The organism is Streptomyces sp. NPDC107498, assembly GCF_055582805.1.
Map to the genome: position 1 here is coordinate 1 of NZ_JBVJPE010000011.1, position 115343 is coordinate 115343.

The 115343-nt window shown below is 72.0% G+C and carries 88 protein-coding genes, 2 tRNA genes and 17 pseudogenes (1 of these 107 running past the window's edge); 51 read left to right on the plus strand and 56 right to left on the minus strand.

Annotation, left to right across the window (positions count from 1 at the left end; all coding sequences use genetic code 11):
• Positions 1 to 24: 24 nt before the first annotated feature.
• Positions 25 to 312: a hypothetical protein gene (locus ACZ66Z_RS20125; RefSeq protein ID WP_469935751.1), complete on the minus strand. Its 288-nt coding sequence runs from the start codon at positions 310 to 312 to the stop codon at positions 25 to 27.
• Between the two features lie 449 nt (positions 313 to 761).
• On the opposite strand from ACZ66Z_RS20125, the gene ACZ66Z_RS20130 reads away from it, so the two are divergent.
• On the plus strand, positions 762 to 1487 hold the full coding sequence (locus tag ACZ66Z_RS20130; protein WP_469935753.1) for a DUF4232 domain-containing protein: 726 nt from the start codon (positions 762 to 764) through the stop codon (positions 1485 to 1487).
• 98 nt (positions 1488 to 1585) lie between these two features.
• On the opposite strand, the pseudogene ACZ66Z_RS20135 reads toward ACZ66Z_RS20130, so the two are convergent.
• Positions 1586 to 1843 (minus strand): annotated as a pseudogene (locus tag ACZ66Z_RS20135) (C40 family peptidase); the annotation flags it as partial.
• Positions 1844 to 2205: 362 nt separating this feature from the next.
• On the opposite strand from ACZ66Z_RS20135, the pseudogene ACZ66Z_RS20140 reads away from it, so the two are divergent.
• Positions 2206 to 2369: pseudogene (locus ACZ66Z_RS20140) on the plus strand (IS5/IS1182 family transposase); the annotation flags it as partial.
• Positions 2370 to 2458: 89 nt separating this feature from the next.
• Here ACZ66Z_RS20140 and ACZ66Z_RS20145 read toward each other — a convergent pair.
• Both ACZ66Z_RS20145 and ACZ66Z_RS20150 read right to left on the minus strand, forming a co-directional pair.
• A complete protein-coding gene (locus tag ACZ66Z_RS20145) occupies positions 2459 to 3064 on the minus strand; it encodes a GOLPH3/VPS74 family protein (RefSeq protein WP_469935755.1) in 606 nt (201 codons plus the stop codon).
• A 211-nt stretch (positions 3065 to 3275) separates the two neighbouring features.
• Positions 3276 to 6176, minus strand: a complete 2901-nt coding sequence (locus tag ACZ66Z_RS20150) for an ATP-binding protein (RefSeq protein WP_469935757.1) — start codon at positions 6174 to 6176, stop codon at positions 3276 to 3278.
• A gap of 647 nt (positions 6177 to 6823) precedes the next feature.
• Here ACZ66Z_RS20150 and ACZ66Z_RS20155 point away from each other — a divergent pair.
• A complete protein-coding gene (locus ACZ66Z_RS20155) occupies positions 6824 to 8431 on the plus strand; it encodes a S8 family peptidase (RefSeq protein ID WP_469935759.1) in 1608 nt (535 codons plus the stop codon).
• A 150-nt stretch (positions 8432 to 8581) separates the two neighbouring features.
• On the opposite strand, the pseudogene ACZ66Z_RS20160 reads toward ACZ66Z_RS20155, so the two are convergent.
• A pseudogene (locus tag ACZ66Z_RS20160) lies at positions 8582 to 8935 on the minus strand (DUF6193 family natural product biosynthesis protein); the annotation flags it as partial.
• A gap of 68 nt (positions 8936 to 9003) precedes the next feature.
• Here ACZ66Z_RS20160 and ACZ66Z_RS20165 point away from each other — a divergent pair.
• Positions 9004 to 9219, plus strand: a pseudogene (locus ACZ66Z_RS20165) (hypothetical protein); the annotation flags it as partial.
• On the opposite strand, the gene ACZ66Z_RS20170 reads toward ACZ66Z_RS20165, so the two are convergent.
• Positions 9171 to 9917, minus strand: a complete 747-nt coding sequence (locus ACZ66Z_RS20170) for a hypothetical protein (protein WP_469936230.1) — start codon at positions 9915 to 9917, stop codon at positions 9171 to 9173. The pseudogene ACZ66Z_RS20165 and the gene ACZ66Z_RS20170 sit on opposite strands and share 49 nt — an antisense overlap.
• 35 nt (positions 9918 to 9952) lie before the next feature.
• Between ACZ66Z_RS20170 and ACZ66Z_RS20175 the strand changes: the two are divergent.
• Positions 9953 to 10168 (plus strand): annotated as a pseudogene (locus ACZ66Z_RS20175) (IS5/IS1182 family transposase); the annotation flags it as partial.
• Between the two features lie 94 nt (positions 10169 to 10262).
• Here ACZ66Z_RS20175 and ACZ66Z_RS20180 read toward each other — a convergent pair.
• On the minus strand, positions 10263 to 10712 hold the full coding sequence (locus tag ACZ66Z_RS20180) for a hypothetical protein (RefSeq protein ID WP_469935761.1): 450 nt from the start codon (positions 10710 to 10712) through the stop codon (positions 10263 to 10265).
• Between ACZ66Z_RS20180 and ACZ66Z_RS20185 the strand changes: the two genes are divergently transcribed.
• The 4 genes from ACZ66Z_RS20185 (at position 10711) to ACZ66Z_RS20200 (ending at position 14202) form a co-directional block, all read left to right on the plus strand.
• The gene (locus tag ACZ66Z_RS20185; RefSeq protein WP_469935763.1) at positions 10711 to 10902 is read left to right on the plus strand and encodes a hypothetical protein; all 192 of its coding nucleotides are present in this window, start codon (positions 10711 to 10713) and stop codon (positions 10900 to 10902) included. The two genes, ACZ66Z_RS20180 and ACZ66Z_RS20185, sit on opposite strands and share 2 nt — an antisense overlap.
• A 605-nt stretch (positions 10903 to 11507) precedes the next feature.
• Positions 11508 to 12914, plus strand: a complete 1407-nt coding sequence (locus ACZ66Z_RS20190) for an erythromycin esterase family protein (RefSeq protein ID WP_469935765.1) — start codon at positions 11508 to 11510, stop codon at positions 12912 to 12914.
• Between the two features lie 470 nt (positions 12915 to 13384).
• A tRNA-Met gene (locus ACZ66Z_RS20195) sits at positions 13385 to 13458 on the plus strand.
• Between the two features lie 180 nt (positions 13459 to 13638).
• Positions 13639 to 14202 carry a dihydrofolate reductase family protein gene (locus ACZ66Z_RS20200; RefSeq protein WP_469935767.1) on the plus strand — a complete coding sequence of 188 codons (564 nt, stop codon included), beginning with the start codon at positions 13639 to 13641 and terminating at the stop codon, positions 14200 to 14202.
• Positions 14203 to 14349: 147 nt separating this feature from the next.
• On the opposite strand, the pseudogene ACZ66Z_RS20205 reads toward ACZ66Z_RS20200, so the two are convergent.
• Positions 14350 to 14540 (minus strand): annotated as a pseudogene (locus ACZ66Z_RS20205) (hypothetical protein); the annotation flags it as partial.
• Between the two features lie 207 nt (positions 14541 to 14747).
• On the opposite strand from ACZ66Z_RS20205, the gene ACZ66Z_RS20210 reads away from it, so the two are divergent.
• From ACZ66Z_RS20210 to ACZ66Z_RS20225, 4 genes are all read left to right on the plus strand, one after another.
• Positions 14748 to 15296: a hypothetical protein gene (locus tag ACZ66Z_RS20210; RefSeq protein WP_469936261.1), complete on the plus strand. Its 549-nt coding sequence runs from the start codon at positions 14748 to 14750 to the stop codon at positions 15294 to 15296.
• Between the two features lie 609 nt (positions 15297 to 15905).
• Positions 15906 to 16457, plus strand: a complete 552-nt coding sequence (locus ACZ66Z_RS20215) for a TMEM175 family protein (RefSeq protein ID WP_469935769.1) — start codon at positions 15906 to 15908, stop codon at positions 16455 to 16457.
• A gap of 633 nt (positions 16458 to 17090) precedes the next feature.
• The gene (locus ACZ66Z_RS20220; RefSeq protein ID WP_469935771.1) at positions 17091 to 19415 is read left to right on the plus strand and encodes an Orn/Lys/Arg family decarboxylase; all 2325 of its coding nucleotides are present in this window, start codon (positions 17091 to 17093) and stop codon (positions 19413 to 19415) included.
• A gap of 735 nt (positions 19416 to 20150) precedes the next feature.
• Positions 20151 to 21143, plus strand: coding sequence for an antibiotic biosynthesis monooxygenase family protein (locus ACZ66Z_RS20225; protein WP_469935773.1), 993 nt, complete (start codon positions 20151 to 20153; stop codon positions 21141 to 21143).
• Between the two features lie 132 nt (positions 21144 to 21275).
• Here the strand turns inward: ACZ66Z_RS20225 and ACZ66Z_RS20230 are convergent, their stop codons facing one another.
• Positions 21276 to 21869, minus strand: a complete 594-nt coding sequence (locus ACZ66Z_RS20230) for a TetR/AcrR family transcriptional regulator (protein WP_469935775.1) — start codon at positions 21867 to 21869, stop codon at positions 21276 to 21278.
• Positions 21870 to 21967: 98 nt separating this feature from the next.
• On the opposite strand from ACZ66Z_RS20230, the gene ACZ66Z_RS20235 reads away from it, so the two are divergent.
• Positions 21968 to 22294 (plus strand): putative quinol monooxygenase, encoded by a 327-nt coding sequence (locus ACZ66Z_RS20235; protein ID WP_469935777.1) that lies wholly within the window; start codon positions 21968 to 21970, stop codon positions 22292 to 22294.
• Between the two features lie 44 nt (positions 22295 to 22338).
• Positions 22339 to 23250: an NADP-dependent oxidoreductase gene (locus tag ACZ66Z_RS20240; protein ID WP_469935779.1), complete on the plus strand. Its 912-nt coding sequence runs from the start codon at positions 22339 to 22341 to the stop codon at positions 23248 to 23250.
• Between the two features lie 489 nt (positions 23251 to 23739).
• On the opposite strand, the gene ACZ66Z_RS20245 is transcribed toward ACZ66Z_RS20240, so the two are convergent.
• The 3 genes from ACZ66Z_RS20245 to ACZ66Z_RS20255 form a co-directional block, all read right to left on the minus strand.
• Positions 23740 to 24234, minus strand: coding sequence for a GerMN domain-containing protein (locus tag ACZ66Z_RS20245; RefSeq protein WP_469935781.1), 495 nt, complete (start codon positions 24232 to 24234; stop codon positions 23740 to 23742).
• Complete coding sequence (locus ACZ66Z_RS20250; protein ID WP_469936232.1) at positions 24231 to 25673, minus strand: ATP-binding protein; 1443 nt, start codon at positions 25671 to 25673, stop codon at positions 24231 to 24233. The genes ACZ66Z_RS20245 and ACZ66Z_RS20250 overlap by 4 nt, the downstream gene beginning before the upstream one ends.
• 86 nt (positions 25674 to 25759) lie before the next feature.
• Positions 25760 to 26464, minus strand: coding sequence for a response regulator transcription factor (locus tag ACZ66Z_RS20255; RefSeq protein ID WP_469935783.1), 705 nt, complete (start codon positions 26462 to 26464; stop codon positions 25760 to 25762).
• A gap of 134 nt (positions 26465 to 26598) precedes the next feature.
• Here ACZ66Z_RS20255 and ACZ66Z_RS20260 point away from each other — a divergent pair, with 134 nt between their 5' ends.
• The 4 genes from ACZ66Z_RS20260 to ACZ66Z_RS20275 are packed head-to-tail and all read left to right on the plus strand — an operon-like array spanning position 26599 to position 30258.
• Positions 26599 to 27252: a hypothetical protein gene (locus ACZ66Z_RS20260; RefSeq protein ID WP_469936234.1), complete on the plus strand. Its 654-nt coding sequence runs from the start codon at positions 26599 to 26601 to the stop codon at positions 27250 to 27252.
• A 35-nt stretch (positions 27253 to 27287) separates the two neighbouring features.
• Positions 27288 to 28346 (plus strand): peptidoglycan-binding protein, encoded by a 1059-nt coding sequence (locus tag ACZ66Z_RS20265; RefSeq protein WP_469936236.1) that lies wholly within the window; start codon positions 27288 to 27290, stop codon positions 28344 to 28346.
• Positions 28343 to 29068 carry an ABC transporter ATP-binding protein gene (locus ACZ66Z_RS20270; RefSeq protein WP_469935785.1) on the plus strand — a complete coding sequence of 242 codons (726 nt, stop codon included), beginning with the start codon at positions 28343 to 28345 and terminating at the stop codon, positions 29066 to 29068. Before ACZ66Z_RS20265 ends, ACZ66Z_RS20270 begins: the two co-directional genes overlap by 4 nt.
• Entirely contained in the window at positions 29065 to 30258 is a 1194-nt protein-coding gene (locus ACZ66Z_RS20275) for an ABC transporter permease (RefSeq protein ID WP_469936238.1), read from the plus strand. The genes ACZ66Z_RS20270 and ACZ66Z_RS20275 overlap by 4 nt, the downstream gene beginning before the upstream one ends.
• A gap of 371 nt (positions 30259 to 30629) precedes the next feature.
• Here the strand turns inward: ACZ66Z_RS20275 and ACZ66Z_RS20280 are convergent.
• Positions 30630 to 30845: pseudogene (locus tag ACZ66Z_RS20280) on the minus strand (hypothetical protein); the annotation flags it as partial.
• Positions 30846 to 31014: 169 nt separating this feature from the next.
• Complete coding sequence (locus tag ACZ66Z_RS20285) at positions 31015 to 31620, minus strand: hypothetical protein (protein ID WP_469935787.1); 606 nt, start codon at positions 31618 to 31620, stop codon at positions 31015 to 31017.
• 351 nt (positions 31621 to 31971) lie between these two features.
• Here ACZ66Z_RS20285 and ACZ66Z_RS20290 point away from each other — a divergent pair.
• Positions 31972 to 32202: pseudogene (locus ACZ66Z_RS20290) on the plus strand (DUF5959 family protein); the annotation flags it as partial.
• A 30-nt stretch (positions 32203 to 32232) separates the two neighbouring features.
• On the opposite strand, the pseudogene ACZ66Z_RS20295 reads toward ACZ66Z_RS20290, so the two are convergent.
• Positions 32233 to 32985, minus strand: a pseudogene (locus ACZ66Z_RS20295) (transposase); the annotation flags it as partial.
• A gap of 65 nt (positions 32986 to 33050) precedes the next feature.
• Positions 33051 to 34136, minus strand: a complete 1086-nt coding sequence (locus tag ACZ66Z_RS20300) for a tyrosine-protein phosphatase (RefSeq protein ID WP_469935789.1) — start codon at positions 34134 to 34136, stop codon at positions 33051 to 33053.
• Positions 34137 to 34518: 382 nt separating this feature from the next.
• On the opposite strand from ACZ66Z_RS20300, the gene ACZ66Z_RS20305 reads away from it, so the two are divergent.
• Complete coding sequence (locus ACZ66Z_RS20305) at positions 34519 to 34800, plus strand: SCO0607 family lipoprotein (RefSeq protein ID WP_469935791.1); 282 nt, start codon at positions 34519 to 34521, stop codon at positions 34798 to 34800.
• A 1020-nt stretch (positions 34801 to 35820) separates the two neighbouring features.
• Here the strand turns inward: ACZ66Z_RS20305 and ACZ66Z_RS20310 are convergent.
• The 8 genes and pseudogenes from ACZ66Z_RS20310 to ACZ66Z_RS20345 form a co-directional block, all read right to left on the minus strand.
• A pseudogene (locus ACZ66Z_RS20310) lies at positions 35821 to 36171 on the minus strand (transposase); the annotation flags it as partial.
• Between the two features lie 80 nt (positions 36172 to 36251).
• Positions 36252 to 43946 (minus strand): amino acid adenylation domain-containing protein, encoded by a 7695-nt coding sequence (locus ACZ66Z_RS20315; RefSeq protein ID WP_469935793.1) that lies wholly within the window; start codon positions 43944 to 43946, stop codon positions 36252 to 36254.
• Positions 43943 to 58621: an amino acid adenylation domain-containing protein gene (locus tag ACZ66Z_RS20320; RefSeq protein WP_469935795.1), complete on the minus strand. Its 14679-nt coding sequence runs from the start codon at positions 58619 to 58621 to the stop codon at positions 43943 to 43945. Before ACZ66Z_RS20320 ends, ACZ66Z_RS20315 begins: the two co-directional genes overlap by 4 nt.
• Before the next feature lie 373 nt (positions 58622 to 58994).
• Entirely contained in the window at positions 58995 to 59213 is a 219-nt protein-coding gene (locus ACZ66Z_RS20325; RefSeq protein WP_391909941.1) for an MbtH family protein, read from the minus strand.
• Between the two features lie 571 nt (positions 59214 to 59784).
• On the minus strand, positions 59785 to 60120 hold the full coding sequence (locus ACZ66Z_RS20330; RefSeq protein ID WP_469935797.1) for a hypothetical protein: 336 nt from the start codon (positions 60118 to 60120) through the stop codon (positions 59785 to 59787).
• 19 nt (positions 60121 to 60139) lie between these two features.
• Positions 60140 to 60427, minus strand: coding sequence for a type 1 glutamine amidotransferase family protein (locus ACZ66Z_RS20335; protein WP_469935799.1), 288 nt, complete (start codon positions 60425 to 60427; stop codon positions 60140 to 60142).
• Positions 60428 to 60753: 326 nt separating this feature from the next.
• On the minus strand, positions 60754 to 61092 hold the full coding sequence (locus tag ACZ66Z_RS20340) for a hypothetical protein (RefSeq protein WP_469935801.1): 339 nt from the start codon (positions 61090 to 61092) through the stop codon (positions 60754 to 60756).
• 431 nt (positions 61093 to 61523) lie between these two features.
• Positions 61524 to 61997, minus strand: a complete 474-nt coding sequence (locus ACZ66Z_RS20345) for a hypothetical protein (protein ID WP_469935803.1) — start codon at positions 61995 to 61997, stop codon at positions 61524 to 61526.
• A 525-nt stretch (positions 61998 to 62522) separates the two neighbouring features.
• Here ACZ66Z_RS20345 and ACZ66Z_RS20350 point away from each other — a divergent pair.
• A complete protein-coding gene (locus ACZ66Z_RS20350; protein WP_469935805.1) occupies positions 62523 to 62780 on the plus strand; it encodes a hypothetical protein in 258 nt (85 codons plus the stop codon).
• A 1253-nt stretch (positions 62781 to 64033) separates the two neighbouring features.
• Here the strand turns inward: ACZ66Z_RS20350 and ACZ66Z_RS20355 are convergent.
• The 3 genes from ACZ66Z_RS20355 to ACZ66Z_RS20365 form a co-directional block, all read right to left on the minus strand.
• The gene (locus tag ACZ66Z_RS20355; RefSeq protein ID WP_469935807.1) at positions 64034 to 64156 is read right to left on the minus strand and encodes a hypothetical protein; all 123 of its coding nucleotides are present in this window, start codon (positions 64154 to 64156) and stop codon (positions 64034 to 64036) included.
• Positions 64157 to 64298: 142 nt separating this feature from the next.
• On the minus strand, positions 64299 to 64652 hold the full coding sequence (locus ACZ66Z_RS20360) for a PRC-barrel domain containing protein (protein ID WP_469935809.1): 354 nt from the start codon (positions 64650 to 64652) through the stop codon (positions 64299 to 64301).
• An 18-nt stretch (positions 64653 to 64670) separates the two neighbouring features.
• Positions 64671 to 65273, minus strand: coding sequence for an SsgA family sporulation/cell division regulator (locus ACZ66Z_RS20365; RefSeq protein ID WP_469936240.1), 603 nt, complete (start codon positions 65271 to 65273; stop codon positions 64671 to 64673).
• 178 nt (positions 65274 to 65451) lie between these two features.
• Here ACZ66Z_RS20365 and ACZ66Z_RS20370 point away from each other — a divergent pair, with 178 nt between their 5' ends.
• On the plus strand, positions 65452 to 65862 hold the full coding sequence (locus ACZ66Z_RS20370) for a VOC family protein (protein ID WP_469935811.1): 411 nt from the start codon (positions 65452 to 65454) through the stop codon (positions 65860 to 65862).
• A gap of 256 nt (positions 65863 to 66118) precedes the next feature.
• A complete protein-coding gene (locus ACZ66Z_RS20375; RefSeq protein ID WP_469936242.1) occupies positions 66119 to 66763 on the plus strand; it encodes a hypothetical protein in 645 nt (214 codons plus the stop codon).
• 28 nt (positions 66764 to 66791) lie between these two features.
• Here ACZ66Z_RS20375 and ACZ66Z_RS20380 read toward each other — a convergent pair whose 3' ends face one another.
• A complete protein-coding gene (locus tag ACZ66Z_RS20380) occupies positions 66792 to 67913 on the minus strand; it encodes an IS630 family transposase (RefSeq protein WP_469935813.1) in 1122 nt (373 codons plus the stop codon).
• Between the two features lie 171 nt (positions 67914 to 68084).
• Between ACZ66Z_RS20380 and ACZ66Z_RS20385 the strand changes: the two are divergent.
• Positions 68085 to 68327, plus strand: a pseudogene (locus ACZ66Z_RS20385) (leucine zipper domain-containing protein); the annotation flags it as partial.
• 408 nt (positions 68328 to 68735) lie between these two features.
• On the opposite strand, the gene ACZ66Z_RS20390 reads toward ACZ66Z_RS20385, so the two are convergent.
• Entirely contained in the window at positions 68736 to 69005 is a 270-nt protein-coding gene (locus ACZ66Z_RS20390; protein ID WP_469935815.1) for a transposase, read from the minus strand.
• 145 nt (positions 69006 to 69150) lie between these two features.
• On the opposite strand from ACZ66Z_RS20390, the gene ACZ66Z_RS20395 reads away from it, so the two are divergent.
• The gene (locus tag ACZ66Z_RS20395) at positions 69151 to 69729 is read left to right on the plus strand and encodes a hypothetical protein (RefSeq protein ID WP_469935817.1); all 579 of its coding nucleotides are present in this window, start codon (positions 69151 to 69153) and stop codon (positions 69727 to 69729) included.
• Positions 69730 to 70075: 346 nt separating this feature from the next.
• Positions 70076 to 70506, plus strand: a pseudogene (locus ACZ66Z_RS20400) (transposase); the annotation flags it as partial.
• Positions 70507 to 70665: 159 nt separating this feature from the next.
• On the opposite strand, the pseudogene ACZ66Z_RS20405 reads toward ACZ66Z_RS20400, so the two are convergent.
• The 3 genes and pseudogenes from ACZ66Z_RS20405 to ACZ66Z_RS20415 form a co-directional block, all read right to left on the minus strand.
• Positions 70666 to 70829 (minus strand): annotated as a pseudogene (locus ACZ66Z_RS20405) (IS630 family transposase); the annotation flags it as partial.
• A gap of 175 nt (positions 70830 to 71004) precedes the next feature.
• A complete protein-coding gene (locus ACZ66Z_RS20410; protein WP_469935819.1) occupies positions 71005 to 71577 on the minus strand; it encodes a hypothetical protein in 573 nt (190 codons plus the stop codon).
• A gap of 132 nt (positions 71578 to 71709) precedes the next feature.
• On the minus strand, positions 71710 to 71952 hold the full coding sequence (locus tag ACZ66Z_RS20415; protein WP_469935821.1) for a hypothetical protein: 243 nt from the start codon (positions 71950 to 71952) through the stop codon (positions 71710 to 71712).
• Between the two features lie 785 nt (positions 71953 to 72737).
• On the opposite strand from ACZ66Z_RS20415, the gene ACZ66Z_RS20420 reads away from it, so the two are divergent.
• The gene (locus ACZ66Z_RS20420; RefSeq protein ID WP_469935823.1) at positions 72738 to 73592 is read left to right on the plus strand and encodes a DMT family transporter; all 855 of its coding nucleotides are present in this window, start codon (positions 72738 to 72740) and stop codon (positions 73590 to 73592) included.
• 232 nt (positions 73593 to 73824) lie between these two features.
• Here ACZ66Z_RS20420 and ACZ66Z_RS20425 read toward each other — a convergent pair whose 3' ends face one another.
• The gene (locus ACZ66Z_RS20425) at positions 73825 to 74097 is read right to left on the minus strand and encodes a DUF6199 family natural product biosynthesis protein (protein ID WP_469935825.1); all 273 of its coding nucleotides are present in this window, start codon (positions 74095 to 74097) and stop codon (positions 73825 to 73827) included.
• 533 nt (positions 74098 to 74630) lie between these two features.
• Between ACZ66Z_RS20425 and ACZ66Z_RS20430 the strand changes: the two genes are divergently transcribed.
• Positions 74631 to 75125 carry a DUF3237 domain-containing protein gene (locus tag ACZ66Z_RS20430; RefSeq protein ID WP_469935827.1) on the plus strand — a complete coding sequence of 165 codons (495 nt, stop codon included), beginning with the start codon at positions 74631 to 74633 and terminating at the stop codon, positions 75123 to 75125.
• Positions 75126 to 75433: 308 nt separating this feature from the next.
• Here ACZ66Z_RS20430 and ACZ66Z_RS20435 read toward each other — a convergent pair whose 3' ends face one another.
• From ACZ66Z_RS20435 to ACZ66Z_RS20460, 6 genes and pseudogenes are all read right to left on the minus strand, one after another.
• Positions 75434 to 75601: a hypothetical protein gene (locus ACZ66Z_RS20435; RefSeq protein WP_469935829.1), complete on the minus strand. Its 168-nt coding sequence runs from the start codon at positions 75599 to 75601 to the stop codon at positions 75434 to 75436.
• Positions 75602 to 75624: 23 nt separating this feature from the next.
• Positions 75625 to 76155 (minus strand): GNAT family N-acetyltransferase, encoded by a 531-nt coding sequence (locus tag ACZ66Z_RS20440; RefSeq protein WP_469935831.1) that lies wholly within the window; start codon positions 76153 to 76155, stop codon positions 75625 to 75627.
• A gap of 1021 nt (positions 76156 to 77176) precedes the next feature.
• Positions 77177 to 77296 (minus strand) — tRNA-OTHER (locus ACZ66Z_RS20445).
• Positions 77297 to 78080: 784 nt separating this feature from the next.
• Positions 78081 to 78384, minus strand: a pseudogene (locus tag ACZ66Z_RS20450) (hypothetical protein).
• 155 nt (positions 78385 to 78539) lie between these two features.
• A complete protein-coding gene (locus ACZ66Z_RS20455) occupies positions 78540 to 79382 on the minus strand; it encodes a hypothetical protein (protein WP_469935833.1) in 843 nt (280 codons plus the stop codon).
• 9 nt (positions 79383 to 79391) lie between these two features.
• Entirely contained in the window at positions 79392 to 79850 is a 459-nt protein-coding gene (locus tag ACZ66Z_RS20460) for an LLM class flavin-dependent oxidoreductase (RefSeq protein WP_469935835.1), read from the minus strand.
• 364 nt (positions 79851 to 80214) lie between these two features.
• On the opposite strand from ACZ66Z_RS20460, the gene ACZ66Z_RS20465 reads away from it, so the two are divergent.
• On the plus strand, positions 80215 to 80607 hold the full coding sequence (locus tag ACZ66Z_RS20465) for an STAS domain-containing protein (protein ID WP_469935837.1): 393 nt from the start codon (positions 80215 to 80217) through the stop codon (positions 80605 to 80607).
• 474 nt (positions 80608 to 81081) lie between these two features.
• Here the strand turns inward: ACZ66Z_RS20465 and ACZ66Z_RS20470 are convergent, their stop codons facing one another.
• From ACZ66Z_RS20470 to ACZ66Z_RS20495, 6 genes are all read right to left on the minus strand, one after another.
• The gene (locus ACZ66Z_RS20470) at positions 81082 to 81462 is read right to left on the minus strand and encodes a hypothetical protein (RefSeq protein WP_469935839.1); all 381 of its coding nucleotides are present in this window, start codon (positions 81460 to 81462) and stop codon (positions 81082 to 81084) included.
• On the minus strand, positions 81449 to 81877 hold the full coding sequence (locus tag ACZ66Z_RS20475; RefSeq protein WP_469935841.1) for a hypothetical protein: 429 nt from the start codon (positions 81875 to 81877) through the stop codon (positions 81449 to 81451). The genes ACZ66Z_RS20470 and ACZ66Z_RS20475 overlap by 14 nt, the downstream gene beginning before the upstream one ends.
• Complete coding sequence (locus ACZ66Z_RS20480) at positions 81877 to 83106, minus strand: NRAMP family divalent metal transporter (RefSeq protein ID WP_469935843.1); 1230 nt, start codon at positions 83104 to 83106, stop codon at positions 81877 to 81879. Before ACZ66Z_RS20480 ends, ACZ66Z_RS20475 begins: the two co-directional genes overlap by 1 nt.
• Positions 83103 to 83501 (minus strand): hypothetical protein, encoded by a 399-nt coding sequence (locus ACZ66Z_RS20485; protein ID WP_469935845.1) that lies wholly within the window; start codon positions 83499 to 83501, stop codon positions 83103 to 83105. Before ACZ66Z_RS20485 ends, ACZ66Z_RS20480 begins: the two co-directional genes overlap by 4 nt.
• Before the next feature lie 234 nt (positions 83502 to 83735).
• Positions 83736 to 84023 (minus strand): hypothetical protein, encoded by a 288-nt coding sequence (locus tag ACZ66Z_RS20490; RefSeq protein ID WP_469935847.1) that lies wholly within the window; start codon positions 84021 to 84023, stop codon positions 83736 to 83738.
• Between the two features lie 55 nt (positions 84024 to 84078).
• The gene (locus tag ACZ66Z_RS20495; protein ID WP_469936244.1) at positions 84079 to 85041 is read right to left on the minus strand and encodes an ArsR/SmtB family transcription factor; all 963 of its coding nucleotides are present in this window, start codon (positions 85039 to 85041) and stop codon (positions 84079 to 84081) included.
• Between the two features lie 85 nt (positions 85042 to 85126).
• Here ACZ66Z_RS20495 and ACZ66Z_RS20500 point away from each other — a divergent pair, with 85 nt between their 5' ends.
• From ACZ66Z_RS20500 to ACZ66Z_RS20515, 4 genes and pseudogenes are all read left to right on the plus strand, one after another.
• Positions 85127 to 86200, plus strand: coding sequence for an alpha/beta hydrolase family protein (locus ACZ66Z_RS20500; RefSeq protein WP_469935849.1), 1074 nt, complete (start codon positions 85127 to 85129; stop codon positions 86198 to 86200).
• 350 nt (positions 86201 to 86550) lie between these two features.
• Positions 86551 to 86784: a hypothetical protein gene (locus ACZ66Z_RS20505; RefSeq protein ID WP_469935851.1), complete on the plus strand. Its 234-nt coding sequence runs from the start codon at positions 86551 to 86553 to the stop codon at positions 86782 to 86784.
• Positions 86785 to 86929: 145 nt separating this feature from the next.
• The gene (locus ACZ66Z_RS20510) at positions 86930 to 88369 is read left to right on the plus strand and encodes a carotenoid oxygenase family protein (RefSeq protein ID WP_469935853.1); all 1440 of its coding nucleotides are present in this window, start codon (positions 86930 to 86932) and stop codon (positions 88367 to 88369) included.
• A 46-nt stretch (positions 88370 to 88415) separates the two neighbouring features.
• Positions 88416 to 88834, plus strand: a pseudogene (locus ACZ66Z_RS20515) (transposase); the annotation flags it as partial.
• A 305-nt stretch (positions 88835 to 89139) separates the two neighbouring features.
• Here ACZ66Z_RS20515 and ACZ66Z_RS20520 read toward each other — a convergent pair.
• Positions 89140 to 89730, minus strand: coding sequence for a TetR/AcrR family transcriptional regulator (locus ACZ66Z_RS20520; RefSeq protein ID WP_469935855.1), 591 nt, complete (start codon positions 89728 to 89730; stop codon positions 89140 to 89142).
• Positions 89731 to 89829: 99 nt separating this feature from the next.
• Here ACZ66Z_RS20520 and ACZ66Z_RS20525 point away from each other — a divergent pair, with 99 nt between their 5' ends.
• Complete coding sequence (locus ACZ66Z_RS20525) at positions 89830 to 90813, plus strand: aldo/keto reductase (RefSeq protein WP_469935857.1); 984 nt, start codon at positions 89830 to 89832, stop codon at positions 90811 to 90813.
• 1136 nt (positions 90814 to 91949) lie between these two features.
• Here the strand turns inward: ACZ66Z_RS20525 and ACZ66Z_RS20530 are convergent.
• Positions 91950 to 93554 (minus strand): FAD-binding oxidoreductase, encoded by a 1605-nt coding sequence (locus tag ACZ66Z_RS20530; protein ID WP_469935859.1) that lies wholly within the window; start codon positions 93552 to 93554, stop codon positions 91950 to 91952.
• A gap of 492 nt (positions 93555 to 94046) precedes the next feature.
• Here ACZ66Z_RS20530 and ACZ66Z_RS20535 point away from each other — a divergent pair, with 492 nt between their 5' ends.
• The 3 genes from ACZ66Z_RS20535 (at position 94047) to ACZ66Z_RS20545 (ending at position 96436) form a co-directional block, all read left to right on the plus strand.
• The gene (locus ACZ66Z_RS20535; RefSeq protein WP_469935861.1) at positions 94047 to 94220 is read left to right on the plus strand and encodes a CsbD family protein; all 174 of its coding nucleotides are present in this window, start codon (positions 94047 to 94049) and stop codon (positions 94218 to 94220) included.
• A gap of 306 nt (positions 94221 to 94526) precedes the next feature.
• A complete protein-coding gene (locus ACZ66Z_RS20540; protein ID WP_469935863.1) occupies positions 94527 to 94757 on the plus strand; it encodes a hypothetical protein in 231 nt (76 codons plus the stop codon).
• Entirely contained in the window at positions 94754 to 96436 is a 1683-nt protein-coding gene (locus ACZ66Z_RS20545) for a serine/threonine-protein kinase (protein ID WP_469935865.1), read from the plus strand. Before ACZ66Z_RS20540 ends, ACZ66Z_RS20545 begins: the two co-directional genes overlap by 4 nt.
• Before the next feature lie 739 nt (positions 96437 to 97175).
• Here the strand turns inward: ACZ66Z_RS20545 and ACZ66Z_RS20550 are convergent.
• Entirely contained in the window at positions 97176 to 97412 is a 237-nt protein-coding gene (locus ACZ66Z_RS20550; protein ID WP_469935867.1) for a DUF6479 family protein, read from the minus strand.
• A 667-nt stretch (positions 97413 to 98079) separates the two neighbouring features.
• On the opposite strand from ACZ66Z_RS20550, the gene ACZ66Z_RS20555 reads away from it, so the two are divergent.
• The 4 genes from ACZ66Z_RS20555 to ACZ66Z_RS20570 all read left to right on the plus strand — a co-directional run bounded on the left by ACZ66Z_RS20555 (position 98080) and on the right by ACZ66Z_RS20570 (position 100952).
• Complete coding sequence (locus tag ACZ66Z_RS20555) at positions 98080 to 98979, plus strand: DUF4436 family protein (protein WP_469935869.1); 900 nt, start codon at positions 98080 to 98082, stop codon at positions 98977 to 98979.
• A gap of 286 nt (positions 98980 to 99265) precedes the next feature.
• The gene (locus ACZ66Z_RS20560) at positions 99266 to 99586 is read left to right on the plus strand and encodes a YxiG-like protein (protein ID WP_469935871.1); all 321 of its coding nucleotides are present in this window, start codon (positions 99266 to 99268) and stop codon (positions 99584 to 99586) included.
• A gap of 90 nt (positions 99587 to 99676) precedes the next feature.
• Entirely contained in the window at positions 99677 to 100012 is a 336-nt protein-coding gene (locus ACZ66Z_RS20565) for an SCO4225 family membrane protein (RefSeq protein ID WP_469935873.1), read from the plus strand.
• A gap of 325 nt (positions 100013 to 100337) precedes the next feature.
• Positions 100338 to 100952 (plus strand): hypothetical protein, encoded by a 615-nt coding sequence (locus ACZ66Z_RS20570; protein WP_469935875.1) that lies wholly within the window; start codon positions 100338 to 100340, stop codon positions 100950 to 100952.
• Positions 100953 to 100972: 20 nt separating this feature from the next.
• Here ACZ66Z_RS20570 and ACZ66Z_RS20575 read toward each other — a convergent pair whose 3' ends face one another.
• A complete protein-coding gene (locus ACZ66Z_RS20575) occupies positions 100973 to 101314 on the minus strand; it encodes a hypothetical protein (protein WP_469935877.1) in 342 nt (113 codons plus the stop codon).
• A gap of 130 nt (positions 101315 to 101444) precedes the next feature.
• On the opposite strand from ACZ66Z_RS20575, the gene ACZ66Z_RS20580 reads away from it, so the two are divergent.
• From ACZ66Z_RS20580 to ACZ66Z_RS20590, 3 genes and pseudogenes are all read left to right on the plus strand, one after another.
• The gene (locus tag ACZ66Z_RS20580; RefSeq protein ID WP_469935879.1) at positions 101445 to 102047 is read left to right on the plus strand and encodes a TetR/AcrR family transcriptional regulator; all 603 of its coding nucleotides are present in this window, start codon (positions 101445 to 101447) and stop codon (positions 102045 to 102047) included.
• Between the two features lie 195 nt (positions 102048 to 102242).
• The gene (locus ACZ66Z_RS20585) at positions 102243 to 103382 is read left to right on the plus strand and encodes an FAD-dependent oxidoreductase (protein ID WP_469935881.1); all 1140 of its coding nucleotides are present in this window, start codon (positions 102243 to 102245) and stop codon (positions 103380 to 103382) included.
• Positions 103383 to 103494: 112 nt separating this feature from the next.
• A pseudogene (locus ACZ66Z_RS20590) lies at positions 103495 to 104061 on the plus strand (NADPH-dependent FMN reductase).
• 285 nt (positions 104062 to 104346) lie between these two features.
• Here the strand turns inward: ACZ66Z_RS20590 and ACZ66Z_RS20595 are convergent.
• Complete coding sequence (locus ACZ66Z_RS20595; protein WP_469935883.1) at positions 104347 to 104763, minus strand: CBS domain-containing protein; 417 nt, start codon at positions 104761 to 104763, stop codon at positions 104347 to 104349.
• A gap of 51 nt (positions 104764 to 104814) precedes the next feature.
• Positions 104815 to 105582, minus strand: a complete 768-nt coding sequence (locus ACZ66Z_RS20600) for a lipase family protein (RefSeq protein WP_469935885.1) — start codon at positions 105580 to 105582, stop codon at positions 104815 to 104817.
• A 180-nt stretch (positions 105583 to 105762) separates the two neighbouring features.
• On the opposite strand from ACZ66Z_RS20600, the gene ACZ66Z_RS20605 reads away from it, so the two are divergent.
• Positions 105763 to 106137, plus strand: coding sequence for an SRPBCC family protein (locus tag ACZ66Z_RS20605; RefSeq protein ID WP_469935887.1), 375 nt, complete (start codon positions 105763 to 105765; stop codon positions 106135 to 106137).
• Positions 106138 to 106236: 99 nt separating this feature from the next.
• On the opposite strand, the gene ACZ66Z_RS20610 is transcribed toward ACZ66Z_RS20605, so the two are convergent.
• Complete coding sequence (locus ACZ66Z_RS20610; protein WP_011113206.1) at positions 106237 to 106407, minus strand: DUF5670 family protein; 171 nt, start codon at positions 106405 to 106407, stop codon at positions 106237 to 106239.
• Positions 106408 to 106665: 258 nt separating this feature from the next.
• Here ACZ66Z_RS20610 and ACZ66Z_RS20615 point away from each other — a divergent pair.
• A pseudogene (locus ACZ66Z_RS20615) lies at positions 106666 to 106746 on the plus strand (IS5/IS1182 family transposase); the annotation flags it as partial.
• 185 nt (positions 106747 to 106931) lie between these two features.
• Here ACZ66Z_RS20615 and ACZ66Z_RS20620 read toward each other — a convergent pair.
• Positions 106932 to 107504: a hypothetical protein gene (locus tag ACZ66Z_RS20620; protein WP_469935889.1), complete on the minus strand. Its 573-nt coding sequence runs from the start codon at positions 107502 to 107504 to the stop codon at positions 106932 to 106934.
• Positions 107505 to 107728: 224 nt separating this feature from the next.
• On the minus strand, positions 107729 to 108289 hold the full coding sequence (locus ACZ66Z_RS20625) for a TetR/AcrR family transcriptional regulator (RefSeq protein ID WP_469935891.1): 561 nt from the start codon (positions 108287 to 108289) through the stop codon (positions 107729 to 107731).
• Between the two features lie 72 nt (positions 108290 to 108361).
• Between ACZ66Z_RS20625 and ACZ66Z_RS20630 the strand changes: the two genes are divergently transcribed.
• Positions 108362 to 108835: a cupin domain-containing protein gene (locus ACZ66Z_RS20630; protein ID WP_469935893.1), complete on the plus strand. Its 474-nt coding sequence runs from the start codon at positions 108362 to 108364 to the stop codon at positions 108833 to 108835.
• A gap of 186 nt (positions 108836 to 109021) precedes the next feature.
• Here ACZ66Z_RS20630 and ACZ66Z_RS20635 read toward each other — a convergent pair whose 3' ends face one another.
• Positions 109022 to 109525, minus strand: coding sequence for a hemerythrin domain-containing protein (locus tag ACZ66Z_RS20635; protein ID WP_469935895.1), 504 nt, complete (start codon positions 109523 to 109525; stop codon positions 109022 to 109024).
• Between the two features lie 232 nt (positions 109526 to 109757).
• On the opposite strand from ACZ66Z_RS20635, the gene ACZ66Z_RS20640 reads away from it, so the two are divergent.
• Together ACZ66Z_RS20640 and gdhA are read left to right on the plus strand one after the other, a co-directional pair.
• Positions 109758 to 110282, plus strand: a complete 525-nt coding sequence (locus ACZ66Z_RS20640) for an ATP-grasp domain-containing protein (RefSeq protein WP_469935897.1) — start codon at positions 109758 to 109760, stop codon at positions 110280 to 110282.
• A 291-nt stretch (positions 110283 to 110573) separates the two neighbouring features.
• Positions 110574 to 111932, plus strand: a complete 1359-nt coding sequence (gene gdhA, locus ACZ66Z_RS20645) for an NADP-specific glutamate dehydrogenase (RefSeq protein ID WP_469935899.1) — start codon at positions 110574 to 110576, stop codon at positions 111930 to 111932.
• Positions 111933 to 112032: 100 nt separating this feature from the next.
• On the opposite strand, the gene ACZ66Z_RS20650 is transcribed toward gdhA, so the two are convergent.
• Positions 112033 to 113034 carry a hypothetical protein gene (locus ACZ66Z_RS20650; RefSeq protein WP_469935901.1) on the minus strand — a complete coding sequence of 334 codons (1002 nt, stop codon included), beginning with the start codon at positions 113032 to 113034 and terminating at the stop codon, positions 112033 to 112035.
• 284 nt (positions 113035 to 113318) lie between these two features.
• On the opposite strand from ACZ66Z_RS20650, the gene ACZ66Z_RS20655 reads away from it, so the two are divergent.
• A protein-coding gene (locus ACZ66Z_RS20655) for a M4 family metallopeptidase (RefSeq protein ID WP_469935903.1) crosses the window boundary here: on the plus strand, positions 113319 to 115343 show its 5' portion. Its footprint extends 51 nt past the window's final position; only the first 2025 of its 2076 coding nucleotides appear in the window; its start codon is at positions 113319 to 113321; its stop codon lies off the right edge, out of view.

Consider the following 115343-nt stretch of genomic DNA (forward strand, 5'->3'; position numbering starts at 1 on the left):
CCGCTACGACAAGACCGCCACCATCTACCTCGCCGGACTCCACATCGCCGCCATCTTCATCTGGTCGGCGAGATGATCCGAAGGAAACGGCCTAGACGGCGGGTCATCCGTGGCAACAACCCTGTCGATGTCGAGGATCGTATGGGTGCCCTCGGTCTCCATGAACTCCTCGTCCTCGTAGAGGTCCTCCAGACTTCGGTATCGGGCATCACTGCCGTATTCCTCCTGGAACACCCTGGCCTGCAGTGTCGCCAAGGCCACCTCTACATCGCCGTCGTACCTGGTGACGTAGTCCCATCCGCTGGCACCCATCGAGCCATCCCTCCCTGATGATCGTGAACGCGCGAACGATAGCGACGGGGGCGGACAACGCCACTGCCTGGCGTCGGGCTCTGCTCGACCTCCCGGATTGAGGTGGCCAGGCCCGTCGACCGCGTTACGGAGATCTCCCGGACAGGCCCTGGTCGGCGGGTGCGGGCCGGAAGCCGCCGGACCAGGGCGGGAAGGAGCTGGGGAGTCGGGAAGAAATGCTGGACGCCACTGGGCAGCCGGGCAGGCGCGTCTGCCTGTCCAGGACCCGGTCGGCCTTGTCGAAGCGGGTGAGGCCGACGGCAGCACGGATGAAATGCCCTCGTCGCCGGGGCGCGGTCCCATCTGTGACTGAACGCGGACATGATCGCTGACGGTTCGTAACTAACTGCGCGGTACAAATAGTTACGCACCACGGCATCACCCAGACCGCACCGCATCCCGGGGGAATCATGCTGCACACCCGCAAGACCGTCGCCGCCGCCATCGGCCTCGTGGCCGCACTCTCGCTCACCGCCTGCAACGGCGACGACAACGCGTCGGACAGCACGCAGGCCAGCCCCACCGCGTCGGCGGACAAGGCGGGCGGAACTGGCACCGGCGGGAGCGACCAGGGAGCGAACGCCAGCACCGGCGGGGCGGACCAGAGCGCCAACACCAGCACCGGCGGGAGTGACCAGGGCGCCAACGCCAGCACCGGCGGGAGCGACCAGGGCGCCGACACCAGCACCGGTGACAACAGGGACGGCAAGGTCGACATCTGCCGCACCGACGCGCTCGAGGTCGCCGCCACCGACAACACCACGGACAAGACGGAAGGCGTCGTCACCGTCTCCTTCAAGAACAGCGGCGGCAGCAACTGCCGCATCAACGGCTTCGCGGGTGTCGACCTGAAGACGTCCCAGGGCGACACCTTCTCCGTGGACCGCAACGGCGAGCAGGCCCTGCCGCAGACCCTCAAGGAGGGCGAGACCGCCGCCTTCAACATCACGTTCCCGGTCAACAACAGCGGCGGCTCTGGCGTGCAGCTGACCGACATCGTGGTGACGCCCCCGAACGAGACCAAGCACGTCACCCTGAAGTGGCCGGCGGGCACGCTCCCCGTCACCGACGGCAAGAACAACGGGAAGCTGGAGATCAGCCCGGTGGGCAAGGTCAGCGACTCACCGGCCGGCTGACCCCGCCTCCGCCTCCCCCCTGACCCCTCGACGACCCGGCCCGGCCGCGGCGCGTGGACTCCATAGCCGTACCCGATCGCCATGGACACATGCTCGGGAGCGGCCGCGGTACCACGGGAGAACAACAGCTCTCCCGGCTGCACCTGACTGGTGGTGACACCTCTGCCGTCGTGGATCTGCGTGTAGGTGGTGCGGGTGGTCTTCTTGCCGACTGCTCCGTACGCGCGCTGGGTCAGGGAGGAGCAGCCGCAGCGCCCGGAAGGGTTGGGGGCGTGGGGGTTGGTGCAGCTGCCGCCCCACTGGTACGGGGTGCCGAGCTGTCCGAGGGCCCGGCGGACCGCGGTCTTCACCTGCATCCGCGCGGTGACCGGGGTCTGGTAGCCCTCTGGCAGCGTGCCGGGGGGATCTCCCCGAAGTCCATGTTGCCGCCGCCCTGTCCGGCGCACCCTCCCGGGCCGAAGCCGCCGAGGCCGGGCCGTTGCGGCATCGGGTCGGCGGGAGCGGCGCCGAGTGTGGGGGCGATGGCCTGCTGGAGGGCGGTCGCGAGGGGCTCGTGCTTGGCGTACGCGTCGGGGAAGGCGGACCGCTGGACCTTCTGCGCGGGCGCACCGCGTCGGCCGCCGTCGCTGCTCCTCCAGATGAGTAGCCGCAGCGTTCACGCGACGTTGGCCTGTCTTAGGCGTCGTTTCCTTTGGCGTGATCGTTCGTTGAGCCGTGCTTGACGAGTCTGGTTGAGCATTTGGTGCCGGAGGAGTTGTGGGTGCTTTTTCGGCGGGTGGTGCCGCCGACTGAGGTGAAGCGCCCGCAGGGCGGGGCCGACGCCGGGCCGGTGACCGTGAGGCTTTGGCCGCGATCATCTTCGTGGCGACGTCAGGCTGCACCAAGTTGTGCCAGAACCCGTTCTCATCGACAAAGCCAACCGCCCGTACGGCGTCCGCCGCCTCGTGCGCTTCGGCCATGGCCCACCCGCGTCACGGCCCGCGCCAGAGGTTCGCGAAGGCCGCGTTCTCGATGGTGCGCCGCTGGCGAACGGCCTCCAGTTCCATCACCGCGTCGTGCACGGCGGCGACCACAGCCGTGACCGCGTCGTCGTCGAACCCCGGCTCCTCGTCGGACGGTTCGGCGCCGATGCCCACGACCGAGGCGAGGGCCGTCAGGACGGGTTCCCGCCGCTCCCAGCGCTCGACGGCCCCGTGACGGGCCGGCGTGTCGACCGCCTCCACGCGTCGCGCGCCGAACGACAGGCGGCCCGCGGCCTTCGGGGTCAGCTCACCGTCCGCCTCCAGCGCGGTCTGGTACGTGGCCGCGAGGTCCGTGCCCCGACGCCACAGCCAGTCCTCGACGCTCTCGTACGGCGTCTGCCGGACGATCCGCGCCCCCGCCTCGCCGAGGAGCCGGTCGTCGGAGGCGGGCGCCACACCCGGCACGAGGACGTCGGCCTCCAGGGTGAGGCCTCCGGCGCCGAGCAGGTCGATCAGCTCGGCGCCCGCGAGCGCGAGCGACAGGTCCCCCTGTCCGACGGCGTGCTCCTGCCCGGAGTCCATCGCGATGATGAACAGGTCTCTCGCCGTGGTCATGAACGGCTCCCCTCGCAGACATCGACGAAGACGCGCCCCGCCCGCCTCCCGGCCGTGGAGGCCGTCGCGGACCGGACACGCTGCCCTTGCCAGTATCGTCCCGTCCGGTCGCTCCCGTCACAGACTCCGCCGAATCGCGATCAACGACCGGGCAGGAGGACAGGAAACGGCACGGTCGCGAAGGTGCCCCGGTCCGAGGCGGCCTCCTCCCTCACGGCAGGGCGATGTCGCCCCTCGACGCGGCGTGCTGCTTCCGCATGATGCGGGCCACGTGGTGCTCCACGGTGCGGGTGGACAGCACGAGGCTCTCGGCGATGTCCCGGTTGGCGCGGCCCTGGACGACGAGTCGGGCCACCTCCTCCTCGCGCGGGGACAGCCGGTCGCCGTAGCCGAGGCGGCCCCGGCGGTGGGTGGTGACGATGGCGTGGCGGCGCAGCAGCCGTTGGCAGCGGGCGACGTCCCAGCGGGCGCCCAGGTGCCGGTAGACCTCGACGACGTCCTGGACCCCCTGGGCCGCGGCCTCTCCGTGCAGGTCGAGCAGACACCGCCCGCGGGCCTCCGCGGCGCGGGCGGCATCGAGCGGGCGGTCGAGCAGGTGCCACCGCTCCTCCGCGTCCGTCAGCAGGGCGACGGCGTCGTCGGGGCGGCCCGCGGCCTCCGCGAGCAGCGCGCGGCACACGGTGAGCGCCGCGCGGGCGGCAGGCGCGTCGGCGTCCGCGGACCCCTCGGCGAAGTCGGCGACGAGCCGCCGGGCCCGCGTCGTGCGGCCGCTGCCGTGGAGGGCCTCCACCGCGACGGGCAGGACTTCGCTCCCCCACATCCAGCCCCGGGTCCGTTCGATCCGGCGCAGCACGTCCTCCACGGCCTCGCACGCCTGCCCGGGGCGGCCCGCCTCCAGGTGGACGCGGGCGGTGGCGGCGGCCGAGGACGTGAGGATGAAGCCGGTGTCGTAGCAGGCGGTGCGGGCGGCCTCGGCGAGGTCGTGGCGGGCCCGGGGGACGTCGCCGAGCACGTGGAGCGAGGTCAGTCCGCGCACCAGCATCGCCTCGGCGGTCAGGTCGGGTATCTCCTGGTAGAGCCGGGTGGTGCGGTCGGCGGCGACGTGCAGACCGTCCCAGCGGCCGCCGTGCCAGGCGAGGACCAGTCGGGCGGTGCCGACGAGTCCTTCCAGGTACGGGCTGCTGCTGTCGGCGAGACCGGCGACGGCCCGGTCGAGGAAGTCCCGCGCCCGCGTGCCGTGCCCGAGCGCGCTGGCCGCGTGCGCCAGGTTGGTCCAGCCCCGGGCGTGGTGCGCGGCCTCCATGGCGGATCCGGCCGGCCCGCGCAGCGCCTCCGCCGCGTGCCAGGCGCGCGGATCGCCGACGAGCATCAGGGCGGTGGCCCGGTTGGCGGCGATGGCGGCCCGGGCGACCGGGTCGGTGACCAGCTCCGTGAGCGTCTCGCCTCGGTCCAGCCAGTGCCGGTGCCGGTCGACGGGCCAGCCCTGGATGGAGGGGATGGCGGCGACCGCCATGGCCCGTGCGGCGGTCTGCGGATCGGACGCCTCCAGGTCGGGGATGGCGCGGGCGACCTCTTCGAGGCTGTCCAGCGCTCCGCCGGTCTGGTTGCGCAGGACCACGCTGAGGTGCAGCCGGATCTCGCCGCGCAGCCGGGGCGGCGGGTCGTCCTCGTCGAGGACGGTGCGCACGGCGGCGACCACCTGCTCGCCGGCCCGCGCCAGTTGGGCGGTGCGGGCCAGTTTCGCGGCGGTGCGCACCCGGCCCTCGGCCTGGGGGTCCTCGACGACGGCCCGGGTGTACAGGCGGGTGGCGGTGGCGTAGTCGCCGGTGGCCGCCGCCCGGTCGGCGGCCACCACCAGGCAGCGCAGGCCCTCGCGGACGTGTCCGGCGGCCGTGTACAGCCGGGCGAGGTCGACGAGCGGCACCGGTCCGTCACCCGCGCGGTGGAGGACGCGGGCCGCGCGCAGACCGAGCCGCGCCGCCCGGGGCCCCGGGATCCGCGCCAGCGCAGCCCGGCGGTCCAGCGGGTGCCGGAAGGACAGCGATGCCCCCTCGGCGCGCAGCACGGACCGTCGGACGCACGCGTCGACCGCCGCTTCGGCCGCCCCGGGCGGACACTCCGCCACCTCGGCGAGGACACCGACGGGGGCCGGTCGGCCGAGGACCGCGGTCGCCTCGACGATCCGCCGGGCCTCCTCCCCCAGCGGCGCGCACCGCCGGGCGAACTCCCGGGCCACCCGCCTCGGCACCTCCGCCTCCCGTACGGCGGCGAGCACCGCGGGCCCAGCCGTGCCGTCCTCCGCGCCGGCCGAGAGCAGCTCCCCGGCGTCATCGAGGAGGGCGCCGGCGGCTCCGGGCAGTCCGCCGGACAGTTCGTGCACGAGTGCCGCGAGCTCCGGCAGCTCCTCCGGCCGCACCCGCGGGTGCCCCGCCGCCCACCGGCGGACGCACTGCTCCGTCTCCTCCGGTGTCCAGGGCCGTACGCGGATCTCCTCGCATCGCCCCGCTGCCGAGGTACGGACGCCGAGGACCGGCAGCCCGGGGGCGGCGTCCTCGGTCACGACCAGCCGCAGCCCGGCGGGCGGGTCGTCCGTCAGCCGGTCGAGCAGCCGGAGCGTCGCGGGGTCGGCGAGGTGGACCTCCTCCAGGACCAGCACGGTGTCGCCGAGCGAGGCGAGCAGGGTCGCCACCGCGCGGGGCAGCAGTCCTCGGCATGCCTCCGGGTCCGAGGCCGACGCGGGCGGATCCGGCAGGCGGTCGGCCAGTTCGGGCACGACGAGTCCCACGACTCCGGTGACCGGCGGCAGCAGGTCGGCCAGGCCGGGACGGTACGGGAGTTGGGCCAAGGCCGAGGCGACGGCCTCGAGGGGCGGCGGTTCCGCGTCGTCCGGGCACGTCCCGCGCAGCTGCGTCCACTCCGCGAACTCCGCCCCGCCGAGCACCTCGTCCACGAGCCGTGCCGTCCCGACCCCGGCCTCCCCGCGCACGACGACGACACCGCGCCCCGCGCGCAGGGCCGCCCGGAGCCGCCGTGCTTCCTCGTACCGGCCGACGAACCCGGCCCCGTCGGAGGGCACTTCGCCGTGTGGCGCATCGAAGGGACGTCTCTCCACGGCTCCGCCTTTCATCGGCCACCCACCCGGTGGCTCCGTCGAACGTCGTGGAGGTCCTTCGGGGACCGGACGCCACGCGTCGCGGGCGTGGCCGCGGTGTCCGCCGGGCAGGTGGGTCCACCCGCAGGTGGTCTACCGGCAGCGGGGCCGCCGTCGCAATAGGGGGCGACTACCCACGGAATTCCGTCGGCCCGGCACGGTCTCCGCCGGGCGCCGGGCAGCGACGTCCCGTCCCCACTCTTTGGGTAGCGCTACGCATTGCTGGCCTCCTCCCGGGTGACCGAAGCTCTGGGCGGTCCGGTCGCGCCGTCCCCGTCCACCACGGTCCCCAACCGCTGGAGGCACGGGGAGGCAGCACCCCACGCAGCCGTACGGCGTGGCCGGATCCGTGCGTCGCGGAGCCCGCTCCGTACGCCACGTCACCCCGTCCCGCCGTTCCGGCGCCGTCACCAGTGGCGCCCGTACGACCGCCTTCGGCCGACGGATCGTCACGGTCCTCACCCGGACCACCGTCTCGGCCGGCCGGCGGCCATCCTCCGGGCGCGCTCTCCCACCCCTGACGGAGTGCGCCCGGAGCCACCGGCGGGACGGATGCCGCCCTCCGGACCTCGACCCCGGTCCGGACACCTCCCACGAAGGAAGCAGTCATGGAGTTCGACGCTCGCGCCCTCCGGCGCCTGCTCGCCATCAGTACCAGTGCCGCCTTGCTCGCCGTGGTCTCCGCGACCGCCGCGGCCACGGCCGCGCCGACACCGCCGAGCGGCGGGGAGAACCGCATCGTCGGCGCGGATCGGCCGGGAGCGGTCGACGGCTCCTACATCGTCACCTTCAAGGGCTCGGTCTCCTCGGCCGACGTGCCCGCCTCCGCCCGGGCCCTGGCCAAGCGTCACGCGGGCAGCCTGCGCTACACCTACACCACCGCCCTGCGCGGCTTCGCCGTCCGCATGACGGAGAGCGAGGCCCAGGAGCTGGCCGCCGAGCCCACCGTGGCCCGCGTGGAGGCCGACGGCGTGGCGTACGCGGTCGACACCCAGCCCTCGCCGCCCTCCTGGGGCCTGGACCGCGTGGACCAGCGCAGCCTTCCCGTGGACTCGAGCTACACCTACGCGACCACCGCCTCCAACGTGAACGCGTACATCGTGGACACCGGCATCCGGATGACCCACCGCGACTTCGGCAGCCGCGCGGTCAGCGGCTACGACTTCGTCGACAACGACTCCAACGCCTCCGACTGCCAGGGGCACGGCACCCACGTCGCGGGCACCGTCGGAGGCAGCTCCTACGGCGTTGCCAAGGGCGTCAAGCTCATCGGCGTCCGCGTGCTGAACTGCCAGGGCACCTCGGGCGACACCTGGGCCCCGGTCCTCGCGGGCATCGACTGGGTCACCAAGAACGCGGTCAAGCCCGCCGTGGCCAACATGAGCATCGGCGGCGGAAAGACCCAGTCGGTGAACGACGCCGTCGCGGCCTCCATAGCCTCCGGTGTCACCTGGGTCGTCGCGGCCGGCAACAACAACGCCGACTCGTGCTCCTACTCCCCGTCCTCCACGCCGTCGGCCATCACGGTCGGCGCCACCAACAGCCGCGACGCCCGGGCCTCCGGCTGGTCCAACGGGCAGGGCTCCAACTACGGCGCCTGCCTGGATATCTTCGCCCCCGGGGACAGCATCGTCTCCACGTCCAACTCCGGTGACACCGTCTCCCAGACGATGAGCGGCACCTCCATGGCCTCCCCCCACGTCGCGGGCGCGGCCGCCCTGCTGCTCGCCGCGAACCCGACCTGGACCCCGGCCCAGGTCCGCGACAGGCTGGTCGCGGACGCCACGCCCGACAAGGTGACCGACGCCCGCACCGGCTCGCCCAACAAGCTCCTCTACACCGGCGCCGGCGGCACCACCCCGCCGCCCACCGGCAAGAAGTTCGAGAACACCGACGACTACCAGATCCGCGACAACGCCACCGTCGACTCCCCCCTCGCGGTCACCGGAGTCACCGGCAACGCCCCCTCGAACCTCGCCGTCACCGTCGACGTCCGCCACACCTACCGCGGCGACGTGAGGCTGGAGCTGCTCGCCCCCGACGGCACCGCCTTCCTCCTCAAGGACTACAACTCCAACGACAGCGCCGACGACATCCAGGGCACCTTCACCGTCAACGCCTCCGGTGAGTCCGCCAACGGCACCTGGAAGCTCCGCGCCACCGACAACTGGACCAACGACACCGGCTACATCAACGCCTGGTCGCTCCAGTTCTGATCCGGCGGCCTCCCGCGTGACACGGGTCCCCGACCCAGGGGACGGCCCCGTTCCCGGCGGACTCCGCCGGGAACGGGGCCGTCGTGCCGCGTCCCTGGATCGTCGCCGGGCGATGCGGCCCACTGCCGTCAGGTGGGAATCGGAGAGCGGATGCCTCTTCACACGGAATGGGCTGCCCCTGTGTGACGGGACGATGGCCACCTCATCGCGGAACGGGTATCCAGTGCAGGAGCTGAAGTCGAGCGTCCAGTGGCTGGAGAACACGGAGAGCTGTCGCAGCCGTGGTTCAGCATGAGCCGCTTGCACGAGTTCGCCGAACCCTGTGAAATCCGGTTCCTCGGCCGCCTGCTCCTGCATCATGCGCCACTGCAGCTCCACCACCGCGGCCGGCCCGCGTTCGCGAGCTTCGGCGCGCTCGCTGGAGCGCAGAAACGACAGCTCCACCCGCAGCTCCCGCAGGCTCCTGCCCTGCCCCCATGCCGCTCCGGCCCTGACGACATCCACCAGGTCGGCGTGGCTCCGGTGATGAGTTCGACTCCGAAACTCCAGCCGGAGACACCGAACCAGCGGCTCTCCGCCCCGATGCGAACGCGTACAAGCAGCGCAACACCGTCGAGCGCTGCATCAACCGCCTGAAGCAGTGGCGGGGCATCGCCACCCGTTACGAGAAAACCGCGACCATCTACCTGGCCGGACTCCACGTCGCCGGCATCTTTCTTCGGTCTGCCAGGCCAACGACTCAGGAGCAGGAGCGAACCGCATCGTCCCAAGCACCCGGACTGCGGTAGTGATTCGTGTGCCCCGCGACGAGCACGTGGCGCAGTGCGGCAAGGTGCCGGGTGTTCGCGGGGAGATCCAGCTGGGCGAGGAGGGCCAGTGCGGCGGCCGGTTCCAGGTCGCCGTAGACGTCGTGGAAGCTCGTCAGAAGACCGCGGAAGAGAGCCGGGCGCAGAGCGGGAAGCCGCACGGCGACGCGGTACGCCGGCTCCTTCACCGGCCAGCGGACCGGGCCCGAGCACTCCAGAACCCGACGGGCGCGGCGGAGCAGGGCCTCCGTCTGCTCGGCCACCACCCGGTCGATGTCGTTACCGAGAACCTCGGCGAAGGCCGTCGCGGAAGTGACGTGGTCCTCGAACCAGTCCGCCCACAGCGAGTAGGTGACGGCCTCGGCGTCCCGGTCCGCCTCCAGCCGCCGACGGTAGCCGTCCCACAGCACGCCGGCCGGCAAAGGGCCTTCCGCGCCCTCGTTCGCGAACCGGATCTCGCACGTGACCCAGTAGTCGTCGAGGAGGTCCAGCAGCCCGAAAGCCAAGCGCACCTGATCTGCCGCATCCAGGTCCTCGGCGAACACATCGCCAGCCCAGGAGTGCGCCACCTGGTTGGCGGTGAGCAACGTGTCCGGCTTCTCGTCACTCACCCACCCGTCACGCATCTGACGGACGCCCTGATCAGCCAGCCAACGCCGCGCTGCCTCCTCGGCTTGCATCTCCACTCGGGAAGTATGACAAGCCTCGCAGGATCCGAACCGAACCGCCCGACCACCGGCGCCGCGGCGGCCAAGGGGGCCGGCCCACGGGCTTCGGCAAGACGATCCACCGCCGCCGCAACGAAGTCGAGCGGACCATCATCCGGCTCAAGAACTTCCGCACCGTCGCCACGCGCTTCGACGAACGGGCGTACGTCTTCCACGGGACGGTCACCGTGGCCGCGATCCGCCTATGGGTCCGCCCGCAGTGAAACGCCCCGTTGAGAATTCCTTGACAGTGGCGCAGTTCGCTGAGTACGCGCTCGTCGACAGCCCTGACGTCCCAGATGAGCTGTCGAGCTCGGTCTACCAGGGTGAACGGGTGTCGCGGCGCGCTTCTGGGGTCTGCTCGGGCAGAGCCGTGTTCTGGTCGGTGCGCAGCAGCATGCCCGGGTCGGGTTCGAAGTCCTCATTGGGCGGTGCCGGCCGGTGGAAACGCTCGGTGCCCGGAATGGTGACTTCCACCAGCCGGCCCTCCTGGAACATCCATAGCCCGAAGCAGTCGTCGTCCTGGTCGCGAAGCAGAACCTGCACCGTGTGCGGATGCGGCCACGGCAGCGATTCCAGGTGCCTGAGCAGGCCCTTGCGGTGGTGCACTTTGTCGAGCTCCAGGGCCCATCCGAACTCGTAGCCCCACTGCCCCGCTATCGGGACGAAGCGACCTCGCCACGTGCGTTCCGGGTCGTCCTGGGTCAGCGGTTCCATCACCTCGTCCGACCAGCGGGCGAGCACGATGACCTCGGCGTCTCTACTCATGCCGGAGTATGACCGCATCCGCCTGATCCACCGCAACCAAATTCCTCAACCGGCCGACGCAGGCGAGGACGTGCGGATTGACGACGAGCTCCCCGTGTCGGCGAGCCAGACGACGGCGCCTCCGGAGAAGCTCATCCGCGCCTATGCCACGGCCCTGATCAGCTCACACGACCCATCGGACAGCCCCTGAGCCTACGCTTTTCCCGTCCTGTCCCTTCGCCGAGAAGTGGACCTCCTGTGCGGTCCAGGGGTCCCCCATGGGCGCCGCGAACTCGACCCGGGCGTGGTAGGGCGTGCACTCCGTGCCGTCCTGAACGCAGCCAACGGCTTCTCGCGGAAGGACGCAACGGATCCCGGACGGGTGCCCCAAGGCCGATCCGGCGGCATCGAACCCGCCCCACAGAACGTGCCGCTGCCGGCCTCGATCGGTTCAGTTCTCGTCGTTTCGGATGATGCCTCCTGGCACGTCCGCCGCCCAGGCCGCCGCCACGCTATGGCTGCTGACCAGCTTCGACCTGCTCTATACCGGCGGCTCGATGCAACCCGAACCCGTCGCCGTGGTTTTGGTCAGCACTGTCGAGCACGGCTTGTGCTCCTGAGGAGGGTCGGACCGGACGTCGCCCCCTCGGAGGGATTCCGGAACCGACCATTTAGGTAAGACGACCTGCTCGCCCCCGTTCAGGACCGGGATCAGGGCGCCCAGTCCCCGGCCCACCGATGGTGTAGCCGACTCCCGGGCCGGTCGGGGGTTCACGGGATGGTCCGGGGTGCCCTCGCGCGGCGAGAGTGGGGGCCATGAACACGCACAAGGTCCTGATCACCGCCCTGCTCGTCCCGCTCGGTGCCACCCTGGCCCTCGCCCCGGCCGCCTCCGCCGTCACCCCGCCCGCCCCGATTGCCGCATCGGCCCCCGCCTTCGCTGCCCCGCCCGTCGGCCCGGAGGAGGCCGTGGCCGCCGCGTTCCGTTCGCCCGAGGCGGCCCTGGGTCGGGTGGCCCATCCGCTGCGCACCACCGAGCCCCGCGGCGGTCTGGCCGACCTGCGCCCGTTCGGCCGGATGGTCGGCGACGCCCGGGTGGTGGGCCTGGGCGAGGCCTCCCACAGCTCGCACGAGTTCTTCACCGTCAAGCACCGCATCTTGCGGTACCTGGTCGAGGAGAAGGGCTTCCGGGCCTTCGCCCTCGAAGCGCCATGGAGCACCGGACTGCGGCTGGACGCCTACCTCGTGCGCGGTGAGGGCGACTTGAAGCAGATCATGGACGAGGAGTTCCAGGGCACCTACCGGTGGTGGAACAACGCCGAGTACCGCGATCTGTTCCAGTGGATCCGCGCGTACAATGTCAAGCACCCCAAGGATCCGGTCCGCTTCGTCGGCGACGACAGCGGGTTCGCCGGCGCGGAGCTGTACGACAAGGTGAACGCCTACGCGGCCGCGGCCCGCCCCGACCTCGCTCCGCGGCTGACCGAGCTGTACCGGGGCCTGCGGCCGGCCACCGACGCCGAGACGTACGTCAACGACTACCTGTCGAAGCCGATGGCCGAACGCAAGGAGCTCGCCGAGCGGACCGGCCGGGCAGTGGACCTGCTCAAGCAGCGGCCCGGCACGGACGCCGACGCGCACGCCTGGGCCGTCCAGCACGCCACCGCGATCCACCAGATGACCACGCTGTTCGCCTTCGACTGGGACGACCCCCGGAGCATTCCCGACCTCATGCTCTACCGTGACCGGATCATGGCGGAGAACGTCGCCTGGTGGCAGCAGCAGACCGGCGACAAGATCGTGCTCGCCGCCCACAACGGCCACATCGCCCTCAAGACCTACATCCCCGGCGCCTACCCGAGGGTCCAGGGCGACTTCCTGCGCGAGCGCCTGGGCGGCGGCTACCTCAGTGTCGGCCTCACCTTCGACCACGGCTCGTTCAACGCATTCGGCTCAGACGGCGGCGTCCACCGCTTCACCGTCGGCCCGGCCACGCCCGGCACCGCCGAGCACACCCTGGACCGGGTACGGTACCGCGACTTCGTGGTGGACCTGCGCAACGCCCCGGCGGCGGCCCGCGCCTGGCTCGCCGCACCGCACACCGTCAAGAACATCGGCGCCACCTACCCCGGGATCGCCGATGCCCCGCAGATCCGGCTCTCGGAGTCGTACGACGTCGTGATCCACCTCCAGCGGGTGGAGGCCGCCCGCATGCTCAAGTAGCACCGGGCCCGCGCGGCGCGGCGACGGTGCGGCAGGCCGGCTGGTCCGATGCCCCGCGCCGCCGGAGCGTTCCCCGCCCCTCCCCCGACCTCGCCGTCTCGTCCTTCCGGCGAACCAGCTCGCGGCTTCGGAGGGTGAGGGCACACCCGCACCGCGACGGCCGGCGTCCCACCCGCAGCGGCGACATCGCGATCACGGGTCACCGGTCATCCGCAGGCTCAGGACCCGGGCGCCGAACCGGGCGGCCTCGGCGGTCTGCCGCTCGTCCCGGGCAGTGCCGGCAGCGCGGTGGGTGAGTCACACGAGGCCGGCACTGTGGCGGTCTTCGACGATGCTGATGATCAGCTTGAGCCGTTCCTCGTGAGGGAGCGGCCGCCGCGGCGCGGGCCCGAAGGATCACGGCGACGCAAATGGCTTCGTTGGCCTGGTCTCGAGGGGTGCTGTGGCCGGCGTACAGTTGTGCCTTCCGACGCGGGGTGGAGCAGCTCGGTAGCTCGCTGGGCTCATAACCCAGAGGTCGCAGGTTCAAATCCTGTCCCCGCTACTGAAGTGACGTGAGGCCCGGATCCTGTGGATCCGGGCCTCATCCGTGCGCCTGCGTCTCAAGCTGTCCGTCCGGTTCTCGTCCCCGGGCCGACGAGCCCGGATCGCGCACCGATGAGTTTCCCGCGCCGCGCCGGTCCGTACGCGTGAGACCGGGACCGACTCACGGAAGGCTGGCACCATGCGGAAACTGATCTACGGCATGAACCTGTCCCTGGACGGCTACATCGCCGCGCCCGGCGACGACATCGGCTGGAGCGTGCCGAGCGACGAGCTGTTCCAGTTCTGGTCCGACCAGCTGCAGGCGACCGACCTGACGCTGTACGGGCGCAAGCTGTGGCAGACGATGAGCTCCTACTGGCCGACCGGCGACCAGCAGCCCCACGCCACCCCGGCGGAGATCGAGTTCGCGCGCCGCTGGCGGGACATGTCGAAGGTGGTGTTCTCCTCGACGGTCGACGAGGTCGACTGGAACACCCGCCTGGTCACCGGCGACGCGGTCGCCGAGATCACCCGGCTCAAGGCCGAGGACGGCGGCCCGATGGACATCGGCGGCGCGACGCTCGCCGGGGCGGCCATGCGGGCCGGGCTGATCGACGAGTACGTGCTGGCCACCGCGCCGGTCCTGGTGGGCGGCGGCACGCCGTTCTTCACCGCGCTGGACAACTGGGTGAACCTCGACCTGGTGGAGACGCGGACGCTTCCCTGCGGCGTGATCCTGACCAGGTACGAGACGAGGCGCTGAGCGCCCGTCACGCTTGTCGCCCTTCCGCAGGGCGCGCCCGGTCTGCCGGCCCCATACCGTAAGAACACTCAACTGAATTCACCACTGGTCTTCCCGATCACACCGGCCGGCAGCGCTCGTGGTGCGCCGTCGGGCATCGTCAGGCGCTCACTTCTGCCCGCTCCCGTCGTCGTCCTCGCCGGCTTCGGCGTGTCCGGATCGCGTAGTGGGCGCAGGTTCCCAGCGGCGGGGGTGGAGGCGGTGAAGCCGTAACGGCCGAGCAGGTTCAGGTTGCGGTGCTTGAGCGGGGACAGGCGGGCGATGTCCTCGTCCCGCAGTTCGTGGCCCTCGGCGCGGAGCTGGGCGCCCCTCGCGGCCGAACACGCGCAGCAGGTCGTAGGCGCGGGCCGACCTGGAACGCGAACCGGCGGAGCTGGCGGCGGCCCCGGAGGCGGAGCCGTCGCCGACGGCCCAGCGCGGCACTGTACTCTTCCCGTTGATCTTGATCGACGTGAGCCGTGATGGGCATGAACGGGGAAAACATGAGTATGCGTGACGTCCGAGCGGTGACTCGCGTCGTGGGCCGCCGGACCGCCTTGCGTTACCTGGCCCTCGGGGTCGGAGCATCCTTGGTCGCCGCCTGCAAGGGCGGGAGTGGCACCGACGGCGCGAACGGGATCACCGGCGGCGACGGGCAGCCGACGGTGACCGGCCGGGCCTTCGCCGCCTTCATGCGCGGCAGGTGGTCGGTCACGTCGGAGATAGGCAACGAGGACCCGGCCACCTTCACCGCGGTCATCGACGACGGCGTCTGGAGCCTGGAATCGGACGGGCAGAGCACGAAGGGCACCTGGTCCCTGTCCGGCAGCCGGCTGTCCTTGCAAGTGCCGGAGCATCTGGGCAGCGTCGAGAATCCGGGCGACCTGGAGGAGGCGTCGGCCACGAACGTGCCCGCCGCCATCGGCGACTCCCTCTCCGTGTCCCTCCCCTGGCAACCGCCCGGTTCCTCCAGCAGCAGCGGCGAAACGCTCAGCGTGGACTACGCGGGCAACACCCTGCGCATCCGGCACATCGAGGGCGACAACATGAACACGTTCACCTGCATCCGCGCCTGACCGCGGGCCGGTGCGGGACGGGCGCGCGACGCGAAAACCCGCCGCCGCGTGTCCGTCTCCATCACCGCCGGCTCTGTTCATGAGAACGGGCTCCGGCACCACTTCCATCAAGGCGGACCGACCCTCGGTGTCGCAGGCCAGGGGCCCTGGTGAGCCGACAGGTCGGGGGCTCGCCCCCAGGGGCAGACAAGAGGGGGAAAAGGCGGTCCGGCGGGGAGCAGTTCCGGCCCGGTCTGGCTGACCGGCGACGCGAGCGTGGGCGAGTCTGGGAGATGGCCGGTCACGGATGCGGCTGTTCCACGGGGTGGAGCAGCTTGTGCCGACCGCTCTGAGCCTGGAGGCGGAGCCGGCCGGATACCTGGCCGGCTCGTGGCGGCGTTGCCCGTCAAGAGGGGGACCGCACCTTCCGGCGGCCACCGGAGGGCGCTCGCCCACCACGTCCACGGCCGCCCCCGGTGCGGAGTCGGTCCACGACACGCGCACGGCCCCGACCGGACGGGCGCCGGGGTGTCGCGCTGGGGGTGCTAACACAGGACGATGGACACGGGTCACGGGCGCGCAGCCGCCCCTTCGGAGCGGACGCATCTGCCGAAGCACAGGATTCTCGCGTTGACCGACGGCGTGGTGGCCATCGCCATGACGCTGCTGGTGCTCGACATCGACGTGCCCGACGGGCTCCAGGGGCAGGCCCTGAAGGACGCGCTCGACGACGTACAGGGTCAGGTGGGGACGTTCCTGCTGAGCGCTGTCGTGATCGCTCTGTTCTGGCGGGCGCACCACTCGGTGCTGCGGGACGCGGAGTGGATCGACACCTCCCTCTTCTGGTGCAACGTCGCCTTTCTGGCACTGCTCTCCTTGATCCCCTTTCCCACGAGGGTGTTGGCCGAATACGGCCAGCGGCCGCTCGGACCCGGTCTGTACGGTGCGGTGATCGGCACGGCCGCCCTGGTGCTGTACCTGATGGCCGTGCGCATCGCCCGGGGACCGGGGCGCCGGAAGCCCTTGCCGCCCTTTCCCGCGCAGGCGGGCGTCTTCCTCCTCTCCGTCGTGATCGCCCAGTTCTCCCCCTTGGCGGCCGTCTACAGCTGGATCGCCTCCGTGCCCCTCTCCGTGCTGGCCCACCGGCACGCCACCCGCACGTCGCGGGCCTCCCGGCCCTGACCGGAGGCCGGCGGCAAGACGGACCGCGCCGTCTCGTCCTTCCGATCGCTCGTGCCGCGCCACGGGAGGGTGCCGTCAGGGCGGCGAGTGCGGCGGCCTGAGCGGGAGCAGCCCTGCTCCCCTCTGTCTCGCGGGTTCACCTGGCCGGCCCGGGTGCCGGCGCTCAGCGGGTCGCCGGTTCGGCTCTTCCCGGTGGTCGCGGACCTTGTCGATCCCCGCGCCCGGGGCGGCCGGTCCGTCGGCGCCGACGGCGTAGACGATGGGGTTGCGTACGGTCCGCACGTGGGCGGGTGCGGCTTGTTCGACGGCCCTGCGGCCTCCGGCGGTGGGGACGGCACTGGACCGACTCATCTTCCGGCTCCTCGACCAGGAGCCTGACATCTGATCGCCGCAGGGTTCGGCTTCGGGAATTCGACGCGCCCGGTAGGGACGCGGACGAGCAGTGGGCCGGCAACGCCGTGGCTCGCCGGCTGCTTCGTTCTCCTGGAGCGGCGCACACTGCCCGCGGTACGGCCGGATCGTGTTCCTGCGTACGTGTGACGCGGGTCGAAAGCCGCAGGCTGCGGCTGGTCTTCTTGCCAGACTGCGCGCGGCGCCGACCGCGCCCGAGAAGCCCCACAGGACAGGGACGTCATGGTGAACGGCATCGTTCTGCTTGCTCTGCGCGAGAATCCGCTGGAAGGAGGAGTCAGTGGCGAGCAGCTGCGCCGTATCGGCAAAGAGCTGAACGACCAGGGCCTGGAGGGGCGATGGGCAGGTAGCGCCCGGGACGCCCGGGCCGCCCTGCGCACCGAGTCGGGTCTTGCCGCCGCGGTCGTCGCGTGGGATCTGCCAGGAGGTGCGGTCGCCGGTTCCGAGCACGGCGGTGCGGAGGTCCTTCGGCTGATCCAGCGCCGGTTCAAGGACCTTCCGGTCTTCCTGCTGATGTCCGATGACGGCGATCACGATCTGGAGCACCTGCCCCTGTGGGTGTCGGAGGCGGTCGTCGGCTACATCTGGCCATTGGAGGACACCGCCGCCTTCATCGCCGGCCGTGTCGCCTCGGCCGCCCGTGCGTACCACCAGGACGTGCTGCCTCCGTTCTTCAAGGCGCTCCAGCAATTCGACGACGCTCACGAGTACTCCTGGCACACCCCCGCCCATTCCGGCGGCGTCGCCTTCCTCAAGTCTTCGGCGGGCCGCGCGTTCTTCGACTACTTCGGCGAGCGCCTGCTGCGCAGCGACCTGTCCATCTCGGTGGGCGAGCTGGGATCGCTCTTCGAGCACTCGGGGCCGATCGGTGAGGCCGAGCGCAACGCCGCACGGGTCTTCGGCGCCGATCGCACCTACTTCGTGCTGCACGGCGACTCCACCGCGGACCGCATGGTGGGGCACTACAGCGCCACCACCGACGAGATCGCCCTCGTGGACCGCAACTGCCACAAATCGGTGCTGCACGGCCTGGTGATCTCCGGTGCCCGCCCCGTCTACCTCGTGCCGACCCGTAACGGCTACGGGCTCGCCGGCCCGCTGCCGCCCGCGGAGGTCGCCCCCGACGCGGTCGCCGCCCTCGTTGCCGCGAACCCGCTCGCCGCCGGCGCCGTCTCCGATCAGGCCCAGTACGCGGTGGTGACCAACTCCACCTATGACGGACTGTGTTACGACACCGTCGCCGCCGCGCACGCCCTCGCGCCGAGCACCCCGCGGCTGCACTTCGACGAGGCGTGGTTCGCCTACGCCCGCTTCCACCCCCTCTACGCAGGCCGCTTCGGCATGGCGGTGGGCCCCGACACCTTCGAGGGCCCCGAACGACCCACCGTCTTCGCCACGCAGTCCACGCACAAGCTGCTGGCGGCGCTCTCGCAGACCGCCATGGTCCACGTCAAGGCCTCCCCGCGGGCGCCCGTCGAGCACGAGCGGTTCAACGAGGCGTTCATGATGCACGGCACCACCTCGCCGTTCTATCCGGCCATCGCCTCCCTCGACGTCGCGACCGCCATGATGGACGGCCCGCAAGGGGAGTGGCTGATCGACGAGGCGGTCACCGAGGCCATCCGCTTCCGCCAGGCCGTCGTGCGCACCGGCCGCCGCATCGCCGAGGCCGGTGACCGGCCCGCCTGGTTCTTCGGGGTGTGGCAGCCCGACGAGGTCACCGATCCCGCGACCGGCCGGCGCACGGCCTTCGCCGACGCCGCCGCAGACGTGCTGCGCAGCGATCCTTCCTGCTGGCTCCTCGAACCGGGAGCCGCCTGGCACGGTTTCGAGGGCCTGAGCGAGGGCTACTGCATGCTCGACCCGATCAAGGTCACCCTCACCTGCCCCGGCGTCACGGCAACCGGCCACGCCTCGGCCTGGGGCATCCCGGCACGTGTCCTCACGGCCTACCTGGCCCGGCGCGGGATCGTCGTGGAGAAGACCGACAGCTACACCGCGCTCGTCCTGTTCTCCATGGGCATCACCAAGGGCAAGTGGGGCACCCTGATGGATGCCCTGATGGACTTCAAGGCCCTCTACGACACCGGCGCGCCCCTCGACCAGGTCCTGCCCGACCTCGTCCGGCAGCACCCCGCCCGATACGCCGGACTCACCCTGCGCGAGCTGTGCCAGGACATGCACGAACACCTCACCCGCGCCGAACTCATCACCGCCCTCGACACCGCGTTCCAAGACCTCCCCGAACCCGTGGAACCGCCCCAGCGCTGCTACCAGAAACTGATCCGCGGGGGCACCGAACGCATCCCCCTCGGCCAGGCCGCCCGTCGGGTCGCCGCCGCCATGGTCACCGTCACGCCGCCCGGCATCCCCGTGCTGATGCCCGGTGAGTCCACCGGCGCCCCCGACGGGCCCCTCCTGCGCTACCTGCGGGCCCTGGAAGCGTTCGACCGCGCCTTCCCCGGCTTCCACAGCGAAGCACACGGCGTCACCATCGCCCCCGACACCGGTGACTACCTGATCGAATGCGTCCGTCAGGTTCCCTGACCGGGGCGGTGCCGTGTGCGAGGACCTGGGTCACCTCGGCCGGACGCTGTTCATCGGCGCCGTGGCCGAGCGGACCGCGCCCAGCTCGTCGGGCTTCCCGCTCCCGGGCCCCGGCCTGACGGGCCACGAGGTCGGCAGCCCCGGCGTGACGGCGCATCCGGATCTCGATCTCCCGGTACCGTGCGTCCGTCTCCGGGCCGGGCAGCTTCTCGTCGACCTCGGCCTCGATGCGCAAGACGCTTCCTGGTGGCTGGGCCAGGAAGCGCCTCGCCGGCTGCGCGGGCACCGGTCGCGGCGCCGGTGCCGGCGGTGGTGAGTTGGGCAAGGGTGTCGGCGTCTGTGCCGGTCGTCCAGCCGGACAGGCGGTCCTCGTCCTGCGGGTCGTCGGTGAGCTCCGGGAGCGGATCGTCCGTCCGGAAGCGCTGCACTGTGCCTGCGCCGGGGGGCGGCCCGACGGTGAGCGTGGCGGCCGCCGGTACGACGGCGGGAACGGCGATCCCGTCGTGTGCGAGGAGCCACGCGGCGACGGCGCGGCGATCGAACACTCGGGATGCACGGTGGTGCCGGCCGCGGGGGCGGGAGGTCGGGGTGGCGGCGGCGCCGGTTCACCACGGCGGCCCGGCCGACCCCGGCGATCCTTCCGACCTCTGCCAGGAGGACCCGGTCCTCGTCCTGCGGTACGGGGGCGAGGGTGCGCAGCGGGGAGCGGTGGCCCGGGGCGAAGGTGCGCAGGGCGTGCCAGTCGACCGCCGGCCGGGTGACGGGCAGGAGGGCGGCGCCCCCGGCGGAGTGCAGGGAGACGGTGGTGAGGCCGCCGTGGTGCTCGTGGCCGATGTCCACGGTGTCGGTGGGGATGATCCAGCCGAGGCGGACGACTTGGTCGAAGCCGGTACGGCGTACCCCGAGTCGGCGGGCGGCCTGGTCGGGGCCGAGGGGGACATGGCGGTCGAGGAGCGCGGGCAGGTCGCGGCGGCGGGCGAGGGCGGCGACCTGGTCGGGGTGGACGTCCGGATAGGCGGTCTCGCCGCCGAGGTAGGTCAGCAGGCCGGCGCGGACGCGCTCCAGGCGGTTGCGGGCGGCGGTCACCGGCGGGCGCGGGGGTGTGTGGCGAGCCAGGTGGTCAGCGCGGCGGCGTCGATGCCGATGGTCCGGTGGAGGGCCTGGTGTGTCGACTGCACCTTGATGGGATGGTGCGCGCCTCCCAGGCGCAGGGGCCACTGGTCCCATGCGTGGCCTGAGTGGCGGGCCGGGCCTGCCGGAGTGAATCTGGGCGTATCGGCATCCGTCGCCGAGCCGCGCGGTTCGGCATTGGCGCGGTTTACCGGGCTCCAGCGGCTTGTCGCCGCCGCCAGGGCGGGTGCGGTGCCACCGCGGCGTGGAGGAGGAACCGTGTTGTACACGGAGATCGTGCGGTTCCGGTTGAAGGACGGGATCGACGCCCAGGACTTCCTGAAAGCGGCCTTCCGAATGGACCGGGAGTTCCAGCCGACACAACCCGGTTACGTCGCCGGCAGCCGCCGCACCGTGGTCTCCGACGAGGGCGAGTGGGCCGTCTCGGTGGACTGGCTCACCAGGGAAGACTCGGAGCGGTCCCAGGCGGCGTTCCGCGAGGCGGGTGAGGTGACCCGCGACTACCTGGCTGCCATGGACGAGAGTTCGATCCGCATCGAGGTCTGTACGCTGTACCAGCTCGGTGACGAGGAACAGGCGCTGTTCCTGCCTTCATGAGCCGACGACCGCTTGCGGGCCGCTGCCTGTTCCCCGCGCACCTCTTGATCTCCGGGGCGGCGAAGACGGTTGCGTGCTTCCGTGGGGAGGGGCTTGTCAGCGCTAGCCACACGGCATCGGTGCGGACGCCACCTACCGGCCCGGCGGGGTTTCCCCGGCTGTGGTCGTGGTCAGCCAGTGGGTGACGACGGTGTCGATGTAGGCGTCGGTGAGGGGCTGGCGGTCGAGGAAGCGGCGGAACATCACGGGTCCGATGAGCAGCGTGAACTCGTCGGCCGTCATCTGGACGCCGGAGGGGGTCAGGAGCTCGTTGAGCGCCTGGTGGCGGTCCTGGCTGATCCGGGTCAGTGCCTGGGCGGCGTCGGGGTCGCGGTCCGCCTGGGCGGCCAGCGCCATCAGGGCGCTGCCGGTGGCCGTGTCGCTCAGGCCCTCTCGCAGGCTGTGCAGATAGGCGGTGAGCACCTTCCGCGGGTCCGTTCCGGGTGTCGGATAGCTGTCCGCGTCGCCTGATTCCAGCATCACGTCCGTGAGCACGGCCTCCCTGGTGGGCCAGTGGCGGTAGAGGGTCTGGCGGGTCACCTGGGCCCGTTCGGCCAGCAGCGAGTAGGTCAGCGCGGTGGGCCCGACCTCGGCGAGGAGCTGGCGGGCGACCGCCAGGATCCGGGTGCGGGTGCGCTGGACCCGGGGATTGGACAGGTTGGGGCGGTCGAAGGCGGCAGGCGTCACACGACAATCATACGGGTCGTATGCTTCACTGGAATCATCCAATGTGTTCGTTTGTTAGTGGGTCAGGCAGACCCCGGCAACCACCGAAGAGGCACGACATGGCCGTCACCATCGACGCTCGCTCCGACGCCTTCACCGTCATCGTCACCTTCACCCCCGACCCCTCCCGCCGGGAGCAGCTGATCGAGGCCATCCGCACCTTCGTCGAGAACGTGGTGCGCCACCAGCCCGGCTTCCTCTCCTCCACCCTCCACGTCAGCGCGGACGGCACCCGCGTCATCAACTACGCCCAGTGGGCCGGCCGCCAGGCATTCGAAGCCTTCGGAGCCAACGGCGCGGTAATGGACCAGCGCGGCGCGATCACCGACTTCCCCCATGAGGGTCAGCCCTACGAGATCGCCTTCCAGGTCACCGCGTCCGCCTGACCGGGCCAGATCCCCTTCCCCTCCGCACGAAAGCAGACCCGCCCATGCCGTTCTCCATCAGCTACGACCGCTTCGGCGGCCCGGACGTCCTCGCCCTCACCGAGACCGACCTGCCCCAGCCCGCGCCCCACGAGGTGCGGGTCAAGGTCAAGGCCGCGGGCGTCAACCCGCTCGACAACAAGATCCGCCGCGGCGACCTCGCCGGCGTCTTCCCCGCCCGGTTCCCCATCGTCCCGGGCCTGGACGCCGCAGGAATCATCGACGCCACGGGCGAAGCCGTCACCGGCTTCACCGTCGGCGACGAGGTGTTCGGCGTGACGCCGGCCGGCTCGTACGCCCAGTACGTGTTGATGCCCGCCCCGGTGGCCAAGCCCGCCGCCCTGTCCTGGGAGATCGCGGCCGCGCTGCCCACCGTCGGTGAGACGGCCTTCCGCGCCCTGAAGCACCTCGACCTCGCGCCCGGGGAGACCGTGCTCATCCACGGCGCCGCCGGCAGCGTCGGCGCGATCGCCGTCCAGCTGGCCACGGCGCGCGGCGTCACCGTCGTCGCCACCGCCGGCCACGACGACCTCGAGCGCGTGACCGCCCTGGGCGCAACCGCCGTCGCCTACGGCCCGGGCTGGCCCGCACGGGCCCGCGCCGCCGCCCCGCGGGGCGTGGACGCGGTGTTCGACACCTCCGGCGCCGGCGTCCTGCCCGAATCTGTCGACCTGGCCGGTGGTCCCGACCGCGTGATCACGATCGCCGACATGAACGCCGCCCGGCACGGAGTGCGCCTGACCGGCCTGGATCCCGCGGACCGCGCCCCCGAGGCCCTCCCCGAGCTGGCCGCCCTCGCCGCTGTCGGCAGACTGACCGTGGAAATCTGGCGCACCTACCCCCTCAAGGAAGCCGCACAGGCCCAGGACGACCTCGACAACCGCCGCAACCGCGGCAAGGTCATCCTCCTGCCCTGACCGCACGCCCAGGAAGCAACAGGCCCGCCAGACCACCCGTGGCAGGCCACAGGGCCGTCAAGCGTCGAGGCCCGGTCCGGCGGCCCACAGCCGCCACACGGGCGGAACCACTTACGAGGCCCGACCGGACTCGGACGCCATCCGAGGCACGAGCAGAGAAGGTCCAGCCCCATCAGGGCGGACCCGGGCCGGGAGAGTTCGGCGGTGACCTCGTCCTTGTCGTCGACGCGGGCGGCGGTGCAGCGGTCGATGCAGCCGCGCTTGCCGAAGGCGTCGGCGAGCTTCAGCAACGGCTCGCGCCGGTCGATCACCAGGCGCGTAGCCGCGTTGACGGCGGCTTCACCACATCCTGCTCTTCCTCGCCGACCACGACTGCACCGTTCGCCCCTCGGCAGCCGGGTTCCACACGTCCGCCGACGTCACCGCGTTCCTCCCCGACAACGGCAACCCCCCAGAGATCAAGCCAGTACGTCGGTTCTCCGCGAGCCCTCAGCCGTCGAGGAACTCGGCGCACCGGTACGGTCCGAGGGAGGGGCCCTCCGGCTGGTGCAGGGTGACCTCCACGTCGTCGGTTTTGACCCTCGGATCGAGTACGGACTGGGCGCGGGCCAGCGTGCACACCAGCTGTCCCGTTCCCTGGTCACGGCCCGTCTCCGCGTAGGGGTCCTCCAGGTGCACCGTGACCCTGGTGCCCTGGCCGGTCACCAGGTAGCCGCCCAGATGGACGAGGTTGGTGAGGCCGCCGCGCTGTTCGGCGGGCGGCGGGCCGGCCGCGAGCAGCTTCACCACCGAGTCGAGGTTCTCGATCTCCCTGTCGAGTACCGGCACACCCCGCAGTCCGCTGCCCGACGCGAAGTACAAGCGGATCCCTCGCGTCAGCCCGGTCGCCGGCTCGCCCGCACCGATCACCCCGGTCGGCTGCACGCCGCACCCCACCAGGGCGATCCCGAGGGCGGAGACCAGTATTCCCGCTCGTCCTCTCACTCCGTGTCCTCTCCGGTGCGCCGCAGGGGCAGCCGCAGCGTGAAAACGGCGCCGCCTTCCGCCCCTTCGGCGACGTCGATCGTGCCGCCGTGCAACCGCGCGTTCTCCAGCGCGATCGCCGTGCCGAGGCCGCTTCCCCGTCCGCCGGTGTCGGCCGTGCTCCGGGTGCGTGCCGCGTCCGCCTTGTAGAACCGGTCGAAGACCCGCTCGCGGGCCTCCGGCGGCAGCCCCGGGCCGTGGTCGGCGACCTCCACCGTCACCCATTCTCCGTCCGTCGTGCTGCCCGTGCCGAGGGTCACGGTGACCGGTGGGGCTCCGTGCCGTAGCGCGTTGCCCACCAGGTTGGCCACGATCACATCGATGCGACGCCGGTCGACCACGGCCCTTACGCCCTCGTCGAGGTGGACCTCCACCCGCTCGGTCCAGCCGCGCAGCGCCAGGGAGGCCCGTACCGTGTCGGCGAGGTCGGTCTCGGCCGCGTTCAGCCGGATCGCGTGCGCGTCGAAGCGGGAGATCTCCATCAAGTCCTCGACGAGCCGTGAGAGCCGCGCCGTCTCCGTGCCCACCGTGTGGGCCGCCCTCGCGGCGTCCGGCGGCAGCTGGTCGGCGTCCTCCTCCAGGACGGTCGCCACCATCGCCATCGCCGCGAGAGGGGTGCGCAGTTCGTGCGACACGTCCGCGACGAATCGCCGCGCCTTCGCCTCCTGCTCGCGCAGGCGTGCGTCAGAGGCCTGAAGGGCGTCCGCCGTCTCGTTGAACGTCCGTGCCAGATCGGCGAGTTCGTCGTGCCCCTTGACCGAGACCCGGCTGCCGAAGTCGCCCTCCGCGAGTTCACGCGTGGCCCGCCCCAGTTTCCGTACGGGACGGAGGACCGTACCGGCGGCGAGCAGCGCCAGGACGGCGGCCAGGGCCACCACCGGCAGGGTGCCGGCCCGTACGGAGTCCAGCAGGGCGGCGGTGTCGTCGCGTTCGGCTCGGAGGTCGGTGATCGCGAAGACCTCCAGACCGGAGAATCGTCGGTCGCCGTCCGCGTACGTCACAGGCATGCCGACCACCAGATACGGCTCGTCCCGCCACGTCACCCGCTGGAAGCGGGTCCCGTCCCCGGCCCGGACAGCGGTGCGCAGCTCGGCGGTGATCCGGTCCTGCGTGTCGGCGAGCGGGTCGGATACCGCGACGAGGTCCTGGTAGCGCGCGACCACGATCCGGGCGCCGAGGCCGTCCGAGACCTTCGCCGCGAACCGGGAGAGCGATCTCTGGTCGGGCGGCAGGTCGAAGTCGGCGGCGACCGCGGTGACCCGCGTCCGTACGTCGTTCACGGCGGCGTCCTGGGTGCGCCGGAGTACGGCGGTCCGCGCGTCCCGGTAGGCGAGCGCGGTCGCGGTCACCGCGCTGATGAGCGCGACCAGGACGAACGTCACCACGAGCCGCGTCCGCAGCCCCCCGACGAGCCGACGGGGGCGTCGCTTCGGGGCGTTCGCCGCAGAGGCGGCGCCGCCCGCGGCGACGGCGCCATGCGTGCGCCTCACAGCGGGCCGAAGCGGTAGCCGAAGCCCCGCACGGTCTGGACGTACCGCGGCCTCGCCGGTACGTCCTCCAGCTTCGCCCGCAGTCGGCCGACCGCTGCGTCCACCAAACGGGAATCGCCGAGGAAGGTGTGGTCCCAGACCGACGACAGGAGCTGCTCGCGGCTGAAGACCCGGCCGGGGGAGGCCGACAGTTCGAGGAGCAGCCGCAGCTCGGTGGGCGGCAGTGGAATCGCGACACCGTACTTGGTGACGGTGAGGCCGGCGCGGTCGATCACCAGGCCCGCGAAATCAGGGTCGGCCGTCCGCGACGGTCCCGAAGGCGCCGACGGCTCCGCGCGTCGCAGCGCGGCCCGGATGCGGGCCTCCAGGACGGGTGCGGTGACCGGCTTGACCACGTAGTCGTCGGCGCCCGCCTCCAGGCCTGTCACGATGTCGTGATCATCCCCGCGTGCGGTCAGCATGATGACGGGGAGCGTGGTCGTACGGGCGCGGATACGGCGGCACACCTCGAACCCGTCCACCCCCGGCAGCATCAGGTCGAGGACGGCCAGCTCGATCTTCGCGCCGCCGGGAGCGTCGAGCAGCGCGAGTGCCTCCTCGCCGGTGGCGGCCGTGTCGACGTCGTACCCGTGCCGGCGCAGCACGAGCTCCATTCCGTCCCTTACGGACGCGTCGTCCTCGATGAGCAGTACATGTGGCATGCGGTCGATTATGGGTGCCGCGAATGCCGGCCCATCGCCCCGGCGGGGGGCCGGTGCCCAGGTCGGGGGCATTGTTACGTTCTCATCATGTCGCCATGGAATCGCCATCACACGGCCTGACCAGGGTGGTGGTCATGACCTCGAAGACGACCTCCCGTACCACCGCCCGGCTGCGTCTGACGGCCCTCGCCGCACTCCCCGTCCTCTCCTTCTCCGCGGCATGCGGCAGCGGCGGTGACGGCACCGCCGGCGACCGGAAGAACGACGGGATCGCCTCGGTCCCGGATGCCGCCACGGCCTCACCGTCCACGAAGAACGACAGCACCCCCAGCACCCGACCGGCCGGGAAGAGCGCCTTCTACGACGCACAGCTGCTCTACGTCCGGTGCATGCGCGTCAAGGGCGGTTACGAGGACTACCCGGACCCCAAGCTCAGCGGCCACCTCGACTGGGGGAAGATCGAGGAGATCTCCTCGCGGCCCGGCCAGATGGAGGCTTCCAAGGGCGGCAAGAACGGCGTTTGCGCTCCCGAACTCCAGAAGGCCATGATGGCCGAGCCCAAGCGCGACCAGCAGAAGGACTACGAGTCGATGCTGGCGCACGCCAAGTGCATGCGCGACAACGGCGTCTCCCAGTTCACCAATCCGACGATGAGCGGCGGCAACGCCCAGCCCGGCGGCGACCCCAACCCGGCCTCCCCGACCATCGACCACGACTCACCCGCGTACAAGCAGGCCCGCGAGGCGTGCAAGACGAAGCTCCTCGACGGTCTGGACGGCATGCAGTGAAGCGCCGCACTGCCTTCCACACGCTCGGCGCGGTGATGGTCGCCACCGCCGTCACCGGGGGGATCGTCTCTTTCGGTGACCTCGGAGGGATCGGCGGCGGGAACGACTCGAGGGCCTCCGGGAAGGGCGGGGAACTGCCGCCCGCCACCACGACCGTCGTCCGTACCGACCTCGTCCGGTCCAAGACCGTCGACGGCAGGCTCGACTTCGCGCAGCGCCGCCCCGTCAAGTCCGCCGTCGACGGCACCGTCACCGTGGCCGCCGCCGAGGGGCGAACGCTGACCATGGGGCAGGCCCTGTACGAGCTGAACGACAAGCCCGTCACCCTCCTGTACGGGCCCGTTCCGATGTTCCGCGAGATGAAGACGGGCGACCGGGGCAGCGACGTGCTGCAACTGGAGCGCAATCTGCGGGACTTGGGGTACGGGGCGGGCCTCTACGTCGACACGCGGTACGACGGGGACACCGAGACGGCGGTCAAGCGGTGGCAGAAGTCCCTGAACCGCGAGCCCACTGGAAAGGTCGGCAAGGGAGACGTCGTCTTCCAGCCCGGGCAGGTCAAGGTGGTCTCCGTCGACGCCGCCCTCGCCGACCAGGTCGGGCCCGGCGAACCCGTCCTGACGATCGCCTCCACCCGACCCGTCGTCCGGGCGCACCTGGACCAGACCGACGGCGCGCTCACCGCCGCCGGCACCAAGGTCGAGGTCACCCTGCCCAGCGGGAAGACCGCGGCCGGGCGGGTCGCCGGGACCGTACGCCCGGAAGGGAACGGCTCCGGGGGCGGCGCGGCCGCGCAGGAAGGCATCGTCGTCGAGGTCGTCCTCGACGGTGGGGCGCGCACCGCGTCCGGGGAGGACCCCAAGGCACCGGCCAGCGTGAAGTTCGTCAGCGAGGCCCGCGAGGGAGTCCTCGCGGTCCCCGTCGAGGCGGTCCTCGCCCTGCGCGGCGAGAACGGCGGCTACGGACTCCAGGTCGTCCAGGGAACCGGCACGAGGATGATACGGGTGGATACGGGCATGACCGCCGATGGGCAGATCGAGGTCAGCGGACCGGACGTGAGGGAAGGCCTGAAGGTCGGGATGGCCGCCTCATGACCCCGGCCCCCACCGCGTCCCCGCACCCCGTCGTGGAACTGCGGGACGCCACCAAGTCGTACCCCGGCGGCGTCCACGCCCTGCGCGGAGTGAACCTGACCATCGGCGAGGGCGAGCTCCTCGCCGTCGTCGGACCCTCCGGATCCGGCAAATCCACGATGCTCCACGTCATGGGCACCCTCGACAAGCCCACCAGCGGCACCGTCCGGATCGCCGGGTACGACGTGTCCGCACTCTCCGACAACCGTCTCTCCGCACTCCGCGCCCGCCACATCGGCTTCGTGTTCCAGCACTTCCACCTGGCGGCGGGACGCGACGCCGTCGACAACGTCGCCGACGGGCTGCTTTACGCGGGCGTGCCGCTGCGGGAACGCCGGGCGCGGGCGCGGGACGCACTCGACCGGGTTCGTCTCGACCACCGCCACTCCCACACGCCGAACGAGCTGTCCGGCGGCGAGAAGCAGCGCGTGGCCATCGCCCGCGCACTCGTAGGGGAGCCCCGGCTGCTGCTCGCGGACGAGCCGACCGGTGCGCTCGACACCGCCTCGGGGGAGATCATCATGGATCTGCTGCACGAGCTGAACGCCTCCGGCACCACGATCTGTGTCATCACCCACGACAACGGGATCGCCGGCTCTCTGCCGCGCCGGGTGCGCTTCAAGGACGGCGAGGTCGTCGCGGACGAGCGCGGCGCCCTCCCCGGGGAAGGAGTCCCGTGGTGAAAGGCACCCTCGGACCTTCCCGTCTCTCCGCCCGCGACGTCCTTCGGATCGGCGCGGTCGGGCTCCGTGCGCGCCGCGCGCGCGTGGTGCTCTCCGCGCTCGGCATAGCCATCGGCATCGCGACCATGGTCGCGGTCGTCGGCCTCTCCGAGTCCAGCCGCGCGGACCTGATGACCCAGCTCGACCGACTCGGCACCAACCTCCTCACCGCCGAGGCGGGCAAGGACGCCCTGGGCAAGGAAGTCAAACTCCCCAAGAACGCGGTTGCGATGGTCGAGCGCATCGGTCCCGTCCGGCATGCCACCGGAACCGGAGACGTCGACGCCCGGATCCGCCGAAGCGACCTGGTTCCCGAAGAGCGCACCGCCGGCGTCACCACGCAGGCGGTCCGTACCGACCTCCTGGCCGCGCTCGGCGGCGAGATCGACAAGGGAGCCTGGCTGGACCCGGCCGGTGAACGGCTTCCGGTCACGGTTCTCGGAGCGGTGGCCGCCGACCGGCTCGGCATCGCCCGCGCCGGTGAGACGATCATGATGAACGACACCCGCGTGGTCGTCGTCGGCATCCTGAAACCGCTGGAACTGGTCCCGAACCTCGACCGGGTGGCGATGGTCGGATTCCCGGCCGCCGAGCGCCACTTCGGTTTCGACGGTCACCCGACCACAATTTTCGAGCGCTCCACGGACGCCTCGGTGCAGGACGTGCAGGCGATCCTGGCCCGCACGATCAGCCCCGGCGGCGAGGCGGGCGTCAAGGTCTCCCGGCCCTCGGACGCACTCGCCGCCAAAGCCGCCGCCGACAAGGGCCTGACCACTCTCATGCTGGGCCTGGGTGCGGTAGCACTCCTGGTCGGCGGTGTCGGCGTCGCCAACACCATGGTCATCTCCGTCCTCGAACGCCGGCAGGAGATCGGCCTGCGCCGCTCCCTCGGCGCGACCCGCAACGCGATCCGGCTCCAGTTCCTCACCGAGTCGCTGCTGTTGTCGGTGCTCGGCGGGGCGACAGGAGCGCTGCTCGGCGCGGCAGCGACGTACGGCTTCGCGCGGTTCCAGGGCTGGACGGCGGTCGTCCCGCCCTGGTCCCTCGCGGGCGGTCTGGCCGCCACCCTCCTGATCGGGATGATCGCCGGCCTCTACCCGGCGATCCGCGCCTCCCGCCTCCACCCGACGGCGGCACTCAACGCAACGTGAGTCCCGTTCACGCCGATGGGACGGCGGTCCCCACCGGGTCACCGCCCTGGGGGGAGGAAGGCGGCCACCTTCCGTGTGAAGGAGCCGGCATCCTCAACGCCACCGGCCCCGGTGACACCGGACCAACCGGCCGCCGGCCCAGCCCGGAGGTCATCCTGTGCACGTACAGCGGGGCCGGGCCGGGTACCGGCCAGACCCGCACTCTCAAAGGGCATCCGATCAGCGTTCACGCTGGTGCGGGCGGGATGACTTTTTCGATTCGCCAGACTGGTGCGGATCATCCGGTGAGTTCACGACTCATTTTGTTACTGAGCCATACGAGCTGGTATGTGATTGCGTTGGAGATGCACGGTCCTGAGCTGGTGGTTTCGTCAGGCGGTGGTGGTGCGGTCGGAGACGAGGCCGACGACGGCCCGGTAGGTGTCGGGCAGGCGGTCGCGGCGGTGGGTCCGGCGGGTCAGTTGCTTCCGGCGTTTGCGGTCGGTAAGGGCGTGCTCGACGGTGATGCGTTTCGACGAGTGCCGGTGCCGGGCCTCTCCCCTGGTGGCCTGCACGTGCGGGAAGGCGGTCTTGTTCGGCTTTCCGGGCCGCAGGTACGGGCGCTCACCTCAGAAGGGGGCCGGGCGTACCGGTCCGCGCCCGAGCCACCGCTGGCCCGATCCGGCGCCGTTGACCGCGCCCCGGACTCGGGCGGGCAGGCGGGCAGGCGTGCAGGCGTGCAGGCGTGAGGAGGGGCACTCCCCACTATTGCGCTCGTCAGGGCCGCAAGCCCGCCCGCCTGAGTGCGATCTCGGACAAGGCGGCGACAACCTGCTGGTCACCGCGGCGCCAGGCATCCGCCAGGCCGCCCGGCGGCGCGGGGATCGCGCGGAGGTCACCGGGCGGTCCGGTGAGAGCGCGCAGCGCAAGGAGGTCGGCGCCGTGGGGTCCGCTGTAAAGGCTTCGGACGGTGGCACAGCGACGGATCCAGCGCACGCGCAGGGGAACCCACACCAGGAGTACGAAAGCCGCGGGGACGACGATCAGCACAACTGTCATCAGGAAGGCCAACTGGCTGACGGCATCTTGCAGGGACTGCCCGGCGTCGGCGAGTCCGGTGCCGGCATCGGCCGCGGACTGGAAGGGCTTCTTCAGCAGGCCGCCGACCAGCGGCACGTCCGAGGCTGTTCGGCCGGCGTCGTGGAGAGCGCCGGCCAAGCCTTCGCCGGCGCTCTCCACCTTTCGTCCCGGCTCGGCCAGAAGCATGATCGCGTCGTGAACAGCCAACGCGAACCACACCGCGCCGGCGATGATGACCACGGCCATCAGGTCCGCGAGGATCTGGCGGTTCCGCCGTGCTGGGGTCTGGGCGTAGAGAAGCATGGGCTGCTCCGGTCATGGCGTCGAGGCGCCGGCCGAGGTCGGCGCCAGGGTGTACGGTGCCGGCCACACGGCTCGGCCCGATACTCGACCGTACGTCGGCCCCGGCCGTTCGACCGCTGTTCACAAGCGCAAGTCCGCACGCACATGGTCAGGGCGGCGCTCGGCGACCGCGTACGGCGACGCGCAATCCTTCGACCAAGAACTCCTGACGGAATGAGGCCGCGACAATCCGGTTGTGACTGAAGCTCCGGTTCAGCACCATGGGCCCTGGTGATCGAAGGTAGGCAGAACAAAGGGCGCACGGTGGAACTGATCAACCTCTCGGATGGTGACAACGGTTTCCGGGTGCGCGTGCTGGGGCGTCGGGCGCCGGGCGTGCTGCATCTTCACGACCAGCTCGACGCAGAGGTCTTGATCACGAGCAGCTTCGTCAGCGGTCGACTGCCCATGTCCCTGTTCCCTTCCGACCTGGAGGCCTGGTCCCGCGCTCTGGATCTCCTTGCTGCAGGTCAGGACATCTGCTGGAGGGACGACCACCACAGCCCTGAGATCAGGATCCAGCCGCACGACGCAGAGCATGAGACTCCAGCAGTTCGTGGGGGTGAGGAACGCTTCGTGAATGTCGTCGCGGATCTCCCAGCGGATGCGCAGGCGGCGGAACCAGTGCAGGTGGGCGAGTGCACGATCGACAACCCAGCGCTGGGTGCCCAGGCCGGACCCGTGCTCAGTACCGCGACGGGCGATCAGCGGTTTCACTCCGAGGTCCCAGGCCAGACGGCGGTACTTGTCGTGGTCGTAGCCGCGGTCGCCCAGCACCACGTCCGGCCGGCGCCGGGGTCGGCCGCGCTTGCCCCGCGCGGGCGGCAACGCCTCCAGGAGCGGGATGAGCCGGGTGACGTGGTTGCGGTTGCCGCCGGTCGGGGCGGCGGCGAGCGGGATGCCGGTGGCGTCGGTGATCAGGTGGTGTTTACTGCCGGTTCTGCCCCGGTCGACGGGGCTTCGTCCCGTCTCGAGGCCCCTTTCCGCGCCCGGATGTGGGAGCCGTCGACCGCCGCCCGGGAGAAGTCCAGGGCGTTCGCGCTGCGGAGCCCGGCCAGGAGGACCTCGTGGAGTCGGGGCCAGACGCCGGCCCTCGGTCCATTCGGCCAGGCGCCAGCAGGTCATGCCCGACCCGAAGCCGAGTTCCTGCGGGAGGTGTTCCCAGCCGATCCCGGTGTGCAGAACGAGCAGGATGCCCTGGAACGCCAACCGGTCCGGATGTCTTCTCCGTCCTGGATGCCGCACCCGACGCTCGACCTTGGGCAGCAGCGGCTCCCTCACCGCCCTCAACTTTTCGTCGGCTTCCCCCGGCTTCGGCCGAGCCACCCCACATTCCGATCAACGGTCCCGGCACGGTCCAATCACCACGAAGATCATTTCGTTAGGAGTCCTCAGCCCATGAGGAGGTTCTTCTTGAGACGCTTCAGTTCGTGGCGGTCGATGCCGAGGCCGTCGTTCAGATAGTGGTCGAAGGTGCCGTACTTCGCCTCGACCTCGTCGTAGCCGGAGTTGAGGTATTCGGGGCGGACGTCCAGCAGCGGCTTGTAGACGGCGGCCTGCTGGGGCGTGAGGTGGCCGAGAAGGGCGTCGTTGGCGGCCTTGCGGTAGGTGTTGCTGGCGAGGTAGTCGGCCATGACGGTGTCCCGCGGCACACCGAGCGCGGTCAGCAGGGCGGCGTTGGACCATCCCGTGCGGTCCTTGCCGGCGGTGCAGTGGAAGAGCACGGCGCGCGCGTCGTCCTCGCGCATGCCGTCGAGCACCTGGGTGTACGCCTTCTTGCCGCCGTCGCCGCTGACCATGGCCTTCTCGGCGTCGATCATCATCCGCTCGGCCTCGGCGGGGGTCCTCGGCATGCCCTGGAAGGCCCCCGAGCCCGCGAAGACGTCGGCGACGACGTAGTCGGCACCGGCCGGGACCTTGTCGGGGTCCTTGGCGCGCTCGCTCTCCATGCGAAGGTCGAAGACGGTCCTGACGCGCAGGCGCCGGAGCGTGGCCTGGTCCTCGGCCGTCAGGTTGTTCAGGGCGTCCGAGCGGTAGACCTCGCCCATCCTGACCCACTGGCCGTTCTCGGTGCGGTAGCCGCCCGCGTCACGGAGGTTGACCGTTCCGGAGAGCTCGACGAGCCGGTCGGCGAGCCGCAGGCCCTGGCCGTGATCGGCCTGGAACCAGAACCACTGGCGGTCCGCGGCGGGCAGACCGGTGACCACGGCCCGGCCGGTGGCGCCGCCTCGCGCGACGACCCTGCCGTGCGCGTGGATCTCCACGCGCGTGACGCCCTCCGCCTTCCAGTGGAGGGAGAACGAACCGTCGCCGCCGGCGGTGACCGTGGCCTCGGTGAAGGGAATGGCCCGGCCGGAACGGTGCTGGACGGGGCTTCCGGGCAGGCCGCGCTCGGCGGCGCCGGCTGCCGGTGCGAGGGGCAGGCCGAGGGCGAGAGCGGAGACGACGGCGGTCGCGGAGAGGGTTGCCTTGTTCATGGTCGTGAGAGTGGGCGGCCGGGCCGAACGCCGTATGAACGCGACGTGGCTGGATGTCGCCCCCTCGAAGGCGGATGGCAAAACATGCCACCTATGCAAACCATGCAGACCTGGGGACAGCACACACCTGGCCGAGAGGTCGTCTCATTCGATCGGGCAGTGAGGCCCGCATCCGATCGACGCGCCAAGAACTGTGACATACCCCCCAGGGCTGCGGCGTGTTGAGCATCCGCCCGGACGTCTTTGAGTATGCGTACGCATGTCACGTCAGTTCTCCGGTGGCGAGAGTGGTGCCGGACCAAGCGAAAGGGAGACCACCGTGCACACGCCCCGAAAGACGAACCCGTCCGCCCCTGCCCCGCGTCCCGGAAAGGGCCGTCTCATGGCTGCCGCTCTCGCGAGCGCGGCCGCAGTCGTGGCCCTCACCGGATGCGCCGGTGTCGAGTACCGGGAGGACATCTGCAGCAGCAACGAGTACCCCGCCCTGTCCGTGGGCGGTACCGGCTCCGTCTGCGTCTCGGACAAGCAGGAGCCTCCGGCGGGATTCGTGCGATACCCGGAGGGCAAAGTGCCCCGGCAGGTCGACGACGAGTGGGACCTGTACTGGGACACCCACACGCTCGACAAGGACGGCAATGTCGTCGACGCCCCGGACGCGGGCTGACCTGGAAAAGCCGATCCGACCAGCCCGCCTGACACCGGACACGGCTGCAGTCGCAGAGTCAGGCGGTCGGGCCCTCGTCAGGTTCTCACCGGTCTCGCGCAGCGACGGACCGTGATCCCCGGAGCGGCGACATCATGAGTGGCACCGTGACGGAGAGGGACGAGGGTGGCCAGGAGTCGGTCGACGAACACCAGCTGGTGCTTCGCGCCGGTCTCCACCACACGCTTCCCGCTTCCGCGGCCGCGAGACAAGCACTGCACGAGACGTGTTCCCCGCCATCTGACCATCAACCATCCAGGGTTCGAGGTCTCACCGCTTACCGCGCACGAGCTCGTTGACCGCGAGGTCGTCGTTGTTGTTCGGGGCCCCTCCCCCGTCGGCTTGACGGCACAGCAACGTGAGGTGTTCTTTCAACGGTCGAAGAGCGCCGAGGCGTCATGCGCTCGCCTGCGTTCCCGCGTGCGGTCTTTCCGGGCGGGGCTTCGTGTCGAGTTCCTACGCTGCCCCACGCGGACCGCCCCGGCGCGTCGGGCCGACAGCGCAGGCAGGGGCCCTGCCTCCTGCGACGCGGGTGCCCGGGAGCGGTGTGAGCGCTGCTGACTCGGGTAGTCGGGCCGGCATGTTCAGACACCGACGTGTAAGGGTTGCGTGCGTCCTGCTGGTCAGCTGGGGGGCGCTGACCGCCATGGGGCGCTGGGCGGAGCACGCCCCATGGCCGAGGGCCATGGGGAACGGACTGCTGCTGGGGTGCGTGGTGGCGGGTACGTGGTGGTTCGCCGAGATGACACAGGGGCGATCATCACGAAGGAGGGCTCCATACCCAGCTCTCCCGGAGCGAGCCGACATCCACCCGGAGCAGGAGTCAGCACCTGAGGATCGTGCGGAGAAGGGTCTCAGGAGTGGTCGGTGATCCCGTGTCGGCGAGGCACTGAGCGCGAGAGAGGGGCGCCTTGCCGGGTTGGAGCGGGAGTTGGAGCATGGGCCGCTGGTCCACGGCCGGGCGGACCAGCGGTGGAGGCCGGCGCGGGTGAGGAAGACGCCGACCTGGCAGTTCTCCATCCGTCCCGCGGTCCCGGAACACTGCCGCCGGACCCCGGCCCAACGGTCTCCCTTCTTCAGGAAACCGGCGTCGTCGACGATCAGCACTGCCTCCGGGTCGCCGAGACGCTCGACGACGTACTCGCGCACATCGTCCAGGACCTCGTCCGCATCCCGGTCGATCCGGTTCAGCAGCCGGTGGATCCGGTCCGGACCCGCGTGCCCGGCCTCCTCCGCCGGCGTCCAGCCGTTCTTCCGCTCCAGCGGAGCGCTCAGCCCCCGCATATGTGCCAGCGCCGATTCACGCGGATCCGACCTGGCGAAACGGTGCACGAATACATCGCACTGATGCTCCGCGCGGTGCGTGCAGGGGGGGGATGCGGACGCCCTGCCGCATCCCCTCTCCCGCCCCGCTACGCGCCGCTCCGCGTGTCGTCGGGAGCGGGCAGGAAGCCCGTCTTCCCGAAGTACGTCAGATAGCGGAGCAGCACCTCGTCCGTCAGGGGCGGCAGGGCGACCCCGAGGTCCGCGAGGGCCGTGGCCGAGGCGCGGGAGTCGAAGCGCCGGGGAGCGCCGTGCGCGGTGGGGTGGCCGGCGCCGAGGAACAGCTGGGCGGCGTTGTCGTGACGGGCCGCCACGAGGGACGTCCACTCCTGCGCCGACACCGTCCTGAGCGCGTACCCCATGCTCTGCGCCACGGCGAACACCCGGTCCAGGCCCGGCGCGTCCGGATGGGTCAGGTGGTACGCGTCCGGCCCCCGGCCCGTCCCGGCCGGGACGGTCGTCGCCAGGGCCACCACCGCGGCGCTGACGTAGTCCACCGGCACCCAGTCCGTCGAGCCGGGCGGCAGGTCCGGCACCGCCTCCGCCTGGAGGCAGCCCTTGATCAGACGCCACAGCAGGTCACGGTCCTGGCAGGCCCCGGTGGCCGTGTCGCCGCTGATCCGGGCGGGGCGGTGGACGGTCACCGGCAGGCCCCGTTCCCGCGCCAGCCCCACCAGGCCCTCGGCCACCCATTTGCTCCGCGCGTACCCGTCCGGGAGGCGGTCCGCCGGCCCGGTGGGCGTCGACTCGGTGACGGTGGCCGGGACGTCGGCCGGCGCGTACACGCTCGTCGTCGACACGTAGTGCAGGCCCGGGGCGTCGGAGTCGGCGAGCAGGCGCAGCAGTTCCTCGGTGCCGGAGACGTTGGCCGCCCGCAGGTCGCCGTACCCGGCGGCGAAGTTGACCGAGGCGCCGTTGTGCAGCACCGGGCCGAGGCGGCGCACCAGGGCGGACCGGACCTCCGGTGCGAGCCCGAGGCCGGGGGCCGCCAGATCGCCGGGCACGGGCCGGACCAGGTGCTCGTAGCGCTCCCGCCACAGTCCGTACCGTTCCAGGTTGGCTCGCAGCCGCTCTCCCGCCTCCCGCTCGCCGGTGGCGCGGACCAGGCAGTCGACCGGGCCGTCCGTCGCCTCGATGAGGTCGCGCAGGAGGAAGGCCCCGAGGAAGCCGGACGCTCCGGTCAGCAGCGGCCGGGGGGACGGCCGGGACGGCCGTCGGGTGGCGCCCGCCCCGCCTGTGGCACGGCCGGCGCCGGTGATGTCGGCGGCGAGCCGCACCTCGGCCGCCAGATCCACCGGTTCCGGCGCGGCCGCCGCGGCGTCCGCCGGAGCGGCCAGCAGCGCGGCCACGCCCTCGGGCGTCGGGGCGGCGAACAGGGCCCGCAGCGACAGGCGCCTACCGCACCGCTCCTCGATCCGCTGCGCGAGCGTCACGGCGAGCAGCGAGTGTCCGCCGAGTGCGAAGAAGTCGTCGGTGACGCCCACGCGCGCCGCCCCCAGCGTTTCCGCGAACACGGCGCACACCTGCCGTTCGCGCGCCGTGCGCGGCTCGCGGCCGCCGGCGTCCGGGCCGGTGCCGGGGACGGTGCCCGGTGCGGGCAGGGCCCGGCGGTCGGTCTTGCCGTTGGGGGTCAACGGCAGGGCGGCGAGCGGCACGTGGGCGGAGGGCACCATGTGCGCGGGCAGTACGGCGGCGAGCCGGGAGCGCACCTCGGCGCCGTCCGGGCCCGCCGTGCCGGGTGCCGCCACCGTGTACGCGACCAGCCTCCGGTCGCCCGGCCGGTCCTCCCGGACCGTCGCGCAGGCCGCCGCCACCCCGGGCAGCGCGGTCAGCGCCGCCTCGACCTCCCCCAGCTCGATCCGGAAGCCGCGCAGCTTGACCTGGTCGTCCGCCCGGCCGACGTACTCGAGCTGTCCGCCACGGGTCCACCGGACCAGGTCGCCGGTGCGGTACATGCGGCTGCCGGCCGGGTCGGCGGGGTCGGCCACGAACCGGGACGCCGTCAGCCCCGGTCGGCCGTGATAGCCGCGGGCCACTCCCTCGCCCGAGACGTACAACTCGCCGGTCACGCCGGGCGGGACGGGCCGCAGCCGGTCGTCGAGGACGCGGACCCGGGTGCCGTCGACGGGCGCCCCGATGGGGACGGTACGGTCCGGCGCGTGGGGTCCCCGCGCGGACAGGAAGCCGCTCATCGTGGCGCACACGGTGGTCTCCGTCGGCCCGTAGGCGTTGACCAGGAAGCGGTCCTCCGCCCACGTGCGCACCAGTGCCGGCGGGCACGCCTCGCCCGCCAGCACGATCGTGGTCCCGGCGGGCAGCGAGTCCGGCGGCATCACGGCCAGGGCGGCGGGCGGCAGGGTCAGGTGCGTGATGGCGTGCTCGCGGACCCGTGCGGCGAGTGCCGGGCCGGGCAGCAGCGCGTCGCGCTCGTCGATCTCCAGGCAGGCCCCTGACAGGAGGGCCATGCACAGCTCCCAGAAGGCCGCGTCGAAGCTGATCGACGCCAGGTGCAGCACCCGGCTCTCCGGCGTGACGCGCAGCCGCCGTGCCTGCGTTCCGGCCATCGCCTCCACACCGCGGTGGGTGACGACGACGCCCTTGGGCCGGCCGGTGGAGCCCGAGGTGTAGATGACGTATGCGGGGTGGGCCGGGTCCGGGGTCGCGCCGCGACGCTCGCCGTCCGGTCCGCTCGGCCGGCCGTCGGCCGTGGTCGGCGTCGGGGATCCGTCGCCCTCCTCGTCCGCTCCGGGGTACAGATGCGGCACGGGTGTCCCCGGCAGCGCGGCGTGCAGGCGGGGGGTGGTCAGGAGCAGGCGGGGCGCGGCGTCGGTGAGCATGTGGGCCAGGCGCTCCGCCGGGTAGTCCGGGTCCAGCGGCAGGTAGGCCGCTCCCGCCTTCATCACCGCGAGCAGGGCGACGACCAGCTCGCGGTCGCGCGGCAGCGCCACGGCGACCCGGTCCTCGGGTCCGATGCCGCGCGCGGCCAGCCGGCGGGCTAGGGCGTCGGCGCGGGCGTCCAGCTCGCGGTAGGTCAGTGTCGTCGTGGCGTCGCGGACGGCGGGGGCGTCGGGGGCGCGCCGCGCCTGGCGCGCGAAGAGCTCCGGCAGGCTGCGCCCCGGCGTTTCCCGCACCGGGCCGGTCTCCCACCGGGCGAGCCGCGTGCGCTCTTCGGCGCCGACGACGTCGTAGGCGTGGAGCGGCAGTCCGGGATCGGCGACGACGGCGCCGAGCAGCCGTCGCAGCCGCTCCGCCAGGGCCCGTACGGTCTCCGCGTCGAACAGCTCCGTCGCGTAGTCGACCGAGGCGTGCAGGACGTCGGGCGTTCCGTCGGGGGTGTACGACTCGGCGAAGGTGAACGACAGGTCGAACTTGCTGACCCCGAGGTCGGCGGGAAGCGCGTGCGCGGTGAGTCCCGGGAGGTCGACGGGCGCGGCCGGGGTGTGGTTCTGGAGCACCAGCATGGTCTGGAAGAGCGGGTGGTGGTGCTGTGACCGTGCCGGGTTGAGGAGTTCCACCAGGCGCTCGAAGGGCACGTCCTGGTGAGCGTACGCGCCCAGGTCGAAGTCGCGGACGCGCTCGAGGAGTTCGGTGAAGGTCGGGTCGCCGCTGAGGTCGGTCCGCAGCACCAGGGTGTTCACGAAGAAGCCGACCAGGTCGGTCGTGGCCTCGTCGGTGCGGCCCGCGACGGCGGTGCCCAGCGGGATGTCGTCGCCGGCGCCGTGCCGGGAGAGCAGCAGCGACAGCGCGGCCTGCAGCACCATGAAGACGCTGCACCCCTGGGCCCGGGCGAGGCCGATGATCCCGCGGGCGGTCGCCGCGTCCAGCGTGAAGGAGTGGGTGGCGCCGTGGTGCCGGGGCACCGCGGGCCGGGGTCGGTCCCGGGGCAGCTCGATCTGCTCCGGTATCCCGAGCAACGCCTTTTGCCAGAAGGAGAGTTGCTGCGCCATCAGGCTGTCGGGGTCGTGCTCGTCGCCGAGCAGCTCGTGCTGCCACAGGGTGTAGTCGCCGTAGTCGGCCGGCAGGGGCGCCCAGGTGGGCGCCGTGCCGGTGACGCGGGCCCGGTAGGCGGCCCCGAGGTCGCGGGCGAGCGGTGCCAGCGAGGAGCCGTCGGCGGCGATGTGGTGCACGACGAGGACGAGGACGTGGGACGCGTCGTCGATTCGCAGCAGCGTCGCCCGCAGCGGCAGCGTCCGCTCGATGTCGAGGGGGTCGGCGGCTGCGGCGGCGATGCGGTCCGCCAGCTTGTCCTCGTCGACGGTGTCGAGGAGGAACGGCGGGCGCGCCTCCCCGGCCGCGAGGACCTGCTGCACCGGGCCTTCGGCGTCGGCCGGGAAGACGGTGCGCAGCGCCGCGTGGCGGTCGACGACGTCGGTGAGGGCCCGCCGCAGGGCCTCCGGGTCGAGGGGTCCGTCAAGCCGCACCGCGAAGGGGATGTTGTAGGTCGCGGACGGGCCGTCGAGCCGGTGCAGGAACCACAGGCGGCGCTGGGCGTACGACAGCGGCAGCGCGTCCGGGCGGCGCCGGGGTGCCAGGGGCGGCCGGGCCGGCCGCTCCGCTCCTTCGAGCGCGGCGGCGAGCGCGGCGACCGTCGGGTTCTCGAACAGGGTGCGGATCTCCACCTCCGTGTCCAGGAGCGCCCGGATCCGTCCCACCAGCAGGGTCGCCAGCAGGGAGTGCCCGCCCAGGGCGAAGAAACTGTCGTCGGCGGTGACCTGCGGCACGCCGAGGACATCGGCGAACAGGCCCGCGAGGATCTCCTCGCGGGCCCCGCGCGGCGCCCGGCCCCGTGCGCCGGAGGGCGCTTCGGGCACCGGCAGCGCCGTCCGGTCCAGCTTGCCGTTCGGCGTCAACGGCAGCGCCGCCAGCGGCTGTACGACCTGGGGAACCATGTACGCGGGGAGCCGGCGGCCCACGTGCGCGGTGAGGACGCCCGGGTCGGCCGTGCGGCCGGCGGCCGGTACGACGTAGGCCGTGAGCGTCCGGTCGCCGGGCAGGTCCTCGCGGACCAGGACGCAGGCGGCCCGCACCGACGGGTGGTCGCGCAGCACCGCCTCGATCTCGCCGGGCTCGATGCGGTGGCCCCGCAGCTTGATCTGCTGGTCGGCGCGCGCCACGTACACCAGGCGCCCGTCGCCGTTCCAGCGCACCAGGTCGCCGGTCCGGTACATCCGCCCGCCGGAGGGGTCGGTGGGGTCGGCGACGAACCTGGTCGCCGTCAGCCCCGGCCGGCCCAGGTATCCGCGCGCCACTCCCGGTCCGGCCAGGTACAACTCCCCTTCGGCTCCCACCGGTACGGGGCGCAGCGCGGCGTCCAGGACGAGGGCGCGCGTACCGTCGAGCGGGCGGCCAATCGGCGGCACCCCGCCCGGGACGTCGTCCGGCCGCACCCGGTGGAGGGTGGCGAAGGTGGTGGTCTCGGTGGGTCCGTACGCGTTGAGCACCCGGGTGTCCGGGCAGGTGGCCGCAAGGCGTTGCAGCACGCCGGGAGCGGCGGCCTCGCCGCCCGCGGCGGCCAGCCGCAGTGCGCCCAGGGCGCCGGGATCGGTCTCGGCGAACACGTTGAACAGGGCCGTGGTGAGGAACGCCGCCGTCACGCCCTCGCGGTCCACCAGGTCCCGGAGCACCGCCGGCTGCAACGTCCCCTCCGGCGCCACCACGATCCGCCCACCGCGCAGCAGCGGCACCCACATCTCGAAAGTGGCGGCGTCGAAGACGTACGCCGAGTGCAGCAGCACCACGTCCGCGACACCGCCGTCCCACGTCCGGTCCGCCGCGAGTGCCGCCACGTCGCGGTGGCAGACGCCGACGGCCTTGGGCAGCCCGGTCGATCCGGAGGTGAACATCACGTACGCGAGACGGGCGCCGCCGGCGGGCGCGGGCAGCGCACCCGGAGCGGCCGCACCGTCCCGGACCCGCCCCGCGCCGTCCACGGTCACCACCCGCACCTCGGTCCCCAGCTCCCGCAGCCACGGATGCGTCCGGGTGGCCTCATCGACGATCAGCAGCCGTGGCGCGGCGACGGCGGCCACCCGGGCCAGCCGCTCGGCGGGCCAGCGGGGGTCGAGCGGCACGTAGGCGGCGCCGGCCCGCAGCACCCCCAGTGCGGCGGTGACCTGGGCGGCCGAGCGGCCCAGGAGGATGCCCACGCCTTCCTCGGCGGCCACGCCGAGGCCGGTCAGGGTGCCGGCCACCGCGTCGGCGAGGCGGCAGAGCTCCGCGTACGTCAGCCGCTCGGCGCCGCCGGACACCGCCACCGCGTCCGGGTGCCCGGCGGCCTGCCGGGCGACGGCCGCCGCCAGGTCGGTGGTGGACCAGGCGGGCGGGAGTTCGGCGCCACGCCCGTGTGTCAGGAGCTCCTGCCGTTCCCCGTCCAGCAGTACCGACAGGCCGTCCGCCGGCCGGTCCAGGCCGCCCTCGGACAGGGTGACCAGCAGCCGGCGCAGCCGTTCGACGGTACGGGCCACCTCGGTCCGGTCCAGTACGGCGGTCCGGAAGCCGAACGTGACCCGTAGCCGGTCGCCGGGGGCGACGGTCAGGGTGAGCGGGTAGTGCGCCGCGTCCGTCCCCTCGACTCCGGTGACGGTGAGACCGGGCAGTCCTTGCCGGGCGGTGTTCAGGGCCTCCGCGTCCAGCGGGTAGTTCTCGAACACGAGCAGGCTGTCGAAGAGTTCGTCCAGGTCGGTGACCTTGCGCAGCTCGGTCAGCCCCACGAACTGGCTGCCGAGCAGCCGCCCCTGTTCGTCCTGGAGCCGGGCCAGCAGCTCCCCCGTGGCCTCGCCGGGCAGCGTCCTGACCCGGACCGGGACGGTGTTGATGAACAGGCCCACCATCGACTCGGCTCCGGGCAGCTCCGGCGGGCGGCCGGACACGGTCGTGCCGAACACCACGTCGGCGCGTCCGGTGAGCCGGGCGAGGAGCAGCCCCCAGGCTCCCTGCAGCAGGGTGTTCAGGGTGAGCCGGTGGTCGCGGGCGGTGGCCCGTAACCGCCGGGTGACGGCCTCGTCCAGCTCCAGGACCAGCGTCTCCGGCAGCGCGGCGCCCCCGGGCCGCGAGTCCTCCGCGTCCCCTCGCCCGGCGGGGTCCTGCGGGTCCGGCCGGGCGGCCACCGGCCCGCCGCGCCCGGCGAGCAGCGTCGGCGCCTCCACCCCGGCGAGGGCGGTGCGCCAGACGTCCAGCGCGGCCGGCCGGTCCTGTCCGGCCAGCCAGGCCAGATAGTCGCGGTACGGGGTGACCCTGGGCAGGGCGGCGTCGTCGCCGCGGTGGGCGTACAGCGTGAACAGCTCACGTACCAGCAGCGGCATCGACCAGCCGTCGAGCAGGATGTGATGGCACGTCATCACCAGCCGGTACCGGGCCGGGCCGGTGCGCAGCAGGGCGAAGCGCATCAGCGGCGGCGTGGTCAGGTCGAAGCGCCGCAGGCGGTCCTCGGCGAGGAAGTCCTGGAGCCGGTCCTCGGCCGTGCGGGCGCCGGGGGTGAGGTCGGTGCCGGTGCCGGACGGCAGGGTCAGGTCGTGCTCCGCCAGCGGCACGGACACCTCGGCGGCCACCACCTGCACCGGTTGGTCCAGCTCCTCGTGGAGGAAACCGGCCCGCAGGTTGGCGTGCCGGTGCAGCAGGGCCGCCACGGCCGCGCGCAGGGCCGGCAGGTCCACGGTGCCTTCGAGCGCGAAGACGAACTGCGTGGTGTAGACGTCCACAACCGCGGAGTCGTACAGGGCGTGGAAGAGCATGCCCTCCTGCAGCGGCGTCAGCGGCAGTACGTCCTCCAGCTGGAACCCGGTCACTTGCGTCCACCCCACTTGTTCTTCAGTCGGTCGATCTGGGTCTGGTCGAGGGAGACCAGGGGAAGGTCGGACGGCGTCCAGCCGCCCGCGTCGGGCTGTTCGGCGTGTTCGGCGATCGCCCGCAGGGCCCGGCCGAACGCCTCGGCGAGCGCCGTGACCTCCGTCTCGGGGAGCAGTTCCGCGGGCCAGGTCCAGCGCGTCACGAGGCACGGTCCGCCGGGCCGGTCCTCCGTGTGGGCGTTGACGTCGAGGACGTGGTGGACGGGCGCGCCGGGGTCCTGGACGGCGGGCGCCCCGCCGTCCAGCAGCACCTCCCAGTCGCCCGCGTCGCCACCGGGGCCGCCGTCCGGGCCGGCGTGCCGTGCGGGGGCGGCGTACCGCCCCAGGTAGTTGAAGCCGATCTCGGGGGGTGCGGCCTCCTGGAGACGGACGCGGGCCACGGGGTCGAGCCACCGCAGCACCCCGTAGCCGATGCCGTGGTCCGGCACCGCCCGCAGCTGCTCCTTGACCCGCTTGACGGCCCGGTCCACCAGCCCTCCGTCGAAGCGGCCGGGGTCCCGCGGGTCGAGCGGCCCGGGGTCCAGCAGCACCGGATACAGGCTGGTGAACCAGCCGACCGTCCGGGACAGGTCGACGTTCCCGGCGATCTGCTCGCGGCCGTGGCTCTCCAGGTCGATCCGCACTCCGGCGTCCTCGGGGCCGGGCGTGCCGAGTGCCCCGGCGGGTCGGTCGCGCCGGCTGCGGACGGCCAGGGCCAGCGCGGTGAGCAGGACGTCGTCCACTCCGGCGTGGAAGGCCTGGGGGGCGGTGGTGAGCAGTGGCTGGGTCCAGGTGGCGTCCAGGCGGGTGGTGAGGGTGCGACAGCGGCCGGCGGTGTCCCGTTCCGGGTCGAGCGGCCGGCGACCGAGCGGTGGCACCGTGCCCGCCGACATGTCCTCCCACAGCGGCAGTTCGGCCGCGCGGGCGCCGTCCCGGCCCTGCGTGGCGAGGAGCCTCGCCCAGCCCCGGTAGGAGGTGTGGACCGGCGGCAGGGCGGGGGCGGCACGGTCCGTGCCGGCGGATCGTGAGCCGGTCGTGGCGCTCCAGGCCGTCGCCAGGTCCTCGGCGAGGATCCGCCAGGACACGGCGTCGACCGCGAGGTGGTGGACGAGCAGCAGCAGCCGTCCGCGGGCCCGCGGGCCGGCGTCCGCCCACACGGCCTCGAGCACCCGGCCGTGCGCGGGCCGCAGCCGGCCCCGTGCCCGCTCCCCCGCCTCGGCGAGGGCGGCCCGGACGCGTTCCTCGTCCAGTCCGGCGACGTCGATCCGCGTGAAGCGCGCACGGACGTCCACCGCGCCCCGCGGCAGCGTTTCCGGCAGCGCCTCGCCGCCCACCGCGCGGCCGACGCGCAGCCGCAGCGTGTCGTGGTGGTCGACGAGCAACTGGAGCGCGGCAACGAGGTCGTCCTGCGCGGCGCCGAGGGGCGTGCGCAGCACTCCGGACTGGTGGTAGCCGTCGGTGGGACCGGGCCGGTCGAGGAACCAGGCCGCGATGGGGGTGAGCGGCAGGGTGCCCACGCCGTCGTCGGCCGGTGCGGCGGCCTGGCCGTCGAGCTCGGTGGCCGCCGCGGCCACCGCCTCGGGCGTACGGTGCAGGAAGACGTCCTTGGGGGTGATGCCGAGGCCCCTCTCGCGCGCCCGGCTGACCAGTTGGATGGACAGGATGCTGTCGCCGCCGAGCGCGAAGAAGTCGTCGTCGCGCCGGGCCGCCGGGCCGCGCAGCACGGCCCCGTACAGGTCGCACAGGATCCGCTCCCGTGCCGTGCGCGGCGTCCCGTCCCCCGCACGGCCGCCCTCCGGACCGGCCGGGGCGGGCAGGGCCCGCCGGTCCGTCTTGCCGTTGGGCAGCAGCGGCAGCGCGTCCAGGCGGACGAAGACGGCGGGCACCATGAAGACGGGCAGCAGCGCCGTCAGCCGTTCGCGCAGCGTGGCGTCGTCCGCCGTGGCGGCGCCGTCGGGGCCGGCCGCGAGGTAGGCGACGAGCCGCTGCTCGCCCGGGCGGTCCTCGCGGACGAGGACACAGGCGGCGCCGACGCCGTCGAGGCCGGCGAGCGCGGCCTCGATCTCGCCCGGCTCGATGCGCAGACCGTGCAGCTTGACCTGGTCGTCGGCGCGGGCCACGTACCGCAGCAGCCCGTCGGCCCGCTGCCGGACGAGGTCGCCCGTACGGTACATGCGCGCGCCGGCGGGTCCGAAGGGGTCGGCGACGAACCGGCCGGCCGTGAGCCCGGGGAGGTTCAGATAGCCGCGGGCCAGGCCCTCCCCCGCCAGGTACAGCTCACCCGTCACGCCCGGCGGCACGGGCCGGAGCGCCGTGTCGAGGACGTAGGCGCGGAGGTTGTCGACGGTCCGGCCGATCGGCACGGATGCGTCGCCGGCGGACGCGCCCGCGCCGTCGGGGCCGCACACGCGGTGGCCGGTGGCGTCGATGGTCGCCTCGGTCGGCCCGTACAGGTTGTGCACCTCCACGCCCCATGCGCGGGCGGCCCGTTCGGCCAGCGCGGCGGTGAGCGGCTCGCCGCCGCACAGGACGGCGCGCAGCTCGGCCGGCGGCTCCTGGCCCTCGGTCTCGGTGAGGACGAGGGAGAGCAGCGACGGTACGAACTGGGCGACGGTCACTCCCGCCTGCCGCATCCGGGCCAGCAGCTCCGCCGGGTTCTGGTGGAGGGCCGGCGGTACGGGGCAGGTGGTGCCGCCGTGCAGCAGTGGCAGCCAGGTCTCCCACACGGAGGCGTCGAAGCTCGGCGAGGTGCGGGCCAGGATCCGGTCCGCACCGGTGAGCGCGAGGTGGTCCGCCAGCCAGGCCATGTGGTTGGTGAGGGCGGCATGGGTGACGACGACGCCCTTCGGGCGGCCGGTGGAGCCGGAGGTGTGGAGCACGTACGCGGCGTCGAGGGGGCGCGGGCCGTCCGCGGCGGTCACGGCGCCGGCCGCCTCGACCACCACGCCGGCGGGCGCCGTCCCCTTCACCGGCTCCCCGGCCGCTCCGACGAGGAGCACCGGGACCGCCGGCTCCGGCAAGGTGAGCGGGCGCGCCTCGGGCGCGACCAGCAGGACGGGGCGGGCGTCGGCCAGGACGAGGGCGAGGCGGGCCGCCGGATATTCCGGGTCGACCGGGAGCCAGGCCGCCCCCGCCTTGGCCACGGCCAGCATCGCCACGACCTGGGCGGCGGTGCCCGGCAGCGCGAGGGCCACCACGTCCCCGCGTCCCACGGCGCGGGCCCGCAGCTCACGGGCCAGCCCGTCGGACAGCCGGTCGAGTTCCGCGAAGGTCAGGTCCCGCTCGGCCGTCCGGACGGCGACGACGTCGGGGGTGCGGTCGCGCTGCGCGCGGAACGCCTCGGGCAGGGTCCGGGCGGGCAGCGGCCGTTCGGGGCCGTGGCCGGCCCGGAGCAGCGCCGTCCGCTCGTCGGCCGTCAGGACCGGCACGTCCCGGACGCGCCGGCCGGGGTCGGCGGCGAGCGTGCCGAGCAGCCGGCCCAGCCGCGCCGCCAGTGCCTGCGCGGTGGCGGGGTGGAACAGGTCGGTGGAGAACTCGAGGACGCCGTCGAGGCCGTCGGGCCGTCCCGTCCCGTCCCGGCGCTCCGTGAACGTGAACGTGAGGTCGAACTTGCTGATGCCGGTGCGCACCGGCACGTCGCGGACGGTGAGGCCGGGCAGCTCGACGGACGCCTCGGCCTGGTTCTGGAGCACCAGCATGGTCTGGAACAGCGGGTGGCGGTTCTGCACCCGGGCCGGGTCCAGCGCGTCGACCAGCCGCTCGAACGGCACGTCCTGGTGCGCGTACGCCGCCAGGTCGAAGTCCCGCACGCGGTCGAGGACCTCGGTGAAGGCGGGGTTTCCGCTCAGATCGGTGCGCAGGACCAGGGTGTTGACGAAGAAGCCGACCAGGTCGTCCAGGGCCTCGTCGGTGCGGCCCGCGACGGGCGTGCCGAGCGGGATGTCCTCGCCCGCGCCGTGCGCGGCCAGCAGCACCGCCAGCCCGGCCTGCAGCACCATGAAGAGGCTGCACCCGCGGGCCCGGGCCAGATCGGCCAGCGCCCGGTGCGTGTCGGCGTCCACCGGGAAGGCGAAGGCGTCGCCCCGGTGGGTGGCGACCGCGGGCCGCGGCCGGTCCCACGGCAGGTCCAGCAGATCGGGCAGTCCGTCGAGGGCGGTCTTCCAGAAGTCCAGCTGCCGGGCCGCCGTACCGGCCGGATCGTCCTCGTCGCCGAGGAGCGCGCGCTGCCACAGGGTGTAGTCCGCGTACTGGACGGGAAGGGCGGTCCACCCGGGCTCCTCGCCGGCCGTCCGCGCCCGGTAGGCCTGGCCGAGGTCGCGGGCGAGCGGCGCCAGCGACCAGCCGTCGCCCGCGATGTGGTGCACGAGCAGCATCAGGACGTGGGACTCGGGTGCGAGGCGCAGCAGCCGGGCCCGTACGGGCCGTTCGGTGCTCACGTCGAAGGCGTACGCGGTCTCGGCGGTCAGCACGGCGTCGAGGCGGTCCGGTGTGACGTCCCGCGGCGTGAGGTCGAGGTCGGCGCCCGCCGTGTCCAGCACCAGCTGCCGGGGCACGCCCCCGCTGTCGGGGAACACGGTGCGCAGGCTTTCGTGGCGCTCCACCACGTCCGCGAGGGCGCGGGCGAGGGCCTCGGTGTCGAGCGGGCCGTCCAGCCGCAGCACCAGCGGGACGTTGTACGTGGCCGAGGGCCCTTCGAAGCGGTTGAGGAACCACAGGCGCTGCTGCGCCGGGGACGGCGGCAGCGGATCGGGCCGCCGTTCCACCCGCGTCGGCCGGGGCCGGGCGGTCCCGGCTCCCTCCAGCGCGGCCGCGAGCGCGGCCGGGGTCGGGTGCTCGAAGACGAGCCGGACCTCCGCCTCCACGCCGAGGGCGGTGCGCAGCCGGGCCGCGAGCCGGGTGGCGAGCAGGGAGTGTCCGCCCAGCGCGAAGAAGTCGTCGTCCGGGTCCACGCTCGCCCGGCCGAGGAGACCGGCGAACAGGCCGCAGACGATCTCCTCGCGGGCGGTGCGCGGGGCCCGGCCGGACCCCGGGGCGTCGTACGCGGGCAGCGGCAGCGCCGCGCGGTCCACCTTTCCGTTCGGGTTCAGCGGCAGCGCCTCCAGCGGCACCACCGCGGTGGGCACCATGTAGGCGGGGAGCACCCGTCCGACGGTGCGGGCCAGTTCGGCGGGATCGGGGCGGGCGCCGGCGTTCGGCACCACGTACGCGACGAGCCTCCGGTCGCCGGGCACGTCCTCGCGCACCAGGGCGAAGGCGTCCGCCACTCCGGCGCAGCCCGCGAGGACGCTCTCGATCTCGCCGAGTTCGATGCGGTAGCCGCGCAGTTTGACCTGTCCGTCGGCGCGTCCGACGTAGGCGAGGTGTCCGTGGGGCGTCCACCGCACGAGGTCGCCGGTGCGGTACATCCGCCCACCGGCCGGATCGGACGGATCGGCGACGAACCGCGCGGCGGTCGCTCCGGGGTGCCCCGTGTAGCCGCGGGCGACGCCGCGCCCCGCCAGGTAGAGCTCTCCGACCACTCCGGGCGGCACCGGGTTCAGCGCCCCGTCGAGGACCTGGACCCGCATGCCGTCGAGGGGGCGGCCGATCGGCGGCGGGCCGGCCGGGAGCTCGGCGGTGACGAGGTGGCGGGTGGCGAAGGTGGTGGTCTCGGTGGGGCCGTAGACGTGCAGGACCTGCGTGCCGGGTGCGTGGGCGGCGACCCGCTGCATGGCGTCGGGCGAGGCGAGTTCGCCGCCCGCGCACACCAGGCGCAGCCCGGCGTAGGCGTCCGCTCCGGTCTCGGCGATCACGTTGAACAGGGCGGTCGTCAGGAACACGGCGGTCACCCCGTGCCGGCGGACGGCCTCTTCGAGGGTGTGGGCCTCCAGCACCCCGTCGGGGGCGACGACGACACGTCCGCCGCCCAGCAGCGGTGCCCACACCTCGAAGGTGGAGGCGTCGAAGACGTACGCGGAGTGCAGGAGCACCGCGTCGACCGCGCCGTCCGCCCAGGCGGAGTCCGCCGCGAGGGCGGCCACGTCGGCGTGGCTGACGCCCACGCCCTTGGGCAGGCCGGTGGAGCCCGAGGTGAACATGATGTACGCGAGGGAGTCCGGACCGGGCACGCGGTCGACGGCGGACGGGCCGGACCGCACCGGGCGGCCGGGGCCGACGGCCCCGCCGGAGGAGGTCTCCGCGCGGCCGGGTCCGCCGGCCGTGCCCGCGTCCTCGCCGTCGTCCGCTCCCGCCGGCATCTGCCGCAGCAGCCGCCCGAGACGGTCCACGACCAGGACGGGGATCCGTCCGGCCCGTTCGGTGACCCAGGGGGTGGTGAGGGCGGCCTCGTCGACGACCAGCATGCGGGGGTCCGCCACGGCGGCGACCCGGTCCAGCCGTTCCGCGGGCCAGCGCGGGTCGAGCGGCACATAGGCGGCTGCCGCGCGCACGGTGCCGAGGGAGGCGGTGACCACCGCGGGGGCCCGGCTCAGCAGGACCCCGACGGCGCGTTCGGGTCCGGCGCCGAGACCGGCGAGGGCCTCGGCGAGGCCGGCGGAGAGACGGTCGAGCTCCGCGTACGACAGGTCCGTGCCACCGTCGGTGACGGCCACCGCGTCCGGGGCGCGTCCGACCTGCCGGGCGAAGAGCGCGGGCAGCGTGCGGTCCTCGGCGTCCCCGTCCGCCGGCAGGGGCCGGCCCGCGCCCCAGCGCCGTACGAGGGCGTGTTCGCCGGCTGTCAGCAGATCGTGGCCGCCCACGGGCCGGTCGGGCTCGGCGGCCACCCGGTCGAGCAGCCGGAGGAGCCGGGCCGCGAGGGCCTCGACGGTGCCGCGGTCGAACAGCGCGGTGGCGTACTCGATGCCGGCGGACAGGCCACCGCCGGCCCGGTCCTCGGTGAAGGCGAAGGTCAGGTCGAACTTGCTCAGTCCGTTGTGCACGAGCCGGTCCTCGACGTCGAGGCCCGGCAGGTCGGGGCGGGCGGGCTCCTGGTTCTGCAGCACCACCATGGTCTGGAACAGCGGGTGGTGGTCCCGGGCCCGGGACGGGTTCAGGACCTCCACCAGCCGTTCGAAGGGCACGTCCTGGTGGGCGTAGGCAGCGAGGTCGAAGTCCCTCACCCGGTCCAGCAGTTCGCGGAAGGTCGGGTTGCCGGAGAGGTCGGTGCGCAGCACGAGCGTGTTGACGAAGAAGCCGACCAGGTCCTCCAGCGCCTCATCCGTGCGGCCGGCGACGGGCGTGCCCAGCGGGATGTCGTCGCCGGCGCCGTGCCGGTGCAGCAGGGCGGCCACGGCCGCCTGGAGGACCATGAACAGACTGCTGCCGGACGCGCGGGCCAGCTCCACGAGCCGGGTGTGCAGGGCCGGCGGCAGGTCGAAGGGGACCACCGCGCCGCGCGGGTCGGTGACGGCCGGGCGCGGCCGGTCCAGCGGCAGGTCGATCAGACCGGGCAGTCCGGCGAGCGCGGTGCGCCAGTGGTCCAGCTGCTCGCGCACCAGGCCGCCCTTTTCACCGTCCTCGCCGAGGAGCGCGTGCTGCCACAGGGCGTAGTCGGCGTACTGGAGACCACCGCCCGCCGCGGGAGCCCGCCCGGCCAGCCGGGCCCGGTAGGCGTCGCCGAGGTGCCGGGCCAGCGGCCCGAGGGACCAGCCGTCCCCGGCGACGTGGTGGAGCACCAGGACCAGGACGTGGTGTTCGGGGGCGCACCGCAGCAGCCGGGTCCGCAGCGGCGGATCGGTGAGCACGTCGAACGGCTTGCGGACCTCGGCCAGGACGGCGGCCTCCAGATCCGCCGGCGCGGTGCTCTCGACGGCCGGGCGGGGCGCGGCGGCCGCCGTGGGCAGCACGACCTGGTGCGGGACGCCGTCGCGCTCGGGGAACACGGTGCGCAGGGCCTCGTGCCGCTCCACGACGTCCGCCAGTGCGGCGACCAGGACGTCCGGCTTCAGCGGTCCGCGCAGTTCGAGGACGAGCGGGATGTTGTACGAGGAGCTCGGCCCTTCCAGCCGGTTGAGGAACCACAGGCGCTGCTGCGCGAAGGACAGCGGCAGCGGATCGGGCCGCCGGGCGGCACGGGTCACCGGGGGCCGCGTCCGGGCCGCGGGATCCAGCGCCCGCGCGAGTCCGGCGGGGGTCGGGTGCTCGAAGAGGGTCCGTACGGAGAGGTCGGTGCCCAGCACGGCGCGGACGCGGCTGATCACGCGCATGGCGAGCAGCGAGTGGCCGCCCAGGTCGAAGAAACTGTCGTGCGGGCCGACCTCGCCGAGGTCCAGGACGTCGGCGAGGATCCCGGCGACGACCTCCTCCCGGGCGCCGAGCGGCGCGGCCGCGCCGCGCACCGGACCGGCGCCGGTCGCCGGCGCGGGCAGGGCGCGCCGGTCCACCTTGCCGTTGGGCAGCAGCGGGAGGGCGTCGAGGACGACGACCGCGTCGGGCACGAGGTGGTGCGGGAGCGTGCGCGCGAGCGCGTCCCGCAGCGCGGCGCTGACGGGCGCGGGCTCCTCGGAAGCGCCGGCCCCGGGCGCACGTGACGCGGCCGCGCCGGACACGGGTCCGCCCGTGACCGCGTACGCGACGAGCCGGCGCCGTTCGGGCGCGTCCTCGCGGACCACGGCGCACGCCGCCGTGACGCCCGGCAGGGCCCGGAGCGCCGCCGCCACCTCACCGGGTTCGACGCGGAAGCCACGGAGCTTGACCTGGTCGTCGGCCCGGGCGACGTGGGTGAGCAGTCCGTCGCGGTCCTGGCGGACCAGGTCGCCGGTGCGGTACATGCGGGTGCCGGGCGCCTCGAACGGGTCGGCGACGAAGCGCTCGGCGGTGAGGCCGGGGCGGTCGAGGTAGCCGTGGGCCAGGTTGGCTCCCGACAGGTACAGCTCGCCCGTCACGCCCGGCGGCACGGGCCTCAGCCGGTCGTCGAGGACGTAGACGCGCATGCCGTCGACGGGCCGGCCGATCGGCGCGGAACCGCCGCTGCCGGCCGCGGCCTCGTCTTCGGGCCCGCGCACCCGGTGGGCCGTCGCGTCGATGGTGGCCTCGGTGGGCCCGTACAGGTTGTGGACCTCGGCGTGCCACCGTACGGCCGCCTCGTCGGCGAGATCGCGCGGCAGCGCCTCGCCTCCGCACAGGACGGCGCGGAGGGCGGCCGGCGGGGCGGCGTCCGCCTCCTCGGCGAGGACGAGCGCCAGGTGCGAGGGGACGAACTGGGCGACCGTGACGTCGAAGCGGCGCATCCAGGACACCAGGGCGCGTGGATCGCGGTTGGCGTCGGGCGGCAGCACACAGACCTGGGCGCCGCGGGTCAGGGGCAGCCACCACTCCCACACCGAGGCGTCGAAGCTGGTCGACGTCCGCGCCAGCACCCGGTCCTCGGAGGTGAGGTCCAGGTGGCGGGCCAGCCAGTCCGTGTGCCCGGCCAGGGCGCCGTGCGGGACCACCACGCCCTTGGGGCGGCCGGTGGACCCGGAGGTGTAGACGACGTACGCGGCCTCCGCGGGAAGCGGCGTCCGGTGGCTGGTGTCCGCGGCCCCGGTCCGGGTGCCGGCCGGCGTCTGCGGGAGGGCGGCGTCGACGGCGAGCCGGGGGACGCCCGCGTCGGGCAGGGTGTCGGGGGCGCCTGCGCCGGTCAGCAGCAGGACCGGCCGCGCGTCTTCGAGCATCTGCCGGACGCGGGCGGGCGGGTAGCCGGGGTCGACCGGGACGTAGGCGGCGCCGGCCCGCAGCACCGCGAGGAAGGCGACCGCGGTGTCGACCGATGCGGGCACCGCCAGTGCCACCCGGGTGTCCGGGCCGGCACCGCGCGCCCGCAGGACGGCCGCCAGGGCGTCGGCGCGGGCGTCGAGACCGGCGTACGTGAGGGCGGTCCGTCCGTCGCGTACGGCCACCGCGTCGGGCGTGCGGGCGGCCCACTCCCGTACCGCTTCGGAGACGGGAGGGACCGGCCGCGTGAGCGGGGCACCGCGGCCGCCGTCCAGCGCCTCCGTCCGCTCGGCGGGCGTGAGGGCGTCGAGGTCGCCGATGTGCCGGTCGGGTGCGTCGACGGCCCGCGCGAGGATCCGGGCGAACCGCTCGGCCAGGGCGCGGGCGGTCGCCTCGTCGAACAGGTCGGTGGCGTACTCCAGATGACCGCCCAGCCGGACGTCACCGCTCCGCTCGCCGTCCCCGGAGCCGGATCCGGTCCCGGCTCCGGAGCCGGTCCCCGACCTGTCCGGGACCTCGATCAGCGAGAACGTGAGGTCGAACTTGCTGATCCCGGTGTGCCGGGACCGGTCCCGGACGGTGATGCCGGGCAGGGCGAGCTCCGCCCGCGCCTGGTTCTGCACCACCAGCATGGTCTGGAACAGCGGATGGTGGCCGCCGGACCGCTCGGGGTTCAGCTCCTCCACCAGCCGTTCGAACGGCAGGTCGGCGTGGTCGAAGGCCGCCAGGTCGAAGGCGGCGACCCGGGCGAGCAGGTCGCGGAAGGTGGGGTCGCCCGACAGGTCCGTGCGGAGCACCACCGTGTTGACGAAGAAGCCGACGAGATCGTCCAGGGCCTCGTCGGTCCGGCCTGCCACAGCGGTGCCCAACGGGATGTCGTCGCCGGCCCCGTGCGTCCGGAGGGTCACCGCCAGGGCGGCCTGGAGCACCATGAACGGGGTGCACCCCGCGTCCCGGGCCAGCCGTCGCAGACGCCCGTAGGTGTCGCCGTCCAGTGCGAAGGGAACGGCGGCGCCGCGGTGGCTGGGCGCCGCCGGACGCGGCCGGTCGTACGGCAGGTCGAGCCGGTCCGGAACGCCGTGCAGCGCCTTCCTCCAGTGGTCGAGTCGGCGCGCCTCGAGACCGTCCGGCGCGTCGCCGTCGCCGTCGCCGTCGCCGAGCAGTTCCCGCTGCCACAGCGTGTAGTCGGCGTACTGGACGCGCAGTTCGGGCCAGTCGGGCGCGTCGCCGGTCGTCCGGGCGCGGTAGGCGGCGCCGAGGTCGCGGCAGAGCGGGGCGAGCGACCAGCCGTCGGCGGCCACGTGGTGCAGCACGAGGACCAGGACGTGCCGGTCCGGGCCGGTCACGAGCAGGCGCGCGCGGACGGCGACGTCGGTGGCGAGGTCGAAGGGCGCGGCGGCCAGCTCTCGCACCGTGCGCTCCGCCCACGCCGCGGCCGGCTCTCCGGCCGGCGGCCGTTCGACCGGCAGGGGGACGAGGGAGCCGGCCGCCGTGGCGGGATGGATCACCTGGTGGGGCACGCCGTCGTGGTCGGCGAGCACCGTGCGCAGGCTCTCGTGGCGGGCCACCACGTCCGCCAGGGCGCCGCGCAACGCTTCGGTGTCCAGGGGTCCTTCGAGATCGAGGACGAGCGGCACGTTGTAGGCGTCGCTCGCTTCCTCGGTCCGGTTGAGGAACCACAGCCGGCGCTGGGCGAAGGACGTCGGAACGGGGTCGGGCCGGTGGCGTGGCAGGACGGGCGGCCGGGCGGTCCCGGCGGCGGCGAGGGCGCCGGCGAGGGAGGCGACGGTGGGGTGCTCGAACAGCTCCCGCAGTCCGAGCTCCCCGCCGGTGGCGGTCCGGACGCGGGCGAGGAGGCGGGCGGCGAGCAGCGAGTGCCCGCCGAGGGCGAAGAAGTCGTCGTCGACGCCCACCTCCGGCACTGCGAGGACGTCGGCGAAGAGGCCCGCGAGGAGTTCCTCGTGCGGGGTGCGCGGCGGCCGGGTGTCGGTGACGCGGATCCGGGGCGCGGGCAGCGCCGCCCGGTCCACTTTGCCGTTGGCGTTCAACGGCAGGGAGTCGAGGACGACGAACGCGGACGGCAGCATGTACGCGGGCAGGGTGCGGCCCAAGCGCCGGGCGAGGGCGGCCTCGTCCGGGCGGGCGCCGGCCGCCGGCACGACGTAGGCGACCAGTCGGCGGTCGCCCGGGACGTCCTCGCGCACCAGCACCCGGGCGTCGCGGACGGCGGGGTCGCCGAGGAGCACGTTCTCGGTCTCGGCCGGTTCGATGCGGAAGCCGCGGAGCTTGATCTGCCCGTCGGCGCGTCCGACGTACTCGATGTCGCCGTCCGCCGTCCAGCGCACCAGGTCGCCGGTGCGGTACATCCGGCCGCCGGCCGGATCGTAGGGGTCCGCGACGAAGCGGGACGCGGTCGCCGCCGGGCGGCCCTGGTAGCCGCGGGCCACACCGGCACCGCTCACGTACAGCTCGCCCACCGCGCCGGGCGGCACGAGGGCGAGGGAGGCGTCGAGCACGTACAGTCGGGTGCCGTCGAGCGGCCGGCCGACGGGCGGGACGCCGCCGGCTCCGGCGGGAACGGGGTACCGGGCGGCGAACGTGGTGGTCTCGGTGGGGCCGTAGACGTGCAGGACGCGGGTGCCGGGCGCGCCGGCCGCGACGCGGCCCATGAGGCCCGGGGCCGCCGCCTCGCCGCCCGCCGCGACCAGGCGCAGTCCGGCGCAGGCCGCCGGGTCGGTCTCGGCCAGGAGGTTGAACAGGGCGGTGGTCAGGAACAGCGCCGTGACGCCTTCGCGGGCCGTGACCTCCCGAAGCGTGTGCGCCTCCAGGACTCCCGGGGGTGCCACGACCACCCGGCCGCCGCGCAGGAGCGGTACCCAGATCTCAAAGGTGGAGGCGTCGAACACGTACGCCGAGTGCATCAGGACCGCGTCGCAGGCCCCGTCGGACCAGGAGCTGTCGGCCGCGAGTGCCAGCACGTCGGCGTGCCGGACGCCGACGCCCTTCGGCAGACCCATAGAACCTGAGGTGAACATGACATATGCAAGCCGGTCGGAGTGGACGGCCGCGGGCAGGACGCCCGGCCGGCCGGGACCGCCGCGCACGATCGTGCCCCGCGCGTCGACCACCAGCACCGGCAGTGTGGCGGCCGCCCGCTCGACCCAGGCCGTCGCGGCGGTCTCCTCGTCGACGACCAGGGCGCGCACCCGGGCGATGCCGGCCACGCGGTCGAGCCGTTCCGCCGGCCAAGAGACGTCCATCGGCACGTACGCGGCGCCCGCGCCCACGATGCCGAGCGAGGCCACCACCACGGCTGCCGAACGCCCGATGAGCACCCCCACCCCGCCCTCCGGGGCGAGGCCCCAGCCGGCCAGGGCGCGGCTCAGGTCCTCGGCGGCGCCCGCGAGCCGGTGGTACGAGAGGGTGGCGCCCGCGGCGACGACAGCGGGCGCGTCGGGCGTGCGGCACGCCTGGGCGGCGAACGCCTCCGGCAGGCTCGTCGCGGTCGCGCCCCTGGGCAGAACGGTTCCGCGGCCCTGGTCGAGCAGCGCCTCGGCGGCGTCCGGCCCGAGGGAGCGCACGGCGCTCAGCGGGGTGTCGGGGGCGGCGGCCGAAAGGGCCGCCAGGAAGGACACCGCCGCCTGCTGGTACAGCCGCACGTCGTCCGGGTGGTAGAGCTCGGGATTGGTGTCGAAGCCGACCAACGGCCCCGTCCCCTCGGCCCGTTCGGAGACGAAGAGGGACACGTCGTCGGCGGGGCCGATGGACAGCAGCCGCGAGGTCGCGGGGCTGCCGGCGAAGTCCAGGCCGTAGTCGTAGCCCATGACGTTGACGACGACGTCGGTCAGCCGCGGCGCGTCGCCGGCCCGCTTCAGCTCGCGGGCCAGCTGCTCCCGGGAGAACCTGCGGTGCCGCAGGGCTCCGCGCATCTCGGTGGCGACCGCCCTGACGAGTTCGGCGACGGACGTGGCGGGGTCGACGGTCAGCCGCAGCGGCAGGATCGCGGACGTCATGCCGACGATGTGCTGGAGCGCCCCGGGGCGGCCGTGCGAGGCCAGCCCTATGCAGACCTCGCGACGGCCGGTGACGCGGGCCGTGTGGGCGGCGACCGCCGCGACGAGGACGGCGCTCCAGGTGGTACGGGCGGCCGCGCCGAGCCGCCGCAGACCGTCGAGGACGCCGAGGGGAAGGGTCTCGCCGGTGTGCAGGGCGAGATCGCCTGCGGTCGGGCGCGCGCCGGGCGCAGGGGCGTCGGTCCGCCGCCGCACGAGCGCTCCGGCTCCGCTCGCGGCGGGGCCGTCGCCGTGGTCGGAGGTCAGGTCGGCGAACCGTCCGGTCCAGTGGGCGCGGTCGGCTTCGAGCCGGTCGGATGCGCGGTAGGCCGCCTCGTCGGCGACGAGGTCGCGCAGCGGGCCGGTGGGCGGGGCCACGGCCGCCAGGTCCTCGCCGCGCGTCGCCCGCGCGTAGAGGTCCGTGACGGTCCGGGCGAAGAGGGCTCCGCCGAGACCGTCGACGGCTATGTGGTGGTAGCGGACGTACCAGTAGTGCAGGCGGGGACCGAGTCGCAGCAGGGCGAAGTGGTGCCGGGGGGCGTTGAGCCGGTCCACGGTGGCCATGTCGTCCGCCATGTACCGCTCCGCCGCGGCGACGGGGTCGTCGGTGCCCGTGAGATCGACCCGGTGCAGCCGGTCCCGCACGGTGGCCGGACGGTCGACGCGCTGGCGGACCGTCCCGTCCACGGTCACGAAGACGGTGTGGAGGCTGTCGCAGAGATGAACCGCCCGATTGAGGGCGACGGCGAATAAGCTCTCGTCGAGCCCGCCACGTATCTCCAAGCATTCCCCGATGTTGTATTTCGGACTTTCCGGATCCATCAGCTGCCCGTACCACACACCCTGTTGCGCGGTGGTCAGTTCGAGAAGTTCCGTGGAATTCGAGTCCGGGCGGGGGAGGTTTTCCTGCATGCAGGTCCACACCTTTGGGGAGAGATTTAGGGGACGGTGAGGGAAAGAAGGCGCGAAGGGAGCGCGAACAGCCGCGCGCGGGAGGCGCGGGCAGTCCGGAACGGCGGCGCGGAGCGGGAAACGGGCGCGCGAGCGGGAGCGGGCACGTCCGTGCAAGCGCGGGGCGAAACGCGCCGGGCGCGTCGTCGACGCGTGGGGAGGGCACGGGTGGAGGCGCCCGTCGGCGGCGGCACAGCCGCCGCGCGAGCCGTTGCGAGCGCTCACCGGCCGACGCGGACCGATCCGCCCTCGTACGGAGTCGGCGCCGGGAGTCGCCGTGGGCCACCGGAAGAGCCGCCTGACCTGGGCGGCACCCCCCTCTCCCGGCCTGGCGTCAGCCGGTGCCGGCGTCCATCGCCCGCACCAGTCCGGCGGGCCGCATGTCGGTCCAGACGCTCTCGATCCGGTCCAGACACTCCTGGCGTGATCCCTCGGGCCCCGCCGGTTCCCAGCCGCCGGGGACGTCGAGGTGCGCGGGCCACAGCGAGTACTGACGCTCGTGGTTCACAAGGACAAGGAAGCGCCCTGACTCGTCGTCGAAAGGATTACTCACGTTCCCCTACCTGTTCTCGGATGTCTTCCTGGTCGTTTCCGTACGCGTGCGCCGTGATTGTCCGCGCCCTTCCTGCTTTCCAGGAGTGCGTGTGCCACGTCCGCCGGACGCACCGGCATTCGTCCCGACCATTCGGCCCGGCCGCCCCGGCCCTGCGCACCCCTCACAGTCCACGCCGCGGCCTCCGACCGACTTCCCCCGGAAACAGCGCTCACACCCCTCACACTAAAGGATTCATGTCGGCCAAGGGTTTGAATCCGCCCGCTACTTGCGGGCGATCCGGAAGATCAATCCGTCAGGAATGGGCGTCAGGCATATGCAAAACAAGGCGTCCCCTCACATATTCGGCCACTGTTTGCTCCTTTTGCAGGGAAGCCGCCCGTTATCGGCCGAGCGTTTCCGCCACACCGCGCCTCGGCCTGCCGACCCCCCGCTCCGCGCCCCGTGAGCATGCCGCGCGCTCCCGTGCGCCGGGTGTGCGCCCCGTCGCCGAAGCAACCTCGGCGGGCGCGCCGCCGTCCCGGAACGCCGGAGGGACGGGGCGGGCTCCGTGGGCGGACCGTCTGCCCGGTCAGCGCCGAGACGGGCGCCGACAGGTGGAGGGACTGACGCCCATCGCCTCGCGCAAGCGGTGCCATGAGCCCGCCATGGTCAGCCCCACGCGGCCGCCCACCGCGTCGCTCGTCCGGTCCGCGGACTCCGGCAGTGCGGCGCGGGCGCGGACCCGCTGGTGGGTGAGCCGGCGGCCCGGCGGCAGCCCCGTAGCGTCGGCGAATCGGCGTCCGAACGGCCGCACCGACAGGTGCGCGATGTCGGCCAGGTCGTCGGCGGTGACCCGGCGGAGGAGGTGCAGACAGACGTCGATGCCGGCGCCGGTGACGACGGAACCGTGATCGACGTGGAGCACCGAAGCGTTGACCTTCACCTCAGGACGGCGTTCCCGCAGCAGTCGGGCGAAGCTCCAGGGCCTGGTCCCCCCCCCCCTTGCCGTCGAGCAGACCGGCGGCAGCGCGTGCGAACGCGCCGTTGCAGAGGGAGACCACCCGTGCCCCGCGTGCGGTCGCGCCGAGCAGCGCGTCCAGGACGGTCGGCAAGACGTCGCGGCGGACGTCCGGGACCCCGGGGACGACGACGGTGTCGGCGTACCGGAGCCGGTCCAGTCCGTGGTGCACCAGGACGTCGAAGCCGCCCACGGTCCGGGTGTCTCGGCGCACGCCTCGAACCGGTGCCGCCAGGCCACGTCGAGCTCCGGCCGGGGAACCGCGAACACCTCGGCGACAGTGGCCAGTTCGAAGGGAGCCGTGCCGTCGCACGCGAGGCAGGCGATCCGGTGGGGGCGTAAACGGAATCCCGGCGGTGCACGCCGTTTCCGCCCCTGCCGGACGGCAGTGTCGAGGCGTCGGCCTTGCCGCATGACCGCTGAACCGCACGACGTCCTCGACGGCGAGGGTGACGACCAGGACGACGAGGCCGCATCTGGAGGTCCGCGGAGATCTTGAGCAACACCAGGGGCCCCGGACACCACCTCCTGCAGCCCGCTTCAGTCCAAGACCACCATGGTCAGGAGCAGCAGGGCGAAGAGGGCGGCGCTCGCCAGCAGGAGCGGGAGAAGGGTGCGCCACCGGCGGATCCGGAGATCTCTGCGCTCGGCGCGGGTCAGCGGTGGAATGGTCGCGGTGCCCTCCCGGACCTTCGAGGCCAGCTCGTGGACCGCCTCGGCCGGGTACTTGTCCACGTTCTGGGTGCCCTGCCAGCCGCCCTTGCCCGTGACCCGGTGGGGGCGCAGCGCCTTCTCCAGGGCGTCGTACGAGATCCCCCTGGGGAAGAGCTTGCGCGCTGTGTAGAAATCGAGAAGACGACGCTCCGGCGTCTCGGTCACGGTGTCCCCCTCCGCGCACGGGCCGCCATCGTGGGCCGGGCCCGGGCCGCTCGTCAAGGCCACAGGACGTGGCCTCTGCGCGGGCGTCGACCCGCCCGGGCACGAAGACACCTGCGGCATGGGTGAACAGGACCGGACCTTCCCGATTGCCGCCCTCACGATGGCCGACGGCACAGCCGACGCCCCCGGGAGGGCCGAGTCGGCGTGGCAGCAGCTCGGCAGTGGCGGCACGGAGGCAAAGAAGCCGGACGGGCCCGGCGGTGACACAACAGACCGAGCGGCGGGGGCCGGCGACATGTCAGCGACAGCGCGCTGCGGCCATCCCGGATCCGACTGCTACCCGCCCCTCCCGTCCCGGCGACTGCACTGCTGGTACACCGGGGCCGTCCGGGGAGGTCGCGCAATGAAACTTCTCCTCGAAAACCGCTTCGTCACCACCCGCGGCACCCAGTCGCTGAGGGGAATGGTTTCTCTGCTCCCTGTGCGCGGGGGGGCTTGCTACTGGCTCGGGCCCGGACAACGACAAGCCCCGGTACCACGTCCAGGTCATCGCCGAGCGGCCCGTCGACCAGACCGTGTCCGTGATCGCCGGGGCGCTGTGGGAGTTCCCGCCCGCGGCGTGCGGCCGGCACGGCAACCAGCTGTCGATCATGCGGTCCAAGCGCTGGTCGGTCGAGTCCTACAAGGAGTTCGCCAAGGTCGCCGAGAAATACCCGAAGGCCGGCGTCCTCATGGCGACGTCCAACTTCTCCTTCGGCATCAAGATCGAGGACGACTGGCTCGAACGCACCAAGATGCTGGAGCTCGAGAAGCTTTCCAAAGACGGGGAGATCCAGGGCTTCCGGCGCATGACCGAAGAGGACCTCAAGAAGGTCCCCGCCTCCTTCAAGGTCAAGGACGGCCACCAGCTCACCGTCCCGGCGGTTGCCCCCCATCTACATCCGCTGGCTGCGCGCCCAGCTCAAGGAGCTTCCCAACGTCACCCTCACCTACGGCAAGCGCATTACCGACCGCTTGGTGTCGCAGAGCGCGAAGCTCCGCCAGGAGTACAAGGTCGACGCCATCGTCAACGCCACCGGCATGGGCGCCGCCGAACTCGGCGACGCCTGCATGGTCCCCCTGCGCGACGCCCTGGTCCGCGTCCCCGTCGAACGCTTCCCCGAGCCCCCGAAGACCGCCTACGCCCTCTCCAAGACCGCCCACCAGCAGGACATGGTCTTCATCGTTCCCCGCAAGACCCACCTCATCCTCGACGGCCTGGTCGAACCCGGCGAATACGACACCCACATCGGCAAGGACTGCCAGCCCGTCAAGGACATGTTCGCCCGCAACAAGCGCTTCGCCCCGACCTCCTCAAGGACATCGAACTGTCCGACACGGACGTCGACGTCATCGCCGGACTGCGCCCCTACCGCGTGGAGAACGTCTGCGTGGAGAGGGAGTACGGCTTCGACATCGTCCACAACTTCGGCCACGGCGGCAGCGGCTTCAGCCTCTCCTACGGCTGCGCCCGCGAGACCATGGGGTTCCCGGAGAACATGGAGGGCGCCTCCTTCCGGTCCGTCGACCTACGGCCGGCCGCCCTGCACCAGCACCCCGACGTCGACGCCGACCTGCCCGCCCCCACGTTCAGCACCGTCCAGCTCGATGGACAGCACGTCTCAGTCGAACACCCCGTTTACAGCTGACTGCCCCTCCACTGCAGCACCCCGGCCGGTGCGCCGGGGCTGGGCACCGGCCCCACCAGCCCCTCCCCCAGCGACGCACATCGATCGCTCTGGTCCACCACGGCGAGGCCGATGAGCAGCAAAAGGATCAGGTTGGCCTCGTACGTTAGCCGCGTGGCGGCCGGCTGCTACCGGTGGCGCGGGATGGTGACCCGGACCTCCGCCAGGACGACGCCGGTCACCGGGTCGCGGTGCACCGGGGCGTAGACAACACGGTGGATGCTGACCGGGCTTCCGGCGACCGACTTTGTTCACGAGTTCTGGTTCTGGTTCTGGCACGCCTTCTGTGGTGTCGAGCCGAATCCCGATGCCCAAGGTCGGAGCGCACGGGGAGCCAGCAGGCCAGCGACTTGGGCCGAGTCGGACGGGAGCCCGATCGGCGCAGCTCCACAGAAGGTGTGCCAGAACCAGAACTCGTGAACAAAGCCAGAGCGGCTCTCGTCGCCCCGTGTGTGGGGGTGAGGCGGGCCTATGCTGAAGCCGGACCTTTTCGGGGGTTTCGGTGGCCGGCACTGTACCACCCTCTTCGGCGGCACGGTGCCGGCCTTTTGCGTGCCCGCGCGGGTCTGGGCTACGCCCCCGAGGCGGCCCGGGGATCTGTGAGCTGTCGGGACATGCCGAACGGCCCGCACCATCGCCCAGTGGTGCGGGCCGTTCGGCGGCCCAGGAGCCTGCCGGACGGGGGGGTACCGGCAGGTCCTGCCTATCCAGAGCGGTTCCATGCGCTCGATCCCCTCATGCCCCCGCGCCCGGATCCCACACCCCCGGCTTTCCGGGGGAAGAACCCCGGGGCCGGTCTCGGGGAGCGGCAGGGGGGTCAGGTACGTACACCTGATGCCGTCGGCGGGGTGTCATTCCACGACGGCCTGGCCATGCACACGAGAACGGGTTCTGCCCAACTTCTGCGGAGCCCTCGCACTCTGTAACCTGCCGGGACTGGATGGCCCTTCCTCGCTCGCTGACAGACCTGTTGGGGATCATGCCCGGCACCCACGGTGCAAGCGGGAAGACCTCCCTCTCGGTGGCGGCTGTCGTCCAGATGCCTGGCCAGGTCACCTGCACGGCCCGACCGGTGCCTTCGCCACAGGCACCTTGGCCCACTGCGGCGTGCGGTCGGAGCACGGCATCCGACAGGACGGGAGCCCGAAGGCCGGCCGCCCACGGTCCTGCCCCCGAGCGCGGGCGGCCGGCCCTGTCCCTCTCGTCCCTCTGCTTCAGACCGCTTCGGTGAGGCCGTCGACCGCGGCCACGACGTCAGGGTAGTGCTTCAGCGCCACGCAGGCCTCGCCCAGCTCGGGGTCGCGCTCCGAGCCCTCCAGACCTCCGGCCCTGCTCATCGCCTGCGTAGCGTCTTCCACCTGCACCGCATGGGGTAGCAGAACCAAACAACAGCGCGTCTTCGACAGTGCATTCTCCTGCGGAGTTCTCAGGCGGCGCTGCGGATCCGGGCGCCCCTGCCGGTCCTGGCCTGGAAACAGATCACTGGCAGGGCCCGGCCTTCCAGTAGTACTCCGCAATCTCCTCGCGGTACTCCTGGTCGGCGCGGTGCCGGTCGGGCAGGAACTGCGGGGCGTCTTCGACCTGCCCCCGGCTCAGGTTCAGATGGAGCGTGCGTCTGACAGGGTCGAGCCGCGTCACCGCACCGGCCGGAATCAGCAGCTTTCCGAAGATCCATCCATCCGCCTCCACGACCAGGAACGCATCACCCGTCTCGTCGGCATACTCGTCCACTTCGCCGACAGGCCCGTCAGCGGCCTCGACCCGCCATCCGGCCAGGTCGAGGTCGGCCAGTTGGCCGCACGACGGGGCGAAGCTCCACGGGTCGTTCGTCATGACCGATGCTCCTACGGTTCAGCGGGCCAGGAGCTCATCGAGCAGGTCGTCGAGGTCGACGGACTCCTCTCCTTCGCCCACGACGTCGTACGTGCGGGTCAGGAATCCCTTCAGCGCTCCGGCCTCCGCGAAGAGCACCGCACGTCCCTGGCTCTCCGCGGGGTTGCGCAGTCCGATGCGGATTTCGTGGCCGCCGACCCGCGGGTGGGGGCGGAACGTGACGTCGCCCTCGCCTACCGGCCGGCGCAGTCCGTCGGCCAGCATCTGCCGGTCGAACTGCCAGGAAGCCAGGACGGTCAGACCGTCGAAGAAGTCCACCTGGACCGCATACGGGTGGTCAGCGGAGTAACCGAAGCGGGCAAAAAGCGGCACCGTACTCTCGCCCGCATCGAGACGGACAGCGATCAGGCTGGATACGCAGGACATGAGGGGAGCCTCTCCAGGTGGGTGGCACAGCGCGCGGTCCGCATGCCCCGTCCCTCTGTACTCATTCCTGAAGAACGTCTCAGGTTGACGAACTTCACGCTTCGGCGTGAACCTGGCACCGTTCCGTACGGGCTTCCCGAGGTCGGTGCCCCTGCAGGGCTGGATTCTGCGTACTGCTACGACCCTGGACTCCATAAGGACCAACGGTCCTCCTTGACCGAATTCCGGCTGCTCACAGCCTCGCCTGCACGACAGGAGGCTGCGCCGGCATGACCGAATCCCTGGATCGTTTCCTCCGGACCGCCTCGCCCACGGATGAAGACGATGCGGCAACGCGAGGTCCGGACGGGTGAATTTGTGTCAAGATCATGGGATGTTGCGACTCACCGACTTCATTATCGACTGTCCCGACACGATGGAGCTGGCGGCCTTCTACTCCGCGGTGACGGGCCGTCCGATCAAGGAAGACAGCTCGGCGGACTGGGCAGGCATCCGGTTCGGCGAGATCGAGCTGGCATTCATCCGGGTGGATGACTACCGCGCTCCGCAGTGGCCCGACACCGGCCACCCCAAGCAATTCCACCTCGACTTCGAAGTGGACGACATCGAGTCCGAGCAGAGCCGCGTCGTCGCCCTCGGCGCGACGCTCAAGCAGGACTTCATCGGCCCCAACGGCTACGGCTGGCAGGTCTTCACGGACCCGGTCGGGCACCCTTTCTGTCTGTGCCGCAACAAGGGTGTCATCTGGGGTGATCAGGGGCCGGTCTGGCCCGAGCGCGGCTAGGGCGTTTCCTTCGGATTTTCCGGTTGAGCCCGTGGCGCCCGGCACTGCACCTCGCCGCGTTGTCGAGACACCCGAGTACGTCCAGTACGCGGGTGTCCCTCCGCCTTGCGATGCACGGCACCGGACGACATGGACTTGACCGGCAAGGTCCCAAAGAGACGGCCTAGTGCTGTGACCGCATACGTTGACCGGGTTGGGCGACCGTGAGGTGGTGGGGGCCAACCTCGCGGCGGGAGCGTCCGCTTATGCTCAGCTCGTGCAGCCGCCTTTCGATAGAAGCGATCCGTTGATCACGGCGTTCCCAGTGGAGCTCGCGGGAGACGCTGAGGCAGTTCTGGCGGTCATGCCTGCTTCTCGCCTCCGGCCGGCAGCGTCGTTTTCGGTCGTTGTAGAGGGCCAGCAGGTGACCATCCCGGGGCGTCTCTACAACGACGAGCCGCCGCCCGACGCGATGGCGTCGCTCTCGCCGCGTCAACGGCAACTTCTGCACTGCCTGTACTCAAGGCACTGCGACGGGATGGTCAGGCAGCGCCACCTGGCGAAGGTCGTTGACTCCACGGACCCGTGGGTCGTCCCGTTCGTCGTGCAGCTGGTCGGCGAGTACGTCTTGGAGATCCTCGTCGACATCTGCGACGGGCTTCGTGATCTTGCCGCTCCGGGCGCCCGGGGCCACGTCGCCTATGGGCAGTTCATCGTGGACAACCCGGCCTTCTTCGACCGTACTCAGCGGCGGGTCGTAAGCTACTGGAGCTGCTACTACCGTTCCGCCTATTCGAGTTTCCGGGGCTACCCAGGGTCTACTTTGCTTGACCTCCTTCGGTCCGCTGCCTCCGACAGGGCAGGGCATCCCTGGCCCGATCTCGCTCCTTCAGCAGGCGCCAGGGTGGACGGCTACCGCTAAGGCCGGCCGGCAAGGTTCACCGGGTTGATCAGGCTGCGGCAGCGGCAGGTCGTCCGCCCCAGCGGACGCCCTTCTCGCTGCGGACCCGGGCGCGCTCACGCCGTTGAGCTGCAAGGACATCGGGATGTCGTGCGTTCTTGTTGCGCCAGCGCAGGTAGGCGTGCAGGGCTCGGGTCTGGACTGTGTGGTTGCCGTGGTGGGAGTTGGCGATGGTGAACTGCCGCAGCGGCCCGAAGTGGGCCTCGATCGGGTTGGCCCAGGACGCGTAAGTCGGGGTGAAACACAGCTCGACGCGGTTCTTCCTCGCCCAGCAACGGATCTTCTCGCCCTTGTGCGCGGAAAGGTTGTCCAGGATTACGTAGATAGGAGCGCCGTCCGGACGTGCGGCCCGGATTGACCTCAGTGCGGCCAGGGTGTTCGCGGCTCCCTTCTTGCGGCGGTTGACGCCCCACAGGGCGTCGTCGCCGACCGAGTAGCAGCCATGGAAATACCGGATGCCGTGAGTGCGGTGGTAGGTCGCCGGGTGCCGCTCGGGGTGACCGGCGGGGGCCCAGCCCGCACCGCCAGTGGGCCGGATGCCGAGCGGTCCGAACTCGTCAAAGGCGAAGACCCGGTCCGGGAACCGGTCCAGGACCTCCTCGATCCGGTCCAGCTTCGTCTCGCGGTCGGGGTCCGGGGATTCCTTCCACGTCTTGGTGCGCTGGAAGGTGACGCCGCGGCGGGCGAGCAAACGGCGTAACGCCTCGCGGCCGATGCGGATGACGCGGCCGTGGACTTTCCGCAGGTAGGCGGCCAGTTTGCGGATGGACCAGCGGGTGAAGGGCTGGCCGAGCTTGGTCGGTCGGTTGGTGGCCGTCTGGACGACGAAGTCCTCGTCGTCAGGACTGAGCAGGCGGGGACGGCCTCCCGCCCATCGAGGGTCCAGGCAGACCAGGCCGATCTCGTTGAACCGATGGATCACATCCCGGACGGTGTCCTCGTCGGCCTGCACCAGCTGGGCGATCACCGGGACGCGGTTTCCGCCAGCCGAGGCCAGCAGCATCATCGCGCGCCGGTAGCGAACCGAACTGGTGCTTCCCCGGCGCACGATCTGCTGCAGCTTCTGCCCCTCCTGGTCGGTCAATCTGCGCACACGGACAGGCTCGGCCACCGCGCCTCCAGCGGGTCGGATCGGACGTCACCGACATCCAACCGCCCCGACCACCAACCCGGCGAACCTATGCGGTCAGAGCACTAGCTGTGCTGTTCGGGAACGTTGGTGACACGCGTGCTGGGTTCTTGAACGGGTGAGGGCCTCCGGGTTCGGTGTGGATTGCGACATCTGCACCGATCCGAGGAGGCCCTCGTACCCCGCCGTAATGCCCCGCTGACCGAGACCCGGCGTCTTCGCCTGGTCCACCGTGTCGTCGAGGGCGGCTGGCCGCTGCGACGGGCAGCCGAGCGTTTCCAGGTCAGCCACACCACCGCCGCCCGCTGGGCCACCCGTTACCGACAACTCGGCATCGCCGGAATGAGTGACCGCTCCAGCCGGCCCCACCACCAACCCCTGAACGTATCAGTGAGGGCCGCGTCGTTCGCGAGCTGCGAAGCGCGGCGAGCAACTCGTCTCGCATCGCGCCCTGAGCCGATTCCAGGACCCGACCGTGAAGGCGTTCCTGGACGCACGGCTGCGTCGGGGCTGACTCGGCCTCCTGGCGGCACCGCCGGCACGACTGCAGGGCGTCGGGAACGGACAGATGCAGCCAGCGTCTGGCATGCCGCGCCGAGATGCCACACAGCGTGCTGCGCGCGCCCGCCGCATGCTCGACACCCGGGGCGCCGTTCACTTCGCAGGCACCGAATCGGGTCGGCTCCCGCGCTGTGGAGAACGACCAGTCATCCTTCGGGGCGTCGATCACGCGGGCAAGCATGTCACAGCCTCCCCTTGCCTGGCCTTGACCACCGACATCGCGGGTTCAACCTGAGTAACTGCTCATTGCAGAATGAGGTTCGGATGCAGGCGGGGACAGAGACCGGCCTCTGTCCAGTCCCGCTGGCGCCGCCAGCACCTCACCCCGCTGCCGCCGATCGTCTCGGTCGGTGCATCCGCCCAGGTCACACCCGTGCGCAGGACGTAGACGATTCCGCGCAGAGCCGCACGGTCATCCGCCGGCACCCGGCCCGGACACCGCCGACGCCGCGGCGGGCGAGGTGGGATCAGTGGGAGGGACACAGTTCCACAGGCCATCAGACACAAGATCATCCGACACCCGCAGAGCTCTGCCGCCCACCCGCCCCACTGCCAAGGCCTCGAACCAAACTCATTCTGAAATGATCAGTAAGTGCTTGTTCACTCTGGTTGTCACAAGGGCCGGGATGTTGTCGGTGGCGGCCGGTACGTTGCGGTCATGGGTGTCTATCTGGTGAGTGTCGCCGCGCAGGACTGGTCGCGGCCGGGGGAGGACGGATACGGGGACATCGCCGCCGCGCTGAACATCGAGCTGAAGCGGCGCGGACTGCCCCCTTACGAGCTGCGGCAGGCCGCACGGGAGGCGCCGGGCTGGTTCGAGGAGAAGGTCAGCCCGTCCATGGAAGGCTTCGTGGCGCTGTGCAGGACGCAACTGACCGACGCGGAGCTGTCGGCCCTCCTCGACTGGAGCGTGCTGGTGCCGTTCGCGCTGGAGGAGGAGATCGTCCTCCCCGTCGGCACCGCGTACTCCGGCGAGGAGACAGCGGTCGCCGGGGCCCCGCGGGTGCTCGCCCTGGCCCAGGGGTTGGCCGATGCTGTCCGCCTGCCCCTGGATGCGATACCGGCGGGCGAGAACCTCGCGTTGAGCCTGTGGTTCCTGGAGGGCGGGGCGGAGCGGACCGCCCGGGTGCGGCCGGGACCGTGGGCCGAGGACCGGGACGCAGCCTTCTACGTGGCGCTCTACCTACGCGCCGCGCAGTACTCCCTGCAGTATGGATGCCCCATGACCTACTCCTGAGCCACGGCGGCGGCTGACCGGCCGTAGAGGCCGTACACGGGTCCGGGCCGGGGCCGGTGGGCGGCGTCGGGCCTGCCTCCGACGAGCGCCGGCGGGCGCGGGACGGGTCCGGGCGGGCACAGCGGGTGGTGGAGAGGCGATAGTCCATCAGCAGATCACGTATGGTCTTCGGCTCGCTGATATTCAGGCGGTGCGCAGCGGTGGAAGTGGCCGTTGTCTCTCATCACGAGCACCATCGCCGCGACATCGAGGACCGCCAGGGGGACGTCCAGGGCGTGGGCGACACGGGTCCGTATCGCGGCTGCCGCGGCCCGGGCCCGCTCCAAAGGGTGTCGACGAGGTGGGCGGTGCTCCGTGGCGTGACCTGCCGGAACGGTATGGGTCGTGGCAGACGCTCTGTGAGCGGTTCGCCCGTTGGGAGCCGCGGAGTGGACCGTGGCGGTCGACTCCATGATCAACCGAGCCCACCAGCACGTTGCCGGAGCCCGCAAACCGGACGGCCCCGCCGCAGGCCTGACGCGGTCCTCGCGGACAAGGCGTACTCGTCCCGGGCCATCCGACGGTCTCTGCGGCATGGAGGCATCCGGGCGGTGATCCCGGAGCGGGCGGGTCAGAAGGCCGATCGTCTGCGGCGCGGGTGGGCCGGTGGCGGACCGTCGGCCTTCGACCGAGAACTTCTGCAAGGACCGCATCGTGGTCGAACGCTGCTTCAAACGCCTCCAGCAGTTCCGCGCGATCGCCACCCTCTTCGGCAAACTCGTCGCCCGTTACTGCGCTTGAACGCGTGATGTCGGCCAGTCGTCCATGATCAGGCCGGCTGCGATCATCCCGCCCGGGAACGAGCCGGTGCGGTCCGTAGACGGGTGATCTGGGCGCGGTTGCGGGCCCGGGTGGCCCGGCGCTCCCCGGCCTCGGCGAGTATCGCGGCTCTGGCTCCCTGACCACTGGCGTTGACCCCTTGCATCCCCGGCTTCTCGTGCGCGGCGCCATCGACTGACCGGCTTCGTCCTCGAAGACGATCCAGCCGTCGCACGCCGTCGCGGTGTTCTTGCCAGCGGCCGGGTCTCCTTCTTCCCTGCCTCGACCGCCTGGTCGTCGCGTCAGATCGACGGTCGGTACCTGTGGTGACGCCTCCGAGAGCGGTGGGACGTGAAATCTTCGGTCCGTCGACGATCACGGCAAATGATCTTTGTGAATGCGCACCCTGCCCGCAGGACATGGCTGGACGGGCGACGGCACGACCACGACGAGGGTGACGTATCCGCCGCCGGCCGGTCAGCCGTCGCTCCGGCTCCTCCAGTCCATCAGCCGGGGTCGCGTGCCGGGGGTCAGCGCGATCCAGATGGACTCGCTCTCCCGAATGACGTAGATCTCGTCCTTCCGCGCGTCCCAGTTGCGCGGCACCACGAAGTAGCGGCCGTCGTGTTCCGTGAGCAGCCGCAGATCTGAGTACCGGTCAGGGTGCAGGAGGTTGTTCGGGAGCTTCTGTTCTCGCACCGAGTCCGTCGGCAGGCTCAGTGGTTTGGTGCTGAGAACGAGGACTCCCGCCCATCTGGTGACGTCCGCAGCGTGCGCCTGGGCGTCCTGCCTGCCCTGCTGCCAGGCCACATTGGTCACCGTCCAGAAGAGGAAGACGCCGGCGGCGAAGACGGGCACAGCCTGGCGGCGGAACCCTTGCGGACGCCGCCCCTCGGCATCCCGGCACTGGCTCAGGAGAAGTCCGACGGCGATGGTCAGGGGTCCGGCCCAACCGTACGGCTGGATCTCCTGCCACAACGCGAGCAGCACGATCCCCACGACCACGAAGAGCGGGTACCAGCGCGCCGCGGCAGCCTCGATCCGCGTCACCCGACGGAGTCGGCGGCTCCACGGGACACAGACCAGCAGGGCCACGCACCCCGCCACCATGATGTCCAGGTTCAGCAGGTTCAGGCTCTCCAGGGCGACCTGGCTGAACCCCAGGTTCAGCGAACCCCAGGTTCAGCGAACCCCAGGTTCAGCGAACCCCAGGTTCAGCGAACCCCAGCGGAGATGGAAGTAGTCGTAGTACGTGCTGGTGTAGATCGCGCCGATGTAGAACATCAGCGCGGCGATGAACGTTCCCTGAGCGACGACGATCTTGATGAGGGCGGACGGCCCGTAGAGATCGCCCCCGGCCTGACGCGGCGGTTTCCCGGCGCCGGGCGGGGGCTGCTCCGTCCCGTGCGCGAAAGGCTCGCTCACGTGTCCTCAGGGGCTGGCCCCGGGGACGGCTCGGTGTTCCCCGACGAAGTCTCCTCGGGCGGCGGCGAGGTGCCCGGCTCGAAGGGCGGCTCGGTCGTTTCGGCGGCGGTCTCCTTCGGCGGGGGAGGCGGAGGAGGCACATAGCCCCCGGGCGACGTGTCGGTCGGATCCCGCGTCTCCTCCGTCGAAGGACCGTTCGTGTCCTGCGCCGGAGGAGCATCCCGCTCCTCGGACGGCCGGCAGGACGGGTGAAGGCGTCCCACGCCCCCTGGTCCGCCTCTCCGCCCGATCGGACGCCCGTCAGTCACCCGTCAGTCACCCGTCAAGCCCCGCTTTCGCTCCCTTCTCGCTCCGTACGCAGTCGCACTCGACGGCCGAGACGGGAACGCCGACCGCCCCCGGCGGGTGGTGCCGGGGACGGGGAGTCATCCCTGCGCGAGCGGGGAGCAGCGTTGGGCGCTGCCGACCGTTCGCGCAGTGCCCGGACCATCCCCGCGGGTGTGGGGAGCAGACCGAGGTCCCCTTGACGCCCGCTCTCGGCTGCGACCATCTCCTCGGGTGCAGGGAGCAGGGCCGGCCGTCATCGGCGTACCCGCCGGGCCGAGGGTGCAGAGCAGGGTGCCGGACATGATTTCTCGAGCACCGAGTTCAAGGCCCTTCAGACGGTCGCCCTGATCGCCGGCCACAGACGCCGACAGATGCCTGACCCCGGGTTCGGGGCCCGAATCGCCCCCACCCGGTGGCGTCGCACCACTCGATCGTCCGTTCCCGGAGACCATGGGGACATGGGCGTCATCCTGCCGGTCCTCTTCGCGCTGTGCGCGGCGTTCAGCAATGCTCTGGCCACCGTGCTCCAACGGCGCGCCACGCTGACCGCCCCCCGATCGGACTCCTTCCGCCCCGGGCTGATCCTCGACCTGGTCCGCCGGCCCGTGTGGCTGGCCGGGATCCTCGCCGTGATCGTCGCGGGGGCGGGGCAGGCGGCGGCCCTGGCGACGGGTGCGCTGTCCCTGGTCCAGCCGCTGTTCGTGCTCGAACTGCCCCTTGCCCTGCTGATCGCCTCGGCAGCGGCCCGCGAACGCCTGCCCGGGCGCCTGTGGGCGGCCGTCGCGGCCGTGGTGTGCGGACTCGGCGTAGCGTTGTCGGCCGCCGCGCCCGACGGAAACCGCACTCGTGTCGAGATGGACCGCTGGCTGCCGGCGCTCGTTGTCTGTGCCGTCACCGTGGTGGTACTCGCTGCGGCGGGACTGCGCCGCCCGCCGGGCCGGGCGCGCGCGGGCTGCCTCGGCGCGGCAACCGCGATCTGCTACGCGCTGACCGCCGCCCTGATGAAGACCTCCATGCACATCCTCGGCAGGGACGGTCTCGTCGGCTTCCTGACGTCCTGGCAGACCTACGCGTTCTGCGGAGCCGGGATCGCGGCGGTACTGCTCCTCGAACACGCCCTCCAAGGAGGCCCACTCGTCGCTTCCCAGCCCGCCCTCACCCTCGGCGACGCCACGGTCAGCCTGGCCCTCGGTGTGCTGCTCTACGGGGAACACATCCGGACCGGATGGTGGCTGCTCCCCCAACTGGCCGGCATCGCGCTGATCGTCACCGGGGTCTTCGCCCTCGCGCGCAGCGGGGTCAGCTCGGACTGAACCGGCCGCACCGGAGTGGGAGATGTCGAACTCCTCCAGCCACCAGGTGAAATCGTTCTCGCTGGTGACCAACAGCTCGGTCCGACCCGATCCGATCCGGTCCGCTTCGCGGGCCGGGCTCTTGCGCTTCGCCCCAGGGTTGGCGGTCTCCGCTGTGCTCCAGCCGCCTGAGGTACTGCGCGCCCTGACGGAACGACAGCAACAAGGGCAGGGGGTGGGGCGTGGGGGTGTGTCAGAGGAGTTGGATCAGCATCCAGGTGGCCACGGCCAGGAAGATCACACCAGTGATCCGCTGCATGGCGTAGCCCTTGCCGGTGGGCTCGGTGGCGTCCGGGTCCTTCACCCATCCCTTCTGCAGTCTGGCGTTCAGTCTCCACAGGAGTTGCGGGCGTATGACCTGGATGAGGCCCATGACCAGGAACAGGCAGAGAACCGGAATCAGGGCGGCACTGCTGGTGCCTGAGGCGGTCTGGGTCAACGCGTCGGGATTCATGCAGCTCCGCATGCCCTGACGTCACATCAAAAAACGGGCAGGCCCGTTTGTGGGCCCGGCTGGCTGCGGGAACCGGGGGCGCTGTGGGCTCGGGGAGTTCAGACGTCGGCGCGGCGTGAGGTGATGGCCTGTCGGGGCGCGGCATGACGGGCCGGCTCGTGTCTCTGGGTGGCCTGGAGAGGGGCCAGCCAGGCGGAGGCGGGGTGAGCAGGCCGGTGAAGACGCCAGGAGAAGGAGACGGGCCCATATCTGCCGGCTCCCGGGGTGGGCCCATCCTGATCAGGCCGCGGTGGACGTCCACAGCAGGACGCCTGCCGTGCAGAAAGCGCGGATCCGACGCAGCTGCCCACAGGTGGGCCCCCCTCCCCCGCGAGCGCGGGAACAGACTTCGTCCCACTGGTAGGCGACCTCGGACGCGGGGCCATCCCCGCGCGAGCGGGGAGCAGTGCGGAGCTGCACTACGTCAACACCGTTGACCGGGATGGGCACGGCTTGTCTAGGATCTGCCGTACCGCCATGCCAGCCCCGCAGCCTTACGGAGTGCCGTGATTTCCCCAAAGTCGCAGACCGTGGTGGGGCCGGGTTTCACCCCTGCCCTCGACTTCGCCTTCGAGGTCCGTGTCTTCCTCGCTCCCTCCTTGCACATCGGCCACGGCGCCGGCGAAATCACCGAGTACGTCCCCATCACCGGCGGCACTGTCGACGGCCCTCGCCTGCGCGGCACTGTTCTGGCCGGCGGCGGTGACTGGTGCGACAGGCGCCGCGGGGTCTACCAGCTCGATGCCCGATACCTCCTTCGAACCGACGACGGCGCGGTCATCGACATCACCAACCGCGGCTACTACCACGAAGACGACCCCGACGTTCCCGCCCAGTACGACGGCGACCTGCAGGTGTCCGAGGCAGGCGTGTACTACCGCACCTCCCCCGTCTTCCGCACCGACGCCCCCGCCCATCTCTGGCTCGCCCGCACCGTCTTCATCGGTATCGCCCGCGGCGACGACTCCGAGGTCGCCATCCGCTTCTACTCCGTGACCTGACCAGCGTCGCGACAAACCGCAAAAGCGTCCCTGGCACACCGAGCTGGAACAGTCGAAGGTGTGGTGGGCTTCGGCAGTCCGGTCCATCTGCCGCGGCGGGCGCGGCTGATGGGGCTCTTCGGTCACCGGACGGACTCCACTGCGGCCGCGATCGCCCGCAGGCGGCTGCACTCGGCAAGGAGGCGCCCGGACTCCTTCGGGTCGGCCTTCTTTCGGCGCTGGTCCGTTGATCAGCGTCAGGACGCCGGGATCTTCAGAGCGTAGACGTCGTCGAGTGGACACAAGCCGAGCGGTTTGTGCGCGGGCGGCTACCGGTGGCGCGGAGCGTTGGTCCAGGCCTCCGCCAAGACGACGCCGGCCGCCGGGTCGCGGTGCATGACGGCGTAGAGGGTCCAGTCGGCGTCACCGGTCGTGAACCAGTTTCCGTCCCACGCGGTGTCGGCGGGCACCAGCTCGAAGCGGAAGGGCTGACACAACCGGCGAAGCACCGGCCCGGGCATCAGAGCCTCAGCAGTCCGCCCACCCACCAGTCGTGTGGCTTGCCGTCGTTGGCGATGCCGCGATTGCGCAGTGTCCCTTCGACCGTGAAGCCGAGTTTCTCGGCGACCGCGCGCGAGCCGGTGTTCCCGGCCATGGCCCACCACTCGATGCGGTGCAAGTCGAGCGTGGCCCAGCCCCAGTCGCACAGGGCCCGGGCGGCCTCCACCGAAAAGCCCTGGCCGCGCTGCTCCTTGACCGCCCAGTAACCGAGCTCCCAGACGCCGCGACTGAGGAGGGTCAGGCAGTACGAGCCGACCAGGGCGCCGGTGTCCTTGCGAAACGCTCCGAGGGTGTAGTCCCTGTCCTCGGCCCACTGGGCGGGCAGCTTCTCGCCGACGAGCTCCTCGGCATCCGCACGCCGGTACGGCACCGGGACCGGGGTGTAGAACTGGATGTCCTCGTCCTGGCAGGCTTCGTACACCGCATCCACGTCGGCAGAGGTGAAGGCCCGCAGCACCAAACGGTCGCTCTCAAGAGTCACCGGATCCATTGCGGCAGTATGAACACCACCGGCAACCGGCGACCAGCGAATTTCCGCGTAACGCCGACACGCTCCTCGGCTGACCCGGGGGCGTCGCGACACCCTGTCCCCGAGAAGGAGCTACGCCTCCACCCGTCGCCCATCGCGGACCGAGCCGTAAGCGGCTGAAGGTGCCCGTGGCGGTGTTCCGGTGGGCGCGGCACGCCGGGACCTCCCGGCCCCCGACGTCCCGGCGGGGCGGTGGTCTCGGGCGGCCCGCTCGGTCCCGACCAGGCCGCCGCCCGCCTTCGGGTGAGGAGGGTGGATTCCGACCGGATGGTGAAGCTCAAGTGGATCCGGGCCGCGGAGTGAGCCGAGGCGGAGTTCGGCACCCCACGGGCCGGAGCGGTCGACGTCCCGCTCTGCCGCACCGCCGACAGCGACACACTCGTCGCCGCACACCCCGAAGTTGAAGTCGACCGGGAGCAGCTTCGCCAGGTCGGCAAGGGCCGACGCTCACCACTCGCCGCCCTGGCGAAGGCGGTGCCGATGTCGGCACCGGCGTAGGGGCCGGCCGTGAAGGGGTGGTTGCCCGGGGCCTCCGGGGTGGCCGTCCCTTGTTGTCCCGAGCGGATCAGACCGCTCCGGAAGGTTGGCGGGGTGGCCCGTTCGGGTGGCGGGCGGGCGTCGGCCTGCGTCGTGCGCCCTGGTGCCAGCATGCAGGTGATCATCAGCTTATGGGTATCGAGGAAGAGGAGTCGGGTCCGTGGAGGTCTCTGCGAGGGCAAGGAAGCCTACGAGACGATTCGGCGCCCCGACAGCTACGACCGCATCCAGGACAAGCTGAGCGCCTCGGACCCCTGACCACGCTGCCGGCTCCCACTGAGCCCGTGAGAGCGGCACCTGCCCCGGTGTAGCGGCCGGGCACAGCAAGAGAGGGCGTCCGGAGAGATGTGTGTGGCTTTGTTCGCGAGAACGGGCCCTGGCACGACTTCTGTGGACCTGGCGCCAGGCGGCAGGTCCGTGCGCCGTACTACGTCCTGGTCGGCTGCGGTGCCGACGGGATTCGAACCCGCGAGACAGATGGGAGCAGGCCCGCCCCGTCCCCGTCACTCGCCGTGGGAGGGACCTCGCCCACGGCGATCGCAATGGACCGCTCTGCCACGGCACCGCAGCCTGCGGAAACGCGCGCACTCCCGCTCTGGCCAAGCGTAGAGACATCGTTCCCTGCGGACCAATCTTTATCCGGCCGCCGACCACCACTGCCGCAGGTCCACAGAAGTCACGCCACTCCACACGCAACGAAGACATCGGAACCTGTTTCCGGCACTTCCCCCGAGGTGAAGGTTCTCCTGGACGATGGTTGCCTCGGCCTCCGGCGCGACCACCCCGGCCAGGCGATCACACTGCCCGGAAAACCCGACACGCTCGCTTTGCCGCACGTACACGCGCCAGAGAAGAGGCCGGCACCGGCCCTCGTCGGAGCGCATCGCTGTCGAACACTCGCCTGCCCTCGGCCTGGGAGAAGACGGTGTGCAGCCGGTCGCGGAAGAAGGCTGCGCGAGGAGCTGTGACACGAAACGGGGTGGATACCGGCCCGCACTCCACCAATGGTGCGGGCCGGTATCCACCCTGTCGGGCCGGGCGAACGGGAAAGCCCGCCTGCCCGTGGTGAGCGGTCCCACGCGCTCGACACTCATGTGCCCCCGAACCCGGCCCCCATGCCCATCCGATTTCACCCGGGCGGCCGAGGTGTGGAGTGCGATCCTGCGGGCAGGCGCGCGTCAGCGCCGCCGTTCACGGACGACCCCCCGCGTCGTGGACGGCGGCGATGGTCGACGGATGGTGTGCCGCCTGCGGCCCCCATTCCGCAGGCGGCGCCATCGATCTCGATGCCGGGGGTCGGCGGCAGGACCGCGACGGAACGTTCTGCGAATCGCGGCCGGCGGCCGCAGTCACCTGAGCTGCGGGGCTGTGAGAAGGACGACTCGATCGGCCTCGACGTCGAAGCCGAATACCGGATGACCGTAGTCGCCCTCCGGGTCCATCAGCACCGGCTTGCGCAGCCGCCGCCCGATCTCCCGCCGGAAGCACCGCATCGCCTTCGGAGTAGTCGTGCTTCCAGCCCTTCTCCGCGACAAGATCGAGGACCGCCTGCCACTCCTCCACCGAAGTGTTCGGGACACGCACGTCCGGCAGCGACCCCATCGGGTCCGGGTCGAAGAAACAGCTCACGTCATCCCACAGTAGATCGGCCACGGCGCCGTGCTGCCCGGCTCCCTGGCCCAACGCACCCCGTTTCCCTTGACCGAAGGCATAGGCCTCCGAAAGACAGGGACCCCGGCCGGCCGCCGGCGCTGAAGCCTTTTTCGTGAGCCGTTGGTATCTGGTTCGCTGACGGCCAGGGGGTCGGGTCAGGGACGTTCGTAGTGCTGGAGGATGCCGCCCACGGAGAAACAGAGGGCACCGGTGAGGGTGCCCCAGTTGGCGATGTCGGCGTTGATCAGGCTGCCGGTGGCGGGGCGCGTGTAGGCGGCGAGTGCCGAGACCATGAAGAGGACGGAGCCCAGCTGGTTCACAGCGACGATCCACCAGCCGAGGTTGCGCTGTCTGATGCACGGCCGGCCGTGGCAGATCTCGACGAACGCGAGGTGGCCGGAGATCAGGAAGAGCACACAGCCGATCACGTCGGGTGCCCAGATCAGCCGATTGATCTGCTGGACGGTCAGACCTTGGAGGAAGGAATCGAGCAGGTCGACGGCGAACACCAGGGTGCCGACGAACAGGACGAAGGCGCTCAGCCAGTCGACCCGCATCGGTTCATAGCTCCACCACCGCCACCGTCGGGTGACCAGGGCGCCTTCCCCTCCGGGCACATGGCGCGGGGCATTGATGACCTGGAGCAGGGACACGTAGCCGCCGATGTTGAAGAACAGGCCGCCCGCGAAGTAGATCGAGGCGCAGGTGGTGGCGTCGCCGGAGCCGAATTGGGCCACGGCGGCGCCGACCGCGAAGAGCGCTCCACCGATGACGAAGGCGGTGGCGGCCACTGCGTTGAGCCTGCGCAGCCGGGCGAGGGCGGCGTCGTCGGCGTTGGCACGACGGGCTCCGACCGCGCCGGGCGGACGGACGGCGACAAGGCCTCGGCGCCGGGCGGGCCGGGATTCCCAGACAGCCGTGCCGCCGCCGGGCGGCTGCCAGGTGAGGCGGGTCGTAAACGGTCCCGCGCCTTCGGCGCGCTGATCGGGCTGTCCCACAGACCGAGGCTAGACGTCCCGCCAGTCATCGGCCGGGCGCAACGCCGTCGATGGGGTGGGCTGCCCTTCGGTCCGACGTTCCGGTCGGCCCCGGGCGGTCACGCGGTAGAGCATGTCGCAGTCCTGCTCGGCGTGGTCGAGCAGCGGGAAGGTGATGGCGGAGGAGCCGCGGCCGGCGACCGCCTCGACGCGGTCGGGGGCGAGGGCGGCGGCGGTGGCGAGCTGCTGGAAGACGCGGATCGGGTCGTCGGTCGACAGGACGCTGACGGCGGTTCTGGGCTTGATCCGGCTCGTGGAGGCCGCGGCGGCGCTGACGACGGCGGTGGGCGAGGGCAGCGGCATCGCGCGCATGTGGTGCTCGCCCACCCCGAAGCAGTCCAGGCCGACCTCGTCGGCGAGCTTGATCGCTTCGAGCACGTCACGGACGGCTTGTGCGGTGGGGCCGGGGCGGCCGTCGGGCTCGCCCATGCGCGTGCTCCCGTCGAACGAGGCGTCGGATCCGGGCCGCGGAGTGGGACGAGGTCGAGTTGGGCACCCCGCGGGCCGGGGCGATCGAGGTCCCGTTCTACCGCACCGCCGGCGTCGACGCCCTCCTCAGCGGTCGGATCAATCCGGACAAAGCGCCACCTCTCCCCTATCTGACCTGCAGGTGTGCACATCCGCTCCCAGGAGAGGAGAGTGGAGGAGCACCGGTCACGTCCGGGTTGCCCTCGACGCTCCTCCTTCCCGCCGACGGCGACGCCACCTCAATGCCAGATACCGGCGCCCGCGGAGGACAGCGGGAGTACCACGAAGGGCCCGCCCCACCAGCACGGGATCGAGGCGTACCAGCGTGATACCCGACCAACCCCGCCCTACCGGCGGCCACCTCTTCCTCGTCAACGGCTCCCCCGCTTGGCGGGCCGACAACGTCGACACCCTGGTCCTCAACGAACCCACCGGCAGCGCGTCCACGGTCGTGCTGTGCGTAAGTGGTGAGTTCGACATGGACAGCGTCGGCTGCCTGTACCAGGCCCTCGACCACACGTGTACGCCCCGCCCGCAGCGGGTCGTACTGGACCTGGCCCGCGTCACCTTCGCCGACTACTCCCTCGTCGACGCGCTGCTCGACGCCCGCCGCTACTGCACCCGGCTCATCCTCCTCGGCCCCCTGACCGAACCCGTCCGCAGAGTGCTGGACCTGACCCGCACCAGGAGACTGTTCCAGATCGAACTCGACGAATAGCCCCGACCGGCGAACAGCCCGCCCGCCGGGCCATCGGGAGAGTTCGCTGCGCAGGCGGTGGGCATCGCCGGGGCGGTGAGGGGCGATGCGGGTGCCGTGAGTGGTGTCGAGGTCGTGCAGTGAGCCCGCCCGGGGCAGAAAGTGGACGATCCCGCCATCGGGGGGATCGTCGGGGGCTTCATGGAAGTGAACCGGGGCACAGGGGTGGTCACCGGTGCGGCGCCGTGGGTGTCGCCTGACTGCTGCAGGACCCACACGGGCGCTCGCGCCGCCTTCGAACTCCCGACCGAACTCGACCACGGCGGGCTCCTGAAGGAGGGGGAGTCCCTCCCGGCCGACGCCGCCCAGACTGTCGGACGTCGGCCGACGGCAAGACCGTGACCGCCGGACGGAGGCTCTTCGAAGCCGTCGACCCCAGCCGCTGTCGGCGCTCGGTCCGGGGTCTCCGGGTGGGCGGGCCGCGAGGGGCGCGGCTCAGGTGCCGTTGTTCCAGTGGGTGTGCATGTCGTGGAGGGGGGTGAGTGCGGCGGCCGGCTGGTCAAGGGTGACGTAACCCGGTTCCCCGACTCGGTACGAGCGCCGGTGGGCGGCGACGGCGGTCCAGGGCGTCCACAGGGCGTGGCGGGTGGAGCGGCGCGCGAGGGCGGTCAGGGGCCAGGGGGCGGCGACGGGCCGGTGGTCGTAGGCGAGCAGGCGACCGCGGCGGCGGGTTGCGATGACGAGTCCTGCCACGTGCAGGCGGGGCGGGTCGCCGTCCGGGGTGGTGGTTTCGGTGAGGCGGACGTCGCTGACGTGGCCGATGTCACGGCCGGTGGCGTCGATGACGCGGGCGCCCATGAGGTCAGCCAGGCGCATGGCCGGATCCCGGAAGCGGGGTGATGACGTTGTCACGGATCCAGTCCTCCAGCGGGTGCACGGCGTCGTCGGCGGGCGTCGTCGTGGCGGTCAGGGCGGCGCCGATGCTGACGATGCGGTCCATGGCGATCCGTGCGTGGCGGTCGGTGGGGCCTGTGGTCAGGCGGCGGGCGAGGGCGTCGAGGAGGCGTGCGGGCCGGCCGGCGAGGCGGGGGGCGAGGGCGGTGGGGCCGATGAGGACGGCGCTCACCCACGGGTCTCCGTCGGGTCCTTCGATGAGTTCGAGGTCGTCGACCTTGGCGAGGGGGGTGCCGTCCTCGGCGATGATCTGCCGGTCCAGGAGGTGAAAGCGTGCGCTGTAGGCGCGGCCGGGGGTGCGTTCGTCCTCGGGCCTGGACGGGGGGTGCTGGGGCATCACAAGCCTGCTTTCGTGGCGAACATGAGGGGCAGGGCGGCGAGGGAGGCGACGAGGATGATCAGGAGGTAGAGCACGCCCAGGCTGTTGGCGAGACGGCCGTTGACGGCCTCGCCCATGTACTCGCGGTCGTTGGCCACGACCAGGATCGGCAGGTAAGTCAGCGGCAGGGCGACGGCTGCGAACACCAGCGAGTATTCGGTGACCTTGATCGGGTCGATGCCCGTCAGGACGAGCATCGCGCCGCTCACGATCGCGACGACGACCACGAGGTGGAAGCGGGCTGCGGTCCGCGGGGCGTGGGTCTTGCCCCAGGTCCAGCCGAAGTACTGGGCGACGGTGTAGCCGCAGGACAGGGCGGTCTCCAGTGCGGCCCCGAAGGTGGCGGCGAAGACTCCCAGGAGTGCGAAGGCGAGTCCTGCTTTGCCGAGGGAGACGACGACGGGCAGGGCCACCTGGGAGAGGTGGTCGACGGCGATGCCCTCGGGGTGGAGGACGAGCGCGGCTCCGGTCATGATCGACAGGGCGAGGAGGCCTCCGAGGGGGAAGCCGACGAAGACGTTGACGCGTTCGGTGATCAGGTCCTTGCGGGTCCAGCGTTCCTCGATGCCGCCGGAGGAGAAGAAGAAGACCTCGTAGGGGGTCATGGCGCTCGCGAACAGTGCGATCCCGTAGTAGAGGTAGGTCGGCAAGCCCTCGCCGGAGGGGACTTGCGGGTGGGTGACCTGCTGCCACATGTCGCCCCATCGCGGGTCGAGGTGGAGCACGGCGACGATGAAGACGATCAGGGCGAGACCGGCCAGGCCGAAGATCCGTTCCATCGTCTCGAACTTCGTCCGCCAGATCACCGCCCACACCACGAACGCCACTGCGGGGATCCACAGCAGGTAGGACACCGACGACAGCAGTTCCAGGGCGAGGCCGACACCGGCCAGCTCGGCGGCCAGCGTCAGCAGGGTGACCAGGAACGATCCGGTGAGGTTCGCGAACGCCACCCGTGGGCCGAGCCGCTCGCGGACGACGTCGAAGGTGGGCCGGCCCGACACGGCGGCGACCCGCCCGGCCATCTCCGCGTACACGCAGATGCCCACCACGCCCAGGAGCAGGACCCAGACGAGGGCGAACCCGAAGCGGGCGCCGACCAGGGAGGAGGCGACCAGGTCGCCGATGTCGACGAACCCTCCGATGGCGGTGAGGATGCCCAGGGTGACGGCCAGAACTCGTTTCACGACAGCCGTTCCTCCAGCCGCTCCAGCTGTTCCTGCACCTTCACCAGCACCGGAGTGTGAGCGGCCAGAGCGGTGCTCGCGCCACGGCGGGCGGCGACCCGCGCGGCGGCCAGTGCCTCATCGGCCGCGGACAGCGCCTCGGTGACCTCACCGCGCAGCCGGTCGGCGTCCGCGCCGGGAGGCTGGCGGGAGGTGAACGCCTCCTCGGCGCCGGCCAGATCCTTCTCCGCCTCCCCCAGCAGGACCGACGCGTACGCGCTGGTGGCGTTCCCCCGGCCGGCGGCCGCGGTGGCCAGGCGTGCGGTGCCCACCGCCGAAGCGGCGGCCTCCACGGTGTTCGCGGCCTTGAGGCGGTAGTCCTCCTCCGTACGGGAAGAGCCCGCACATCCCGCCAACGCCACAGCGCACACAGCCGACAACACCGGCCGGCCCGCCGCACGCCACGCAGAACCGGCGCCGCGCCTCACCGACCGCGGGCGATGAAATACACGGCCAGCACCAGGAGCAGCGCCAACTGCCCCCAGCCCGCCAGCAGTACCAGTCCCTGATCCATCCACAGCCTCCGACCGCCTCTCCGCGTCCCCGGGGAAACCCGCCTGCCCCAGGAAGCGGCCCATAGTCGACACATGTCACCCGGGTTCGGCCACGCACCGCGCCGACGATCCCCGCTCCTGCCAACCGGGGTCATACGGGCAGACGCCCGGCATCCGGCAGGCGGAGAGCGGGCGGGACTGGTCGTGGTCGACGAGGGCGGTGACGACCTTGCGGGCCCTCGCCTCGGTCAGCCGCTGCGCAGCCGTCGCACAACGCTGCAGGGGAGCACAACGCTGCCGCCGGGGAGCACGCGGGGCGATGTCGCTGCCCTTGACCACCTTGGCGAACTCGGCGTCGAACCGCTCCTTGCCGACCTTCTCCACGAGCGTGGTCGGGTACTTCGCCTGTGTGGCGTGGCCGACTGCGTCTGGCGGCGGACTACGGCCGTGCGCCCGCCACCAGCGTGCCGAGGGCCGTGCGCTGGTGGGTGACCGAGCGGCCCGTGCGGGTCGTCGTCGCCATGCCTGCCGATCTGAGCGCCGCCGCGTGGGACGAGGCCGTCGCGTTGCTGACGCGGAGGGCGCGGGCCAGGGATGTCGTGGTGTGGGGCTCGGCGAGGAGGCGCAGGACGGCCAGTCGGGTGCGGCCCAGGACGGCGGCCAGGGTCTCGGCGGAAACGGTGGGGTTCCCCGCGGTGGGCGGGAGCCCGGGGCCGGCCGGGTACGTCAGGACCGCGGGACGGCCCGGGGCGTCCTGAAGAAGGGGGCCCGCCGGGTGGTGGAAGGTGGGCAGCAGGACCAGGCCGCGCCCGTCGAGGCGGACGTCGCGGTCCGGCGCTGCGCCCGGCCATTCCCACACGCCCTCGTGGAGGCGGCTGCCCGGGGCCAGGTCGGTCAGGGCAACGGCCACGCCGTGCTCGGCGACCGCCAGGGCGTAGCGGGTGAACTCCTCACGGTGCAGATCCTGTACGACGGACCAGACCGGGGCGAGGACCGTTTCGTACGCGGCCTGCTGGGCGCGGTGCAGGGTGCGCCAGGCCGTCTCGTCACCCGCGTGCAGGCCGCGGATCCAGCGAGGGGCGGGCGCCGGCCCGTAGACGCGCTCCAGCTCGGAGCGGACGAGCCCGGGGCTGGTGGCGCGGATCTGTTCGAAGCCGTCGGCCATGGTGACGCCGAGGACGTCGAGGAAGGCAGGCGGACGGCCCGCCGGAACCAGGTCGGCAAGCGGGCTGCTTGCGGCCGGGAGGGAGCGCAGGATGCGACCGCGCCACGGCACGAACAGCGGGCCGCCGCTCTGGGCCACGGCCGTGGTCAGGGCGGCGTGCAACTCCTGGAGCGCCGCCGGGCGGGGTGCGAACCGGGTACGGGCGAAGTCCTCCGCGGTGAAGTGGACTCGTAACACCTTCACAGCTCCTCGTCGTGGGCCGGCCTTTCGGGCGGAGCCTGAACCTTCGCGCCGTCACGGCCCCCGCGCCAAGGATGTTCGTATGACTTCTCGACGCACTCTTTTGAAAGGCACCCTATTCGGGGGTGCCGCCGCTCTGCTGACCACGGTCGCGTCCGCCTCGGATGGCAGCCCCGCCCTCCGGCTGCCCGCGCCCGCCGGCCCGCACCCCGTGGGCATGCAGACGGTCCATCTGACCGATCCGTCCCGGACCGACCCGTGGGTGGGCGGCGTACGGGAGTTGATGCTGACCGTCCTGTACCCGGCCCGATCGGTGCGCGGCTTCTCCCGGGCCCCGCAGCTCACTCCGGCCGAGGCCCGGGAGTTCGCCGGCCTCGCGCCCCACGTTCGTCCTGGACTGCCTGAGCCGGGGGCCGTGGACTGGGGCGCGGTCCTCACCCACGGGTACGTGGACGCGCCGCCGCTGCCCGGGCGACGGCCGGTGCTGGTGTACTCGCCCGGCGGCGGTGACTCCCGCACGCTCGGCACGACCCTCGCCGAGGACCTGGCGAGCCACGGCCGAGTGGTCGTGCTCGTCGACCACCCCGGTGACGCTTCCCAGGTGGAGCTGCCGACCGGGCTGCGAACGACCGTCCTGTTCGGGCCACCGGACCCGGCGACCTTCCGCACGATGGTGGACACCCGGATCGCGGACCTCCGCTCGGTCTTGGACCGGCTCACCGATCTGCCGCTCGCCCGGGTCATGGACGCTTGCCGGATCGGGTTGTACGGGCACTCCGCAGGCGGCACGGCGGTGGTGTACGCGGCCCGTGACGACCGCCGGGTCGGCGCGGTGGCGAACCTGGAGGGCTATCTCGACTTGTACCCGACGCCAGTCGGCTTCGCCCGGCCGCTGCTGATGTTCCGCACCGACGGATTCGACGGCGCCGCCCGCATCGAATCGTCCTGGGCGGGCCTTCCCGGCCGCCGCGTGCTGCTCCCCGACGCGAACCACTGGGCGTTCACCGACTACGGCTCTCTCGTCGCACGGCTCCGGACCGCCGGTCTCGTCACAGCGGCAGCGCGGGCGGGGCTCATCGGCACCGGCGACCCGGCTGTGACGCTCGCCGAGGTACGGCACCGGGTGGGGGCCTTCTTCGCCCGCCATCTGGTGTAAACGGACTCCGGGCGGCAGCCTGCGGCCCCACAGGACGTCGGTCGCCCTGTCGGCAGACGACGGCGAGCTCAAGCGGTCAGCACATCAACGCCGTTCAGAAGGCCGGCGCAGACCTCCGCCGGAGTGCGGTGTCCGCGGGTCGTGCACGGGCGGTGGTTGGGCTCGTGGGCGACGGACGGGGCGTTCGACCGGATGCTGCGGGCCGCGCAGGCGAAGGCGGATGCGGTGGGCGGCATCGAGTGGCTGGTGCCTGGTGCGGTCGATCCCACTGTTGTGCGTGCCCACCAGCACGCGACCGGGGCCTGAAAGGGGGCTCTGCGACCCGGCCCTCGGCCGGTCCAGGGGCGGTCTTGACCAACAAGACCCACCTGGCAGGTGACGGCCGGGGCCGTCCCCTCGCCTTCGTCGTCACCGGCGGCAACGCCAACGGCTGCATGCGGTTCACCGCGGCGATGGAGGCGATCCGGGTGCCCTGGACCGGACCGGGGCGGCCCCGCGTCCGGCCCGGCCACGTCCCGGGCGACAAGACCGCCGAGTCCTACGAAGCAGCCGTCGCTCTCGCCTCACTTCTAATGGGGACGTGACATTTGGCGACAGAACCGGACATGCGTCCGGTCCTCGCCGGACACGCCGCCGCCTGGCGATCCGGTCCGCCCCGCGTTTCACTGGACGGGAGCGGCGCCGTGCGCCGACGTGCGGGCGACGCCGGTGACCATGGCTGGAGGTCCCGTGAACACCCACGCACCGACCCGCTTCGACCCCACGCGCGTCCCGCACCTGCTGGGCCCCTTCGCGCCCGTCACCGAGGAGGTGGACGTGGCCGAGTTGCGGGTGATCGGCGAACTGCCCGCCTCCCTGGACGGGACGTACGTGCGCAACGGCCCGAATCCCCGCTTCACCCCGATCGGCTCCTACCTGTACCCCCTCGACGGGGACGGGATGCTGCACGCCGTGCGGATGTCCGGCGGCCGGGCCCAGTACCACAACCGCTTCGTCCGCACCCCGGCGCTCGTCGCCGAGGAGAAGGCCGGGCGCGCGCTGTGGGGCGGTCTGGAGTCGCTGGTCCTGCCGGGCGCCGACGAGGTGGGCCCGGAGCTCGCCGACACCTTCAAGGACCTGCCCGACATCAACGTCGTCCGCCACGCGGGCCGCATGCTGGCACTGGCCGAGTCGGCCTGTCCGTACCGCTTCGACACGGATCTGGCGACCCTGGGACGGGAGGACTTCGACGGCAGGCTGTCCGCGGGCATCACCGCCCACCCCAAGATCGACCCGGTCACCGGCGAGATGGTCGTGTTCTGCTACGCCCTGGAGCCGCCGTATCTGACGTGGTCCGTCATCGGTCCCGACGGCGTGGTGACGCGGGGACCGACGCCCGTGGCCGGCGTGGACGAGCCCGTGATGATCCACGACATGGCCCTGACCGCCCGCTACGTGGTCCTCGTCCTGGCCCCGGCCTTCATCGACCTCGAGGCGGCCATGTCCGGCGGTTCCTTCCTCGCCTGGCGGCCCGAGCGCGGCACCCGGGTGGCGCTCGTTCCGCGTGACGGCGGAGCCCCGGTCCGGGCCTCCGACGAGGCCTTCTGGATGTGGCACTCGGTCAACGCCTACGACGACGGCCCCGAGCCGCAGGCGCCCGTCGTCCTCGACTACGTCGAGTGGAACCGGCTCACCGTCGGCCCGGCCCCCGACGGAGCCGGCCCGGCCACCGCTCGTCTGGTCCGCGCCCGGATCGACCCCGCGGCCGGCCGCATGACACGCACCGCCCTGGACGACGCCCGGGTCGAGTTCCCCCGCATCGACGACCGTCGCATCAGCACGCGCCACCGCCGTGCCGCCCTGGCCACCGGCACCGGCCGCACCGACCTGCTGCCCGGAGAGTACGACGCCATCCGCTGGTTCGACGTCGAGACCGGCACCGCCCAGGTCTGGGAAGCGGGTGATCTCTCCGTCGGCGAGCCCGTCTTCGCCCCCGAACCGGGCTCGGACGCGTCCTCGGACGAGCACGGCTACTGGATGACCTTCGCCACCGACCGCACCGACGGCACGAGCTGGTTCCTCGTCCTCCCCGCCGAAGACCCCGCCTCGGGACCCGTCGCCCGCGTCTCCATCCCCGTCCGGGTTCCCCTCGGCCTCCACGGCGCCTGGCTTCCCACCGAAGAACCGTGACGCCGGTCCATCGCGGCCCGTCGGCGTCGAGCCAGTGTGATGGCCGGGGCGTCACGGCAACGCGTCGGCCTTCGAGGCGGTCATGGCCGGAATCCGGACCTCGCGGAGCGGAGTCGGCAGGCCGAGGACCCGCCCCGCGGTCGTCCTCGCGGATCGCGCCCACTCCTCCCGCGCCATTCACGGGCGCCTCCGCCGACGCGGCATCCGTGCGGTCGTTCCGCAGGCCGCCGACCGGATCGGCCACCGCCTGCGGCGAGGCCGCGCCGGAGGCCGGCTGCCCGGCTTCGACGCCGAGACGTACAGGGAGCGCAACGCCGTCGAGCGGTGCATCGCCCGACTCAAGCAGTGGCACGGCCTCGCCATGCGACGGACAAGCTCGTCATCGCCCACCAGGCCGCACCCCATCTTGCTGCCATCCTCATCCGGACCCGACGCCGAGCAAGGCGTCCGCAGGATTCGTCAGGCCGTCCCGTGCACGACGAGCCGGTTCCCTCCCCGTCAAAGACGCCCGCCAGGACATGGCCCTCCCGCCGATCCCCGCCGGTCGACGTGCACGAGGAGAATGTCGTGGCTGTCGATCACCTCGGAGACGCCCCGGGGCTCGATCGTGTCCGACCACGCGTCCAGGTTCCGACCGCACCGCTCCGGCAACCCGCACGGTTCACTCACCGCGTCCCAGGCGGGCGGGAGCAGGTCACCGAGGAGCCATCCCCGCGGGTGCGGGCGGCAGCGGGCGGAGGCCGTCCAAGCCGAGTTCCGGGGGAAGCGTCCTAGACGGTTCGGGGGCCCGGTGGTGCGGTGATCCGGCGTACCGATTCCACTACCGCCGTCCGGTGGCGGGCGAGCCGCTCCGGTGTCCAGGGGGTTCCTGTCTCGTCCGCTGCCGGGCCGCCCACCGCGCCGAACCACGCCTGTGACAGGGCCATCACCAGCGTCAGTACATCGGTGGCGTCCATCCCGGGGTCGATCCGCCCCGCCTCCTGCGCCCGTCTCACCGCCGCGGTCTTGTGCCGGTAGGACAGGGTCGTGGCCTCCGTGTTCCCCGGACGCTCCAGCTGCTTCCACAGCACCAGTCGCATCAGCTCCGGCCGCTCGACGAGGTGGTCGAAGACGGTGCCCGCGTAGGCGGGCAGATCGTCGGGGTCGAAGGGCACGGACTCCGAGCCCGTCTCCAGGGCCTGCTGGAGCACGGCGTCGAAGAGCTGCTCCTTGTTGCCGTAGTAGACGTAGATGAGGCGCTTGTTCGCCTGTGCCGTCTCGGCGATGCGGTCGATCCGTGCCCCTGCGATGCCGTGCGTGGCGAACTCGGTGAAGGCCGCGTCGAGCAGCCGGGCCTTGGTCGCGCTGGAATCCCGTGCCATGCCTGGCAGCCTAGCAAGTAACTATCTGGTTATTGACATCCGCTCCAGGGCTGGTGCAGTATCTATCTATCCAGTTAGTTACTTATCAGGGAGAGCACCATGGAGATCCGCGCACTGGGCACCCAGGGACTGAAGGTCGGCGCCGAAGGCCTCGGGCTGATGGGCATGAGCGCCCACTACGGAGCCACGGACGAGGCCGAGTCCCTGGCGACCATCGACCGCGCCCTGGAACTCGGCGTCACCCTTCTCGACACCGCCGAGGGCTACGGCCCCTTCCTCAACGAGCAGCTCCTCGGCAAGGCGCTGGCCGGCCGCCGCGAGGCCGCCGTGATCGCCACGAAGACCGGCATCGAGTTCACCGACGACGGCGCCTTCCTCGGCCACAACGCGACCCCCGAGTACATCCGCCGCTCCGCCGACCGCTCCCTTCGCCACCTGGGCACCGACCACATCGACCTCTACTACCTGCACCGCATCGACCCGAACGTGCCCGTCGAGGAGAGCGTGGGCGCCCTGGCCGAACTCGTCACCGCCGGCAAGGTCCGCCACATCGGCCTGTGCGAGGCCGCACCCTCCACCATCGCCCGCGCCCACGCCGTCCACCCCCTGACCGCCGTACAGACCGAGTACAGCCTCTTCGAGCGCGGCATCGAGCACGACGGCGTCCTGGACACCCTGCGCGAACTGGGCATCGGGCTCGTCGCCTACTCCCCGCTCGGCCGGGGATTCCTCTCCGGCGCCATCACCAGCCCGGACGACTTCGCCGCCGACGACTTCCGCCGCACCGACCCCCGCTTCCAGGGCGAGAACTTCCACCGCAACCTGGCCGTCGTCGACCAGGTGCGCCGCCTCGCCGCCCAGAAGGGCGTCACGCCCTCGCAGCTGGCCCTGGCCTGGACCCTGCGCCAGGGCGCGGTGCCCATCCCGGGCACCAAGCGCCGCCGCTACCTGGAGGAGAACATCGCCGCTGCCACCGTGACCATCAGCGACGCGGACCTGGCGGCCATCGACGCCGTGGCCCCGCACGGCGTGGCATCCGGCGACCGCTACGCCCCCGAACTGATGCAGTCCCTGAACGGCTGACCCACCCCCGAACCCGGCCCGCACGGACAGGCCGAGTCTCTTACGACGACAAGGGCGCAGAAATCCGGCAACCGCAGCGGTCACACCGTCCGGGATGAGGAGGAAGCCCACGCCTGACAGCCGCGGTACTCACGAGGAACACGCCGACGTCCCCTCCGCATACCCGACCGCACAGGAGGGGGCGTCCCCGCAGGTGCTCCCGTGGTAGTGGCCACCGGACCCCGCGTCTTCCCCGCCGCCATTGACCAGGCTGGCGAAACGGCCTGATTCTGGGCTTTCTGAAGGCGGGTGACCTGCTCTGCGATGAGTGCAGGCGGGAAGGCGCGTACATCGCGACCGGCGATCGACAGCTTGCTGAACCTCGCCACCGTGCTCCCGACCCTCACCACGGTGCACTCGGTCACGGACGGGCCCGGCTTCACCGAAGCGGCGATCTCGAACCGCACGGCCTCATCCCCGAATTCCCGAGTCGCGGGGCAGAAAGAACGCTGACCGTTCCCTCGTACCGGCCGACCGGGCTCTGCCGCTCGAAGTGCTGGCAGGTCTTCAAACCCTCACGCACCTTCGCGAACGCCTCCTCGGCACCGGAGCCCTCGTAGGACGCCGGCAGAGAGCTACCGCCGCAGATTTCGCTCTTCCAACGGAACGGCTGAAAGGCCGTCGTCGGGGCCGGTGTCAGCTCGCCCTCCGCGGCATCGAGCATCTCCCGACGGGCAGACCCGGACGAAAACGTGGCTTCCGCGCTGCCCGCTCCGGTGTGGAAGACAGAGGCCGGTTCACCGATCAGACCGGAGGGACGACGAAACGCGCTTATGCGCATGACCTGGCCTCTGAACCGTACGAATGATCAGACGGACACTGGACCACGAGCAACTTCGGCAACTGCGCGGCCAGGGCTCCCGCCCGACATTCTGCCTGATCGATGGTTCAGCCCGGTGGCGCTGGCGTCCGGGGGCTCGCGAGTGTGCCCGGGCAAGGCCGTTTCTCCTCGGAGGAGTTGCTCACCGCCTCGGCGGAACCGTCCCGACGCCCAGGCTTTCTCCGGGAACACCGCGGGCCCCGCGGAGGCGGGCAGCGCACACCGCGCATTCGGCGGCGGTTCGGGGTGCCGCTGGGTGACGGCGCCTCGCGTCGGTTCACAGAGCCTGCGGGAAGTCGAACATCCTGCCCGGGTCGTAGCGCCTTTTCAGCTCAACCAGTCGGTGAGCGGCCGAGCCGTAGTAGGCGGAACGCCAGTTGCTCAGATTCGCGTCCGTGTAGTTCTGGTATGCCGCGCCCGAGGCGTGCCGGCGCATCGCGGTGTGCGTGCTGTCCAGCCAGGCCGTCGCCGGCCCGGCGGTGTGGCCGGCGGGCCAGGACGCGGTGTACTGGGCCAGGAAGCGTGAGTTGCGGTGTACGAAGGCGGTCGCTTGCGGGGGAACGCGGTTGACGGCGCCGCCCAGGGCGGTGAGCGCGATGGAGACGGCGCCGGTGTTGCTGCTGCGTCCGTGGCGTTCGACCTGGTCGAGCAGTGACCGGATGCCGGCGGCACTCAGGGAGCGGTTGAAGAAGTCCGAGCGTGCCGCGTACGTCTCCCGCTGGAGCACGCCGGTGGGCTGCCGCCCCGGGGTTCCGCCGGGCAGGTGGCACTGGGCGGTGGACTTTGTCGCGCAGCCCGCGTACATCCGCATGGTGTCGAGGTAGCCGCGGCGGCGCATGGTGATGCGGGAGGCGGCGCCGGGGCCGCCGGCGCGGTCCGCCAGTCGGTCGACGGCGTTCTGCAGGGCGCCGTACGTGCCCAGGGAGAAGCAGCTGACGGAAACGGTGGGGGTCCGGCCGGCGACGGCGGACAGGTGCAGTGCCGACCAGATCTCGTCGGGCTGGGTGGGCCCCCACTCCTGCCAGGAGCGGAGGGCGGCGGCGGCCTTGGACCAGGGCCAGGTCATGTGCGCGGTGACGCCGTCGGCGGCCTTGTGGGTGCGGAACCGGAGTTCCGTGACGACGCCGAAGTTTCCGTTTCCTGCACCGCGCAGTGCCCAGAACAGGTCGCTCTCCCGGTCCTTGGACACGTCGAGGGTCCTGCCGTCGGCGGTGACGATGCGGGCGCCGGTGAGGTTGTCGGAGGTGAGCCCGTAGGAGCGCGAGACCACGCCGTGGCCGCCCCCGAGCGTCAGGCCGGAGATGCCGACCGTGGGACAGGATCCGCCGGGGATGGTGACGCCTCGTGCGCCGAGCTGCGTGTAGACGTCGATGAGCTTGGCACCGGCCCCGATGACGGCGCTGCCGGAGTCAGTGCGAATGGACTTCAGCGCGGAGACGTCGATGACCAGGCGTCCGTTGCCGCTGGACCAACCGGCGTAGGAGTGGCCGCCGTTGCGGATGGCGACGGGGGTGCCGTGGCGGCGCGCGAAGGCCAGGCACTCGGCGATGTCCGCGGTGTTGGACACGTAGGCGACGGCGGCGGGGCGCAGACTGTCGAAGCGCGTGTTGTACAACTGGCGGGCGGTGGCGTAGTCGGCATCGCCCGGACGTATCAGGCCGCCCTGCAAGCCCCTGTCGAGCGCGGACCAGTCAGCGGCGCGCGGCGCGGCCGCGCGTATGCCGGCTGCGGCGGATGCGGGGCCCAGGGGGCGTTGCCCGCTGGTGGCAGGGGCGGAACCGCTGCTGGGCGCGGCCCTCACCCGGCCGCTGCCCCAGCCCGTCGTCCAGGCGACGGCTGTCGTGCAGCCGGTACCCGCTGCGAGCAGTGTGCGCCGGTTCATGGCGGCCTCCGTTCACGTTCCTCTGCTGTCGCTCAAGCAGAGTGCGAATGGGGGGTAGTGGTTCCGTGTGGCGGGCATTTGCGATCCGGGGGTTCGCCCGCAGCCCGACCGTGCCGTGTCGTGTCGTGGACCGGTCCGGTGCTCGCGGCGGCGAGGAAGCCGGTCGAGGCGGACGAGCCGGGGCGCGGGAGGCAGATCTGTTTGTCGTGACGGACAGGCGACGGCCGGGGCCGTCCCCGCGCGGACGGGGAACAGCCGGCCGGGGTCATCTCCGGATCGTCGATGACGGGTCCAACCGGTCGATGACGGGTCCAGGCTCGCGGGCGGCTGGCGCCGGGGCCGCAACGACAGGGGCGTGCTCCGCTGTCCGCGGCGTGTCTGGAGGCAGGTGGAGAAGGAGAAGTAAGTGATGCCGGTGGTGAGTGTTTAGGGCGGGCTGGGGCGAGTAGGCGGGGGTCACGACCAATCCGGTTACTTCACGAGGAGGTCCCAATGTCGGGCACGGAGAAGAGCAAGGCCCATGCCGAGCAGGCCAAGGGCAAGGTCAAGGAGACCGTGGGCCGCGCCGTCGGCAACGAGCGCATGACCGCCGAAGGCCGCGCCGACCAGAGCGAGGGCCACGCACGCCAGGCCAAGGAAGACATCAAGGACACCTTCCGGCACTGAGCCACCCCACACCCCGTAGGGCCCCGACCACTCCCCCGGTCGGGGCCCTACGGGTTTTGGAGCGCGTCGGCGCGTCGTGGCGCGAAGAGCCGCGGGAGGCGGCGCCGGTCAAGCTCGTAACCGTCCCGCCGCCCCATGGGTTCTTCCAGGCTGCCGGGTACGCCTCCGGCGTGCCCTTGCTTCGCCGCCGGACACGGCTCCGCCCGAGACGAGAAAGGGTGGAGTCCGGTCATCGGCGGCGGGCGCGAGGTCCCGTGTCACGGCGAACCGGAGCAGGAGCACGCAGGCGTCAAGCTCACCACCGAGGTGACCGACGTCGAGGAGCAGGGAAAGGACTCCGGGACCGAGGCGCAGCAGCAACGGGCGCTCGGCGCGGTCCGCTGCCCGGTCGTCGACACGGAGTGCCCGCCGCGCGTCGAGGTGCTGTCCGGAGCGTACGAGACGGCCCGATGGCCGCCTCGCCGCACCCCGCACCGGGTGACGGGCCGGGCCCGTTCCAGCCTGTCACCCGAAACCGCCTACGATGACCGCCCATGAGCACGAATGACGACCGAAGACCCCTGGTCGACGGACGCTTCCGACTGATCTCCCGACTCGGCAGCGGCGGCATGGGCACCGTCTGGCGCGCCCGCGACATCGCCCTCGACCGCGACGTCGCCCTCAAGGAGGTCCGCCCGCCCGACCCCGCCGTCGAGGACGCGAACCCCGGATTCGCCGCGCAGCTGCGCGAACGCGCCGTCCGCGAAGCCCGCGCCCTGGCCCGGTTGTCGAACCCTCACGTCGTGACGATCCACCACATCGTCGAGCCGCAGGACGGCTCGCACCCGTGGATCGTGATGGAGCTCGTCGAGGGCAGTTCCGTGTACGACCGGCTCGCCGCGGGCCCGATGCCCGTCCCCGAGGTGCTCGCCCTCGGCCGCCAGGTCCTCTCCGCACTGCGCGCCGCACACACCGCCGGCATCCAGCACCGCGACGTCAAACCCGCCAACGTCCTGCTCCGCCACGAAGGCGAGGCCGTGCTCACCGACTTCGGCATCGCCGCGTTCGACGGCGCCACCTCCCGGCTCACCTCCACCGGCGACCTGATCGGCTCGCCGGAGTTCATCGCCCCCGAGCGGGTCCGCGGCGAGGAGGGCAACCCGGCCTCCGACCTGTGGTCGCTCGGCATGCTCCTGTACGTGGCGGCCGAGGGTCACCACCCGCTGCGCCGCGCCACCGGCCTCGCGACCGTGGTCGCGGTGCTCGACGACCCGATCCCCGCGCCGGTGCGGTCCGGCGCGCTGGGTCCCGTACTGACCCGGCTCCTCGTCCGCGATCCGGCGCAGCGACCGGACGGGGCGCTCCTGGACCGGCTGCTGGCGGAGGCGGAGGGCGGCGCGGCCGCGGCTCCTGCTCCCGCCGCTGCTCCTTCTGCGCCCGTCGCCGTCCCTGCCGTCCCCGGCCCGTACGCGCCGGCGTCCGCGCCGTACCCGCACCCGGCCTACGGCCCGCCCGCCGCGCCGGGCGCGGGCTTCGGCCCGCCGACGCTGCCCACCCCCACGCCCTCCAGCCCGCGCAAGCGCGCCGCAGGCGTCGCCGTCGGCCTCGTGCTGGCCGCCGCCGCGGTGATCGGCGTCGTGAACCTGTTCCCCGACGGCGGCGACGGCAGCGACAGGACCTCCGGAGCGAAAGGCGGCGCCTCGCCGACCGGCGCCGTCCGCACCCCCGGCCAGGGCTCGGGCACGGTCCCGTCCACCTCCGCGCCCGCGCCCGCGGTCCGCGGCAGCCTCCTCACCACCGCCAACGTCCGTGCCGTCATCGCGGAGTTCCGCCGGGCGAGCGGCACCACGACGATCAAGGACCTGACGGTCTACGAGGGGTATGCCCTGGCGAACATCCCGACCCGGCCCGGCGCGAAGACCTACGACGCGTACGAGTACCGGGCCGGCGTGGCCAGGAAGACCGGCCCCGGCGGCACCATCAGCGCCGACGACGCCGACGAACAGCCCTTCGACGTGGCCACGATGCCCTGGGACAGCCTCCCCGCGCTGATGAAGCGCGGCGAACGCGACCTCAAGGTGGACGACCCCACGATGCGCTACGTCATCGTCGACCGCTGGACCTTCAACGACGACCGTCCGACACTGCGCTTCTACCTCAGCAACGACTACCAGGCCAGCGGCTATCTCGCCGCCGACACCTCCGGCAAGGTCGTGTCGACCCTGCCCGCGTCCTGAGGTCACCGCCTTTGCGGATCGTGGCCGTCCGCAAGGGCTCCTACGGTCGGAGCGTGCCGCAGACACAGGCAGACAGGCGTACCGGTGTGCGGACGACCCCGGTCACCGGCGCTCCGGGGCCGTCGGCCGCCAGGTCGTCGCCCACGGGGTGTTCCTGAACGACGGCTTCACCGGCCGGACCGGCGACCGACCGGTGGCGCGACCGCTGGTTCTGCCTGTCCCGCCCGAAGGGGACCCGCTGCCCCGGCACCGGGCGGTGGACGTCACGACGGGCCGTCCGCGCGGGTTGCGGGCCGGTCGACTCCGGGCAGACGTGGAAGAACGGTCGCACCGCCAAGGAGTACGGCCGCAGTACGTGTACTGCGGTCCGCGCTGCGACGTCGAGGTGAAGCCCCGGTCGGCGCCGCCGCAAGCACCATCGCCGCGGCGCCGAGGCCGCCGGGGTCTCGGCGCCGCGGGTCAGGCCTTGGGATTCGGCGGGCGGGTCTTGTGGGCAGCGATCCGGTCCGGTTCCATACGGGCCTGGTCGGGGAGGACGGCACAAACTTGAAGCTGCCGTCCTGGTCGGCGGCGGTGACGTACTCGTGCTCCAGTTCGCGACGGCACAGGCCGACGTTCCGGCCGCGCCGGGACATCCAGCCGATCGGCTCGTACGGCGTCCCGACAGTCTCCCTCGCCGGTCGGCGCCCCGCGCTGACGGTGCGCGGCTCGGACACCGGCCGTGAGGTGAGTCCGGCTCTCAGCGGTCGGAGCCACCGTGGTCCGGATGCTCGGGTGTGGTCCATGATTCGCGCTTCGCCCCGGCGTCCGTGTGCAGGGGATCGACGTCGGAACGGCGCCTGCGCGCGGCGCGGCGGCTGCCCCACCAGAACGCCCCGATGAGGAGAACGACGACCACGATCCCCAGGCCGACGGCGAAGAGCACGGCGTTGGATCCGGCCGATGCGAGAACGGAGGGTGCTGCGATGCCAGTCATGATCACCTTTCCAGTGGCAACACGCCGCGGCAGTAGGGCGCTGCGGGCGTGCAGGGCGGCTGTCCTCTCCCGGCCTGCGTAAACGCCTCCATGGGGAGGCTTCGGGGCCGCTTGTCGCCGCCGCGAGCGATCTGTCGCGGGCGTTGCCCGCTCCAACGGCGGCCACGCCCCTTTGACCGCGACCTGATCGCCGGCCGGAACAGCCCGCTGACTACGGCCCCGCCCCGCACCCCCTACCAGGGCGTCAACACCGCGATCCTGTCGACGCCCACCCGCTGCCACCCCACCACCCGCTCACAGCGACCGCCTTCCGCGCGGGCTCTGCCCGCCCCTCGGCCACCGGCTCCAGAGGGGCATCCACCAACACCGCGTGGGTGCGCTCAGGGTCACGCCTCCACCGACGCTCCCGTCCCACCGGGGTTTCCTTGCCGTCCCGCTCGCGCTGTGCGTTCCCGGCAACCGTCGTGGCAGCGCCCCGCCCGTCGGCACGACCGTCGAGCCTCCGCCTCCGTGGCACCAAACCATTGACCACCTACAGTGGCTGTCTGTGATCGAAGAGTGACTCCAGTACCGGCATGCCCTTCACGCACCGCGCGGGCGAAAGACCGTTTCGGACGCCGGCCGGGCGGGACGAGCTCTTTGCCCTTCTCACCTCGTCGGAGTCACCATGGCCCCGCCCGCGCCCACGCCCACGCACTCGCCCCATCCGCGCCGCTTCAGGGCGTCGATCCTGCCGGTCCTCCTTCCCCTCGCGGTCCTGATCCTGGTAGCGGTGTCCGTGGGGTCGCGACTGCAGTTCGCCGAGCGGCAGGCGAAGGACACGATCCGCACGGTCGGATCCCGAGCCGCCGACCGGGTGGACGTGGAGGCCACCGTCCAGAGCGTCGACGCCGCAGCCCGAGAACTCGTCCTGCGGGTCCGCGTCACCCCCCGTGGGACCCTCGGCGAGGAGGAGGGGACCGCTCCCGTGGCCGATCTCAGCCTCCAGACCTCCGTGGCGACCCTCGGCGACCTGGAGTTCCCGGCCCACGAGCGGCTCGCGCCCAAGGACGTGCAGGTCGCGATCGCGGGTGGATCGATCACCGACTATCCGTTCGACACGTACGAGACCGACATCGAGTTCTGGGCGCTGCTGGGCGGCAAGGACGTGCCGGTGCAGATGCGCTTCTCCAACAATGACGCGCTCTTCTCCGTCTCCGCGGCGTCCCGGGACTCCGGGCAGGATGCCGTCGTGAGGCTGAGGCTGTACCGATCGGGCAGCATGCTCGCCTTCGCGGTCTTCATGATGGTCGTCATGTGGGCGCTGGCGGCGTCCGTGCTCCTCGGGGCCTGGTACCTGACGACCCGTGACGGGGGCCTGGTCTGGCCGGCCCTCGCCTGGATGGCCGCCACGCTGTTCGCTCTCGCGGCGTTCCGCAACACCGCCCCCGGCACGCCCCCGATCGGCTGCGCGATGGACTGGTTCGCCTTCCTGTGGGCCGAGACCCTCATCGCCCTGTGTCTGATCGTCGTGGTCGTCACCGGCATCCGCAGCGCCCTCCGCGCAGACGACGCCCACCTCACCTGACCGACGCACCGCCACAGGAAGGAACGGCTGGAGACCGCCTTCACTCGAAGCGGGTGCAGTCGTCGGTGTCGCCGCCCGGGAGCACGAAACCGAGAGGGCGGCCGAGCCCGTCGCGGGCACGGCGAGCAGGCTCCGTGACCTGCAGTTCCACCGCGTGCACGGTTACAGCTGAATCACTGACACCAAAAGTGACAAATCACTTAAAGCTGTCTTCCTCGGCCCTGCCTGCCCCACCAGGGCTGTCCGGGCGATCTTTGAGGGCAGCGGCGCCTGACAGACCTGCATCGTGCAGCGCCACGGGCATGCCAACCACATGCGTGACTGCGAGGTCATCGTCCATGCGACAGCCGATCCCCGTACCGCCATCGCACCGCCTCACCCGCGGCACCTCTTCCGGCGCCGGCCCGGTCCGCGCCTCCTCGATCCGGCCGCGTCCCGACGGCGGGACGGCCGGCAAGAAGCTCTTCCACGCGAGCCCGCCGAGCCCGCCGGGGCCGTGCGTGGCCGACGCCGACCGGCGCGCACCCCGACCACCGCCGCCCTTACCGCGGCCGCCGTCGTGAGCAGCCCCGCGGGCCGCAACGCGCAGGCCCTCACAGCGGTTTGAGTAGCGCTACTCAGGCGCCGGGAGCCGCCCCGCCGCACGATGGAGCCCTCGTCGACACGGCGGAACCCACCCGCCCAGGAGGAACCGATCATGCGAGACAGTCGCCCCCGCACACTCGTCCGGCTCACGTTCGCCAACCCCGCCTCGCTGGTCTACCTCGGCCTGGTGGCCGTAGCGGTGTTCCCCATGCTGCCCCTCCCCGTGAACGCAGACAGCACCTTCGCAGCCATCTGGATCCTCCTGCTCACCGCGCCCACCAGCATGCTCCTGCTGCTCCCCGACTTCACGAACGGCGACTCGGCCCTGGCGACCGGATACTTCCTCGCGGCGCTGGCCTTTTCCGCACTGCTCCACTCCTTCCTCCTCGGCCTCATGTACCGGGCACTGCGAGGAAACCCGGCACAGCAGGCACCCACCACCACGTGAGAGCCTTCCCCTACCCCACAAGACGCCACGCTGCCCACGAAGCGGACGACCACGGCGGTACCTCCCTCCAGCAGGACTTCCCCGCCTCGTTCCCTGGTGAGGACGGGTACCGGGCAGCCGGCACCGGGTTACCGGCAGCTTCCGTCCCGCTGTCCTCACCTGACGGCGCCGAGGTGCAGCCGTGCCGGCCCACCATCGGCTCGGGCGAGTGACCGGAGGGTCCGGAGCCGCCGTGATGAACGGGCCTGCTGTCGAGAACGGTCCCGGTTCCGTGTCGTGGCCCCGCACAATGGGACGGCCCCGATGGTCCGTCGTCAGGAGCCCCATGTCGATCTTCGAGTCGTTAGGCGTCCCGCTGCTCACGGTCGCGGTCACCCTGGGCGGCGGATGGCTCGTGACCACCCGCGTCACGGATCATTGGGATCAGATCAGGAAGAACCGCGACATGGATCAGACCGCGGCGGGGGAATTCCAGCGGCTCTACGGGGAGTTCGTCGCGGTCTGGAAGACCTGGAACGCCCTGACCAGCGGTCACACCCCCGTCAGCTCGCCCGGGCATCCCGGATGGGGTTGCCTGGAGCGGGCGACCGCGGCCGAGGGGGCGATCGAGGCCCTCATGGCGAAGCTGGCCGCCGAGCGCGTGCTGACCCGGACGGAGATCGACGTGCTCGGTGGTGTCCGCCAGGCGTTCAAGGCCATGCGGCGGGCGATCCAACGGGGCGAACCGCTCGACTGGTGGTCCTCGGAGATCCAGCCGTACGTGGCCTTCAAGTCCCTGTCCTCGGCGGTGTCCGTCCTGCTGGGCACCGCGTCGAGGACCAGGCGCCGGCCGAGCGCCGCAATGGCCGCCCACGCCTTCAGGGAGATCACCCACAACCGCCACGAGGTCATGTGGATCGAGACGGCCCGGGGAATTTCCCCGGGAGCTCGGTCGAGTTGACGTCCGTCCGGTCCGCGCCGTCAGGAGATCCACATGGCGACGGCGGCGTCGTTCGTGGGGCGTCGCTTCGTCGCCCGCGAGCTGCTCGCCGGGCCGTCCGGCGATCCGCAGGGCACCCTCCACCACCCGGGCAGGCCGGCGAGGCCCGCGTCCGGGAAGACCTGGCCGAGCTCGTCGCCGCGGGCGCGCCGGTCGTGGTCACGGAGTGGCCGCAGCCGAAGGACGTCGAAGGGGCGCGAGTGGTCGGCCGGGCCGGTGATGGTCTCGGTGGTGCAGTCCGGCCCGGCACCCCTGCGGCGAAGGAAGGACCCGCTCAGGGCCCCGGCTCGGCGGGGCTTCCAGGGTGAGGCGTGATTCCGCACCCCCCTGGGCGACGAACACGTTCGTTACGATCGGGGTGTGACTGCGCAGCGAGAACCGATCAGTCGGCGTGAACGACCCGCGAAGCCGGCCCTGACGCGGCGGGGGATCGTCGATGCGGCGGTGCGGGTCATGCGGTCCGAAGGGCTGGAGAAGGTGACCATGCGGCGCCTGGCCCAGGAGCTGGACACCGGCCCGGCCTCGCTCTACGTCTACGTGGCCAACACCGCCGAGCTGCACGCCGCCGTACTGGACGCGCTCCTGGGTGAGGTGGAGCTGCCCACCGACCGATCCGAGACCGGCTGGCGCGAGGACCTCGTCGCGGTCCTGACCTCCTACACCCGCCTGCTCTTCGAGCACCCGCAGCTCGCCCGCTCCGCCCTGGTCGCACGCCCCAGCGGCGCGAACTACCTCGACCTGCTCGAACGGCTCCTCCTGCTGCTCTCCCGCAGCGGCGCCCCGCGCGAGCAGGTCGCCTGGGGCGTGGACAACCTCCTGCAGTACGCGACCGCCACCGCGGCCGAGCACGGTACCCAGGAACGCGACCCGATGAGCCAGGACGACTGGGACGCGCTCGCCCGCGCCGCGCACGGCGTGGACGAGACCGAGTACCCGACGATCAAGGCGCATCTGCCGGCGCTGCTGTCCGGCACCCAGGACGCCCGGTTGTCCTGGGGCTTCGACCTCGTGATCAACGGCATCCTCCACACCCCCGTCCCGGACACCACCGGCTGATCCCCGGAAGGCTCCGAGGGCCGCGGCGTCCCGCTCGGGACGGCCGCTTCGCGCTTCGACCCGCGCCCGTGCTGCACGGGTGGGGCGCAGCACGCCTATGGGCGAACTTGTTCGTCACGAACGTGTTCGTTACGGTGGGAGAGCAGGTCGGCAAGGGCGGCCGCAGCGTCATCCCCACACCCCGAGGAGGACCCCGTGAACACGCACCACCCCGTCGCGATCATCGGCGGAGGTCTCGGCGGCCTCACCGCCGCCCGCGTCCTCCACGTCCACGGCATCGAGGCGGGCGTCTTCGAGCGGGAGGCGTCGAGGGAGGCCCGCACGCAGGGCGGCATGCTCGACATCCACGAGGAGAACGGCCAGAAGGCCCTGTACGCCGCCGATCTCCACGACGGCTTCCTCAAGATCATTCACGAGGGCGGTCAGGCCATGCGTCTGCTCGGTGCCGACGGCGCCGTCCGCGTCTCGGAAGAGGACGACGGCACCGGCGGCCGACCCGAGGTCGACCGCGGCGACCTGCGCGACCTGCTCCTCGACTCGCTCCCCGACGGCACGGTCCACTGGGGCAGGAAGGTCACCGGTGTCCGCGCCCTGGACGGCGGACGCCACGAGGTGACCTTCGCCGACGGCTCCGTCATCACCACCGACCTGCTGATCGGCGCCGACGGCGCCTGGTCGCGCGTACGCCCCCTGCTTTCCGACGCCGAGCCCGCCTACACCGGCATCTCCTTCGTCGAGACCGACCTGCTGGAGGCCGAGACCCGACATCCGCGCAGCGCGGCCGTCGTCGGCGGCGGGTTCTTCATCTGTCTCGGCGACGAGCGCGGCTTCCTCGCCCACAAGGAAACCGATGGCAGCCTGCACGTCTACACCGCCCTCAAGGCGGACGAGGACTGGCTGGACACGGTCGACTTCACCGACCTGCCGGCGGCCAAGCAGGCCGTGCTCGCCCGCTTCGAGGGCTGGCACGAGGCCCTGCGCGGCCTGATCGCCGACGCGGACACCATGACCCCGCGCCGCATCCACGCCCTGCCGGTGGGCCACCGCTGGGACCGGGTGCCGGGCGTGACCCTGCTGGGCGACGCCGCCCACGTGATGTCGCCCTTCGCCGGCGAGGGCGCGAACCTCGCCATGTTCGACGGCGCCGAACTCGCCCTGGCCGTCGCCGCCCACCCCGGCGACACCGAGGCGGCCCTGACCGCCTACGAGGAAGCCCTCTTCCCGCGCAGCGAAGCCTCCGCCACCGACTCCGCCCAGAGCCTGGACACGATGTTCGGCCCGCAGGGCCTGGAGCAGATGACGGCGTTCTTCACCACCGGACCGGCGGCCCCGTAGCCCGGCCGCCCACGACCACGCGGCCGCGGGCCCCAGCCTTCCCCACAGGGCCGGTGCGCCCGCCGCACCCAGCTCTCCCCCGCCCGGAAAACTCGCATCCACAGGAACCACGTTGCCGAAGATCGCGATCCTTCTGAGCAGCACCCGCACCGGCCGCGCCGGAGCGAACGTCGCCCAGTGGGTCCTGGAACGGGCCCGGCAGCACGACGACGCCGACCACGAACTCGTCGACCTCGCCGAAGTCGACCTGCCGCAGATCGACGAACCCTTCCCGCCCGCCCCGGGCCGCTACACCCGCCCCTGCACCCAGTAGTGGGCCGCCACGGTCGCCGCCTTCGACGGCTGCGTCATCGTCATCCCCGAGTACAACCACTCCTTCCCCGGCGTGCTCGAGAACGCCCTCGACCGCGTCTACGCCGAGTGGAACAACAAGGCCGTCGGCCTCGTCCCCTACGGCGTCGGCGGCGCCCTCCCGGCCGGAGACGAGTCCGCCGACCAACAGACCACCGCCCGCGCACGCGAGCAGCACGGCACCGGCGACCACCGCACGGGCGGGCGCCCGGCGAGGCCGGGCCGGGCGGGCGGCGGGCGGATGCGAGTCGCCGACCCGTGGCAGGGGCCTGGTCGACGTCACCTCGTCGGGCAGAACGGCGGACACCTCGGCCGCCGCCGGGTATGAGATGCGCGGGATGACCTCGGTGGCCTCCGAGTCGCTCTCCTGCGGCCAGTGCCCCTGGCCCGTCCCGTACCGGTACTCCATCGCCGAACCCCCGCACCGCCGGATCACGTCAAAACGCCGGGGCGCGTAACCGACGGTCACACGGCCACGTTCTTCGTGACCGCCCTTCGGACGCCGGGGCTCCGCGGCCAGGCACGGCGCCCGCCGGCTGAGGGGAGGGCGCCGGTCGAGGCCCGTGGCGCTTAACCGAGACCAGGCCTCGCCCCGCAGCGCAAGGACGGCGGTTCAGTCGGTGGACAGTGCCTCGAGGAGGTCACCGACCTGCGGGTCGGGCAGCGCGCGGGCCACGTCGGCCTGGGCGACCATGCCGACCAGGCGGTGGCCGTCGATCACCGGCAGCCGCCGCACCTTGTGCGAGGTCATGGTGCGCAGGATCTCGCTCGCATCGTCGTCCGCGCCGATGGTGACCGCCTCGCCCTGGGCAAGTTCACCTGCCTTCACCTGGGCCGGGTCCTTACCCGCGCCGAGGACCTTCACGACGATGTCGCGGTCGGTGAGCACACCCTTGAGCCTGTCGTCCGTGCCGCAGATCGGCAGGGCGCCGACGCCCATCTGCGTCATCTTCTTCGCGGCCTCCAGGACCGTCTCCTCGGCACCGATGCACTCGGCGCCCTCCGTCATGATCTCTCGGGCAGTCGTCATCGCACTGTCTTCCTTCCTGCTGTCACATCCCTGGCAACCGGCACAGCTCGATCAGCCGAGGCGGCAGAATTCACGCCTGCCCTCCTCCGGCGGCCGCATAACACCTTCGTGCCATCCCCACCCCGGTGCAGCATCCGCAACGACGGAACAGAGCGGCACGGACGGTTTCCGCACCCCCGAGGTGTCGCAGGAAACGAGGAGACGGCCACCGGGGGCGCAGGTCGAGGTCCTGCACCCGGTGGGGGACGCGCGGGCAGGAGCCGGCGTGGGATCTCGGCGCCCAGACTGACTTCGATGGTGGGCCGGCCCCAGTGGTGGAGGCCGGCGAAGCGGCGGTCGGTGACGACGACGTACGCCAGCCTGCAGGCGCGGGTCTTCCAGGTAGATCCGGCAGCCGGTGAGCATCGCGAGCGCACCGCCGAGGCTGTGGCCGGTGAACCAGACGCTCTGGTCGTTGTCGCGAAGCTCGGCGGTGGCGTCCCTGGCGGCGGGGAAGATGGAGTCGAGGGCCTCGCCGAAGCCGTAGTGGAGGTAGCCGGTGTTCGCCGGTCCGGGGACCGGCGGGGTGGTGGCGTCGGAGAGCCAGTCCTTGATCTGCGCGGGCTCGATACCGCGGAACCCGGTGGTGATCACCCGGTCGGAGGCGATGGTGCAGGCCTGGGTGTCCCGGAGCGGGAACGGGGGCCTGAACCGCGTCTCGTGATGGCGCACCTCCTCGAATCCCCAGTCACGGGCCGTGGACTCCACCGTCGCCTCGTCCTTGTAGGCCATCGCGTAGGCCGCCTTCGGACTGTGAGTACGGACGTCGTGGTCGATCACTGCGGGTCCGGCTGGTGGGGGCAGCGGGCCCAGTGTGACCGCGTGGGGGTGACGGGACGGGCGGACGGCTTGCCGGCTCCCGTTGCCGCACCTCACCGGGAGTGTCACGATCAGACCGATGACACCCGCTCCTGCCACCTCCCACCCGCCACGGCGGCTCCCCGATCCGTCATGGCACGCATGACCCTGAGCGCCGAAGGCGCGGCCCGTCCCGATGCGGTCTGGCAGCGTTACGCCGACACCGACCAGTGGGCGTCCTGGTCCCCGCACATCAAGACGGTTCACTGCGTGGGCCGTCTACGGCCCGGTATGAGCGGTACGGTCGAATCAGTCGTCGGCATTCGTGCCGCCTTCGTCGTGGAGGCCGTCGACCACGACCGCCGCACCTGGACGTGGCGGGTGCGTCTGGGGCCCATCCGGATCAGACTGCACCACGAGGTGAGGCCGCAGGGCCGCGGCAGCGCCACAAGCCTGACCATGTACGGTCCGCGGCCGGCGCTTCTGGCTTACGCACCCCTCGCCCGCCTCGCTCTGCACCGCCTCGTGCAGCCCTGACCCCAACCGTCCTCGTAGGAAGTCCTCTTGCACGAGTGGGGCCCGACCGTATCCGGCCGGGCCCCGCTCACCTCGCGCGCGTCGCGCTTCCTGCGCCGTCTACCAGCGGTACCAGCGGCCCTTGCGGCCGCCGCTGTCCGCGGTACGGACGACGAAGCCCAGCAGCCACACGACGAGCACGATCACTGCGATCCACCACAGCGCCTTCAACGCGAAACCCGCACCGAACAGGATCAGAGCCAGCAGAAGAACCAAAAGCAGGGGAACCATCGTCATCAACCTCCTGGCCACCGGGTGCCCCTACTTCAGGCCGACAATCCCACGAGCAGAAGTTACTTCTGTGCGCCACGGGGCATATGCGCGGACGCCGTGCGCCGCGCCTGCCCCTCCCCCACCAGCCCTGCCCCTCGTGCACCGCAGCACCGACCCGTCAACCGTGGCGGGCGCGCCTGCATCGAAGAGCTTTTTGTCCCGTTGAGCGTGTTCATCGAGATGTCTGACGTCTCCGTCCGTTGCTCGGAGGCCTCGTTGGTCGTCCGTCCTGCCGCACTCGACCTGCCGCATGCGCTCGTGGAGTGGGTCACCATGCTGGTTGTCATCCGCGAAGGTCGTCCTCACGCTGGAGCGGCAGCGCTGAAGATCCTCAGTGAGCGCTTCGTCCGGCGATGACCGTCACGTGAAGCGCTCACACGGAACCGAAACCCCTGGGGTCAGTCCTGATCTCGGCCGTACTGGGCCGCGTACCAACTGGAGTCGATGGCGGGGTTGCGCAGCGCCCCCCCCAGAATCGGTCGTCAGGTATCGGCGGCAGGGGCTGGTTTGCCCAGGTCCGCGTGCAGATCCGCACGCCAGTCGAGAGTGAAGTGACTCCGGGTCTCCGCGCTCTCGCACACGGACCTGTACGGGGACCCCCGGATCCCGAGGGCCATCTTCTCCGCGGCCCACCTGCGCGTGTGGTCCCGGCCGGCGTCGGCCTGTGCGAGCACCGCGCGGAGTCGCAAGGCGAGCGGGCCGGTCCGGTCCGGCTGCGGCGGGGCCACACCGCACTGCCGCGCGTCCAGGGCTGCCTTGACCTCCGGGTGGTCGTTCAGGCCCGTTTCGACCGCCGGTCTGCGCAGCTGCTTCCGCACGGCGTCGACCACCTGCTCATACGGCAGGACTGCGATCAGCGCACCGAGTTCCTCGTGCCCGTCCGGGTGGCTGACGTGGAGGAGGTCGGTGGGACTGCAGGACAGGTCCAGCTCCGGCAGCTGCTCGTCCGGTGCGGGAAGGGGCTCGTCGGCACTGTACTGCGGCCTGGCAGGCGGACGCCCCTCCCAGAACAGCCGGCCGTTGAAGGTGACGACACCGGCGTCCTGGCCCGGCAAGCTTCGAACCGCCCCTCGTCCCGGTTCACCAAGCTGCCGCCACCGGACGCTGCAGCCGCCCACTCGACGCTGAAGCGCCCAGTCGCCATCACCCGGTCGGTGGCCGACTCGAAGAAGCTCAATGACCGCCTGGACGTGCCCCCCTGTTCGTCGTCACGGAAGCCGGTGCCGAGGTCGTCGTCCAGCCGCGGGGCGAAACCGGTGGTACCGAGGGCCTGACGAGCTCATGCAGGGCAGGGCCCTCGTAGACCGTCCAGGGTGATCTCCGCGAACCGGCGCCAGTCTCCGATCTCGTGGTGGCTGAGCATCGCTACGGCACCCACGCTCATGTACAGGTCCGCGACCGTCACGTCGGCGCGCAGCGTGCCGTCCGACCGCCCCCGCTCGACCAGCCGCGCCCCCATCGCGAGCAGTGCCTCGCCGACCTCGCCCCGCGGGGCCATGCCGCCGAACGACGCCTCGATCACGCCCGAGACCGCGCGCCCCTCCTCGTGCATCTCCCCCACGCGCGTCAGAAGCGCCTCCACCGCCCCGCACGCGTCGGGCCGCGCCGGGCACTCCTCCTCCAGGAACGAGAGGACCTTCGCGAACCGCTGCTCGGCGACGGCTCCGACGAGGGCCTGCCGGGTCGGGAAGTGCCGGTAGACGGTTCCGACGCCGACCCCGGCGGCCCGGGCGACCTCCGCCATCTGGACCTCGTCGCCGCGCTCGGCGAACAGTTCGTGCGCAACGCTCAGCACGCGCAGGCGATTTCGCTCCGCGTCGGTCCGGGAGGGTCTTGACATGCCGCTGTTTCCTCTGCTCATCTTTAAACGGAATCGGATTCCGATTCCGCAGCCGTTGAGGGAAGGATACTCATGTCCGAAGACCGGTTCATCCTGCTCGACCCCGGCGCCTCCCGCCCCACTCGCGTACCGCTGCCGCCCGCGATGACCGTGAAGGCGAGGACGGAGGACACCGAAGGGCGTTTCTCCTTCATGGAGGTCGTCGTCGCCCAGGAGATCCCGCGCCACGTCCACCACGTGGCCGACGAGTGCGTCTACGTGCTGTCAGGTTCCCTCGGCGTGGAGTTCGACGACACGGACCGCACGGTGACGGCCGGCCAGTTCGTCCTGCTGCCGCACGGCGTCCCGCACGCCCTGCGTCCCATGAGCACCCCGCCGCCCCTCGTCCTCCAGATATCCTCGCCCGGCGGCTGGGAGTGCTACCTGGAGGACCTGTCCGAGCACGTGTCCGGAACCGGCCGCGGGAGCCGCCTCGACGCCACGGCGCTGAACCGGATCGCCGCCCCGCACCGGATCACCTACGAGGAGCCCGCCGCCCCCGCGTAGCCCTCAGCCGTCGAGGGCCGGGGGCCGGGGCCGGTGGCACCAGAGGGTGATCGAGCCCCTGGGCGGTCACGGTCCGGTCGACCCGTCCCGGGCGGTCCTCCGGAGGCGGCGGTCCGCCGGGCCGCCGACCCGGGCGGGACGCGTACCGGCAGGCCACGGCCCGCTCGGCCGAGGCGGCCGGCCCCCTCAGTGGTCGCCGACGATGGCCCGGACGTTCTCGATGCTGCCGCAGTCCGAGTCCAGCTGCCTCTGGCGCTCCTTCAGGAACGCGGCGCCCAGCTCGGCCCTGCGGTCGTCGGGGACGCTCTCCCGGGCCCCGTTGAGGATCGTCCTCTCCTCCTCGTCCACGTGGTGGGAGACGGCCTCGACCAGGTCCTCCAGCTTCGAGTCCCATTCCTCCGAGCCGACGTCGTCGACCTCCAGCAGCGCCAGCAGCGCCTTGTTGCCCTCCTCGTGCTCCTCCGAGCCGTGCTCGACCTCTTCGTCGTCCACGTTCTTGAAGCGCTTCAGCGCTCCGTAGACCTCGGCCTCCTCCGCCTCGGCGTGGGCGATGAGCAACGCGGAGAACTTCTTCAGCGCTTCCGCGCGATCGGCCTCCACGCTCCGCATCTGCCGGAACAGTTCCTCCATGGTCCGGTGATCCTCGAGGATCACCGCTACAACGTCCTGCTCCTGCGGTTCCGCGGCCATGGCGCTACCTCCTCGGGTCGAAATCCTCGTCATCTGGGGCGTGCTCGCTCGCGGCCGGTTGAAACCTGGCTCCGATCCGCCGTCGGCCGGAGCGGACGGTCCGCTTCCAGATCAAGGACAGCACCGTAACGCGGCGCCCCGGCCGCCACCGGTCCGCCGCTCCGCCCACCACGGGACCCCTTCGACCAACGGGCGGGGCCCAACCCGACGGCACCGCACGTCGCGAAGGAGGTTGCCGTGCTCGTCGTGCCCGGGCGGCGGACGGAGACCGACGTTCGTCAAGCCGCCGCGGGACAGGTCCTTCACGGCGGACGTCTACGCGGACGGTTCCCGGCCGCCCGCCGATCTGGACCCGGCGACGCCGGTACTGTTCTCCGAAGTGGTGGCCTTCGCCGCCGAGTACCGGCTGTTCCTCCTCGACGGGCAGATCGCCACGGGCAGTCGCTGCGCGGTGTTCGGCAGGCGCGACCCCCACCCGCTCGACCGGCACGAGCCCATCGCCTCGGAGATCGCGGAACTCGTCGACCGCCTCGTCGCCGCAGCCGGGCCCGCCCTGCCGAGCGCCGTCGTCGTGGACGTCGGACAACTGCTCGACCCGTACCGCCCGGGCCACCGGTGGGCCGTGGTGGAAGCCAACATCGCCTGGTTCTCCCACGCGTACGCCTCCGACCCGACACGCGTGCTGGACGTGGTGATGCGGGCGGCGGGACCGCGCGACCGGGTGAAACCCGTGGATCTGCCGTGCGTGCGGCACTGAACCCCCCTCCGGCCCCCTGCCCCGCGGAACGGGAGCAGCTCCCGCTCCGTCGGCCTCCCCGTCTCCGTTGCCGGCGCGAGGGTCGCGCGGTCGACGCGGACCGGCGGCCCCCAGGGAGCGGTCTCACATCGTGAGCAGCCCCGGTCGCACTCTGGTCACGGATTTACATGTGCGTGACACTTAGTGCGTCCTGTGTGCGGCAACGGCGCCGTAACATCCACCAGTGGACCGGACCCGAGCGAGCCGCACCCCGTCGCGGATCCGGTGACAGCCGCGCCAGAAAGGCCTTCTGTGACGACTCGATCCGAGACGCAGACCGTGCTCGACCATCTTCTCGAGGAGATCGAACACCGCAATCCCGCACAGCCCGAGTTCCACCAGGCCGCCCACGAGGTCCTGGAGACGCTCGCACCGGTGCTCGCGGCCCACCCCGAGTACGCGCGGGCCGGGCTCGTGGAGCGGCTGTGCGAGCCCGAGCGGCAGATCGTCTTCCGGGTGCCGTGGCAGGACGACAAGGGCCGCGTGCACGTCAACCGCGGCTTCCGCGTGGAGTTCAACAGCGCGCTCGGCCCGTACAAGGGCGGTCTGCGCTTCCACCCGTCGGTGAACCTGGGCGTCATCAAGTTCCTGGGCTTCGAGCAGATCTTCAAGAACGCGCTGACCGGCCTCGGCATCGGTGGCGGCAAGGGGGGCAGCGACTTCGACCCGCACGGGCGCAGCGACGCCGAGGTCATGCGGTTCTGCCAGTCCTTCATGACCGAGCTGTACCGGCACATCGGTGAGCACACCGACGTCCCCGCCGGTGACATCGGCGTCGGCGGCCGTGAGATCGGCTACCTGTTCGGTCAGTACCGCCGCATCACCAACCGCTGGGAGGCCGGCGTCCTCACCGGCAAGGGCAACGGCTGGGGCGGCTCGCTCATCCGCCCCGAGGCGACCGGCTACGGCAACGTGCTGTTCGCGGGGGCCATGCTGCGCGAGCGCGGCGAGGACCTGGAGGGGCAGACGGCCGTCGTCTCCGGCTCCGGCAACGTCGCGATCTACACCATCGAGAAGCTGGCCGCCCTCGGCGCCAACGCCGTGACCTGCTCGGACTCCTCGGGCTACGTCGTCGACGAGAAGGGCATCGACCTGGAGCTGCTCAAGCAGGTCAAGGAGGTCGAGCGGGGCCGCGTCGACGTGTACGCGGAGCGCCGGGGATCCTCGGCGCGCTTCGTGCCGGGCGGGCGGGTCTGGGAGGTGCCGGCCGACATCGCGCTGCCGTCCGCCACCCAGAACGAGCTGGACGAGAACGACGCCGCGGCCCTGATCCGCAACGGTGTGAAGGCCGTGTCCGAGGGCGCCAACATGCCGACCGTCCCCGAGGCCGTCCGCCTGTTCCAGCGGGCGGGCGTCGCCTTCGGCCCCGGCAAGGCGGCCAACGCGGGCGGCGTCGCGGTCAGCGCGTTGGAGATGGCGCAGAACCACGCGCGGACGTCCTGGACAGCCGAGCGGGTCGAGGGCGAACTCGCCCGGATCATGAACGACATCCACGCCACCTGCCACGAGACCGCCGAGCGCTACGGTGCCCCCGGCGACTACGTGACCGGTGCGAACATCGCCGGGTTCGAGCGAGTGGCCGACGCGATGCTGGCCCAGGGCGTCATCTGACCCCCCGGCCGGCTCCCCGGCGGCCCGACGTGCGTGCCACGGGCCCCTCCCCCGCCTGACCGGCCTCGCGAGCCGAGGCGTCGAGACCCGGGCCGGCCGTTCAGTGCCACTCCCAGCGCAGTGCCCGGAAGCCGGGGCCGGGGTTCTCGAAGACCGCGTGCGCCCGGCCGGAGGCGCTGATCCACACCAGTTCCGCGGACATCGGTTCCCCGGTGACCGCGGCGCTGGAGCAACTCCGGCAGCGCACCGGCACGGCGTCCGGGTGAAAGGCGACCTCCAGGGTGTAGAGGAGGGCGGGGGCGTTGAACCCCCGCCCGCACTCCTCGGCGCGGCGCCCGCCCTCGGGGAACCGCAGGGTGTACTCGATCAGCGTGGTCCCGCCCTCGGACAGCGTGCGGTCCAGGAACAGTTCGGCGACCACCAGGGGCACGCTGCGGTCCGAGCGCAGCCGCCCGAGGCGGGCGTTGCGCACGTCGGTGAACTCCGGCAGCGCCGTGTCCGGGTCCTCGCCGTGGAGGATCACCACGCAGCGGTCCACCCGGTCCCGGGCGGCTTTCAGCGTCAGACGGGTGGTCAGCCGTGTCCCGGTGCCCCGCGCGTCGAGCTCGTAGTGGTCGTGGGCGGCGACCCGGAGCAGGCCGTCGTCCGCACTGTCCAGCTCGGCCAGCAGCCCGGGAAGGCTGACGAACTCCCGCCACAGGTACTCGCTCTCCAGTACCTCGGAGTCGCGGTTGACCCAGCGGCCCCGGGGGCGGCGCGGGCCGAGGAGCGAGACCAGGCCGTCGGTGGGGACGCCCAGCAGCTCCTCCAGGAGCCGGACCGCCTGGCGGGAGTGCGGCCGTTCGGGGCGGCTGCGCCCGCGTCGCCAGTAGCTGAGCGTGGTGACGCTGATCTCCACGCCGCGTTCGGCGAGCCGGTGCTGGATGCGTTCGAGGCTGAGCCCGCTGGCCCGCACGGCGGAGTCGAGGGCGGCTTCGAAGGGGCCGGTGCGGAGGGCGTCAAGGAGATCGGTGGCCGGTTCTCGCTGTTGTGCGGTCTTCAGCTCCAGTGGTCTCGGTGCCTGAATCGTCTGACCGGACCGTGTTGTGCCGCTGGTGTCCACCAGTCTCTCGCCTTCTGCACCGCCATCGTGCGCCTGGGGGGGTGGGGCGCGTTGTCCGTGGCAGCGTTCTCGTGGGGGGATGGAACGGGCCACAGGCTAGCCACGACCCGACCGGGTATCGACGAGACGTAAGACACTCTGTGAACAGTTTTGACCAAAGCTCAGGGTGCGACAGAGCCGTGATCGGGTGAGGAGCCGGTCGCCGTCCTCTTCACAGAGCCCGCAATTAAACAGAGTTGGCACTCGTTGACCGGGGTTTCCGACAGCCGCCACGATCCCGGCCCATGAAGAGAAGTGTTCTTGCCGCATCGATCTCGCTGGCCGTCAGCGGCCTGCTGATAGCCGGCGCGGGATCCCCCGCCGCCGCTGCCGACTCCGCTCGGCCCCACCCGCCCAAGGCCGACAGGAGCCAGGCCGTCCAGGACGCCCGCGCCTCGATCGCCGCCCACCCCACCGCGGTTCGGGCGAGCTCGGACGACACGTTCGAGTCCGCCTCGGTGCTGGTCGACAAGGACGGCGCCCGGCACGTGCACATGACGCGTGAATACCGCGGCCTGCCCGTGCTGGGCGGTGACGTCATCGTGCACTCCGCGCCCAGCGGAGCGTTCCGCGAGAGCACGCTGACCCTCAGGTCCAGCCTCTCCCTGTCGGTGACCCCCAAGGTCGGCGCCGGGCGCGCGGAGACCCTGGCGCAGAAGAGGTTCCGGGGCAAGCGTGCCGGGACGACCAGCAAGCTGGTGGTGAACGCGCTCTCCGGCACCCCGCGGCTGGCGTGGCAGGTGACCGTCGACGGCACGGCCCCCGACCAGTCGCCGAGCCACTTCAACGTGCTGGTGGACGCCCTGACCGGCCAGGTCGGACAGACGTGGAACACCTTCCACACCGTCGACGGCACCGGTCACGGCTACCAGGTGGGCGACGTCCCGCTGACCACCACCGCGGTCTCCGGCGGCTACCAGCTCAAGGACCCCACCCGCGGCAACGGGGAGACCCGGGACGCGCAGAACCTGACCGCCACCAACGACAGCCCGCCGGCGGGCTGGGGCAAGGCCTTCACCGACACCGACAACGTGTGGGGCAACGGCACGCTCACCGACCGCGCCACCGTCGCGGCCGACGCCCACTTCGGCATCCAGGCGACCTGGGACTACTACAAGAACGTGCACGGCCGCAGCGGCATCAAGAACGACGGCGTCGGCGCCCGCTCGTTCGTGCACTACGGCAACAACTACGCCAACGCCGGCTGGGACGACACCAGCTTCAGCATGATCTACGGCGACGGCGCCCCCGGCGACAAGCCGTTCACCGAGTTGGACGTCGCGGGCCACGAGATGAGCCACGGCGTCACCTCCGCCACCGCCAACCTGAACTACTTCGGCGACGCGGGCGGCCTGAACGAGGCGACCAGCGACATCTTCGGCACCCTGGTGGAGTTCAACGCCAACAGCCCGGCGGACGCCCCCGACTACCTCATCGGCGAGAAGATCAGCTCCACGCCGCTGCGGTACATGGACGACCCGAAGAAGGACGGCGCCTCCCAGAGCTGCTGGACCACCGGTACCAAGAACCTCGACCCGCACTACTCCTCAGGAGTGGGCAACCACTTCTTCTACCTGCTGGCGGTCGGTTCCGGCTCCTCCAGCTGGGGCAACAGCCCGACCTGTGACGGCGGTACGGTCACCGGCGTCGGCAACGCCGCCGCGGGCAAGATCTGGTACCGCGCGCTCACCACGTACATGACCTCGGGCACCACCTACCCCGAGGCCCGTACCGCGAGCATCAAGGCCGCGATCGACCTGTACGGCGCGAGCAGCAGCCAGTGCGCCGCGGTGGAGAAGGCGTGGAGCGGCGTGGCCGTCGTCCCGACCTCCACCACCTGCGGCGGCAGCACCCCGCCGCCGAGCGGCTCCAACCTGCTCTCCAACCCGGGCTTCGAGTCCGGTGCGGTCAACTGGACCGCCAGCTCCGGCGTGATCACCAACGACACCGGCGCCACCGCGCACTCCGGCTCGTACTACGCCTGGCTGGACGGATACGGCAGCGCGCACACCGACACCCTGTCCCAGTCGGTGACCGTCCCGGCCACCGCCGCGGCGCCCAAGCTCAGCTTCTTCCTGGCGATCGACACCAAGGAGTCGGGCACCACGGCGTACGACACGCTGAAGGCCCAGGTCGTCTCCGGCACCGGCACCACCACCCTGGCGACCTACTCCAACGCCACGCCGGGCGGCTACGCCCAGCGGACCCTCGACCTGTCGGCGTTCAAGGGCAAGACGGTCACGATCAAGTTCACCGGTACCGAGGACGCG

Excerpts from the sequence above, each read along its gene's own strand:
- ACZ66Z_RS20555 (WP_469935869.1), top strand. The coding sequence starts at position 98,080 with ATGGCCCCGCCCGCGCCCACGCCCACGCACTCGCCCCATCCGCGCCGC.
- ACZ66Z_RS20535 (WP_469935861.1), top strand. The coding sequence starts at position 94,047 with ATGTCGGGCACGGAGAAGAGCAAGGCCCATGCCGAGCAGGCCAAGGGC.
- ACZ66Z_RS20255 (WP_469935783.1), bottom strand. The coding sequence starts at position 26,464 with ATGCCACATGTACTGCTCATCGAGGACGACGCGTCCGTAAGGGACGGA.
- ACZ66Z_RS20470 (WP_469935839.1), bottom strand. The coding sequence starts at position 81,462 with ATGCGCCTGGCTGACCTCATGGGCGCCCGCGTCATCGACGCCACCGGC.
- ACZ66Z_RS20360 (WP_469935809.1), bottom strand. The coding sequence starts at position 64,652 with ATGACGAACGACCCGTGGAGCTTCGCCCCGTCGTGCGGCCAACTGGCC.
- ACZ66Z_RS20440 (WP_469935831.1), bottom strand. The coding sequence starts at position 76,155 with ATGGATCCGGTGACTCTTGAGAGCGACCGTTTGGTGCTGCGGGCCTTC.
- ACZ66Z_RS20170 (WP_469936230.1), bottom strand. The coding sequence starts at position 9,917 with ATGCAAGCCGAGGAGGCAGCGCGGCGTTGGCTGGCTGATCAGGGCGTC.
- ACZ66Z_RS20565 (WP_469935873.1), top strand. The coding sequence starts at position 99,677 with ATGCGAGACAGTCGCCCCCGCACACTCGTCCGGCTCACGTTCGCCAAC.
- ACZ66Z_RS20130 (WP_469935753.1), top strand. The coding sequence starts at position 762 with ATGCTGCACACCCGCAAGACCGTCGCCGCCGCCATCGGCCTCGTGGCC.
- ACZ66Z_RS20525 (WP_469935857.1), top strand. The coding sequence starts at position 89,830 with ATGGAGATCCGCGCACTGGGCACCCAGGGACTGAAGGTCGGCGCCGAA.
- ACZ66Z_RS20285 (WP_469935787.1), bottom strand. The coding sequence starts at position 31,620 with ATGCTTCTCTACGCCCAGACCCCAGCACGGCGGAACCGCCAGATCCTC.
- ACZ66Z_RS20155 (WP_469935759.1), top strand. The coding sequence starts at position 6,824 with ATGGAGTTCGACGCTCGCGCCCTCCGGCGCCTGCTCGCCATCAGTACC.
- ACZ66Z_RS20635 (WP_469935895.1), bottom strand. The coding sequence starts at position 109,525 with ATGGCCGCGGAACCGCAGGAGCAGGACGTTGTAGCGGTGATCCTCGAG.
- ACZ66Z_RS20200 (WP_469935767.1), top strand. The coding sequence starts at position 13,639 with ATGCGGAAACTGATCTACGGCATGAACCTGTCCCTGGACGGCTACATC.
- ACZ66Z_RS20390 (WP_469935815.1), bottom strand. The coding sequence starts at position 69,005 with ATGATCTTGTGTCTGATGGCCTGTGGAACTGTGTCCCTCCCACTGATC.
- ACZ66Z_RS20265 (WP_469936236.1), top strand. The coding sequence starts at position 27,288 with ATGGTCGCCACCGCCGTCACCGGGGGGATCGTCTCTTTCGGTGACCTC.
- ACZ66Z_RS20395 (WP_469935817.1), top strand. The coding sequence starts at position 69,151 with ATGGGTGTCTATCTGGTGAGTGTCGCCGCGCAGGACTGGTCGCGGCCG.
- ACZ66Z_RS20320 (WP_469935795.1), bottom strand. The coding sequence starts at position 58,621 with ATGCAGGAAAACCTCCCCCGCCCGGACTCGAATTCCACGGAACTTCTC.
- ACZ66Z_RS20190 (WP_469935765.1), top strand. The coding sequence starts at position 11,508 with ATGAACACGCACAAGGTCCTGATCACCGCCCTGCTCGTCCCGCTCGGT.
- ACZ66Z_RS20420 (WP_469935823.1), top strand. The coding sequence starts at position 72,738 with ATGGGCGTCATCCTGCCGGTCCTCTTCGCGCTGTGCGCGGCGTTCAGC.
- ACZ66Z_RS20260 (WP_469936234.1), top strand. The coding sequence starts at position 26,599 with ATGACCTCGAAGACGACCTCCCGTACCACCGCCCGGCTGCGTCTGACG.
- ACZ66Z_RS20570 (WP_469935875.1), top strand. The coding sequence starts at position 100,338 with ATGTCGATCTTCGAGTCGTTAGGCGTCCCGCTGCTCACGGTCGCGGTC.
- ACZ66Z_RS20545 (WP_469935865.1), top strand. The coding sequence starts at position 94,754 with ATGAGCACGAATGACGACCGAAGACCCCTGGTCGACGGACGCTTCCGA.
- ACZ66Z_RS20460 (WP_469935835.1), bottom strand. The coding sequence starts at position 79,850 with ATGGGCGAGCCCGACGGCCGCCCCGGCCCCACCGCACAAGCCGTCCGT.
- ACZ66Z_RS20605 (WP_469935887.1), top strand. The coding sequence starts at position 105,763 with ATGACCCTGAGCGCCGAAGGCGCGGCCCGTCCCGATGCGGTCTGGCAG.
- ACZ66Z_RS20240 (WP_469935779.1), top strand. The coding sequence starts at position 22,339 with ATGCCGTTCTCCATCAGCTACGACCGCTTCGGCGGCCCGGACGTCCTC.
- ACZ66Z_RS20185 (WP_469935763.1), top strand. The coding sequence starts at position 10,711 with ATGCCGGAGTATGACCGCATCCGCCTGATCCACCGCAACCAAATTCCT.
- ACZ66Z_RS20610 (WP_011113206.1), bottom strand. The coding sequence starts at position 106,407 with ATGGTTCCCCTGCTTTTGGTTCTTCTGCTGGCTCTGATCCTGTTCGGT.
- ACZ66Z_RS20625 (WP_469935891.1), bottom strand. The coding sequence starts at position 108,289 with ATGTCAAGACCCTCCCGGACCGACGCGGAGCGAAATCGCCTGCGCGTG.
- ACZ66Z_RS20220 (WP_469935771.1), top strand. The coding sequence starts at position 17,091 with ATGGTGAACGGCATCGTTCTGCTTGCTCTGCGCGAGAATCCGCTGGAA.
- ACZ66Z_RS20300 (WP_469935789.1), bottom strand. The coding sequence starts at position 34,136 with ATGAACAAGGCAACCCTCTCCGCGACCGCCGTCGTCTCCGCTCTCGCC.
- ACZ66Z_RS20530 (WP_469935859.1), bottom strand. The coding sequence starts at position 93,554 with ATGAACCGGCGCACACTGCTCGCAGCGGGTACCGGCTGCACGACAGCC.
- ACZ66Z_RS20595 (WP_469935883.1), bottom strand. The coding sequence starts at position 104,763 with ATGACGACTGCCCGAGAGATCATGACGGAGGGCGCCGAGTGCATCGGT.
- ACZ66Z_RS20580 (WP_469935879.1), top strand. The coding sequence starts at position 101,445 with ATGCGGTCCGAAGGGCTGGAGAAGGTGACCATGCGGCGCCTGGCCCAG.
- ACZ66Z_RS20180 (WP_469935761.1), bottom strand. The coding sequence starts at position 10,712 with ATGAGTAGAGACGCCGAGGTCATCGTGCTCGCCCGCTGGTCGGACGAG.
- ACZ66Z_RS20370 (WP_469935811.1), top strand. The coding sequence starts at position 65,452 with ATGTTGCGACTCACCGACTTCATTATCGACTGTCCCGACACGATGGAG.
- ACZ66Z_RS20355 (WP_469935807.1), bottom strand. The coding sequence starts at position 64,156 with ATGAGCAGGGCCGGAGGTCTGGAGGGCTCGGAGCGCGACCCCGAGCTG.
- ACZ66Z_RS20305 (WP_469935791.1), top strand. The coding sequence starts at position 34,519 with ATGGCTGCCGCTCTCGCGAGCGCGGCCGCAGTCGTGGCCCTCACCGGA.
- ACZ66Z_RS20125 (WP_469935751.1), bottom strand. The coding sequence starts at position 312 with ATGGGTGCCAGCGGATGGGACTACGTCACCAGGTACGACGGCGATGTA.
- ACZ66Z_RS20500 (WP_469935849.1), top strand. The coding sequence starts at position 85,127 with ATGACTTCTCGACGCACTCTTTTGAAAGGCACCCTATTCGGGGGTGCC.
- ACZ66Z_RS20365 (WP_469936240.1), bottom strand. The coding sequence starts at position 65,273 with ATGGAGTCCAGGGTCGTAGCAGTACGCAGAATCCAGCCCTGCAGGGGC.
- ACZ66Z_RS20520 (WP_469935855.1), bottom strand. The coding sequence starts at position 89,730 with ATGGCACGGGATTCCAGCGCGACCAAGGCCCGGCTGCTCGACGCGGCC.
- ACZ66Z_RS20145 (WP_469935755.1), bottom strand. The coding sequence starts at position 3,064 with ATGACCACGGCGAGAGACCTGTTCATCATCGCGATGGACTCCGGGCAG.
- ACZ66Z_RS20550 (WP_469935867.1), bottom strand. The coding sequence starts at position 97,412 with ATGACTGGCATCGCAGCACCCTCCGTTCTCGCATCGGCCGGATCCAAC.
- ACZ66Z_RS20270 (WP_469935785.1), top strand. The coding sequence starts at position 28,343 with ATGACCCCGGCCCCCACCGCGTCCCCGCACCCCGTCGTGGAACTGCGG.
- ACZ66Z_RS20235 (WP_469935777.1), top strand. The coding sequence starts at position 21,968 with ATGGCCGTCACCATCGACGCTCGCTCCGACGCCTTCACCGTCATCGTC.
- ACZ66Z_RS20630 (WP_469935893.1), top strand. The coding sequence starts at position 108,362 with ATGTCCGAAGACCGGTTCATCCTGCTCGACCCCGGCGCCTCCCGCCCC.
- ACZ66Z_RS20475 (WP_469935841.1), bottom strand. The coding sequence starts at position 81,877 with ATGCCCCAGCACCCCCCGTCCAGGCCCGAGGACGAACGCACCCCCGGC.
- ACZ66Z_RS20425 (WP_469935825.1), bottom strand. The coding sequence starts at position 74,097 with ATGCGGAGCTGCATGAATCCCGACGCGTTGACCCAGACCGCCTCAGGC.